General features: G+C 67.7%; 112 protein-coding genes and 1 tRNA gene (1 of these 113 running past the window's edge). 60 read left to right on the top strand and 53 right to left on the bottom strand.

Annotation, left to right across the window (positions count from 1 at the left end):
• Window positions 1-365 carry the 5' end (the start) of a hypothetical protein gene (locus N4R40_RS01535; protein WP_261605608.1) on the bottom strand. The gene continues 976 nt to the left of window position 1, outside the view, so the window shows 365 of its 1,341 coding nt (coding positions 1-365); it begins with the start codon at window positions 363-365; its stop codon lies off the left edge, out of view.
• A 160-nt stretch (window positions 366-525) separates the two neighbouring features.
• On the opposite strand from N4R40_RS01535, the gene N4R40_RS01530 reads away from it, so the two are divergent.
• The 6 genes from N4R40_RS01530 (at window position 526) to N4R40_RS01505 (ending at window position 7,339) form a co-directional block, all read left to right on the top strand.
• Window positions 526-1,497: an alcohol dehydrogenase catalytic domain-containing protein gene (locus N4R40_RS01530; protein ID WP_261605607.1), complete on the top strand. Its 972-nt coding sequence runs from the start codon at window positions 526-528 to the stop codon at window positions 1,495-1,497.
• Complete coding sequence (locus tag N4R40_RS01525) at window positions 1,494-2,216, top strand: SDR family NAD(P)-dependent oxidoreductase (protein WP_261605606.1); 723 nt, start codon at window positions 1,494-1,496, stop codon at window positions 2,214-2,216. Before N4R40_RS01530 ends, N4R40_RS01525 begins: the two co-directional genes overlap by 4 nt.
• A 21-nt stretch (window positions 2,217-2,237) precedes the next feature.
• Window positions 2,238-3,563, top strand: coding sequence for a histidinol dehydrogenase (hisD, locus tag N4R40_RS01520; protein WP_261605605.1), 1,326 nt, complete (start codon window positions 2,238-2,240; stop codon window positions 3,561-3,563).
• A gap of 4 nt (window positions 3,564-3,567) precedes the next feature.
• Complete coding sequence (locus N4R40_RS01515) at window positions 3,568-4,788, top strand: alpha-hydroxy acid oxidase (RefSeq protein ID WP_261605604.1); 1,221 nt, start codon at window positions 3,568-3,570, stop codon at window positions 4,786-4,788.
• Between the two features lie 62 nt (window positions 4,789-4,850).
• On the top strand, window positions 4,851-6,515 hold the full coding sequence (locus tag N4R40_RS01510) for a thiamine pyrophosphate-binding protein (protein WP_261605603.1): 1,665 nt from the start codon (window positions 4,851-4,853) through the stop codon (window positions 6,513-6,515).
• Between the two features lie 98 nt (window positions 6,516-6,613).
• Window positions 6,614-7,339 carry an NYN domain-containing protein gene (locus tag N4R40_RS01505; RefSeq protein WP_261605602.1) on the top strand — a complete coding sequence of 242 codons (726 nt, stop codon included), beginning with the start codon at window positions 6,614-6,616 and terminating at the stop codon, window positions 7,337-7,339.
• A 142-nt stretch (window positions 7,340-7,481) separates the two neighbouring features.
• Here N4R40_RS01505 and N4R40_RS01500 read toward each other — a convergent pair whose 3' ends face one another.
• Window positions 7,482-8,312, bottom strand: a complete 831-nt coding sequence (locus tag N4R40_RS01500; protein WP_261605601.1) for a nuclease-related domain-containing protein — start codon at window positions 8,310-8,312, stop codon at window positions 7,482-7,484.
• 369 nt (window positions 8,313-8,681) lie between these two features.
• Here N4R40_RS01500 and N4R40_RS01495 point away from each other — a divergent pair, with 369 nt between their 5' ends.
• From N4R40_RS01495 to N4R40_RS01480, 4 genes are all read left to right on the top strand, one after another.
• On the top strand, window positions 8,682-10,349 hold the full coding sequence (locus N4R40_RS01495; RefSeq protein ID WP_261605600.1) for an AIPR family protein: 1,668 nt from the start codon (window positions 8,682-8,684) through the stop codon (window positions 10,347-10,349).
• A 688-nt stretch (window positions 10,350-11,037) separates the two neighbouring features.
• Window positions 11,038-11,247, top strand: a complete 210-nt coding sequence (locus tag N4R40_RS01490) for a hypothetical protein (RefSeq protein WP_261605599.1) — start codon at window positions 11,038-11,040, stop codon at window positions 11,245-11,247.
• A gap of 131 nt (window positions 11,248-11,378) precedes the next feature.
• Window positions 11,379-11,651: a hypothetical protein gene (locus N4R40_RS01485; protein ID WP_261605598.1), complete on the top strand. Its 273-nt coding sequence runs from the start codon at window positions 11,379-11,381 to the stop codon at window positions 11,649-11,651.
• The gene (locus N4R40_RS01480; RefSeq protein ID WP_261605597.1) at window positions 11,651-12,277 is read left to right on the top strand and encodes a hypothetical protein; all 627 of its coding nucleotides are present in this window, start codon (window positions 11,651-11,653) and stop codon (window positions 12,275-12,277) included. The genes N4R40_RS01485 and N4R40_RS01480 overlap by 1 nt, the downstream gene beginning before the upstream one ends.
• Window positions 12,278-12,501: 224 nt before the next feature.
• On the opposite strand, the gene N4R40_RS01475 is transcribed toward N4R40_RS01480, so the two are convergent.
• The 4 genes from N4R40_RS01475 to N4R40_RS01460 form a co-directional block, all read right to left on the bottom strand.
• A complete protein-coding gene (locus N4R40_RS01475) occupies window positions 12,502-13,827 on the bottom strand; it encodes a GTP pyrophosphokinase (RefSeq protein WP_261605596.1) in 1,326 nt (441 codons plus the stop codon).
• A gap of 241 nt (window positions 13,828-14,068) precedes the next feature.
• The gene (locus N4R40_RS01470) at window positions 14,069-14,830 is read right to left on the bottom strand and encodes a DUF4839 domain-containing protein (RefSeq protein ID WP_261605595.1); all 762 of its coding nucleotides are present in this window, start codon (window positions 14,828-14,830) and stop codon (window positions 14,069-14,071) included.
• A 189-nt stretch (window positions 14,831-15,019) separates the two neighbouring features.
• Complete coding sequence (locus N4R40_RS01465) at window positions 15,020-15,706, bottom strand: potassium channel family protein (RefSeq protein WP_261605594.1); 687 nt, start codon at window positions 15,704-15,706, stop codon at window positions 15,020-15,022.
• 208 nt (window positions 15,707-15,914) lie between these two features.
• Window positions 15,915-16,094: a MerR family transcriptional regulator gene (locus tag N4R40_RS01460; protein ID WP_261605593.1), complete on the bottom strand. Its 180-nt coding sequence runs from the start codon at window positions 16,092-16,094 to the stop codon at window positions 15,915-15,917.
• Between the two features lie 120 nt (window positions 16,095-16,214).
• Between N4R40_RS01460 and N4R40_RS01455 the strand changes: the two genes are divergently transcribed.
• Window positions 16,215-16,835, top strand: a complete 621-nt coding sequence (locus N4R40_RS01455) for a hypothetical protein (protein WP_261605592.1) — start codon at window positions 16,215-16,217, stop codon at window positions 16,833-16,835.
• A 326-nt stretch (window positions 16,836-17,161) separates the two neighbouring features.
• Here N4R40_RS01455 and N4R40_RS01450 read toward each other — a convergent pair whose 3' ends face one another.
• Window positions 17,162-18,010, bottom strand: coding sequence for a Rossmann-fold NAD(P)-binding domain-containing protein (locus N4R40_RS01450; protein WP_261605591.1), 849 nt, complete (start codon window positions 18,008-18,010; stop codon window positions 17,162-17,164).
• A 69-nt stretch (window positions 18,011-18,079) separates the two neighbouring features.
• Window positions 18,080-18,910: a hypothetical protein gene (locus N4R40_RS01445; RefSeq protein ID WP_261605590.1), complete on the bottom strand. Its 831-nt coding sequence runs from the start codon at window positions 18,908-18,910 to the stop codon at window positions 18,080-18,082.
• A gap of 61 nt (window positions 18,911-18,971) precedes the next feature.
• Here N4R40_RS01445 and N4R40_RS01440 point away from each other — a divergent pair, with 61 nt between their 5' ends.
• Window positions 18,972-19,211 (top strand): hypothetical protein, encoded by a 240-nt coding sequence (locus N4R40_RS01440; protein WP_261605589.1) that lies wholly within the window; start codon window positions 18,972-18,974, stop codon window positions 19,209-19,211.
• Window positions 19,212-19,214: 3 nt separating this feature from the next.
• Here the strand turns inward: N4R40_RS01440 and N4R40_RS01435 are convergent, their stop codons facing one another.
• Window positions 19,215-19,637 (bottom strand): OsmC family protein, encoded by a 423-nt coding sequence (locus tag N4R40_RS01435; RefSeq protein WP_261605588.1) that lies wholly within the window; start codon window positions 19,635-19,637, stop codon window positions 19,215-19,217.
• A 73-nt stretch (window positions 19,638-19,710) separates the two neighbouring features.
• Here N4R40_RS01435 and N4R40_RS01430 point away from each other — a divergent pair, with 73 nt between their 5' ends.
• The 6 genes from N4R40_RS01430 to N4R40_RS01405 all read left to right on the top strand — a co-directional run bounded on the left by N4R40_RS01430 (window position 19,711) and on the right by N4R40_RS01405 (window position 24,057).
• Window positions 19,711-20,487, top strand: a complete 777-nt coding sequence (locus N4R40_RS01430) for a methionine ABC transporter ATP-binding protein (protein ID WP_261605587.1) — start codon at window positions 19,711-19,713, stop codon at window positions 20,485-20,487.
• Complete coding sequence (locus N4R40_RS01425) at window positions 20,484-21,155, top strand: methionine ABC transporter permease (RefSeq protein ID WP_261605586.1); 672 nt, start codon at window positions 20,484-20,486, stop codon at window positions 21,153-21,155. Before N4R40_RS01430 ends, N4R40_RS01425 begins: the two co-directional genes overlap by 4 nt.
• A gap of 17 nt (window positions 21,156-21,172) precedes the next feature.
• A complete protein-coding gene (locus N4R40_RS01420; RefSeq protein ID WP_261605585.1) occupies window positions 21,173-21,976 on the top strand; it encodes a MetQ/NlpA family ABC transporter substrate-binding protein in 804 nt (267 codons plus the stop codon).
• Between the two features lie 137 nt (window positions 21,977-22,113).
• Window positions 22,114-22,938 (top strand): alpha/beta fold hydrolase, encoded by an 825-nt coding sequence (locus N4R40_RS01415; protein WP_261605584.1) that lies wholly within the window; start codon window positions 22,114-22,116, stop codon window positions 22,936-22,938.
• A 44-nt stretch (window positions 22,939-22,982) separates the two neighbouring features.
• A complete protein-coding gene (locus tag N4R40_RS01410) occupies window positions 22,983-23,372 on the top strand; it encodes an MmcQ/YjbR family DNA-binding protein (RefSeq protein WP_261605583.1) in 390 nt (129 codons plus the stop codon).
• Between the two features lie 10 nt (window positions 23,373-23,382).
• Complete coding sequence (locus N4R40_RS01405; RefSeq protein ID WP_261605582.1) at window positions 23,383-24,057, top strand: thermonuclease family protein; 675 nt, start codon at window positions 23,383-23,385, stop codon at window positions 24,055-24,057.
• A gap of 3 nt (window positions 24,058-24,060) precedes the next feature.
• Here N4R40_RS01405 and N4R40_RS01400 read toward each other — a convergent pair whose 3' ends face one another.
• A complete protein-coding gene (locus N4R40_RS01400) occupies window positions 24,061-25,506 on the bottom strand; it encodes an MFS transporter (RefSeq protein WP_261605581.1) in 1,446 nt (481 codons plus the stop codon).
• A gap of 364 nt (window positions 25,507-25,870) precedes the next feature.
• Between N4R40_RS01400 and N4R40_RS01395 the strand changes: the two genes are divergently transcribed.
• Both N4R40_RS01395 and N4R40_RS01390 read left to right on the top strand, forming a co-directional pair.
• Complete coding sequence (locus N4R40_RS01395) at window positions 25,871-27,367, top strand: SulP family inorganic anion transporter (RefSeq protein WP_261605580.1); 1,497 nt, start codon at window positions 25,871-25,873, stop codon at window positions 27,365-27,367.
• 48 nt (window positions 27,368-27,415) lie between these two features.
• The gene (locus N4R40_RS01390) at window positions 27,416-27,910 is read left to right on the top strand and encodes a MarR family winged helix-turn-helix transcriptional regulator (RefSeq protein ID WP_261605579.1); all 495 of its coding nucleotides are present in this window, start codon (window positions 27,416-27,418) and stop codon (window positions 27,908-27,910) included.
• Window positions 27,911-27,916: 6 nt separating this feature from the next.
• On the opposite strand, the gene N4R40_RS01385 is transcribed toward N4R40_RS01390, so the two are convergent.
• On the bottom strand, window positions 27,917-28,393 hold the full coding sequence (locus N4R40_RS01385; RefSeq protein WP_261605578.1) for a MarR family transcriptional regulator: 477 nt from the start codon (window positions 28,391-28,393) through the stop codon (window positions 27,917-27,919).
• A 138-nt stretch (window positions 28,394-28,531) separates the two neighbouring features.
• Here N4R40_RS01385 and N4R40_RS01380 point away from each other — a divergent pair, with 138 nt between their 5' ends.
• Together N4R40_RS01380 and N4R40_RS01375 are read left to right on the top strand one after the other, a co-directional pair.
• Window positions 28,532-28,876 (top strand): DUF7882 family protein, encoded by a 345-nt coding sequence (locus tag N4R40_RS01380; RefSeq protein ID WP_261605577.1) that lies wholly within the window; start codon window positions 28,532-28,534, stop codon window positions 28,874-28,876.
• Window positions 28,873-29,199, top strand: coding sequence for a peptide ABC transporter permease (locus N4R40_RS01375; protein WP_261605576.1), 327 nt, complete (start codon window positions 28,873-28,875; stop codon window positions 29,197-29,199). Before N4R40_RS01380 ends, N4R40_RS01375 begins: the two co-directional genes overlap by 4 nt.
• A 16-nt stretch (window positions 29,200-29,215) precedes the next feature.
• Here the strand turns inward: N4R40_RS01375 and N4R40_RS01370 are convergent, their stop codons facing one another.
• Window positions 29,216-29,557, bottom strand: a complete 342-nt coding sequence (locus N4R40_RS01370; RefSeq protein WP_261605575.1) for a protein-L-isoaspartate carboxylmethyltransferase — start codon at window positions 29,555-29,557, stop codon at window positions 29,216-29,218.
• 124 nt (window positions 29,558-29,681) lie between these two features.
• On the opposite strand from N4R40_RS01370, the gene N4R40_RS01365 reads away from it, so the two are divergent.
• Both N4R40_RS01365 and N4R40_RS01360 read left to right on the top strand, forming a co-directional pair.
• Window positions 29,682-30,209, top strand: a complete 528-nt coding sequence (locus tag N4R40_RS01365) for a hypothetical protein (protein ID WP_261605574.1) — start codon at window positions 29,682-29,684, stop codon at window positions 30,207-30,209.
• A gap of 8 nt (window positions 30,210-30,217) precedes the next feature.
• Window positions 30,218-31,744: a polysaccharide deacetylase family protein gene (locus tag N4R40_RS01360; RefSeq protein WP_261605573.1), complete on the top strand. Its 1,527-nt coding sequence runs from the start codon at window positions 30,218-30,220 to the stop codon at window positions 31,742-31,744.
• Between the two features lie 7 nt (window positions 31,745-31,751).
• On the opposite strand, the gene N4R40_RS01355 is transcribed toward N4R40_RS01360, so the two are convergent.
• Together N4R40_RS01355 and N4R40_RS01350 are read right to left on the bottom strand one after the other, a co-directional pair.
• Complete coding sequence (locus N4R40_RS01355; protein ID WP_261605572.1) at window positions 31,752-32,111, bottom strand: histone-like nucleoid-structuring protein Lsr2; 360 nt, start codon at window positions 32,109-32,111, stop codon at window positions 31,752-31,754.
• Window positions 32,112-32,124: 13 nt separating this feature from the next.
• On the bottom strand, window positions 32,125-32,988 hold the full coding sequence (locus N4R40_RS01350; protein WP_261605571.1) for a LuxR C-terminal-related transcriptional regulator: 864 nt from the start codon (window positions 32,986-32,988) through the stop codon (window positions 32,125-32,127).
• Window positions 32,989-33,113: 125 nt separating this feature from the next.
• Here N4R40_RS01350 and N4R40_RS01345 point away from each other — a divergent pair, with 125 nt between their 5' ends.
• Window positions 33,114-33,464 (top strand): DUF485 domain-containing protein, encoded by a 351-nt coding sequence (locus N4R40_RS01345; protein WP_261605570.1) that lies wholly within the window; start codon window positions 33,114-33,116, stop codon window positions 33,462-33,464.
• A complete protein-coding gene (locus N4R40_RS01340) occupies window positions 33,461-35,068 on the top strand; it encodes a solute symporter family protein (protein WP_261605569.1) in 1,608 nt (535 codons plus the stop codon). Before N4R40_RS01345 ends, N4R40_RS01340 begins: the two co-directional genes overlap by 4 nt.
• Window positions 35,069-35,143: 75 nt before the next feature.
• Here the strand turns inward: N4R40_RS01340 and N4R40_RS01335 are convergent, their stop codons facing one another.
• A complete protein-coding gene (locus N4R40_RS01335; RefSeq protein ID WP_261605568.1) occupies window positions 35,144-35,671 on the bottom strand; it encodes a methylated-DNA--[protein]-cysteine S-methyltransferase in 528 nt (175 codons plus the stop codon).
• A gap of 154 nt (window positions 35,672-35,825) precedes the next feature.
• Between N4R40_RS01335 and N4R40_RS01330 the strand changes: the two genes are divergently transcribed.
• Together N4R40_RS01330 and N4R40_RS01325 are read left to right on the top strand one after the other, a co-directional pair.
• Window positions 35,826-39,554, top strand: a complete 3,729-nt coding sequence (locus tag N4R40_RS01330) for an AAA family ATPase (RefSeq protein ID WP_407665810.1) — start codon at window positions 35,826-35,828, stop codon at window positions 39,552-39,554.
• Entirely contained in the window at window positions 39,544-39,729 is a 186-nt protein-coding gene (locus N4R40_RS01325; RefSeq protein ID WP_261605566.1) for a hypothetical protein, read from the top strand. Before N4R40_RS01330 ends, N4R40_RS01325 begins: the two co-directional genes overlap by 11 nt.
• A 71-nt stretch (window positions 39,730-39,800) precedes the next feature.
• Here N4R40_RS01325 and mscL read toward each other — a convergent pair whose 3' ends face one another.
• From mscL to N4R40_RS01310, 3 genes are read right to left on the bottom strand one after another with little or no spacing between them, the layout of a single operon-like run.
• Window positions 39,801-40,208, bottom strand: a complete 408-nt coding sequence (mscL, locus tag N4R40_RS01320) for a large conductance mechanosensitive channel protein MscL (RefSeq protein ID WP_261605565.1) — start codon at window positions 40,206-40,208, stop codon at window positions 39,801-39,803.
• A 35-nt stretch (window positions 40,209-40,243) separates the two neighbouring features.
• Window positions 40,244-40,528 (bottom strand): FmdB family zinc ribbon protein, encoded by a 285-nt coding sequence (locus tag N4R40_RS01315; protein WP_261605564.1) that lies wholly within the window; start codon window positions 40,526-40,528, stop codon window positions 40,244-40,246.
• An 18-nt stretch (window positions 40,529-40,546) separates the two neighbouring features.
• Complete coding sequence (locus tag N4R40_RS01310) at window positions 40,547-41,143, bottom strand: 5-formyltetrahydrofolate cyclo-ligase (RefSeq protein ID WP_261605563.1); 597 nt, start codon at window positions 41,141-41,143, stop codon at window positions 40,547-40,549.
• 83 nt (window positions 41,144-41,226) lie between these two features.
• Here N4R40_RS01310 and galU point away from each other — a divergent pair, with 83 nt between their 5' ends.
• From galU to N4R40_RS01290, 4 genes are all read left to right on the top strand, one after another.
• Window positions 41,227-42,105 (top strand): UTP--glucose-1-phosphate uridylyltransferase GalU, encoded by an 879-nt coding sequence (galU, locus tag N4R40_RS01305; protein WP_261605562.1) that lies wholly within the window; start codon window positions 41,227-41,229, stop codon window positions 42,103-42,105.
• 25 nt (window positions 42,106-42,130) lie between these two features.
• Entirely contained in the window at window positions 42,131-42,760 is a 630-nt protein-coding gene (locus N4R40_RS01300) for a GNAT family N-acetyltransferase (protein WP_261605561.1), read from the top strand.
• 98 nt (window positions 42,761-42,858) lie between these two features.
• A complete protein-coding gene (locus tag N4R40_RS01295; protein WP_261605560.1) occupies window positions 42,859-43,779 on the top strand; it encodes a large exoprotein in 921 nt (306 codons plus the stop codon).
• Between the two features lie 49 nt (window positions 43,780-43,828).
• Window positions 43,829-43,904: transfer RNA gene (locus N4R40_RS01290), tRNA-Ala, on the top strand.
• 230 nt (window positions 43,905-44,134) lie between these two features.
• Here the strand turns inward: N4R40_RS01290 and N4R40_RS01285 are convergent.
• Window positions 44,135-45,208, bottom strand: a complete 1,074-nt coding sequence (locus tag N4R40_RS01285) for a Glu/Leu/Phe/Val dehydrogenase family protein (protein WP_261605559.1) — start codon at window positions 45,206-45,208, stop codon at window positions 44,135-44,137.
• Window positions 45,209-45,719: 511 nt separating this feature from the next.
• On the opposite strand from N4R40_RS01285, the gene N4R40_RS01280 reads away from it, so the two are divergent.
• Together N4R40_RS01280 and N4R40_RS01275 are read left to right on the top strand one after the other, a co-directional pair.
• The gene (locus N4R40_RS01280) at window positions 45,720-46,487 is read left to right on the top strand and encodes an endonuclease domain-containing protein (RefSeq protein ID WP_261605558.1); all 768 of its coding nucleotides are present in this window, start codon (window positions 45,720-45,722) and stop codon (window positions 46,485-46,487) included.
• A gap of 161 nt (window positions 46,488-46,648) precedes the next feature.
• Window positions 46,649-47,128: a YbaK/EbsC family protein gene (locus N4R40_RS01275; protein WP_261605557.1), complete on the top strand. Its 480-nt coding sequence runs from the start codon at window positions 46,649-46,651 to the stop codon at window positions 47,126-47,128.
• 13 nt (window positions 47,129-47,141) lie between these two features.
• Here the strand turns inward: N4R40_RS01275 and N4R40_RS01270 are convergent, their stop codons facing one another.
• Entirely contained in the window at window positions 47,142-47,945 is an 804-nt protein-coding gene (locus N4R40_RS01270) for an IclR family transcriptional regulator (protein WP_407665808.1), read from the bottom strand.
• Between the two features lie 22 nt (window positions 47,946-47,967).
• On the opposite strand from N4R40_RS01270, the gene hutH reads away from it, so the two are divergent.
• The 3 genes from hutH to hutI are packed head-to-tail and all read left to right on the top strand — an operon-like array spanning window position 47,968 to window position 52,342.
• On the top strand, window positions 47,968-49,524 hold the full coding sequence (hutH, locus tag N4R40_RS01265; RefSeq protein WP_261605555.1) for a histidine ammonia-lyase: 1,557 nt from the start codon (window positions 47,968-47,970) through the stop codon (window positions 49,522-49,524).
• Entirely contained in the window at window positions 49,521-51,173 is a 1,653-nt protein-coding gene (hutU, locus tag N4R40_RS01260; RefSeq protein WP_261605554.1) for a urocanate hydratase, read from the top strand. The genes hutH and hutU overlap by 4 nt, the downstream gene beginning before the upstream one ends.
• Window positions 51,170-52,342 (top strand): imidazolonepropionase, encoded by a 1,173-nt coding sequence (hutI, locus tag N4R40_RS01255; protein ID WP_261605553.1) that lies wholly within the window; start codon window positions 51,170-51,172, stop codon window positions 52,340-52,342. Before hutU ends, hutI begins: the two co-directional genes overlap by 4 nt.
• Before the next feature lie 6 nt (window positions 52,343-52,348).
• Here the strand turns inward: hutI and N4R40_RS01250 are convergent, their stop codons facing one another.
• The 4 genes from N4R40_RS01250 to N4R40_RS01235 all read right to left on the bottom strand — a co-directional run bounded on the left by N4R40_RS01250 (window position 52,349) and on the right by N4R40_RS01235 (window position 55,359).
• Entirely contained in the window at window positions 52,349-52,822 is a 474-nt protein-coding gene (locus tag N4R40_RS01250; RefSeq protein WP_261605552.1) for a SixA phosphatase family protein, read from the bottom strand.
• Window positions 52,819-53,646: an arginase family protein gene (locus tag N4R40_RS01245; RefSeq protein ID WP_315902481.1), complete on the bottom strand. Its 828-nt coding sequence runs from the start codon at window positions 53,644-53,646 to the stop codon at window positions 52,819-52,821. Before N4R40_RS01245 ends, N4R40_RS01250 begins: the two co-directional genes overlap by 4 nt.
• Window positions 53,647-53,711: 65 nt before the next feature.
• Window positions 53,712-54,059, bottom strand: coding sequence for a gamma-glutamylcyclotransferase family protein (locus N4R40_RS01240; protein WP_261605550.1), 348 nt, complete (start codon window positions 54,057-54,059; stop codon window positions 53,712-53,714).
• Window positions 54,060-54,087: 28 nt separating this feature from the next.
• Window positions 54,088-55,359 (bottom strand): DUF445 domain-containing protein, encoded by a 1,272-nt coding sequence (locus tag N4R40_RS01235; RefSeq protein WP_261605549.1) that lies wholly within the window; start codon window positions 55,357-55,359, stop codon window positions 54,088-54,090.
• 65 nt (window positions 55,360-55,424) lie between these two features.
• Here N4R40_RS01235 and N4R40_RS01230 point away from each other — a divergent pair, with 65 nt between their 5' ends.
• Window positions 55,425-55,697 (top strand): metal-sensitive transcriptional regulator, encoded by a 273-nt coding sequence (locus N4R40_RS01230; RefSeq protein ID WP_261605548.1) that lies wholly within the window; start codon window positions 55,425-55,427, stop codon window positions 55,695-55,697.
• Window positions 55,698-55,700: 3 nt separating this feature from the next.
• Here the strand turns inward: N4R40_RS01230 and N4R40_RS01225 are convergent, their stop codons facing one another.
• Window positions 55,701-56,861: an acyl-CoA dehydrogenase family protein gene (locus tag N4R40_RS01225; RefSeq protein WP_261605547.1), complete on the bottom strand. Its 1,161-nt coding sequence runs from the start codon at window positions 56,859-56,861 to the stop codon at window positions 55,701-55,703.
• Window positions 56,862-56,907: 46 nt separating this feature from the next.
• Here N4R40_RS01225 and N4R40_RS01220 point away from each other — a divergent pair, with 46 nt between their 5' ends.
• A complete protein-coding gene (locus tag N4R40_RS01220) occupies window positions 56,908-57,312 on the top strand; it encodes a pilus assembly protein CpaE (protein WP_261605546.1) in 405 nt (134 codons plus the stop codon).
• 6 nt (window positions 57,313-57,318) lie between these two features.
• On the opposite strand, the gene N4R40_RS01215 is transcribed toward N4R40_RS01220, so the two are convergent.
• Together N4R40_RS01215 and N4R40_RS01210 are read right to left on the bottom strand one after the other, a co-directional pair.
• The gene (locus tag N4R40_RS01215; protein ID WP_261605545.1) at window positions 57,319-58,074 is read right to left on the bottom strand and encodes an alpha/beta fold hydrolase; all 756 of its coding nucleotides are present in this window, start codon (window positions 58,072-58,074) and stop codon (window positions 57,319-57,321) included.
• Window positions 58,075-58,098: 24 nt separating this feature from the next.
• A complete protein-coding gene (locus N4R40_RS01210; RefSeq protein WP_261605544.1) occupies window positions 58,099-59,322 on the bottom strand; it encodes an MFS transporter in 1,224 nt (407 codons plus the stop codon).
• A 379-nt stretch (window positions 59,323-59,701) separates the two neighbouring features.
• Here N4R40_RS01210 and nrdH point away from each other — a divergent pair, with 379 nt between their 5' ends.
• The 4 genes from nrdH to nrdF are packed head-to-tail and all read left to right on the top strand — an operon-like array spanning window position 59,702 to window position 63,566.
• The gene (gene nrdH, locus N4R40_RS01205; protein ID WP_261605543.1) at window positions 59,702-59,935 is read left to right on the top strand and encodes a glutaredoxin-like protein NrdH; all 234 of its coding nucleotides are present in this window, start codon (window positions 59,702-59,704) and stop codon (window positions 59,933-59,935) included.
• Between the two features lie 46 nt (window positions 59,936-59,981).
• Window positions 59,982-60,413 (top strand): class Ib ribonucleoside-diphosphate reductase assembly flavoprotein NrdI, encoded by a 432-nt coding sequence (gene nrdI / locus N4R40_RS01200; RefSeq protein WP_261605542.1) that lies wholly within the window; start codon window positions 59,982-59,984, stop codon window positions 60,411-60,413.
• A complete protein-coding gene (nrdE, locus tag N4R40_RS01195) occupies window positions 60,395-62,551 on the top strand; it encodes a class 1b ribonucleoside-diphosphate reductase subunit alpha (protein ID WP_261605541.1) in 2,157 nt (718 codons plus the stop codon). Before nrdI ends, nrdE begins: the two co-directional genes overlap by 19 nt.
• Window positions 62,552-62,588: 37 nt before the next feature.
• Window positions 62,589-63,566: a class 1b ribonucleoside-diphosphate reductase subunit beta gene (gene nrdF / locus N4R40_RS01190; RefSeq protein WP_261605540.1), complete on the top strand. Its 978-nt coding sequence runs from the start codon at window positions 62,589-62,591 to the stop codon at window positions 63,564-63,566.
• A gap of 17 nt (window positions 63,567-63,583) precedes the next feature.
• On the opposite strand, the gene N4R40_RS01185 is transcribed toward nrdF, so the two are convergent.
• The 4 genes from N4R40_RS01185 to N4R40_RS01170 are packed head-to-tail and all read right to left on the bottom strand — an operon-like array spanning window position 63,584 to window position 67,297.
• Window positions 63,584-64,273, bottom strand: a complete 690-nt coding sequence (locus N4R40_RS01185; RefSeq protein WP_261605539.1) for a response regulator transcription factor — start codon at window positions 64,271-64,273, stop codon at window positions 63,584-63,586.
• The gene (locus N4R40_RS01180; protein ID WP_261605538.1) at window positions 64,273-65,529 is read right to left on the bottom strand and encodes a sensor histidine kinase; all 1,257 of its coding nucleotides are present in this window, start codon (window positions 65,527-65,529) and stop codon (window positions 64,273-64,275) included. The genes N4R40_RS01185 and N4R40_RS01180 overlap by 1 nt, the downstream gene beginning before the upstream one ends.
• Window positions 65,526-66,368, bottom strand: a complete 843-nt coding sequence (locus tag N4R40_RS01175) for a hypothetical protein (RefSeq protein ID WP_261605537.1) — start codon at window positions 66,366-66,368, stop codon at window positions 65,526-65,528. The genes N4R40_RS01180 and N4R40_RS01175 overlap by 4 nt, the downstream gene beginning before the upstream one ends.
• Complete coding sequence (locus N4R40_RS01170) at window positions 66,368-67,297, bottom strand: ABC transporter ATP-binding protein (protein WP_261605633.1); 930 nt, start codon at window positions 67,295-67,297, stop codon at window positions 66,368-66,370. The genes N4R40_RS01175 and N4R40_RS01170 overlap by 1 nt, the downstream gene beginning before the upstream one ends.
• 580 nt (window positions 67,298-67,877) lie before the next feature.
• Between N4R40_RS01170 and N4R40_RS01165 the strand changes: the two genes are divergently transcribed.
• Both N4R40_RS01165 and N4R40_RS01160 read left to right on the top strand, forming a co-directional pair.
• A complete protein-coding gene (locus tag N4R40_RS01165) occupies window positions 67,878-68,303 on the top strand; it encodes a MarR family winged helix-turn-helix transcriptional regulator (RefSeq protein ID WP_261605536.1) in 426 nt (141 codons plus the stop codon).
• A 20-nt stretch (window positions 68,304-68,323) separates the two neighbouring features.
• Window positions 68,324-68,779 (top strand): DUF3817 domain-containing protein, encoded by a 456-nt coding sequence (locus tag N4R40_RS01160; RefSeq protein ID WP_261605535.1) that lies wholly within the window; start codon window positions 68,324-68,326, stop codon window positions 68,777-68,779.
• Between the two features lie 439 nt (window positions 68,780-69,218).
• Here the strand turns inward: N4R40_RS01160 and N4R40_RS01155 are convergent, their stop codons facing one another.
• Together N4R40_RS01155 and N4R40_RS01150 are read right to left on the bottom strand one after the other, a co-directional pair.
• A complete protein-coding gene (locus N4R40_RS01155; RefSeq protein ID WP_261605534.1) occupies window positions 69,219-70,337 on the bottom strand; it encodes a class I SAM-dependent methyltransferase in 1,119 nt (372 codons plus the stop codon).
• On the bottom strand, window positions 70,334-71,644 hold the full coding sequence (locus N4R40_RS01150; protein WP_261605533.1) for a DUF4921 family protein: 1,311 nt from the start codon (window positions 71,642-71,644) through the stop codon (window positions 70,334-70,336). Before N4R40_RS01150 ends, N4R40_RS01155 begins: the two co-directional genes overlap by 4 nt.
• A gap of 35 nt (window positions 71,645-71,679) precedes the next feature.
• Here N4R40_RS01150 and N4R40_RS01145 point away from each other — a divergent pair, with 35 nt between their 5' ends.
• Window positions 71,680-72,060 carry a DoxX family protein gene (locus N4R40_RS01145; RefSeq protein WP_261605532.1) on the top strand — a complete coding sequence of 127 codons (381 nt, stop codon included), beginning with the start codon at window positions 71,680-71,682 and terminating at the stop codon, window positions 72,058-72,060.
• A gap of 8 nt (window positions 72,061-72,068) precedes the next feature.
• Here the strand turns inward: N4R40_RS01145 and N4R40_RS01140 are convergent, their stop codons facing one another.
• The 3 genes from N4R40_RS01140 to N4R40_RS01130 form a co-directional block, all read right to left on the bottom strand.
• Complete coding sequence (locus N4R40_RS01140; RefSeq protein WP_261605531.1) at window positions 72,069-73,445, bottom strand: MFS transporter; 1,377 nt, start codon at window positions 73,443-73,445, stop codon at window positions 72,069-72,071.
• Window positions 73,446-73,569: 124 nt separating this feature from the next.
• On the bottom strand, window positions 73,570-74,460 hold the full coding sequence (locus N4R40_RS01135; protein ID WP_261605530.1) for an NYN domain-containing protein: 891 nt from the start codon (window positions 74,458-74,460) through the stop codon (window positions 73,570-73,572).
• A gap of 1 nt (window position 74,461) precedes the next feature.
• Entirely contained in the window at window positions 74,462-75,445 is a 984-nt protein-coding gene (locus N4R40_RS01130; RefSeq protein WP_261605529.1) for a Gfo/Idh/MocA family protein, read from the bottom strand.
• Between the two features lie 159 nt (window positions 75,446-75,604).
• Here N4R40_RS01130 and N4R40_RS01125 point away from each other — a divergent pair, with 159 nt between their 5' ends.
• On the top strand, window positions 75,605-76,957 hold the full coding sequence (locus tag N4R40_RS01125) for a M20/M25/M40 family metallo-hydrolase (protein WP_261605528.1): 1,353 nt from the start codon (window positions 75,605-75,607) through the stop codon (window positions 76,955-76,957).
• Window positions 76,958-77,120: 163 nt separating this feature from the next.
• Here the strand turns inward: N4R40_RS01125 and N4R40_RS01120 are convergent, their stop codons facing one another.
• From N4R40_RS01120 to N4R40_RS01070, 11 genes are all read right to left on the bottom strand, one after another.
• On the bottom strand, window positions 77,121-77,885 hold the full coding sequence (locus N4R40_RS01120; RefSeq protein WP_261605527.1) for a siderophore-interacting protein: 765 nt from the start codon (window positions 77,883-77,885) through the stop codon (window positions 77,121-77,123).
• An 11-nt stretch (window positions 77,886-77,896) separates the two neighbouring features.
• On the bottom strand, window positions 77,897-78,649 hold the full coding sequence (locus N4R40_RS01115) for an iron ABC transporter ATP-binding protein (protein WP_261605526.1): 753 nt from the start codon (window positions 78,647-78,649) through the stop codon (window positions 77,897-77,899).
• A 1-nt stretch (window position 78,650) separates the two neighbouring features.
• Window positions 78,651-79,622: an iron chelate uptake ABC transporter family permease subunit gene (locus N4R40_RS01110; protein WP_261605525.1), complete on the bottom strand. Its 972-nt coding sequence runs from the start codon at window positions 79,620-79,622 to the stop codon at window positions 78,651-78,653.
• Window positions 79,619-80,569, bottom strand: coding sequence for an iron chelate uptake ABC transporter family permease subunit (locus N4R40_RS01105; RefSeq protein ID WP_261605524.1), 951 nt, complete (start codon window positions 80,567-80,569; stop codon window positions 79,619-79,621). The genes N4R40_RS01110 and N4R40_RS01105 overlap by 4 nt, the downstream gene beginning before the upstream one ends.
• Window positions 80,570-80,639: 70 nt before the next feature.
• Window positions 80,640-81,674 (bottom strand): siderophore ABC transporter substrate-binding protein, encoded by a 1,035-nt coding sequence (locus N4R40_RS01100; RefSeq protein ID WP_261605523.1) that lies wholly within the window; start codon window positions 81,672-81,674, stop codon window positions 80,640-80,642.
• Between the two features lie 44 nt (window positions 81,675-81,718).
• Entirely contained in the window at window positions 81,719-82,660 is a 942-nt protein-coding gene (locus N4R40_RS01095) for a quinone oxidoreductase family protein (RefSeq protein WP_261605522.1), read from the bottom strand.
• Between the two features lie 43 nt (window positions 82,661-82,703).
• Entirely contained in the window at window positions 82,704-86,639 is a 3,936-nt protein-coding gene (hrpA, locus tag N4R40_RS01090) for an ATP-dependent RNA helicase HrpA (protein WP_261605521.1), read from the bottom strand.
• Window positions 86,640-86,660: 21 nt separating this feature from the next.
• Window positions 86,661-87,299, bottom strand: coding sequence for a hypothetical protein (locus tag N4R40_RS01085; protein ID WP_261605520.1), 639 nt, complete (start codon window positions 87,297-87,299; stop codon window positions 86,661-86,663).
• Window positions 87,296-87,772, bottom strand: coding sequence for a hypothetical protein (locus N4R40_RS01080; protein WP_261605519.1), 477 nt, complete (start codon window positions 87,770-87,772; stop codon window positions 87,296-87,298). Before N4R40_RS01080 ends, N4R40_RS01085 begins: the two co-directional genes overlap by 4 nt.
• A complete protein-coding gene (locus N4R40_RS01075) occupies window positions 87,772-89,433 on the bottom strand; it encodes an EI24 domain-containing protein (RefSeq protein WP_261605518.1) in 1,662 nt (553 codons plus the stop codon). Before N4R40_RS01075 ends, N4R40_RS01080 begins: the two co-directional genes overlap by 1 nt.
• Complete coding sequence (locus N4R40_RS01070; protein WP_261605517.1) at window positions 89,433-89,858, bottom strand: hypothetical protein; 426 nt, start codon at window positions 89,856-89,858, stop codon at window positions 89,433-89,435. Before N4R40_RS01070 ends, N4R40_RS01075 begins: the two co-directional genes overlap by 1 nt.
• A 118-nt stretch (window positions 89,859-89,976) precedes the next feature.
• On the opposite strand from N4R40_RS01070, the gene N4R40_RS01065 reads away from it, so the two are divergent.
• Complete coding sequence (locus N4R40_RS01065) at window positions 89,977-90,807, top strand: aldo/keto reductase (protein WP_261605516.1); 831 nt, start codon at window positions 89,977-89,979, stop codon at window positions 90,805-90,807.
• 4 nt (window positions 90,808-90,811) lie between these two features.
• Here the strand turns inward: N4R40_RS01065 and N4R40_RS01060 are convergent, their stop codons facing one another.
• Entirely contained in the window at window positions 90,812-92,404 is a 1,593-nt protein-coding gene (locus N4R40_RS01060; protein ID WP_261605515.1) for a dolichyl-phosphate-mannose--protein mannosyltransferase, read from the bottom strand.
• A 23-nt stretch (window positions 92,405-92,427) separates the two neighbouring features.
• Between N4R40_RS01060 and rsmI the strand changes: the two genes are divergently transcribed.
• Window positions 92,428-93,243: a 16S rRNA (cytidine(1402)-2'-O)-methyltransferase gene (gene rsmI / locus N4R40_RS01055; protein WP_261605514.1), complete on the top strand. Its 816-nt coding sequence runs from the start codon at window positions 92,428-92,430 to the stop codon at window positions 93,241-93,243.
• Window positions 93,244-93,247: 4 nt separating this feature from the next.
• Here the strand turns inward: rsmI and N4R40_RS01050 are convergent, their stop codons facing one another.
• The 3 genes from N4R40_RS01050 to N4R40_RS01040 form a co-directional block, all read right to left on the bottom strand.
• Window positions 93,248-94,168 (bottom strand): sugar ABC transporter permease, encoded by a 921-nt coding sequence (locus N4R40_RS01050; RefSeq protein ID WP_261605513.1) that lies wholly within the window; start codon window positions 94,166-94,168, stop codon window positions 93,248-93,250.
• Window positions 94,168-95,751, bottom strand: coding sequence for an ABC transporter permease subunit (locus N4R40_RS01045; protein ID WP_261605512.1), 1,584 nt, complete (start codon window positions 95,749-95,751; stop codon window positions 94,168-94,170). Before N4R40_RS01045 ends, N4R40_RS01050 begins: the two co-directional genes overlap by 1 nt.
• Before the next feature lie 67 nt (window positions 95,752-95,818).
• Window positions 95,819-97,057: a sugar ABC transporter substrate-binding protein gene (locus N4R40_RS01040; protein WP_261605511.1), complete on the bottom strand. Its 1,239-nt coding sequence runs from the start codon at window positions 97,055-97,057 to the stop codon at window positions 95,819-95,821.
• Window positions 97,058-97,467: 410 nt separating this feature from the next.
• Between N4R40_RS01040 and N4R40_RS01035 the strand changes: the two genes are divergently transcribed.
• The 3 genes from N4R40_RS01035 (at window position 97,468) to N4R40_RS01025 (ending at window position 101,111) form a co-directional block, all read left to right on the top strand.
• Entirely contained in the window at window positions 97,468-98,481 is a 1,014-nt protein-coding gene (locus N4R40_RS01035) for a LacI family DNA-binding transcriptional regulator (protein ID WP_261605510.1), read from the top strand.
• Window positions 98,482-98,534: 53 nt separating this feature from the next.
• Window positions 98,535-100,100: a methionine--tRNA ligase gene (metG, locus tag N4R40_RS01030; protein WP_261605509.1), complete on the top strand. Its 1,566-nt coding sequence runs from the start codon at window positions 98,535-98,537 to the stop codon at window positions 100,098-100,100.
• A gap of 108 nt (window positions 100,101-100,208) precedes the next feature.
• Complete coding sequence (locus N4R40_RS01025; protein WP_261605508.1) at window positions 100,209-101,111, top strand: TatD family hydrolase; 903 nt, start codon at window positions 100,209-100,211, stop codon at window positions 101,109-101,111.
• A 250-nt stretch (window positions 101,112-101,361) separates the two neighbouring features.
• Here N4R40_RS01025 and N4R40_RS01020 read toward each other — a convergent pair whose 3' ends face one another.
• A complete protein-coding gene (locus tag N4R40_RS01020; RefSeq protein WP_261605507.1) occupies window positions 101,362-102,348 on the bottom strand; it encodes a LacI family DNA-binding transcriptional regulator in 987 nt (328 codons plus the stop codon).
• Window positions 102,345-103,646, bottom strand: coding sequence for a glutamyl-tRNA reductase (locus N4R40_RS01015; protein WP_261605506.1), 1,302 nt, complete (start codon window positions 103,644-103,646; stop codon window positions 102,345-102,347). The genes N4R40_RS01020 and N4R40_RS01015 overlap by 4 nt, the downstream gene beginning before the upstream one ends.
• Before the next feature lie 11 nt (window positions 103,647-103,657).
• On the opposite strand from N4R40_RS01015, the gene hemE reads away from it, so the two are divergent.
• From hemE to hemL, 8 genes are read left to right on the top strand one after another with little or no spacing between them, the layout of a single operon-like run.
• Window positions 103,658-104,758, top strand: a complete 1,101-nt coding sequence (gene hemE / locus N4R40_RS01010; RefSeq protein ID WP_261605632.1) for a uroporphyrinogen decarboxylase — start codon at window positions 103,658-103,660, stop codon at window positions 104,756-104,758.
• Window positions 104,755-106,116 (top strand): protoporphyrinogen/coproporphyrinogen oxidase, encoded by a 1,362-nt coding sequence (locus N4R40_RS01005; RefSeq protein ID WP_261605505.1) that lies wholly within the window; start codon window positions 104,755-104,757, stop codon window positions 106,114-106,116. Before hemE ends, N4R40_RS01005 begins: the two co-directional genes overlap by 4 nt.
• Entirely contained in the window at window positions 106,113-106,787 is a 675-nt protein-coding gene (hemQ, locus tag N4R40_RS01000) for a hydrogen peroxide-dependent heme synthase (RefSeq protein ID WP_261605504.1), read from the top strand. The genes N4R40_RS01005 and hemQ overlap by 4 nt, the downstream gene beginning before the upstream one ends.
• Complete coding sequence (locus N4R40_RS00995; protein ID WP_261605503.1) at window positions 106,787-108,010, top strand: ferrochelatase; 1,224 nt, start codon at window positions 106,787-106,789, stop codon at window positions 108,008-108,010. Before hemQ ends, N4R40_RS00995 begins: the two co-directional genes overlap by 1 nt.
• Window positions 107,953-108,948, top strand: coding sequence for a hydroxymethylbilane synthase (hemC, locus tag N4R40_RS00990; protein WP_407665806.1), 996 nt, complete (start codon window positions 107,953-107,955; stop codon window positions 108,946-108,948). Before N4R40_RS00995 ends, hemC begins: the two co-directional genes overlap by 58 nt.
• Window positions 108,945-109,733: a uroporphyrinogen-III synthase gene (locus tag N4R40_RS00985; protein WP_261605501.1), complete on the top strand. Its 789-nt coding sequence runs from the start codon at window positions 108,945-108,947 to the stop codon at window positions 109,731-109,733. The genes hemC and N4R40_RS00985 overlap by 4 nt, the downstream gene beginning before the upstream one ends.
• Window positions 109,730-110,725, top strand: coding sequence for a porphobilinogen synthase (gene hemB / locus N4R40_RS00980; protein WP_261605500.1), 996 nt, complete (start codon window positions 109,730-109,732; stop codon window positions 110,723-110,725). Before N4R40_RS00985 ends, hemB begins: the two co-directional genes overlap by 4 nt.
• Window positions 110,722-112,029, top strand: a complete 1,308-nt coding sequence (hemL, locus tag N4R40_RS00975) for a glutamate-1-semialdehyde 2,1-aminomutase (protein WP_261605499.1) — start codon at window positions 110,722-110,724, stop codon at window positions 112,027-112,029. Before hemB ends, hemL begins: the two co-directional genes overlap by 4 nt.
• Window positions 112,030-112,160: the final 131 nt, after the last annotated feature.

Below are 112,160 nucleotides of genomic sequence, written 5' to 3'. Positions count from 1 at the left end.
CTGAGGTGGTAGATCAGAATCTGCCTACCGGGCTCGCCGCACGCGAACACCGGGACGTCGACGGGGTAGCCTGCCTCGTCGAGGAGCTCGGCGTTGTAGTACTCCTGGATCGTCTCGTCCTCACCTTCTTCGGCGTGGAACTTGAAGAAGAATCGGCGGCCATCGTTGAGCTCCGTGGTCCCGTTGAGTGAATTCAGGCTGTACACGTCCCGATTGATCGTCACCCGCGACGCTCCGACACCCGTGACCTCGCCGATGAGGAGGACGAGCGCCGCCTGTGCTTGCGACTCGTGACCTGAGTGATAGAGATCGCGAGCCTCCCGCGCGAGCGGTCGCTGACTGGCGGTCGATGCTGTCTGATCCATGCGATTCACGCTAATGGCGCGGCTATCGGCACTCGAGGACGAGGCGCTTCCCTTCGTCTGATATTTCGGATTCCGCGCGCGAAGCCATCGTCTGAAATATCAGACGCGCGATCCCGACGACGGGCCAACGCAACAGACATGTGGTGCTTACATGGACGCCATGACACACACCGTCCGCGCTCTTCGCGTGCATCGAGACCTCATGACGGATGTCGGTGAGATCTCGGCACCCGACATCGGGGAGAACGAGGTGCGGGTGGGAGTCGCCGCGGCAGGTGTGTGCGGGTCCGACATTCACGCTGTGCAGACGGGCGCGTGGATCGAGTACTGGCCTGCCACGCTGGGCCATGAGGTGGTGGGAACGATCACCGAGAGCCGCAGTCCGGACCTCGCGGTGGGCACGGCTGTGGCCATCGACTCCCGCATACCCTGCCGCGCCTGCGCTGACTGTGCCGTCGCTCCACAGCTGTGTGCTCGATTGACGTGGCTCGGGGAGTCTCGACCGGGGGGCTTCGCCGAAGAGGTGGTTGTGCCAGCGGCCGGCGTCTATCCGTTCGATGCGGCCATCCTCCCGATGGAGGTCGCAGTCCTCGCCGAGCCGTTGGCGGTCGTCCTGAGTGCGCTCCTCCGGCTGCCTCGCGATGCCGCGCGGGTGTTGATCCTCGGGTACGGACCGATCGGAGCGCTCAGCCACCTCGTGCTCCGAAGCCGCGGCATCGACGTCATCGTCGCCGAATCCGACCCCGGCCGGCTGGCCGCCGCCGCGGCGCGCGGGGCGATCTCGGCTTCCACAGGCAGGGAACGCGTCGATGCAGTTATCGACGCGGCCGGATATCCGGGGTCGGTGGCCACCGCCTTCACCGCCGTCCGCCGAGGCGGAACGGTCGTCGTGGTGGCGCTGGGTGACCACGCGATCGATGTCTCCGCTCAGGAGCTCGTCGAGAAGTGCGTCACCATTGCGCCTTCCATCGGCTTCGACGATGACGGTATCCCGACTGCGCTCGCCGTCTTGGCAGCGTCGCCGTCCGCCTTCGCCGACGTCGTCAGTGACAGGATCGTCCTCGACGAGCTGGCGAAGCGCCTCGCTGAGCCCACTCCTACGCTCGGCAAGATCGTGGTGACCCTCGCATGACTCGGCGCTACCTCATCACCGGTGGTACGAGCGGCATCGGTCGGGCTGTTGCTGCGTACCTTTCGGAGCGTGGACACCGGGTACTCATCACCGGAACCAGCGCGGCGACCGTCGGCGACGCTCTTGAGGCGGGAGTTTCCGAGCTGGGCGCCGTCGCCGACGTCACGGACCCGAGGAGCGTAGCGACGGCTTTCGATACCGCTGCCGCCATCTTCGGTGGTCTCGACGGGGTGTTCGCCAACGCTGGCATCGACGGCGAAGGCAAAGCCGCTCAAGACCTTGACCCCGAGCGCTACCGACAGGTCATGGAAGTCAACGCGGTGGGTCCGCTCGTGGTGGCGCAGGCTGCTTACCGTCATCTCACCCGGCCCGGCACGCTGGTGATCAATGCGTCCGTGAATGCGATCCGCCCCGAGGCAGGATTCGCCGACTACAACGCCAGCAAGGCGGCGGCCCTCGCGCTGGCGAAGACACTTGCTCTCGAGTGGAGCGCCGACGGGATCTCGGTGACATCCGTCTGCCCCGGGTACTTCCCATCGAGGATGACGAGCGACTGGCTCAGCGATCCGATCACATCGAGAGTGCTACTGCAGCACATCCCCGCAGGACGCTTCGGGCAGCTCGATGAGATCGGAGCGCTCCTCGAGTTCCTCCTCGGACCGCAAGCCCCCTTCCTCACCGGCGCCGCGATAACAATCGACGGCGGACGCAACATCTGACACATGAGAGCGAGCACCATCATGACCTCACAATCCATTCGCGAACGCGGCCGTTGGGCAGACATGTCCGACGCTGAGCGCGACGATCTCACAACGCGGGGTATCGGTCGCGTTTTCGACCCCGAACTGAGGGAATCCGTCCTCGAGATCCTGGAGGACGTACGAGACAACGGGGACGACGCCCTCATCCGCGCCCTCGCCAAATTCGACAAAGTCGAAGTGGACCGCTCTGACATCCGCGTCTCCGACGAAGAGTTCGACGCCGCAGCGGACTCGATCAACCCGGAAATGCTGGCCGCGATCCGCGAATCCATCGCCTTCGTCCGTCGCTACAACGAGCAGCTCATCGCCGAGGACGCGGACTGGAGCTTTGAAACCGCGCCCGGAGTCATGGTCGGTGAGCGCACGAGCCCCATCGAGAGCGTCGGCCTGTTCGTACCCGCAGGCAAGGGCTCATTCCCGTCTGTGCTCGTCCAACTGGGAACGCCGGCCGTGGTCGCTGGTGTTCAGCGTATTGCCGTCGTTACCCCACCGGTCCCGGGAACAGGCGGCAAGGTCGACCCCGCGGTGCTCGTGGTCGCGCGCGAACTCGGGATCACCGACGTGTTCCGAGCCAACGGCCCGGCCGGAATCGGCGCGCTCGCCTTCGGCACCCAGAGTGTCCCCGCCGTGCGGAAGGTGGTCGGTCCGGGTAGTCCGCCCGTGGCCGTCGCCCAAATCGAGGTGCAGCGGTTCGGAGTGGTCAGCAACATGCTTCTCGGGCCCAGCGAGAGCCTGATCCTGGCGGACGATTCCGCTGACCCGCGGTTGCTCGCAGCGGACCTGCTCAACGAAGCGGAACACGGGCCGGACTCGTCGAGCGTCCTCGTCACGCCGTCCGAAGAACTGCTCGCAGCCGTGCAGATCGAGCTTGCTGTGCAGATTGCCGAGCTGCCGGCACCGCGAGACGAATACGCCCGGCTGGCGATGCGCAATGGCGGCGCGGTCCTCGTTGACTCCATCGAAGAAGGCGCAGAGGTCGCCAACGTCTACGCCCCCGAGCACATGCAGCTTGTCGTCCGGGACGAGGAGAGCACACTCGACCTCCTCACCGATGCCGCCGAGATCCTTGTCGGTCAATACACCACGGTTTCCATGGCGAACTTCGTCCTCGGATGTCCCGCGGCTCTGCCGACGAGTGGGTATGCGAAAGTGTCGAGCGGCATCACCGCACACACCTTCCGCAAGAAGCGCGCAGTCGCACGAGCCACGCCGGACGGACTGCGCGCCCTCGCGCCCACCGTCCTCGCCTTCGCTGAGCACGAGGGATTCCCCGCACACGGTGCCTCCGTCGCCATCCGGGTGTGAACCGATGAAGCTGAGTGAGGCATTCCAATTCATCGGACTGACGAGAGGACGGGCGACGGGGGCGTACTCACATCTCCACACGATCGGTGACGTCCATCGCGCGGCATTGCGAGCGCTGCCGCGCGGCATCTCCGACTATGTCGACGGAGGTGCCGACACCGAGACCACCCTGGAGGCGAATCGGGCGGCATTCAACCGGCTTCGCTGGCAGCCCGACTCGCTCGTCCCTGCTGACGTCGTCGACACGTCGAAGACGCTCGCGGGGGACAAGTGGGCGATGCCGATCGGACTGGCGCCCACCGGGTACACACGGATGATCCACCCCGCCGGAGAAATCGGGGTCGCGGAAGCTGCCGCCGCAGCCGGAGTTCCGTACGTGCTGTCGACGGTGGCGACCACAACGATCGAGGACGTGGCAGCCGCGAGCACGGCGCCCTGGTCACAGCTGTACACGATGCGCGACCGCGACGTCACGAACGACCTGATCCGTCGGGCGGACGCGGCCGGCTCACCGGTCCTCGAAGTCGCGGTCGACACGGCGGTCGCGGGTAATCGCGTACGGGATCGCCGCAACGGACTCATCATTCCGCCGCGAATGACGCTTGCCACCCTCGGAGGAATCGCCGTCAAGCCGCGCTACTGGTCGAGCATGCTGGCGAACGAGTCATTTGACTTCGTACAGGTGAAGAAGAGTGTCCGATCGGGAACTCTACCGGGCGGCTCGATCGCCGACATCACCGCCGGGTTCGACGCCGCACTCGACTGGGATGAGATCGCCCGGATCCGGAAACTCTGGCCGCGGACTTTGCTCTTGAAAGGACCAATCGGGCCCCACGACGCCGTGCGCGCACAGGAACTCGGTGTCGACGGCGTTCACCTCTCCAACCACGGCGGTCGCCAGCTCGATAGGGTGATCGCGCCTATCGAACTCACCGGACCCGTCCGCGCGGCACTGGGTCGAGATGCCCTTGTGGTCGTCGATTCCGGCGTTCGGAACGGCGGAGACGTCGCGTTCGCACTCGCGCTCGGCGCGGATGCCGCCTTCATCGGCCGTCCTTACATCTGGGGACTTGCTGCCGGGGGAGGTGACGGCGTCGCACGCGTGCTGGCGATCCTCCACGCCGAACTGGCTCGCACGATGGCGCTCGTGGGTGCACCGTCCATCGCCGCGCTCCGAGATCGCGGACCGCGCCTCATCGCCCAACGCGGGAGCGAGAACACATGACTTCCGGAACCACCCTCGCAGGGCAGCCACGATCCCTCGCTGCCAGCCCTAGGAGCACCTCGATGGAACGCCCCAAGACCGTCGCGGATGTCGTCGCTGACGTTGTCGCCCGCCACAGCCCGGTCGTCTTCAGCCTGATGGGCAACGGCAACGCGCACTTCGTCGCAAGCCTGACCTCTCGCGGGCATCGTGTGGTCGACGTCCGACACGAGACCGCGACCGTTGCTGCAGCGCATAGCTTTGCGCTCGCCGGCGGCGGTGTCGCGGCAGCCTCCGCCACGTACGGTGCAGGTTTCACCAACCTGCTGACCTCGCTGGCGGAAGCTCGGCTGACCCGCGTCCCGGCGGTGGTCATCGTGGGCACCGCGCCGACGAGCGGCCCTCGCGCGATTGACATCGACCAGCTCGCAGCTGCGGCCGCCGTGTACGTGCGGACGCTCGTCGTCGGCACCCACGACGCCGCCGCGCAGACTGAGCTCGCCTACGAGATCGCCCGACGCGACCGCGTTCCGGTCATCGTTGCGCTTCCGTACGACCTCGTTGACGCACCCGCAGCTCCGAACGGTTCAGTCCCCACTCTCTCTTCCGACGACGTGCTGCGCACCCATGAACTCGCGGTCGCTGAACCGGTGTCGCGCGAGGATGCCGCGGAGGTTGCGGGGATCTTGCTGAGAGCGCATCGGCCGCTGATCCTCGCGGGCCGCGGCGCCGTGATCGCTCAGGCAGGAGAAGCACTGCGAGAAATCGGCGACCGGGTAGGGGCACTGTCCGTCAGCTCGCTCATGGCACACGGGGTTGTCGACTCACCGTGGGATCTCGGGATCGCCGGTGGCTTCTCGACGCCGGAAGCCGCGGACCTGATCAAACAGGCAGACGTCGTCCTCGTCGTCGGCGCGAGCATGAATCTCTGGCAGATGCGCTACAACTCGCTGATCGACGATGGTGCACACGTCATTCAAGTCGACACCCTCTCCGGTGCGACGCACCCACGTGTCAACGCCTTTCATCGGGCGGATGCGCGAGCGTTCGCTGTCTCCGTGCTGAACAGTCTCGCCGCCGGGAACCAGGCTGGATGGAGAGCTGGCGCGATCCTGCCTCAACGGGATCCCGAGGCCTTCGAGGAACTCGCGCCCGACGGTCGACTTGACCCGCGCGCGGTGATGGAACAGCTCGAGGACATCCTCCCCGCGGAGCGGACAATCACCCAAGACAATGGACACTTCATGGGGTGGGCGCCTCGTCACCTGAGCGCTCCGGATCCAGAGGCCATGCTCCTTCCTGGCCTCGGGCTTCACTGCATCGGACTCGGGGCAGGTTCACTTATCGGCGTTGCGGCAGCGCGCACCGATCGACTGCCGGTGCTCGTAACTGGAGACGGTGGCTTCCTCATGGAGTTGAGTGAACTGGACACACTGGTCCGGGAGGTGCCCTCAGCGCTGGTGATCGTCATGAACGATGCTGCCTTCGGAATGGAAGTGCATCAGTACGGCGCCCGCGGACTCGACACGAGCTCGATGCGCTTCAGCGAAGTCGACTTCGCCGCAGTTGCGCGAGCCATGGGCGGATCCGGCGCGAAGATCCGCACGCTCGCACAACTAAACAGCATCGAAGAATGGCTCAGCGGTGGAGCGCAGGGCGTCTTCGTTGCCGACGTGGCGATCTCTCCAGAGGTGGTCGCAGACTGGCTGCTCCTCAGCAATCGGTACAACGGCGTCCCCTCGAGATGAAGGAACCGGGGGAGCCCGGAAGCCGCGGTGCATCCTTGAGATCGAGGCTCGGCGCTTCGAGCTCGAGGCTCGGGGCTTCGCCCTGCCATGCTTGAGCAATGGGACAATCCGCTGATCTCCTCGCGGTACTGATCGACGCCGACAACGTCTCGGCATCCAAGATTGGTGCAGTCCTCACGGAGGTTGCCCGATTCGGCACGGCGTCTGTCAAGCGCATATACGGAGATTGGACGAACACGCAGCTCAGCACATGGAAGCAGACGGCGAACGAGCACGTCATCCAACCAGTGCAGCAATTCGCGAACACCGTAGGCAAGAACGCGACCGACAGCGCTCTGATCATCGATGCGATGGATCTGCTGTATACGCGTCGCTTCAGCGGATTCTGCATCGTTTCGTCGGACAGCGACTTCACGCGCCTTGCGACGCGCATCCGTGAGGAGGGCGTCACTGTGCACGGGTTCGGTGAACGGAAGACTCCGGCGGCGTTTAGAAACGCGTGCGACACCTTCACTTATCTTGATGTGCTCGAGGTGCCCAAAGATGAGCCCGCCGCCGCGGCGCCCGCACGGAAGTCGGCGTCGGAGCTTCGGCAGGACACCAAGCTCGTGGCGGGTCTCCGTTCATGCATTACAACGGCGTCCGGCGAAGAGGGTTGGGCCAACCTCTCCAACGTCGGCTCGCTCATGCGCAAGCAGCAGCCCGACTTCGATTCGCGCAACTGGGGCTACGCCAAGCTCTCCGACCTTGTGAAAGTGATCGGATTGTTCGTGTTGGAACCACGACCCGCCGGTGGCCTACAGATTCGCAGCAAGTCCAAATAGGACGCGCGCGGCATTGGTGCGCCGACGGCTGTGCATCTGTCGACGCTCGTTTGCGAGCTTTCGCTCGGTGGTCGGTGACCAGTCGCGGGCTGTGCTGGCGTGCGCCTCCACCGCCACACAGCGAGACTCTCGAGTGCTGGGTCTAGCCACCGAGAAGGCGACCGTAGAAGCCGAGCGCCATTGGGACGGTGACACCCATGACCGCAACCAGCAGGCCAGCGCTCCAGATCATGCGAACGCGTTTCGCGCCGACGACCTCACGATGCAGCGCATCGAAGCCGGGTATGTCGGGCTCGTGCTGCGGCTCGGCGGTCCACGTCGTGGCATCGCGAACCAGCGCTGACAACTCAGCCGTCTGCGTCTGATCGAGCCGCGGCGGCTGTTTCTTCAGCCAACGGGTGAGTCTCGCGGCATCCACCACCGCGAAATCCGCAGGCTGTTCACGGATGGTGATCTGCTTGGCGCCGACGATGGCGATGACTCCGGCCGTGGGAACGTCGGTCCCCGCGGCCGCGGACAGGATTTTCTGAGTCCTCGCCGCCTCGAAGCGAGTGTTGCGCAGATGGTCCTTCGCCTGTCCGTTGACGAGCAGTCGGCGGCTGCCGACCCACACCCGCGCGTCCTCATGGAACTTGGTGTTGATCGTGAACACACCCGAGGCTCCGACGACGACGTGGTCGATATCGCTACCGCGCGTCCCGATCGGCACCGAGTGGAGGACGGTCCAACCTTCGCCGAGTGAGTCAAGACGGCGGGCGACGTCGATCTCACCGAGCGCGCCGACGTACCAGGGGCGAGACTCGTCCGACAACGGAGACCGCCCGAAGACCCGCGCGAGCGCGCCGCGAGGCGGGACGTCGGCGTGGACGCGCAAGCACTCGGCCATGACGGATGCCGCGGCGACAGTCCCGAACCTTGACGAGGCCGGCGCGGGAGAGTCGAGCGGCAGCTGAGGGGGGAGTTCAGATGTCATCGGGTTGAGTCTAGGGAGGTGGAGGCTGCCGGCGTGCGCAGGTCGACGAGCGAGCGCAGGTCGTCCCCGCACCGAGCATTGGAACGAACGGGTCTTACGTGCCGGTGCCGCCGTGCAACGGTCACGACGGGCGGGAGCTCCATCGGCAAACGCACACCGACCGACTTGCGTGCGCCTGCAACCGCAGTCGCTTGCCATCGTCACGGACACGAAAGGGTGTGCCACCTGGCGATAGCAGCAACCGGTCAGCGCGGCGTGGCTTGCCGACAATAGAATCCCATAGGAGCCAGTTCGCACCTGTACGCGCCTTGCAGGCGCAGCGTGTCGACCGTCGCCCGTTAATGGGCATGAGCTGAGGATCAGAAACAGTTGAGCAGATTCCACGTCAGCCAGATCGAGACCTACGTTCGTGATCTCTACGAGTCAGACCACTGGATCGACGGGCTAGATGACGTCAATAATCTTTCACGCTTGCTGGCTCTGTGGGCACTCGAACTAACTCTTGGCGACGCTGACGAGTCCTCTTCGACGGTCGAGGTGACCGACGGTGGCGAGGACCGAGGTATCGACGCTGTCGGGGTGAATACGACCATGAAGGAAGTCGTCTTCGTTCAGTCGAAGTGGCGGCAGGACGGCACGGGTTCCATGGCGCTCGGCGACGTGTTGAAGTTCCTTCAAGGTGTCCGCTCGCTTCTCGGAATGCGCGTGGAAGGCGAACCGGTGCACGCGACGGAGGAGATGCGGCAGGCCGTTCAGTCGCTGCTTAGGACACCGGGCGCTCGAATCCGACTCGTTACCGTCACTACGGCCTCGGAGCCGCTGAGTGCGGAGGTTTCTCAACCAATCGAGGAGCTCCTAGCATCGCTCAACGATCTGCCTGGGACCGAGCCGATGGCACTCCACCGACATTTGGGACAGTCAGCTCTTTTCAACGCCATCGCTGAACGCGATCGACCGTCGGTGGACATCGAACTTCAGATTCTTGACTGGGGCAAGTCGGCCGAGCCTCAGAAGATGTACTACGGAAGAGTGAGCGCTGCCCAGGTTGCAGAGTGGTTTAGCGACCACGGGGCCGACCTGTTCGCCGACAATATTCGGGTCGTGATTCCACGTTCTGACATCAACGATGGGATTCTGCAGACGATACAGAGCGAGCCAGAGAACTTCTCCTACTACAACAACGGAATCACGATCCTCGCGCGCTCGATCGAATTGGGACTGGGCGGCGCTCTCAGCCGTGACGTCGGGTACTTCAAACTGTCGGGCGCGAGCATTGTCAATGGGGCTCAGACGGTGTCGACGCTTGGTGCCGTCCGTGGTGGCGAATTCGAGGCGAATCTCGGAGGTGCGTACGTAATCGTTCGTTGCATCGAGGTGCCGGAAGGGGAAGAGGGCCTCGGGCAGAGCATCACGAGGTACGCGAACACGCAGAATGAGGTTTCAAGTCAGGACTTCGCTTTCCTGGACGAGCAACAGCATCGGTTGGCGAGGGAACTCCAAGTGTTGGGGTTCGAGTACATCGTTCGCTCCGCTGAGGTGCCGCGGTCGAGCGATCCAAACAAGGTGATTGAGATTCGTGACGCGGCAGTTGCGCTCGCGTGCTCACATCCGAAGCTCAACTACGCGATCATCGCCAAACGCGAAGTGTCGCGCCTCTTCTCTGAGGGCCCGGTCTACTCGGCACTATTCAACTCGGCGACTGACCCTCTGGCGTTGTCCCGGGCGGTGGCAGTTACGGCAGAGGTCGATCGCGTGCTCGATTCTCACGAGGTCGACACGGACGGCGTCGAGGCTGGGGTCGCGATCCACGCGCGACGAGTCATTGCGCACGTCATCATGCGAGAGATAGGGTCCAGCGTCCTCGCCAATCCGTCCGCTGAATTTAGTGCGGTGCTGGCTGGCGTCGAGGCCAAGGCGACGCTCCTGCTAAAGGCGCTGACCGCCGTCTTCCCAGACAATGCGTATCCGGGCAACGTGTTCAAGAACCAGGCGCGCGTTCAGCAGCTTCTCGACGACGCTGAAGCGATGGTGAAGTAGCTGCTTATGGCCTGCCGGCTGGCTGGACATAAGCTCGCGCTGACCCTCCCACCACGTCGATGCTCGATCGAGGTGCGCCTTCGTCAACTGTGCGTTCGAGGATCGCCCCTCCGAGCAAGCCTGGGCGCGTTGGCGGACTGACCAACCAGATCGATTGAGGGGCCCGCGTCGCGACCGAGGAGTACCTGCGCGAGGTGTTGGGGAAGGTCGACGCAGCGGATCCACTTCCCAGCTCCCACCAGGTTCTGCCCGACATCCCGACGCCAGCAAGGACGAGCTTCGGCCGTTTCTTTAGCCGAGTGTCACCATCCGACATGTCTTTAACGAGCCCGGCGACCACATTTGTTGTCAGCTTCTGCACGCAACCTCTGTGGAGAAGGAGTCGGGCGGTCATCTTCCGCGTGAATTCGCGGCTCGGGGACCGCTCGAATTACATGTATGTAGTTCGCGGGGATCGTTCTCTCCACAGAATCTGCTCTCTAAGCCCCCTGAAAGGCCATCTACGCGACGTTTCTCCACAAGTTGTCCACATACCTATCCATGCGTTCGTTAGGCCGTTGTCGGAGCGTGTGCTTAGAGTTGAAGGGCAAGCAAGAAGCCCCGATCGCTGAAACTCGAGCGGGGCTCGGAAGTTGCAGCAGATCGGGGCTGAGGTGTCTTGGTGGACTCCTCGACTCTAGAGGCCCAGATGGCCTCGACCAAACGCCGGGCGGCACGCCTGGCCGGCGGGGATCTGCTTCCCTCTCCGCAGGAAGGAAGCATCATGACGAAGGCATCGTCACGGTCGTCCGGGAAGCCCTCGAAGGCCTCGCTGAGCAAGGCGGGACGGACCCTCGCGTCCAACTCGTCGAGCAAGCCGGCCAAGTCGAAGGCCGGCTCGACGCTCGGCAAGGGCTAAGGCCCATGGGGCCAGCTGGACTTCGTTCCGGCTGGCCCTCCCTGCCTACGCTTCACGTGACGAGGCGCGTCGTGGTTCGCTTTCACTCTCGCGGCTTTCGCCCACCCGAGGGGCGAGAAAGCAGCACCATCATGAGTAGTTCCGCCTCCTTCAACGAAGATGCCTTTCGCAAGATCGCCGAGGATGCGGTCACCAATGTGGCCGCGGAGCAGACCCGCGACCTCGAGCGTCTCCGCGAGCAATACGCCGGTCGCCCGGTCGTAGAGATCAAGCCTGCGCTGCAGGCGCTGTTCGCCGGGTACGACGGCTCGATCACCGACCCGGAGTTGTCGGACTGGGCGCAACTGATCTCGGACAACACCCGGATCGCGATGGCTCCAGCGCCGATCGATTGGAGCCGTTGATGGGCGGCATCGATCCCGAGTACCTTAAGCACCCGTACCTCTACGTCCCGTGGGTCGGAGACGGCAGGCTAGACACGATCGAGGGCGGCAAAGCGATCGGGCTCTATGTCGCACAGCACTACAAGGTGCGCCCGACGATTCTCTGCCCGTTGAAGTCGAATGCGGCGTATCACGATGAGTTCAAGAAGCTGACAGTCGTCACCGAGCGCTCTGGTTTCGTCGGGGAGAACGGTGTCGTGATCGCCTGGTGCCCGACCCGCAAGGTCATGCAGAAGCTACACGGCCGCCAGAACATCGTCGTGCTTGTCGAGTGGCCCAGCGAGCGCTTCGACGCCTGGGCGAAGCTCGTGGGCGCTTACAACGTCGTCACCGGCGAGGTCATGAACGCGGACTTGTCTGAATCCGGGCTGAAGGCGCTGGAGGGCATCGTCTGGGAGGGGTACAACGGTTGGCACGACTCCATCGCCGAAACCCTGACCACTGCGCACCTCAAGGAGCTCGCGGCGCTCGGCGAGTACGACCGTGCCATCGTTCTCGAGTACGCCGCGCAGCACCGCGGGGAAACCAGCATTCAGCGACTCGGGAAGATCCTCGACCGTTACGAGCGGGGACTGGCGGCCGCGTAGGCCTTGAATACGTCAGAGAGCCCCGGAAGGTGAACTGCTCCGGGGCTTTCTGCTAAGTCGTTAGCGGATCGCGGTGTTGCGGGCGCGGTCACGCCCGCAACGTGCCTCTATCGCGCACTGCCCGCTTAGGGATCGTTTGGGACGTACTGGACCCTCGACCACGATTGAGAGCGCCCGGCCCCAGAGTTCAGCCCTTCACTACGCGACCCGGTGACGACGGAGCCCTACAGGTCGAGATCCAACGCGTGGACAGCGCTGATGTGTGTGCCAGCAGGATAGGCCTGCGCCCTGTATCTGTCGCGGATGCTGACCGCAGACTCGTTTGGATGCTCGAGAAGGTACTTACCGACGTCAATGTACTCCTGAAGACGCCCGTCGCTGAGCGAGTCAATCGGCCACACAGGATCCCGATACCTGTGCACGAGGGCAAGTGCGGTCCAGTAGAGGCCGATACCGGGGAATGCGGCAATGGGGATCTCGTGTCCGTGAACCGCGTCGGGCGACAGAAGTGGTCTCTCGACGCTGGCGCAGACGATCGCCATGCGAAGCCCGAGTGCGCCGTTCTGTTCTGCCAGCGCTGCGTTGATTTTCGACGTCGTTAGCAAGCCCGCTACTTTTAGTGCTCTAGTCACTTCTCTCCGGAAGTTGAGCGGCTTCTCCAGCGGCAGATCCAGCGCAGAGGCGATCTGCCGGTCGAGTGCGCGCGAGGCGCGGTCCGTCTCGATGATGCGCTGGAAGTCAAAGCCCGCGCCTGTGTCGTCGCGGGACCCTGTGGGGCGATCGAGCGTGACTTCATTACGGATCGAGATCAGCTGCTCATCGACGTTCTCCACCAGAGCCGCCGTCAGCGCGAAACGTCGACGAACCGACCGACTGACAGGACCGAGAGCTTGATAGGACAGGTCATGCTCGATCTCCGCCCACGCGTGTTCGACGACACTGCGGATCTGGATCTCGACCACCGCCGGCGACAACGGTGGCTGACGGACGCTGGCCCTGAGCAGTTCCGGGAGGTCTTCATTGCCCGAGGCCCACGGCATTGTCGCAACGAACTGGATCGACCGATACCCGAACTCGGTGTCGTCGAGGGTTTCGGCTTTATTTACGTAGGTGCCTTCGCGCACGTTCAGTTTGCTGCGCAAAGCTTGTTCTACCCACGGCGCGTCGTCGCGAAAGTACGTGATAATCCGCAACCCGATGACATCCTCGATGATCAGAGCAGGCTCAGTCCTGAGCTTCTTGCGGAGCTTCCGCTCGAAGGAATCGCGGTCCTTTACACGCCAGGTGATCGCGTGCACGCGTATGCGCGGGTCTTCGTTCAGCGCGTCAGTTATCCGCTGCTTGAGATCCTTGGCGTTGTTCTTGTAAGCATCACGATGGCCGTCATAGACGCTGAGCTCCCAGGCGATGCGGCCTTCCTGTTGCGGAGTCAGCGACATGATCGGCATCGTATCGGCCCGGGCGGGGTACTCGCGTCCGTCGCTACCGTGGATCGCCGCCCCGGAGCGATGCCGACGACCCCAACGCACGTTGACCGGCTCGGCGTGCATATCGAGAGTTCAGCGTGGGGAGCGCCTCGTCGGTGGTAGCGGGCAGCGTCAAGAGCGGCGCGACATCGGGCGCCGGTTCCGGCCGTTCGGTGGTCAGTCACGACCGATTGAGGCTACTGGCAGTGAGCTGCGCGGGTTTCATTGCCGTGGAAGTGGGCTTGGTGGTCGGCTCCACTGTGTGTCACGCGAGGAAACGTGTCTACCGCGAGTTTGCGCGTCCGCGATTACAGCTCGGCCTGCCTCAACGCCACGAAGTCTGGACGGGGTCCAGTAGGAACAGGCAACTGCTCTCCTCGTAGTGGTCAATCGTCGCTACGAAGTGCAAGTTGCTGCCCACGCCGACGCTGTCGGGTTGCGCACCCGTCCAGTGCAGGTCGGAGGTAGCGTTCACGTCTCGATACTGGAAGGAGGGACCCGGTGCGGAGATTTCGCTGAAGTCGCCGGCTCCGATCAGGAAGTCGTAGCGCGTGCTCGCCCCGTCGTGCGAGTTCATCGCGCCGATGTGGCCGTTGAACTCGACGGTCCCGCCTGCATGTGCTGATGCGAACGCGGCGATGTCAGGCGAGCAATAGTCAGTGAGGGCGAGCAGCGCCGCGAACTCCGGGTTGTTCTCCGAGGTGATAAACGCCGGAGCCGCGGAGTTCGTCGGTGTCGGCTCACTTGGAGGCGTCTCGCTGGGAGTAGCGTCGATGGTGGCCGTGGCCGTGGCAGTGGATGACGGAGTCTCAGCGGGCTCAGCAGTCGAGTCGTCGCCCCTCAGGGCGTTCATGATTATCAACACCGCGATCAACACGACGACGATGGCGACCAGCGCGCCGTAAAGGATCCACGGCGTCTTCGGTTTCGGCCGACGGATTGTGAGTTCGCTGCTGATCTTGCCCGTGTTAGTGGACACGAGCTCCCAGCCCTGCGCCCGCCACTTCGCGGCGGTGCGCGTTTCCATGCCGCGGACTGCCTTAACTGTCTGCGTCTGATACTTGACGTCGCCATCCTCGGCGCCCATGATGATCCCAGTTCTGCGGCGCCAAACCCAGTGCGCAGCTTTCAAAGGATACTGATTTTGAGAGCGTCCGCCGGCGTACGGTGCGGCTGTTCAGTGATCGCGATGGAACGCGTCGGTGGACGCGCACTGCGATCATCACCACATAGGAAAACAGGACCGCTTGATGAAGTCGTTGGTCAATCGCTCGGGTCAATGAGCCGAGTCGAGGGCGCGGATCATGTCCTTGAGCTCGGCGACTTCTGCGCGGAGCGATTCGACTTGGGATTCGGTCGCGATGGCTGTCCTCTCGGCCTCGAGTGACACGCGTTCGACGATCCACGATGCCAGCGTGGCGGTGACGACACCGATCAGGGCGATCCCGCCGATCATCAGGCCGACGGCCACGATTCTTCCCGTGACGGTCACGGGGTAGTAGTCGCCGTAACCCACGGTGGTGATGGTGACGAAGGCCCACCAGATCGCGTCGGCAAAGTTCTTGATCGATCCACCGCTGTTCTGCTCGGCGTCCAATACGGCAAGTCCCGCGAGGAAGACCGTGAGAACCGTGGCGCCGACGGTATAGATCGCGACCTTGCCGCGAAGCATCGAACCGGTCGTGCGCTGGATGAGGGCGAGGACCGTGAGGAATCGCATCAGACGGAGCGGACGAAGCATGGGCAGCGCGACGATCGCGAGGTCCAGCAGGTGACGATAGAACCATTGCCACCGACGGTCGGCGAGGGTCAGCCGCACGACGTAGTCAACGAGGAACACCGCCCACGTCAGCCACAGCACCACTTCGGCGACGGCCTCAAGCGCACCTTGAGGCTTGGCAAGAATCTGTGTGGCATAGGCCGCAAGGAACGCGCACGCCGCGATCGTTAGCGGCCATTCCACGGCGCGCTCCCAGCGCGCGAGTCGTTCCCCATACACACGCCGATTATCGTCCATGGGGAGCCGCGCCGTTGCCACGCGGTGGACCACTTCCATTGGCGCCAGAGGGATGCCAGCGTACGTAGACGTCCCGTTAGAGCGCAACGCCTGGATAAAGGATCCCGAGCGTGCGTGGCGCCCGCCATCGCTCGTCCCGCAAGTCGGCGACGGGTTAGACCTTGATCCCGAACGCGCGCAGCAGCGGGATGCGGGGGATCATCCGTCGTGGGCCGAGCTGGATCGTGGGGATCGTCCCACTCTCGATGCCGAGCTTGATCGTGCGGTAGTCGACGCCAACGAGCTTGGCGGCATCCTTCATGGTCAGCGCGAGGCAATCCTGTGATCGATTCATTGATCCATCCCTTTCGTGAGCCATCATTGACGGTCATCTTTCGTCGCAAGCTACCACAGTCGTGAGCCAAGATCGACACTCTTCTTCGCTAAACGTGTGAAGCCGTGGAATAGTGGCGTCATGGCACAGCTAGAGGCGTATGACATCAGCGACGATCGTGTGCAGCTCGGCAGTGGGGTGAGTGTGCCGCGTACGTGGCATGTGCGCGTCGTGGGGGAGCAGAACGTCGCCGGCGCGATCACTGCGCGGGTGGAGTGGGATGCGGCGCTCGGGCGGCCTGTTGTCGCGTTCGCTGCGGTCGAGCGCACGGAGGCTGGTGTCGACATCACGAGTCAGATGCTCCGTGAAGTGCGCACGCACTGGATCCTGGCGCGGTCCGCGCTCGACGTCGTCACGGTCGAGACCGAGGACGGGAAGGCCGTCGGAGCTCAGGAGTTCCTCGGGGAGCAACTCGAGCGCGACGACCGGACGACGGCCGACGCCGTCGACGATGCGGTCGCGGTCTATCGCGTCGGCACCGCGCTCAGCTTCCCGCCGCTCAAGCTCGTCGCCGACACCCTGAAGATCAGTCAGAGCACCGCCACGCGCCTCATGAGTCGGGCGCGCGAGCTCGGTATCGCGCCGGAGATCCGCCTGCAGGAGCCCCGGAGGGCACCAGCGATCGACCCGTTCTCCTCTGGTCCCACGACGCCGCAATGCGGCGGTCCTGGAGCCCTGGACCGGCCATCGCGCGGTCTGTGACAATGCTGAGCATATTGCTTCACGTGCACCTGCGGGACGCGGGTGAACGTATCAAAGTGCTCAAACTTGCGGCTTCCAAATTTGAGGGCAAATGTGACAGAATGAAGGGGCTTAGAACAGGCCCGGTCAGCGGTCATATTTTGCCCGTTTTTTGCCCGTACATCATTTCAAACCAGTTGTTTTCGGACGTAGGTTGATGTCGTCGAGGTTCTGAAAATCCGCGTAATTCCGCGGAAGTTGTGGCTATGAGTCGCTATGCAGAATGCTCAATCTCGTTTTCGAATCCCTCCAGGGGTATCTATGCGGTTCGACGCATACCGTCGCGCTCACGGATGCCGCCCGCCACCGCCCGCGAGCACCGCACGGTAGCCCTCGCGGAAGCTCGGATACCTGAACGAAAACCCTGTCGAGCGCAGGAGGGCGTTGGAGATCCGCTTGTCGCCGGCGGACTGCCGCCCGGTCGCCTCACCCTGAGCCGGCGGAGCAACGCCCATCTCCGCGGCGAGAAAGCGCAGCACCTCATCCAGCCGCGCCGGCTCGTCATCGCTACCCAGCACGAGCGGTGGGGGAGCGTCGAGACCGGCGAGGTGCACGAGAGCAGCAGCGGCATCATCACGATGGATGCGGTTCGTATGCGGCGACGCAGCGGGTGCCGCGAGGCGGGCGGTGCCTGAGCGCACCTGCTCGATGAGCCGCTCGCGCCCAGGACCATAAATGCCTGACAGTCTCACCAGCGTCGCGTTCGGAGCCCGTGAGTGCAGGAGCTCTTCGGCTTCGAGCAACACGTCGGCGGTGGCCGTGCCTCCCGTGGCGGGAGTGGACTCGGTCACCGTCGCGCCGCCGTCGACGTCGTAGGCCGCCGTCGACGAGACCACAAGCAGGCGAGGGTCTGCCTGCGACGCCTCGATGCCGTCGAGCACATGCCGGAGCCCGGTCACATACGTTTCGCGGTAGGCCTCAGCGGTGCGACTCCCGGCGGCAAACGCGACCACCACGACGGTGGTGTCGCCATCGATCGTGGGGACCTCGCGGCGCAGATCCACGGAGCGCCCCTCGATCGGTGCTCTCAGCAGTTCCGCTCTGCGGCGCATGCCGACCACGCGATGTCCCTGCGCCGCGAACCGCAGGCCGACTTCGGTGCCGAGGTCGCCGCATCCGGCAATGATCACTGTCATGTGATCAACCCTTTCACCGCGGCGGGATGCGCGCTGCTATCGCGGGGGGAAAGGCAGTCCGCATTCCGTTCAGCGTACGGCGATCTCCAGATGCCGCGGCTGCAAAGGGATGATGTCTCCGGGGTGGATCATCGGGTACTGACCGAACAGTCCGGTGAGAGACGACACGTAATAGGTGTCCATGCAGAAGCGGTCTTCGACTCCCCGCCAGGTGTCGCCCGACGCGACGGTGTAGTCGAGCAGGGTGCCGTCGGGCCCCGTGCGCACCTCGCCCTGGGCGGTGCCGGCGGCACCGGTGTCGATCGGGCGCCCGATGTCGGTCGCTTCCGCGTGGAAGTTCGGGAGGCTCGCCCAATTGATCGAGGCGAGCATAGGGTACCCCTGCTGCGTGCGCGGGCACGCCGCGAAATCGAGTCCTTCTGCCCGGCGCGCGTCGACGGCGGCTGCCTCGGTGAAGGCGTACACCTCGCCTTGCGTGATCTGCCCGATGTTCGTGATGAAGTTGATGGTCGCGAACGCGCGCGAGTCCAGGCAGAAGCGCTCGACGATGGCCTTGTACGAGTCACCGCCGGCGACGGTGTAGATCGTCGCCCGTCCGTCTGGATCGGATGCAGTGACCGTGCCGTTGGCGCCGTAGCGAGGGCCCATGTCGGTGCCGGCAGGGTTCGGGCCGCACGCCTCATCGACGACTGATTGATGGTCGCCGATCGGCCCGCTGAGAGGGTTCACGTTGTCGCCGGGCTTCGCCGAGGGGGTCTGGTCCTCGGTATCCTGGCGGGCTGCCGGCGTCTGCGCCTTGGGCGTCGGCTCCTGGCCAGAAGTCCCGAACGCACACCGTGTCAGTGTGAGAGCGACCAGCGCGGCAGTGAGTGTCAGAGTTCCGACCCGTAGAACAGTCATCGCAAGACAATCTATCGGCGCCCCGGTTGTGTCGCCTGGATCATCGTGCAACCGTGAAGTGATGGACGCATCCGAAGACCAGACTTCTGCGAACGTGGCTCAGGGTAAGCGGCCGTGGTGGCTCGCCACCACCTCGCCCACCGTCGCGGTGGTGTTGACGGTGATCTGGGCCGGCCTGTTCCTGTGGAGCGCGCTGGCTGGCGGAACGTGGGATGCCTTCCACATCGTTCGCGTCAGCGTCACCGCGCTCTTGACCACCGTCTACGCCATCACGGCCGGCTACCTCGCCCGACGCGGCTAAGTCTCAGCCCGCTACGGCCGCAAACGCCTCGGCGTGGGCCCTGACTGTTGTCGCCCCGCGCAACAGCTTCGACACCGGGCATCGCGCCTCCGCTGCCGCGAGAAGCGCTTCGGTTTCGGCCGTGCTCCCGCCCTCGAGCGAGAGGTACGCATCCACCTGGAACTCGAAGCCCGGACCGGGGTCAGCATCCACCAACGCGACCTCGACACGCACAGCCGTCCGTGCGGCCCCGCTCAAAAGAACCTGCGCGGTCGCATTGAGGCACGTCGCCCACGCGAGCGCCAGCAACTGCTCCGGGTTGGATGCCGCCGGATCGAGGTCGGTGCCCAACGGTGAGGACACCGGGACGTCCATGCCCCCGACGACCCGGCTCCAGCCGTCGGCGCCGTCGGTGTTGATGATCTCGGTCCGGTACCTCACGCTCATTCCTCGATTATAATTGGACGCGGTACAAGAACAGCGCTGCACTGGTCGCCGAGCAAGGGAAGCACGAAACGAGATGGCGACATCGGGCACTGCCGTTGTGGAATTCGCGGACGTCACGAAGACGTTCGGCGATCACGCGGACGAACCTCCCGCGCTCCACGACATCACCCTGACGATCGATCGCGGCGAGATCTTCGGCGTCATCGGCGAGAGCGGCGCCGGCAAATCGACGTTCCTGCGGATGATCAACGGACTCACGTCGCCGGACTCCGGCTCGCTGACGGTGCTCGGACAGCCCGTGGCAACCCTCGCGCGTGGGCCGCTGCGCGACCTGCGCCGCGACATCGGCGTGGTGTTCCAGAGCATCGACCTGCTCACCAGCCGCACGGTGCGGCGCAACGTCGCGCTTCCGCTCCGGCTACGGCGCGGAACCAGCGACGCGATGTCACGCGATGAAGAGCGAAAGGCCGTCGATGACATCCTCGCGTTCGTCGGACTCACGCACCGCGCCGATCACTACCCGGCGCAGCTGAGCGGGGGAGAGCAGCAGCGCGTCGGTCTTGCCCGCGCGCTCATCACGCGCCCGTCACTGCTGCTCTGCGACGAGCCGACCTCGTCGCTCGACACGTCGACCACGGCCGAGGTGCTGCGCGTGCTCGAAGGCGCCCGCGAGCGCTACGGCACGACGGTGATCGTGATCACCCACGATCTCGACGTCGTCAAAGCGATCTGCGATCGGGTGGCGCTCTTCGAGCGCGGCCGGCTCCGCGAGGAGTTCCGTATCGAGAAGACGGACTACCGGACGCTGCCGGACTACTACGAGCAGGTCAAACGGGAGCTCCTGCCGTGACCTGGCTCACCGACCTGCTCGCCGAGTACGGCGACGACATTCTCGAGGCGCTCGCCGAGACCGGCTACATGCTGGTCGTCTCGCTGGTGGCCGCGGTGGTCATCGGGCTGCCCCTCGGGGTGACCGTGTTCCTCACTCGCGCGGGCGGCTTCGCCGAGAACCGCGCGCTGTGGCGCGTTGCGAACCTCTACATCAACATCGTCCGCTCGTTCCCGTTCCTGCTTCTGGTTGTCTTCCTCATCCCGTTCACCCGTCTCGTGATGGGGACGACCTTCGGTACGCAGGCCGCGACCCTGCCGTTGTGCTTCGTCGCGGTCGCGATCTACGCGCGCCTGGTCGAACAGATCCTGCTCGAAGTGCCGCCCGGAATCTCCCGTGTTGCGACCGCGATGGGCGCCACGGTGCCGCAAGCGGTGGGCCAGTTCTTCCTCCCCGAGGCGCGCTCCGGTCTCGTCTACGCGCTCACGTCGGCCGCGATCAGCCTGCTGTCGTACTCGACCGTGCTCGGGGTCGTGGGTGGCGGGGGGATCGGTGACTTCGCCATGCGCTACGGCTACCAGGAGTACAACAACGCCCTGATGTACCTCACCATCGCGATCATCATCGTCTGCGTGCTGCTGATCCAACTGATCGGCCACCGCATTTCCGTCCGCCTCGACCACCGTTGATACCCACAAGGAACTCCATGCGCTCTTCGTCCCTGCCCGGCCTCGGCCTGCTGCTCGCCTCTGTCCTGCTCGTGTCGGGATGCGCGGCATCCACCACCAACCAGGCCGAGACCGTGACCCTCCAGGTCGCGGCCGTCACGTCACCGATGACGGATGTCGTCGAAGCCGCCGGCGAGGCGATCGAAGACGGCTACGAGATCGAGCTCGTCGAGGTCGCCGACTACGTCACCGCGAACACGATTCTGCAGGCCGGCGACGTCGACGCGAACTTCTCGCAGCACGTGCCCTACATGGAATCGTTCAATGCGGGCAACGACGGCACGCTCGTCGGCATCCAGCCCGTGTACGACTTCATCATCGCGTTCTACTCGAAGACCCTGACCGACATCGACGGCCTGCCGACGGGCGCCACCGTCGCGATACCGAACGATCCCTCCAACACCGGGCGGGCGCTGCGGCTGCTCGCGAACGAGGGCATCATCACCCTCGACCCGGCGATCGACCCGTACGCGGCGACCCCGGACGACATCACCGAGAACCCGAAAGAGCTCGAGTTTCTGCAGGTCGCGATCAGCGCGCTGAACACCGCGTACGACGAAGCCGACCTTGTCTTCCAGTGGCCGTCGCACATCTCGGCGCTCGGGCTGAACCCGCAGGACGATGGCCTGATCACCGAACTCGACGACACCTTCGCGCTGAATCTCGTGGTGCGGGGCGAGGATGCCGATTCGGCCGCGACGGCGGCGTTGCAGAAGGCGTTCACGAGTGACGAGGTGCGCGCGGTCATCGAAGCGAACGGGACGATCACCACCGCGTTCTGAGGGTTGACGATCGCGCATCGTCGGTCAGCGCGGGGTCGCGACGTTCGGCGCGAGGCGGTGGCGAGGGTTCGCTGAGGGATTTGGCGCGGAGAGCGTTTCGGATCGGATGCGCGCCGCTCTCCGGCTAGCCTCGGCCCATGAGCGTTGCCCTCGACGTCCCGCTTGCCGATGGAAGAGTGCTCCGTGCGTACGACTCGGGCGGAAGCGGCCCGGTCATCATGTGGTTCCACGGCTCTCCCCAGACCGGGCGCGTCCTGTCGCCGATTCTCGACGCGGCGGCGGCACGCGGCATCCGGATGCTGTCCTACGCACGCCCGTCCTATGGTGGGTCGACACCGAGGATCGGGCGCGATGTGGCGTCCGCCGCGGCGGACACGGCGGCGGTCGCGGATGCCGCCGGTGTCGAACGGTTCGCGACCCTGGGCGCCTCCGGGGGAGGACCGCACGCGCTCGCCGGAGCTGCGCTCCTTCCCGACCGTGTGACGGCGGCCGCGACCCTCGCCGGGATCGCGCCGTTCGAGGACGACCCGGGGTGGTGGGGCGGCATGGCGGCGCCCGGCGGTCTCCACGCGGCCCGCGACGGCCGCGATGCGCGGGCGTTGTTCGCCGAGACCGAGGTGTTCGAGCCGACCAGCTTCACCGACGCCGACTACGCCGCCCTTGACGGGCGGTGGGGGCCGCTCGGCGAGGATGTGGGCGCGTCCGGAGAGTGGGGCGATGACGGGCTCATCGACGACGATGTCGCCTTCACCCGGCCGTGGGGCGTCGACCTCGCCGACATTCGTGTGCCCGTGCTCCTGGTGCAGGGGAGTGATGATCGGGTGATTCCGCCCGAGCACGCGGAGCGGTTGCATCGCAGCATCCGCGCGTCGCAGCTGTGGCGCCGCGCGGGGGCAGGGCACATCTCGGTGCTCGATGCCGTGCCCGACGCGATGGACTGGCTCCTGGCGCAGGAGCGGTGACCGCACTGCGCTGACGTGTCGGAGGTCGGTCGTAGTCTGCCGGTGTGGCCACTCTCGACGATGTGCGCGCGATCGCCGCCGGCTTGCCGGGCAGTGAGGAGCGCGCGACGACCGGCGGCGCCGCGTGGTTCGTGCGCGGCAAGCTGTATGCGTGGGAATGCCACCCCTGGCCCAGCATCCCGGTCGATATGCGCGAGATCATCGCATCGGAGCTCGTCGTCGGGGTGAAGGTCGCCGACCGTATGGATGCCGTGGCCCTGCGCGAAATGGCCCCCGAGGTGTTTTTGCGCACGACGACGCGCTGGGGTGAGCCGAAGGTCGCGTTCCGCATGGCGGGTATCGAGGGAGATCATCTCGCGGAGCTGGTGACCGAGGCCTGGCGTGTGCAGGCGCCGAGGTATCTCCGTCGCGAGCACGGTGGCGTGGACATTTAGGCTCGTGATCGTGCGTGGAATCTGGGGTGTGGCCTTCGCTCTGTTCCTGGCCGTGTGTGTCGTGGGATGTGCTCCGGGTACCTCGTCGTCGGGCACTTCGACGGTGACCGTCGCGTCGGTCATCGACGGTGACACGATCGAGACGAGTGCCGGCACGGTGCGCATCATCGGCATCGATGCGCCGGAACGTGATGTCTGCGGCTATACGGAAGCCTCGGCACTCGTGTCGTCGCTCCTCGTGCCGGGCGCTGTGGTCGACCTCGAGTTGCCCGACGGGCAGAACGACGCCGACAGGCACGGCCGGATGCTGCGCTACGTCACCACGGACCAGGGGATCGACGTCGCGTCATCGTTGTTGGCCGCCGGTCTCGCCGTCGCCCGGTACGACTCGGCCGACGGCTACCCCGCGCATCCGCGCGAGGCTGACTACCGCGCCGCGCAGGTCGCGTCGATCGGCGGGGACGGGGCCGTGATCACGGTGGACTGCGCCGGCGCCGCCGTGGTGCCCCCGCCGTCAGGGGAGTGGTGGACGCAGTACACCTCGTGCACGAAGCTCAAGAGCAACGCCGCCGGGCATCCGATCGGACCGTACTCGCGTGACAACCATCCCGGCGCCTACGCATGGTTCGCCACCGGGACCGGCAACAACGGCGACGGCGATGGCGACGGATGGGCGTGCGAGTAGGGGCTAACCCACGTGCGCGGTCCGCACCTGCTCACCCTGCGGGAGGAGCTCGCTCTTCGTGCCTCGGATCATGCAGACGGCGATCAGTGAGGCGGCGACCATGGTGATGGCGGAGGCGAGAAACACCGCCGAGTAGCCATCCGTGAACGTGGCGAACGGGATGCTTCCCGATGCCGCGGAGTCTTCGGCCGCGCGCGCATAGATCGCGGTGAAGACCGACAGGCCGATGGAGCCACCGATCTGCGTCGCCGCGTTCACCGTTGCCGAGGCGGCGCCGGCGTCGTGCGCGGCGACTCCGGTGAGTGCGAGATTCTGCAGGGGAACGAAGATCGCCGCGAGCCCGGCGCCGAGCAGCACCAGAGCCGGGAGGACCTGGGTGACGTAGTCGCCATCCGGGGTGATGAAGCTGAGGACGAAGAGTCCGGCGGCAGCGAACAGCGGACCGACGATCATCAGGATGCGGGGGCCGATCGTCGGCAGCAGCTTCGTGAGAATCGGCACGACGATCAGGATCACGACGGTCATCGCGACGTTCGCCAGACCCGCGACGAGGGGCTCCATGCCCAGAACGATCTGGAAATGGAACGTCAGGTAGAGCGTCGCGCCGATCAGCACGCTGCCGACGATCGTCTGGATGAGGAAGGCCCCGCCGCGCACGCGGTTCAGGATGATGCGAAGAGGGAGGAGGGGCTGTGCCACCCGCGACTCGATCAGCACGAACACGGCGAGGAGCGCCACGCCGAGCGCAAGGAAGCCGATGGTGTCGAGGTTGCCCCAGCCTTGCTCGGCGAGGCTGAAGCCGTAGACGAGTGAACCGAGACCGAGGCCCACGGTGATGGCTCCCCACATGTCGTACGTGTTGTCGCCGTCGGCCTTGCTCTCGCGAAGGAAGAGCGCGCCGCCGATCATCCCGACGATGACGAAGACGACGTTCACCAGAAGGCACCACCGCCAGCTCGTGAACTCGGTGAGTGCGCCGCCGAGCAAGAGGCCGATCGCGGCTCCCGTTCCGCCGATGATCCCGAAGACGGCGAAAGCCGTGTTGCGGTCGCGGCCAGAGGCGAAGGTGACGGTCAGCAACGAGAGCGCAGCCGGCGCGAGCAGAGCCGCGAACAAACCCTGCAATCCGCGGGCGATGATCAGCTCCGTTCCGGTCTGGGCGAGGCCGCCGAACGCGGAAGCGGCGCCGAATCCGATCATTCCGACCATGAAGCTGCGCTTGCGTCCCCAATAGTCGGCGATGCGCCCGCCGAGCAGCAGCAGCGCGCCGAAGACGAGAACGTACGCCGTGATGACCCACTGGCGTTCCACATCGGAGAGCCCGAGCTCCTGCTGAGCCTGCGGCAGGGCGATGGTGACGATCGTGGCGTCGAGGACGACAACCAGCTGGGTGAGCGCCAGGACAGCTAGCGTCCACCAACGATGAATGGGGGGCAGGGAAAAAGACAAAGAAAAACCCTCCAGGCTTCTCAGAACGAAGTGCTGGAGGTTTCGAGCCTCGGACAAACAGTGCACGAGGTGCCTGCGCCTACCCCGACCGCCGTGGCCGAACAGGCTTCAATTCTACCGCATGGACATCGTGCGGGACGCGCGAGCGGCTCTCCCGCCTGCTCGCTCCACCAGCCCGTCCGCCCGCCAGCCCGCCCGCCTGCGGCGGTGGCGCGTGGCCGCCGGCGGGCCAGGAGCCGCGGTGTCCCGGGGCGGGTTTCGGTGATCGCTTAGAGTCGGATGCGGTGCGATTCCGCGCATCCACCCTCTCTCGCGTCGACACCTCTGACGTCGATGCGCGCGCATTCCCCTTCTCGGAGGCCCCATGTCGACCGCGACCGCATCGCGCTACCGCATCGAACCGACTGTTCTGCAGGCTCTTCGCAACCCACGCCTGCTGACCCGCGAGGTGCTCGCAGGGCTCGTCGTCGCACTGGCGCTGATTCCCGAAGCGATCGCGTTCTCGATCATCGCGGGTGTCGATCCGCGGCTCGGCCTCTTCTCGTCGTTCATCATGGCCGTCGCGATCTCGTTCCTCGGCGGCCGCCCGGCGATGATCACGGCGGCGACGGGTGCAGTCGCGCTCGTCATCGCGCCCGTCGCCCGTGAGTACGGCATGGACTACTTCATTGCGACCGTGATACTGGGCGGACTCATCCAGATCGTCCTCGCCGTGCTGGGTGTCGCGAAGCTCATGCGGTTCATCCCGCGGTCCGTGATGGTCGGCTTCGTCAACGCGCTGGCGATCCTCATCTTCACGGCGCAGTTCCCGCAGCTCGTCGACGTGCCGTGGCTCGTGTATCCGCTCGTCGCCGTGGGGCTCGCGATCATGTATCTCATGCCGCGGATCACGAGAGTGATCCCCGCGCCCCTCGTCGCGATCGTGCTGCTGACGGCCGCGGTCGTCGTGTTCGCGTGGAATGTGCCGAACGTCGGCGATCAGGGCGAGTTGCCGACCAGCCTGCCCGAGCTCTTCCTGCCGCAGGTGCCGCTGACGCTCGAGACTCTGCAGATCATCGCCCCGTTCGCGCTCGCGATGGCGGTGGTCGGCCTTCTTGAATCTCTCATGACCGCGAAGCTCGTCGACGACATCACCGACACCCACTCGCGCAAGACGCGCGAAGCGCTCGGTCAGGGCGCGGCGAACATCCTCTCCGGCGCGTTCGGCGGGATGGGCGGTTGCGCGATGATCGGCCAGACCATGATCAACGTCAAGGCCTCGGGCGCGCGCACGCGTATCTCGACCTTCCTCGCCGGTGTCTTTCTACTGGTGCTGATCCTCGCGCTCGGGGACGTTGTCGCCATCATCCCGATGGCCGCGCTCGTCGCCGTCATGGTCGTCGTATCGATAGCGACGTTCGATTGGCACAGCATCCGACCTGCGACGATCAAGCGGATGCCGAAGAGCGAGACCGCCGTCATGCTGATCACGGTCGTGGCGACCGTCTGGACGCACAACCTCGCGATCGGCGTCGTGCTCGGCGTGGTCGCCGCGATGGTGATGTTCGCGCGCCGCGTCGCCCACTTCGTCACGGTGACGCGCACAGCCTCCGAGGGGGTGGCGCACTACATCGTCGACGGCGAACTCTTCTTCGCGTCGAGCAACGACCTCACGACCCAGTTCGACTACTCAGGCGATCCCGAACGCGTCGTGATCGACATGACGCGCTCACACGTGTGGGATGCGTCGACGGTCGCGGCCCTCGATGCGATCGTCACGAAGTACGAACGGCTGGGCAAGAGCGTCACCATCGAGGGGCTCAACGACACCGCCGCGGCGCTCCACCGCCGACTGACGGGCAACCTCGGCGCCGAGCACTGACGCGGCGGACCGCCCGAAGTCCACGCGCATCCACCAGAATGGTTCTTCGTGACTGGGGAAACCGAAGAGGGCTCGGCGTATTGGTACGCCGACACGGATGAGGCGACCAATGCTGCCGTGCTGCAGGCGCTCCGCAGCTACCGTGCGGCCGAGATGGCGATGCGCCGGCGCACTCAGCAATCCATGGACATGGGCGAGAACGAACTGCTGGTCCTCCGCTACCTCGCACGCGCGAGCAAGCGCGATGAACCGGTCACCCCGGTCCACCTCGCCCGCTACCTCGGCATCACGTCCGCGTCGACGACGGCCCTGCTCGATCGCCTTTCGCGCAGCGGCCACGTCACGCGCATGGCGAACCCGGCCGACCGGCGTAGCATTCTGATCACGTCGAGCGCCAAGGCTGAGGAAGAAGTGCGTCACACGTTGTCGGCGATGCACGCGCGCATGATGGATGTCGTGCGGCCGATGACCGGCGCCGATCGGGCGAGTGTCATCGGCTTCTTGCAGGCGATGCGCGACGCCGTCGACGAGATCGACGCGTAGCGGGTTTCAGCGCGTCGGCGTGAGCTCTGCGGTGGCGTCTGCGGCGTCGGACAGAGAAGAGAAGAACGCGATCACGTCGCGGCGTTCCTCGGCGGACATGTCTGCCATCAGGTCCGCGAGGCGTCCTTCGAAGACCTCATAGGTCGACGCGATCGCCTGCTCCGCATCAGCGGTAGCCTCGATGAAGATGCTGCGCCGGTCGCCCGGATTGCTGGCCCGCACGACCATCCCCGCCTTCTCGAGACGGTCGAGGAGGGCAGTGGTGGATGCCGAGCTCACGCCCAAGTGGCGGGCGATCTCACTCGGCTTCACGTCGTGCTCGCTCGCGCGCTCGCTGAGAAGAAAACGAAGGATCGCCAACTCGTTCTCGCCGAGGCCGGTGTGCGTGCGCACGCGCACGAGCATGGCGGCATCCGCCGCGCGGAATCGTTCGTAGGCACGCAAGACCGCATCCACGGTCTGCACGTCGTCGAGATCGGTCACGTTCACCCCCATGCCGCTTCGGCACATTTCTAGCTACTCGATCGGTTTACTATACACCCGTCGACTATCTCGCTTGACTAACTACTTTTCTTATGAGTAACCTTTCGGAAGAGCAATACCGACCTTGAGGAGCGCAGCATGGGACGTCTCTACTACGGCAACACCACCGACGGGATCGAGATCCCCGACCGTGAGCTCGCACATCTTCGCGTCCTTGCGACGACGAAGTTGCGTCGCTCCGAAAGCTTCTCGGTGTCGTGGACGAGCCGGGACTGCCCCGAAGGACGCTCGACGATCTGGCTGCACTGCTCGATCCCGCTCCGCTTCGAGCTCGACAAGGCCGAAGAAGTCCTCGATCGCCGTTACCTCGAGGAGTTGGCCAACGCCGCCAACAGCTCGGGCGGCGTCACGCTCGACCTCACTGCTGCTGAACCCGTCGCGCGCCCCGTAGCCGTGACGTCCGACCTGCGGAGGGCCGCATGAGCCTCACGATTCCCGGAGTCGCCAGCCCGACCTGGGCGCGCGTCGACGCCGGCCTCTACGTCGTCTCGCGGGCGGGGGAGTACCTCGGCTCGGTCGACCGATCACACAACGGCGCGTACCTGGCCTTCGATGGACGGGCGACGCCGGTCGGTCGCTATGACACGCTGAGCGAAGCCAAGCGTGCGGTGCTGTCGGTGCCCGATCCCGAAGCGGCCCGGCGCGATCGTCAGGCGCAACGCGTGTATCAGCGGGTCGCGGCAGTGTCGGGCGTCGTCGCGGGCGGGCTTGCCTTGACGGCGGGAACGGTCGTTCCGTTCCTCTGAGTCCTGGCGGCGCCGGCTACGAGGAGGCGATCAGTGCTTCGTCGGTCTTCAGCTGCAAATAGGTGCACAGACTCGCCAAGGCCAACAGGTCCTGAGCGAGCTGGGAGACGGCGACGCTGTCGAGGTCGAAAGTTTCTGCACGCGGCTCGAAGGTGACGACCCACTTCGGGATGCCGTCCGAGATCACCGGCTGGATGTAGGTGACGGTCGACACAGTGCGAAGCGTCACGACGACGAGACCCGACTCGGGACCGGCGGTGAAGTCCTTCTCCAGAACGTCGACGGCAGTGTCGACGTGCTGCTCGGAGCGGAACTGCTCCACCCAGGACTGAACCCGGGCTTGATCGCGGTACGGCATAGAACCTCATCTTGACTTCAGTGCCGACAGTGGCACACGTCTATTATGCGTCAGCTGTGCTGTATCCACCGCCACCCGCGTGCCTCCCGGCGGTATCTCCGTGGCGCTGGCAGGATCTTCCGGTGTGGGGGCTTCTCGCGCGCGGGCGTCGGTCGTGGGTGCGACCGTCGCGGGTGCGTTTCTGGTTGCGGCCATCGGTGTGGCGACCGTCACCGTGGGGCCCACGATCTGGTCGGTGGCGACAGCGGAAGTATCGGGGGTCGACACCACCCTCACGCTCGACGCCGAAGGCGCGTCGGCCTCGGTGCCTCTCGACGCGGGGTGGTCGTTTTCTCGTGCATTGTTCGACGACACGCGGGCCACACTTCGCAGCCCCGATGGGGTCATGACGCTTCAGGTGCACCTCTTGGTCGAGGCCGACCCCGAAGCGGCGGCGGCAGCTCAGACGGTTCCGAACGTCGTCTTCGATTCCGAGCCGGTCGGCTCCGTCACCGTCCTCCACGCGCGTACCGATGCGCGATCGACCGTAGGTGCCGTTGTCGAGGAGGGTGCGGTGCTCGCTTTCACGAGCACCGCACCCGAGACGTACGACGCAGAGCTCGCCGCGTTCCTCTCCCGCGTGGAGTTCTCCCGAATTGCGGTGACGCCGTGAGACGGATCGTGACCATTGCCGTATGCGCGCTTGTCGTGGCGAGCCTGACTGCTTGTGCGCCCGAACTCCGGGCGTCGTGGACGCCGGCCGGGTGGGATGTGGACGGGCAGATTGTCGCTGCATCCGTTCCGGGAGGACCGGATGTCGGGGACCCGGCATCCGTCGACACGCTGGATATGAGGCTGCGCAACGACGACATCGGAATCGACGCGCGGTGGGCGGCACTCCCGGGAAACCCGGCGATCAACGCGGTCCTCGAAGGACTCGTGCGCACCGCCGTCTCCGACCGCGCCAGCGTCTCGGGGATGGGCTATCGACCCGAGGTGTTCGACGCCGGCGCAGGGCTCGGCGAGCGTGGGTGTGCGCCCGGCGCGACAACTACCCGGGCGACCGAGGTGCTCGGCGATCGGAGTGGTGTCGTCATCGTCTGCGAGATCGCCCTCGCGCGCGGATCGGTGTTCGCCGAGAGCATCCGCACCGTGACCGGCGTCGATGGCGTCGTTGCGAGCGACGAGACGACAACGATCTACACCGACCTGTCCACGGGCATGGTCGTGACCGGTGCCGACCTGTTCACCGACCCGGCCGCGCTGTGGACGATGACCGTCGACACCCTGCGCCGGACCTTCGGAAGCCTGAGCCTCGCGCCGGTCCGCGCACCCGACGCCGAACAACTCGCGCACTTCGCGGGTGTTCTCGAGCAGGCGAGCTTGCAGGACGGCAAGATCAGCATCCCCGTCCCGGATAGCCTGCACGCGCCCGAGCTCGACGGTCTCGTGCGTTGGCAGGGTCGCAGTCGTGACGAAAAGCGCGCCGTCGAGTTCACCACTGCGGTGGCATCCTCCGCGCTCACCCCGATGGGCCTGGCCGTCGGCGATGCCGTCGGTGCGTACGCAGGTCCGATGAGCGCGGGCTCCGGTTTCGAACGGATGCCCTGCGACCTCGTGCCGTGCATGGCGATGACCCTGGATGACGGCCCCTCGTCGCTCACCCCGGGATTCCTCGATGTGCTCGAGGCCGAACAGTCGGCCGCCACCTTCTTCATGCTCGGCAAGAACGCACAGCGTCACCCCGAGACCGTGGCGCGCGTCGCCGCCGACGGCCACCAGGTCGGCAACCACACGTGGGACCACCCGTATCTCACCGACCTGACCGATGAGCAGGTGCGGGCCCAACTCGGCGACACCCGCGCGCTGTTGCAGCAGTTATCGGGCCAGTCCGTCGGAACCTTCCGGCCACCCGGCGGTTTCATCGACGATCACGTCCTCGCTCTCGCCGCCCAGCCGGCGATCATGTGGAGCGTCGACACGCGGGACTGGGCCGGTCCGAGCGACGAGGAGCTCCTCACGTTCGCGATCGAGCGGCCCGAGCGGAGCACCATCATGCTCATGCACGACATTCAGAACGGCAGTGCGCGGGTCTTCGGTGATGTCGTCGCGGGGCTCCGCGATCGCGGACTCTCCCTCGTGACGATCGATCAGCTGTTCGGGGGAGCGGTCCCCGTCGGCATCGTGCGGCACGGGCCGCTGCTCTGATCGCGGATCAGTGCGCGGCGTCGTACGCGTCGAGAACGGATGCCGGCACGCGCCCACGCTCGGACACGGTGTAGCCGTTCTCGGCCGCCCACGCGCGGATCGGCGCGTAGTCGCGCTGACCGGCTCGCTTCTGCGCCGCCCCGCGCGCACCGCGGCCGCCCGGGGCGCCGCCGCTCCGCGCCGACACCGAGCGCGCGGCCGCGATGAACGGTGCGAACGCAGCACGCAGAGCATCGGCGTTGTCTTCGGTGAGATCGATCTCGTACGCGGTGCCGTCGAGCGAGAACAAGACGGTCTCGCCGGAACCGATCTCCAGAACCGATCCGTCTAGGTCGTCAACGAGCTGATGCACAATTCTGCGGGCCATGGGGGAAGTGTAGTCAGGGGAGGAGCCCGCCACGCCGCGCTCTGGCAACCGCGGCGTGGCGTGTCCCCGCGTCGAGCTTGGCCATCGCCGACTGCAGGTACGACTTGACGGTGCCTTCGCGCAGCGTCAACGTCGCGGCGATCTCTGCGTTGGTCTGACCGAGCGCGGCACAGGAGAGCACATCGAGTTCGCGCCGCGACAAGCGCACGTCGAGGACTTCGGCCGGCTCCGTGTCGTCGCGAGACATCTCCGACAGGCGCGCTTCGAGCACCGACAAGCGCCGCCGGATCGAGGCATCCGGCACATCGGCGGCGATGCCGCGCAGTTCGGCGTACGTCTCGCGGAGCTGTTCGCGCGTCGCCGCATCGACGCGCGGTACCGGAGCGGACGGTGTGGGCGCAGGCAAGAGCGCGAGGCGTTTGTGGACTTCATCCCGCACGCGCAGTTCGGTCGCGAGGTCTCCGGCGACCTGCAACGCTGTGCGCGCGGTGCCCTCACCGAAGGGTGCCGGCATCCATGATCCGCAATACAAGACGCCGCGGGCGCGACCGGCGAGGAGAATAGGCACCGCGAAGAGGGTCGAGATGCCCTCACCCAGCACGGCGCGGTCGTAGTCGTGCGTGATGTTGCGGGATGACCGGTAGTCGAGGGCGAGCCGCGGACGCTTCTCGACGAGAGCGCGTCCGCCGAGACCGCGTGACGCGTGGACGACGAGCCCCGACAGGTGTTGCGTGCGATTTCCGACGACGGACGTGACTTCGACCATGTTGGCGGTTTCGAACCCGCCGAAAGCAACGGGGAATCCGGTGCGCTGGGCGAGGTCGCCCACGGCCCGAGAGAGTAACTCGGTCTCGCTGGCGAGGGCGGGGAGTGCCATCGCTCTACCTACTTCCGGGGGTGACGGCCACGTCACCCGTTTCGTAGCGTCGAGGCTACCACGCGACCCGTCGAGGAAGACCGGCCGCACGAGCACACGCTCACCCCATGAGGCAAGGAGGCCACATGTCACCGTCCCCCACCGATGCCGCCCCACCGGGAGGCATCGACTACGTCGCGGTCGAAGGATCGCCGCGGTTCGTCGAACTCAAGAAGAAGCACCGCAGTTTCGTCTGGCCCCTCACGGTCGCCTTCATCGTCTGGTACTTCGTCTTCGTCCTGCTGTCGTCGTTTGCGACCGAGTTCATGTCGACCCGGGTCTGGGGTGACATCACCGTCGGGCTCCTGATGGGCCTCGGACAGTTCGTCACGACCTTCGCGATCACCATGTGGTACGTCTCGTACGCCAACCGCACGCTGGACCCCATCTCGTCGGAGATCCGCGGCGACCTCGAGCGACAGGAGGCGGGCCAATGACGCTCGCAGCCGCACCGACCAGCGGCGCGAACGACCCGGTACTCAACATCGCGATCTTCGGCGCCTTCGTGGCCGTGACGCTGTTCATCGTCATCCGCGCCAGTCGCAACAACAAAACGGCCGCGGACTACTACGCGGCCGGTCGCTCGTTCACCGGTCCGCAGAACGGGTTCGCGATCGCCGGGGACTACCTCTCGGCGGCATCGTTCCTCGGTATCGTCGGCGCGATCGCGATCAACGGATACGACGGTTTCCTGTACTCCATCGGGTTCCTGGTCGCGTGGCTCGTCGCTCTCCTTCTCGTCGCCGAGCTCATGCGCAACACCGGCAAATTCACGATGGCCGATGTGCTCTCATTCCGGCTCAAGCAGGGGCCGGTCCGGATGGCGGCGGCTCTGACGACCCTCGCGGTCTGCTTCTTCTATCTGCTCGCGCAGATGGCCGGTGCCGGGGGACTCGTCTCATTGCTGCTCGGGATCAACGACAAGATCGGACAGTCCGTCGTCGTCGCCGTCGTCGGTGTGCTGATGATCGTCTACGTCCTGATCGGTGGCATGAAGGGTACGACCTGGGTGCAGATCGTGAAGGCATTCCTTCTCATCGGCGGCGCGATCGTCATGACCATCTGGGTTCTGGCGATCAACGGGTTCAACCTCAACACGCTGCTCGAATCGGCCGTGGCTGCCTCGACCACCGACCCGAAGGACGCGATCCTCGGACCCGGGCTGCAGTACGGCCAGAACCCGTGGGACTTCATCTCGCTCGCCATCGCGCTCGTCCTCGGTACGGCGGGTCTGCCGCACGTGCTCATGCGCTTCTACACCGTGCCGACCGCGAAGGAAGCGCGTCGCTCTGTCGTCTGGGCGATCTGGCTGATCGGCCTGTTCTACCTGCTGACGCTCGTGCTCGGCTACGGCGCGGGCGCGCTCGTCGGACCGGACGTGATCAAAGCAGCGCCGGGTGGTGTGAATTCGGCCGCGCCACTGCTCGCGCAAGCGCTCGGCGGGCCGTTGCTGCTCGGCTTCATCTCGGCGGTCGCGTTCGCGACGATCCTCGCGGTCGTCGCCGGACTCACGATCACGGCGGCCGCCTCGTTCGCGCACGATATCTACGCGAACGTCGTCAAGAAGGGCAACGTCCCGCCGGACGGCGAAGTCAAGGTCGCCCGCCGCACCGTGATCGTCATCGGGATCCTCGCGGTCATCGGCGGCATCGGCGTGCAAGGGCAGAACGTGGCGTTCCTCGTGGCGCTGGCCTTCGCGGTGGCGGCCTCGGCCAACCTGCCGACGATCATCTATTCGCTCTTCTGGCGCAAGTTCACGACCCGCGGTGCGGTGTGGAGCATGTACGGAGGCCTTGCGGCAGCCGTCATCCTCATCGTGCTCTCGCCCGTGTTCTGGGGCACCGAGACGAGCGTGTTCAAGAACGTCGGCACGGCGATCTGGCCGCTCAACAACCCCGGGATCGTCTCGATCCCGCTCGGGTTCTTCCTCGGCTGGCTGGGGTCTGTGACTTCGACCCGCAAGGAAAGCCCGGAGAAGGCCGCGGAGATGGAGGTACGGTCGCTGACCGGTTACGGCGCGGAAAAGGCCGTGGATCACTGATCCGCTGACAACGATCGACACAGCGAGGCCGGGGTGATGTCGTCACCCCGGCCTCGCTCGGTGCCGTCCGGCGGCCTACACGCCGGACGGGTCGGCGGCGGCGACGCGCTCTTCGAGGTCGAGGAGATAGCGCTTCCGCTCGGGATGTCCGCCGTACTCGCCGATCGAGCCGTCGCTGCGGACGACGCGGTGGGCCGGGATCACGAGCGAGATCGGGGTGCGCGCACACGCCGAGCCCACCGCACGGTTCGCACCGGGTGAGCCCGCCTCGATGGCGATCTCGGCGTACGACGCCGTCTGCCCGAAGGGGATGCGGGTGACCGCCTCGAGCGCGGCACGCACGAACCCGGTGGTCACGCCGAGATCGAGCGGCAGATCGAAGCGCCGCCGCTCTCCCGCGAAGTACTCGTCGAGCTGCGTGCGCACGTCCGCGGTGGCCGCGGCATCCGCGACCGGCACGGCATGCCGCAGGAGGCCGATCCGTTGCACGGCGTCGCCGGCCGGGCCCTCGAGGAACTCCAGGTGGGCGAGGCCCTCATCGGTGACGACGATGAGGGCCTCGCCGATCGGTGTCGGGTGCACCGAAAACGCTGCGTGGGTCATGCCTCCATGATGACCGGATGCCCGCGCGTCACCTGTCGCTCCGCCTCGATCGGTGGACAGTCGGTCACAACACCCGGTTGGGGAGGAAGCTCTGCGGCCCAATTGCGGCGATATCGGCCGGTCTACCGCGATTCTTACCAGGGGGAAGCCTAAGGTGGCACGTGTGTGGCGAGCAGATGGCGGAGCTGTGCGAGGCGTGAACGAGGCCGAGCACGAGATTTCGGTGTCCCCAGGCGACCTCGATCTGTCCGAACCCGGGGTGACTGTGCAACATGTCGCGGCCTCCGAACGGGGGCGTATCAGGGAAGAGGCAGCGCAGCTGGGTGGCCTCTCGACGCTGCTGCACTACACCGACGTGGGCGACGCGGGCATCGACATCACGAAAGCGCACCCGGGCAGCTTGCCGCAGTTCATCACCGGGCGCTCGACGCTCCTCTCCAACCTCTTCCGCGATGAAGTGGCGTTGCGCACGGCCCGCATCGCTGCGGAGCGCATCGCTGCCAAAGACGTCGAACTCCGCACGACGCGGGGCCTGGACACCGTCAACCTCGCTGTCGGGGTGGCCGCGTGGCGGATCGGCGGCGTTCCGTACGCCGCACCGGTTCTGCTCCGACCGCTGGCGATCCGTCGTCATCACACCGACTTCGATCTGAAGCTGCACGGCGCCTTCACCATCAATCCCGAGCTTGTCGAAGCCGCCCGCACGCACTTCGGCATCGTGATCGACGGCCGCGCCCTCGCCGCGCTCGCTGACGAGGGCGGGCTGTTCAAGCCGCAACCCGTGATCGATCACCTCCGCGCCCTCACGGCTCACATCGACACCTTCACGGTGCAGCCGCGGCTCGTCGTGTCCACCTTCGCCGACGTCGCCGGTGCGATGGAGCGGGATGCCGCTGACCTCGACCATCCCTTCCTCAATGCGCTCGCCGGACACGTCTCCGACCGCGAGGCCGTCTCGCTCGTGCGCGGCCTGCCGAAGATCATCGGCGCGGATGACCGGCCTCCGGCGTCTGACCGCCTGCTCCTCGATGCCGATGCCGAGCAGGAAGCCGTCCTCGCTCGTATCGCGACGGGACAGTCCCTTGCCGTCCACACGTTGCCGGGTACCGGCGGCACGCAGACCGTCATCAACGCGGTCGGCGAACTCGTGCGCGCCGGCAAGCGGGTCCTCGTCGTCAGCGCTCGACGATCGACCCTCGAGGGCGTGCGTCACCGCCTCGCCGGCATCGGCCTGCCGGGTCTCGCCGTCTCGCCCGGTCAGCTGCGCCGCGACCTCATCCGCGCCATCGCGCGGAACGAAAAGGCCGTGCCTCCCAAGGTCGCCGATGTCGACGACGCCCTCGTGCGCCTGCGAACCGTGCTGCGCGATTATCGCGTTTCGCTGACGCACCGGCATCCGCAGATCGGCGTCTCACCCCTCGAGGCGCTCCGCACCCTCACGACGATCGCCGCCGGAGTCCCGCAGCCGAGCGCGCAGACGCGCTTCGACCTCGCCACCCTCCGCACGCTCAGCACACGCCGCGCCGAAGCTGCCACGACCCTGTCGACGGCAGCGCGGTTGGGCGAATTCCGCTTCGGTCCCGACGACTCACCGTGGTACGGCGTCGCGTTCGCGACTACGGAAGAGGCACGGTCGGCGCACGCGCTCGCCGGGCGTCTGCACCGAACCGACGTGCCCTCGATCCTCGAGCGTGGGTACGAGCTGATCGGTCAGACCCGGATGCGGCCGTTCGCGACCGTCAGCGAGCTCGGCGGCTACATCCAGCTCCTGCAGGGCATTCGCGCGTCGCTCGACCGCTTCAGCATGACCGTCTTCGAGCGTCCGCTGGACGAGCTCATCCAGGCGCACGGGCCGCGGCGCGATTCGTCCACGATGTCGGGTCCGCAGCGTCGTCGGCTCAAGCACCTGTCGAAGGAGTATGTCCGCCCGGGCATGCACATCACCGACATGCACGAAGCACTTCTGCGCGTGCAGCAGCAACGTGCCCAATGGGAGCGGCTGGTGGATGCCGGCGTCACCCCCGAGATCCCGCTCGGGCTCGACGACGTCGCCACCGCGTGGCAGCGAGTGAACGCCGATCTCGGTGAACTCGATGGCGCGCTCGGCCGCACCGATGCCCTTGCCGCGCTGCCGATCCCGCAGTTGCTCCGCACGATCGCCGGTCTGGCCGCCGAGTCGGACGTGTTCGACAACCTGGTGGAGCGGGCGACCCTCCGCGGAGAACTCGCGGCCATGGGTCTCGAGCCGTTGCTGACCGAACTGTCGATGCGCCACGTGCCGGAAGGCGATGTCGCCGCCGAATTCGAGTTCGCCTGGTGGCAGTCGGCTCTCGAAGCGATGCTGCGCTCGGATCGCGCTCTCCTCGGTGCCAACACGTCGGTCGTCGATCGCCTCGAGCGCGACTATCGGCTGGTCGACGAAGCGCACGCCGGCTCGGCCGGGCCCCTGCTTGCGGCCGAGCTCGCGACCCGCTGGAAGATCTCGATCGTCGATGAGGCGAATGAGACCTCGGCGCTGAAGCACGCGCTGCGCGGCAACTCGGCCACCACGGCCGAGATCGTGCGGGCCGCTCCGACGCTCCTTCGCACCCTCGCGCCCGTGTGGCTCGCCTCACCGTACGAAGTGCCGGCGATCCCGGATGCCGTCGTCTTCGACGTCGTCATCATCGCCGATGCGGCCGCACTGTGCCTGAGCGAAGCCGCACCGGCCCTCCGCCGTGGTCGCCAGGTCGTCGTCTTCGGTGACCCCGTCACGCAGAAGCCGACCCCGTTCCGGATTTCGGCCGGCATGCCCGCCGACGACGAAGACGAACCCGAGGTTCCGTTCGACGACGTGAGTGTGTTCGCGCGCCTCGCCGAGCTCATCCCGGTCGAGACGCTGACCCGCAGCTACCGCGCCGGGGGCGAAGACCTCGCCCAGCTTGTGAACGATGCGTTCTACGGCGGGGAGATCGTCTCGTTGCCGTGGGCCGGCTCGTACCTCGGGCGCGGCAGCCTGAGTGTCGACTACGTCGAAGGCGGCACAGGAACGCCCGATCCGATCACCGGCGCCGTCGAGAGCCCGGATGCCGAGCTCGCCCGCGTCGTCACGCTGGTCGTCGAGCACGCCGTCAATCGCCCCACGGAGTCCCTCATGGTGGTCACGGCATCCACCCGGCACGCCGAGCGTGTGCGCGCAGCGGTCGCCGCGGCCTTCGCCGGGCGCTCCGACGTCGCGGACTTCGTCGGCCGCGACACGGCCGAGCCGTTCGCGGTGCTCGGACTCGAGGAATCGGTCGCCGAGAGCCGCGATCGCGTGATCTTCTCGCTCGGATTCGGCTTGACCAAGCACGGCCGCGTTCTCAGCGACTTCGGTGACCTGTCGGGCCCCGACGGCGAGCGTCTGCTCACGGTCGGGATGACCCGCGCGCGTCGGTCGATGGTGATCGTCTCGTCGATCCGTCCGTCGGCCTTCGACGAAGGACGCCTGGAATCGGGCGCCGCGACCCTCATGACGATCCTCGGCGGGATCGCCGCCCGCGCCCGCGAATCGCGCCTGGAAGATCTCGCCGACCCGCTCACGCTCACGCTGGCGCAGCATCTGCGCAGCCTCGGGGTCTCGGTCGATGTGGATTATCACGGCCGCCTGCCGCTCGTCGCGCAGTACAAGGGCAAGGCCGTCGTCACCGAGAGTGATTCGGATGCGATCGGCGAGAGCCTGCGCGAGACCCTGCGTCTGCGCCCGCAGATCCTGCGGCGTCTGGGCTGGCACTACATCCGTGTGCACGCCTTCGACCTGTACAGCGACCCGGCCGGCGTGGCATCGCGCATCGCGGCGATCCTCGGCGTGCAACCCGAGACGCCCACCGCGCAGACCCCCACCCAGCCGATCGATGTCCCCTGACCGTCAGCGCATCGTCCGGGTGCAGGGCCGTCGGCGCGCACAGCTGACGCCCGCGCCCGGGACGATCCCCGAGCCGGTGAAGGCCGATGAGGCGGCCGCGCCGGTTGCGGAGAGGCCGTCGGAGTCCGGGCCCAACGACGAGCGCCTGCGGCTCGACGTCCCCCCGCACTATTGAGGCGGTTGCGTCTCCGGGGGGATCTCGCCGGCGCTGCGGGCCGGTGTATCGATCAGCGGGGGATTGGCCGCTCAGGCGCGCTCGCGCTCCAGCAGGTCGCGGATCTGGATGAGCAGCTCCTGCTCGGTGGGAAGCTTGGCCTCTTCCTCGACGACGCCCGCCTTCGCGGCCTGGCGTGCCTTGAAGTGGTTCATCGGCAGGACGAACACGAAGTAGACCACGAGCGCGACCGCGAGGAAGCTGATGACCGCGCTGACGAGGCCCCCGATCGGGAAGGTGACCGGTCCGTGGAGCCCCTGGATCGTGGGTCCGACCGCACCGGTCGCTTCGTCGGCCTTCCACACGAGCTCAATGAGCGGCGTGATGATCGCGGCAACGATCGCGTTGACGACGGCGGTGAAGGCCGCGCCGATGACGACAGCGACCGCGAGGTCGATGACATTGCCGCGCATGATGAATTCTTTGAAGCCCTGAATCATGTCAGCGACCTTTCTGGGTGGTGGCGGCTGCCGGCTTACGATCCCGACGACGCGGGCGAGGTTTTCGCCTCAGTTTTCGATGATGTCGAAGTTGTCGTCGACGCGCTACCCCCTCCGCCGCTGACACTGGCGCTGGGGGCCGCCGCACGCGAATCGGTGCGATAGAAGCCGCCCCCGTTGAAGGTGACCCCGATCGAGCCGTACTGCTTGCGCAGGGCGCCACCGCACTCGGGGCACTCGGTCAGTGTCGCGTCCGAGAACGACTGGACGGCGTCGAAACGGTGGCCGCAGTGCGTGCAGGCATAGGCGTAGGTGGGCATGGGTCCTCGGTGGGGGGTTCAGCGCCGGTGCGGCGCGAGGGTGACAGTACGAGTGGGGGTGACGACGCCCGTGACGGGCTGGTCGTGGAGGTCGCGGGGCACGTCATCGACCAGTTCGGAGTCGAAGATCACGGCGTAGACAGGCGGGCAGTGCTCCATCGACCCGAGCGTCTTGTCGAAGTATCCGCGCCCCCATCCCAAACGCATGCCGGTGCGATCGACGGCTGCGGCGGGGATCACGAGAAGGTCGACATCGTTGACCGCGAGCGGGCTCAGAACCTCACCGGTCGGCTCGGGCATGCCGAAGAGTCCGTCGGCGATCTCGCCGTCAGGATCGGCGACCGCCCAGTCGAGCAAACCGTCGACGCGGGTGATCGGTAGCAGTACGCGGATGCCGCGGGCCACCGCATCGCGGATGAACTCCTGGGTGCCGGGCTCGGTCGGAGACGAGAGGAAGCAGGACAGCGAGCGGGCACCGAGCTCATCGACGAGGGCGTCGAGCTGCTCTTTCACGCCGGCTGCGGCAGTCTCATGTGCCGCTTCGGAGCGCAGCTGTCGGCGTTCGCGTAGGTCGGCGCGGAGTGCGCGCTTCGCGTCGTCGATGCCGTCCGTCATGGTCCGATTGTAGGCGGCGAACGTGTGGTCGTCTGTTTCGCCCGCGATACGTCACCGTCACAGGTGCTGGGTAGGGTGGTCCCATGAGCCGCACTCCCATCAAGGCCGTCATCCCCGCCGCGGGACTGGGCACTCGCTTCCTTCCGGCAACCAAGGCGATGCCGAAGGAAATGCTTCCTGTCGTCGACAAGCCGGCGATCCAATACGTCGTCGAAGAGGCGGTCGCCGCCGGGATCGACGACGTCCTGATCATTCTCGGGCGCAACAAGAACAACATCTCCAATCACTTCGACTCGATGCCCGAGCTCGAATCCAATCTGCTCAAGAAGGGCGATCAGGAGAAGCTCGATCGCGTCTTGCACTCCAACGACCTCGCCGACATCCACTACGTGCGTCAGGGCGAGCCCAAGGGGCTCGGTCACGCCGTGCTCCGCGCGCGCAACCACGTCGGCGACTCCACGTTCGCCGTGCTGCTCGGCGACGACCTGATCGACGAGCGCGACCCGCTGTTGCCGAAGATGCTCGCCGAGAATGCGGCATCCGGACTCACCGTCGTCGCCCTCATGGAGGTCGACCCGGAGCACATCCACATGTACGGCGCGGCGGCCGTCGAGCCGACCGATGACCCCGACGTCGTGCGGGTGACGGGTCTCGTGGAGAAGCCCAACAAAGAAGACGCGCCGTCCAACTACGCCGTCATCGGGCGGTACGTGCTCACCCCGGGCGTGTTCGACATCCTCGAGCGCACCGAACCGGGCAAGGGCGGCGAGATCCAGCTGACCGACGCGCTGCAGGAGCTCGCCACGACCGACGGCGTGCTCGGCGTCGTGTTCCGCGGTCGCCGCTACGACACCGGCGATAGAGTGGACTACATCAAGGCCATCGTGCAGTTGGCTGCGGACCGTACGGACCTCGGACCCGACCTGCGCCCCTGGCTGAAGGACTTCGCGGCGCAGCTCTGACGTCGCCTCGCCGAGGGGGAAGACCGTGGACCTGACGGTACCTCGGCAGCACGGGCCGATCTCGATCCGACTGGTCAAGCAACGCGATGCGCGGGTCATCCAGAACGAGTTGCTCAGCAACCGCGGATGGTTGCGCCCGTGGGAGGCCACGAGCCCGGACGGGCCGGTCTCGTTCGACATGCGCTCCGGCATTCGCCGTCTGCTGCAGCAGTACCGCGACGGCGGGGGGATCCCGCTCGTCATGGAGTACAACGGTGACATCGCCGGCCAGCTGAACGTCTGGGGGATCGCGCGCGGCTCTTTGGCCTCGGCGACGATCGGCTACTGGGTGAGCGAGCGGTTCGCCGGACTGGACATCACGCCCACCAGTGTGGCGCTGGCCACCGACCTGTGCTTCCGCGAAATGCGGCTGCACCGGATGGAGATCTGCATCCGTCCCGAGAACGTCGCGAGCCTGCGTGTCGTCGAAAAGCTCGGCTTCCGCTACGAAGGTCTGCGGCGACGGTTCATCCACATCGCGGGGGACTGGCGCGACCACTATGTGTTCGCCCTCGTGCGGGAGGACGTCCCCGAGGGAGTGCTGGAGCGGTGGATCTCCGGGCGCGTTCCCGCGGATGCTGCCGCCATCCCGCCGGCGGATCGCCTGCCGATCTGACCTCACGCCGCTGTCCGCGACCTTCAACCTCGAGTCGAACTTCAGACACGCGGTCGGATGACCGGGTCTCGCGGGCGTCGGGACCTAGCGTGGTCCCCATGGGTGGGCAGGTTCTCGGAGGCGGCGTGGTCGTCCTCGTCGCGGTCGTGCTGTGGCTCGTCTATCTGCTGCCGTCGTGGCACGGCAGGCATCAGTACAACGCCGCCGAACGCAACGCCGTCCGCCTGAGCCAGGCGCTTCGCGTGCTCGCCGAAACGAGCGAAACGCCCCGTGAAGTGCAACTCGAACTCAACGCGCGCACGGCGCTGGCGCAACAGCGGCTCGCTCGCCGCGTGCAGTCCGAACGCGAGCACGCACAGCTCGAGAACGCGAAAGCGGAGCTGGCCGTCGAACGTGCCCAGGCACGGATGGATGCCGCCCTCGCCCGCGAGCGCGCTGCCGCCGAAGCCGCCGCTGCGTCAGCCGTTCCCGCTGTCCGTCGAGCTCGCGCGCGTCGCCGCGCGCGCCTCGGTGCCACCGCCGTCGGGCTGGTCGCCGTCGCACTGGCGGTCTGGGGCGCGATCGATCTGATCTTCACCGGGTCGCAGCTTCTGCTGTGGTCGGCCGTCGCTGTCGCCGGTGCATCCGTGCTCATGCTGCAGCGCATGGCGACCGTGCAGCGCCGCTCGGTGCAGCGCGAGACCGTCGCGATGGCGCCGCGACTCGCCGGCGATGTGCAAGACGTCTCGCTGTCGTCTGACCGCGTCGCATGGACACCTCGGGAGCTTCCGCGGCCGCTGACAGCGTCCGCTGGATCACGCGCCGCCGCTGTCCTCGACCAAGCAGAAGCGCGCGAGGCCCTCCGTCGCGCCGCGGTCGACGAAGCAATGCGTGCCCGCGCGGAACGCGCTCGCCCCACGTCTCTGGAAGCCGCGCGCGCGGCACGCATCGACGAGTTCGCCGGGGGCGCTGCCGCCGGAGACGACGCGATCGAAGCACACGTCCGGCAGCTCCTCGAGCGCCGCGCCTCCGGCCAGTGAGCCGAGTTCAGGTAGCCCGCGGCGGCGTGATAGCCTGACGGAGGTTCACGGGCCTATGGCGCAGTTGGTAGCGCGCCTCGTTCGCATCGAGGAGGTCAGGAGTTCGAATCTCCTTAGGTCCACCAACGCAGAAATGCCCCCGCTTGCGGGGGCGTTTCTGCGTTAACGGTGCCGTGATTCGAACTCGGCGGAGATCCGCGTCGCGTCGGCCGCATCGACGGTCTCACCGCGCGCGGAGCATCTCGCAGACGAGGGTGCGCGGCGCTGCCTGGTCCGCGACGACAAGGCCGCGCCCACTGTGTACCTACGGGTCCACGGTAACGCGCGCGGGCGGTCGGATCGTACGCTCAGACGGTCACGCCGGCACGGGTTGCCGTGTGGCCGCCTCCAGTCGCTCTGCGGCCAGTGCCTCCGCAGCCGCGAGCGGGGTGACCCCACGGGCATCCGCGTCCGCGAACACGCGGCGCACGGTGTCGCCGATCGCCGCGACCCGATCCATCGTTTCTGCCCGCGTGCGCTCGTGGCGGGCTTCGCCGTCGAGATAGACGACGCCGCCGGCGTTCACCACGAAGTCGGGTGCGTACACGATGCCGCGCGCGGCGAGCCGGTCGGCGCCGGATCGGTGGGCGAGCGGGTTGTTCGCCGGGCCGCACACGGCGCGTGCGCCGAGGCTGTCGATGACCTCGTCGGTGAGGATCCCGCCGATCCCGGCCGGCACGAAGACGTCGGCTGGGAGCAGGTGCTCGGCACCGGGTTCGGCCCATTCCGCGCCGAGATCAGCCGCGAGGGAGCGCGCGGCCGGATTGATGTCGGTGACCGTGAGTCGGGCGCCCTCGGCGCTCAGTCGCACGGCGAGGCGGCTGCCGACCTGACCGAGACCCGAGATCGTGAAGGACCTCCCGGCGACGTCTGGTGATCCGGTGAGGCGTTCGAGTGTCGCGCGGAGCGACTCGTAGACGCCGAGGCTCGTGGGCCCGGCCGGTTCTCCCGAACCGCCCACCGTATCGGGGAGTCCGACGACGTGATCGGTGCGTTCGCTGACGACCAGCATGTCCTGCGTCGTCGAGCCGACATCCTCCGCGGTACGGTACAGCCCGCCGAGCGACTCGACCGCGTCTCCCAGATCGAGGTAGGCCGCGCGCCGACGCTCGGGGTCGAGCGTCGTGCCGGGCGGCAGACAGATCACGGACTTGCCTCCGCCGGCATCCAGACCTGCCGCCGCATTTTTCAGCGTCATCGCGGCCGACAAACGCAGGGCATCGCCGAGGGCGTCGGTCCAGTGCGGATAGGTCCACAGGCGCGCCCCGCCGAGAGCGGGACCGAGGGCCGACGAGTGCACCGCGACGATGATCACCAGTCCGCTGCGGCGGCCCGTGATCACCTCCACGCGCTCGTGGGAGAAATCGGGCAGGGGCATGGTGTGCGTCATCGCATCCTCTTTCGGCTGGCCTTGTGGGCTGTGCTCTGTGGGCACCGCGGCGTTGCGGTACTCCCTTCCATTGTGCCTCGTCTCGGCCAGTGGGTGGGTCGGCGGGGTCGTTGCCGGCAGAAGCCGTGCGGGCCGGTTGCGGGCGTGCGGGCGTGTTGCGGGCGTGCGGGCAACAGGAGATTCTGTGCCGAGGGGGTCCTGGAACGCGGATTTCTCCGGGGGACCGACCAATTCTCCTGTGGACGTCACGCGGGCGGGTAGCGAGGGGAGGGGGCGAGCGCCCGGAGTCTCCTCCCCAGGTCCGTATTCGGCTCAACGATCCACAGATGGGGGCTTCCGGGGTCTTCGGGATGGTCCCGCGGGCGATCGTGGTCAGATGTCGCACCGTCTTCCGCTCTGTCGCGAGAGTCGCCCCATCGCGTCGGCGTACATCGCCCGGCGTCGGAGGCGGAGGGATTCCCTTCCCGGACAATGGCCGGTGGTGACGCGGGCCGAGCTCCGGGCGCAGGGGATGACATCTCGTGACATCGCGGACGCCGTGCAGGCGGGGCAACTCGTCCGTCCCTGGAAGAATGCCTACCTGCGTGCGGACGTCGACGAGTCCTGCCGCCGCGCGGTCGCCGCGGGTGGCCGGCTCGCGTGCGTATCGGAGCTCATCCGGTGGGGCGTGTTCGTGCTGGATCACTCCGCGCTGCACATCGCGGTGCCCAAGACCAGTTCGCGCCTTCCTGCTACTCATTCCGGTGTCCGTAGACACTGGACTCTGACGTCCGCGGACGGGTGGGCCAGCGTCGCAATCGTCGACGCGCTGGTGCAAGCCATGGTGTGCCAACCCGTGCGTGCCGCGATCGCGACGCTGGACTCCGCGCTGCACCTCGGGCTCATCGACGCAGATCAGCTCCACGTGGTGCTGGGGTCGCTTCCCCGTCGCCTGCGCATCGTGCGTCGGCTGTTCGACGCGCGTGCCGAGTCGGGAGCAGAGACCTTCATGCGGCTGATCCTGAGGACCCTCGGGTGCGCGTTCGCCCTGCAGGTGGTCATCGTCACCGTCGGAAGGGTCGACTTCGTCGTCGATGGCTGGCTGATCGTCGAATGCGACAGCAAGGCTCATCACGCGAGTTGGGAGCAGCAACGAGAGGACCGACGCCGCGACCAGGCGGCGGCGGCGCTCGGGTTCGCGACCTATCGGCCGATTGCCGAGGACATCTTCTGGCACGCGGAATCGGTCGTCGCGGCGTTGCGCGGTCTGCTCGCCCTGCGCTCCACGGTGCTGGCCTGACGGGTCCCGGCGCCGGCCGGCGCACGCCGCTGGCTGTTCCGCCTACAGGACTTTTCGCCCCAGATGCCGCCGCGACGGCTCCAGAGGCGGCTCGGGGACGAATTCTCCTGTCGGCGGAACGTGGACCGTGCCCGGTAGGAGGGCTGGATAGGCTCGACGCCATGAGTGCCGAGAACCTCCCCACCCGCAGTCGGCTGGTCCACGACGCGCTGCGCGCCGCGGGTATCGCCGGAGAGATCATCGTCCTTCCCGATGCCGCCGCCACCGCCGTGCTCGCGGCCGAAGCTCTCGGAGTGGAGGTCGGGGCAATCGCCAACAGCCTGGTGTTCTGGTCCGACGGCGAGGCGCTGCTCGTCATGACGAGCGGGGCGCACCGAGTCGACACCGCGGCGCTCGCGGCGAGACTCGGGCGCGGGAAGATCCAGCGGGCCACGGCCGAACAGGTGCGCGAAGCGACCGGACAGGCGATCGGTGGGGTCGCCCCCACCGGACACCCCGCGCGGCTTCCGACGATCGTCGACGAGGCGCTTGCCGAGTTCTCCGAGATCTGGGCGGCCGGCGGCACGCCCCACACGGTGTTCCCGCTCAGCTATGACGAACTGGTTCGGCTCACAGCGGGCACGGTTGCGAAGGTCGACTGAGGTCACCTCACGGTCACTGGGCGCCGTACAGGCGTCGCGTGAGGTCGGCCGCCGCGTCTCCCACGAGCAGCGCCACCTCGGCGCCGTCACGCCCGCTGTCCTCCGGCCACGTCACCGCGAGCGCCGCCGCCGGCCATCCGGTGTGGTCTCGGACCGCGACCGCGACCGAACGCAGCCCCAGCGTGACCTCGCCGTCCTCGGTGGCGAGCCCTTCCGCGCGCACGGCGCGGAGCACCTCGCGCAACTCGCCGGGGCGACGCGGCCCTCGGCCCGTGCGGTCGGCGAACGCGGCCGCGTCCGGGTAGAGCGCGCGTACTTGCTCCCGGGGGAGGAGAGCGAGCATGGCACGGCCGGTCGCGGTCAGATGCGCCGGAAGCCGGACTCCGACGTCGGTCACGAGCGCCGGCCGGCGGGGCGCCCTCTCCTCGACGATGTAGAGCACATCACGCCCGATCATCACGGCAAGATGGGCGTTCTCTCCAGCATGATCGGCGAGAGACGCGACAAGCGGACGGCCGAGCCGGGCGAGTGGTTGCTGGCGCGCATAACCGCCCGCGAGCTCGAAAGCGGCGGCGCCGAGTCCCCACCGACGCTCCGATTCCAGGTGCACGACGAACCCGTGCGCGGCCATCGCGGCCAGCAGGTGATACAGGCTCGATCGCGGGATCTCGAGCGAATCGGCTATCGTCCGTGCGGCAACCGGACCGCGTTGCCGCGCCAGGAACGAGAGCACGCGCAGGGTTTGGTCGGCGGCAGGCACTTGCGCGGTGTCTGGGATCACAGACACAGGATCGCACGAGCCGGTGGCATCCGGCATCCACTCGGAGTGGAATCAGACCATGCCCACCCCTGTCACCCTCGGCGCGCACCCGCTCACGATCGACGAGCTCGTCGCCGTCGCCCGCGAGGGAGCGCCGGTCGAGATCGATCCCGCCGCGATCGTGCGGGTCGCCGCGGCGCGTGCGCTCGTCGAGCAGCTGGCCGACGACCCCGATCCGCACTACGGAATCTCGACCGGATTCGGTGCGTTGGCGACGACGTTCATCGCCCCCGAACGCCGCCGCCAGCTGCAGGCGAGCCTCATCCGCTCGCACGCGGCGGGCACCGGCGCCGAGGTCGAGCGCGAAGTGATCCGCGCGCTCATGGCTCTGCGCCTGCAGACCCTGGCCTCGGGGCGCACCGGAGTCCGACCCGTCGTCGTGGAGACCTATGCCGCGATGCTCAACGCCGGGATCACCCCGATCGTGCGCGAATACGGATCGCTCGGATGCTCGGGCGATCTCGCGCCGCTCGCCCACGTCGCGCTCGCCGCGATGGGGGAGGGCACGGTGCGCGGCGAGGGTGAGGGCGATGACGAGATGGATGCCGCCGCCGCCCTCGCCGCGGCCGGCATCGCGCCGCTCGTGCTCGAGGAAAAGGAGGGACTCGCACTCATCAACGGCACCGACGGGATGCTGGGCATGCTCGCGCTGGCCCTCCACGATCTCGATACGCTCCTCACGACCGCCGACCTGACCGCCGCGATCTCGATCGAGAGTCAACTCGGCACCGACGCGGTGTTCGCCGACGATCTCATGGCGCTGCGACCTCAGGCGGGACAAGCCGCGTCAGCAGCGAACCTCCGGGCGTTCCTCGCCGGATCCCCGATCGTCGCGAGTCACCGCGACCCGGCCGTCTGCACCCGCGTGCAGGACGCCTACTCGCTGCGCTGCTCACCCCAGGTGCACGGGGCCGCGCGGGACACTGCCCAGCACGCCCGCATGATCGCGACGCGGGAGCTCGCGGCATCCGTCGACAACCCCGTGATCACGGCGGACGGCCGGGTGGAGTCCAACGGCAACTTCCACGGCGCACCGGTCGCGTACGTCCTCGACTTCCTCGCGATCGCCGTCGCCGATCTCGCCTCGATCGCCGAGCGCCGCACCGACCGCGCCCTCGATCCTGCGCGCAGCCACGGGCTCCCCCCGTTCCTCGCCGACGAAGTGGGCGTCGACTCGGGACTCATGATCGCCCAATATGCCGCGGCAGGCATCGTCTCGGAACTCAAGCGCCTGGCCGTGCCCGCATCGGTCGATTCGATCCCGTCTTCAGCGATGCAGGAAGACCACGTCTCGATGGGGTGGGCAGCCGCGCGCAAGCTCCGCCGCGGGATCGACGGACTCGCCCGTGTGCTGGCGATCGAACTCGTCACCGGATGCCGTGCCCTCGACCTTCGTGCCCCGCTGCAGCCCGGAGCCGCCACCGGTGCTACGCGGGATGTCCTGCGGGTCGTGGTCGCCGGGCCCGGTCCGGATCGTTTCGTCTCGCCCGACATCGAAGCGGCCACGGCGCTCGTCCTCTCGGGCGCCATCGCGGCAGCCGCCACCGCCCAGATCTCCTCGGAGGACCCGTCATGACCGCACCTCGACAGCCGATCCGGGCCCCGCGCGGACCCGAGCGCACCGCGAAGAGCTGGGGCGCCGAGGCCGCCAAACGCATGCTGATGAACAACCTCGACCCCGATGTCGCCGAGCATCCCGAAGACCTCGTCGTGTACGGCGGCACGGGGAAAGCTGCCCGCAACTGGGCGGCGTACGACGCGATCATCCGCACGCTCGACGAACTCGAGCCGGACGAGACCCTCCTCGTGCAATCCGGCAAGCCGGTCGGCGTCTTCCGCACGCACGAGTGGGCGCCGCGCGTGCTGATCGCGAACTCGAACCTCGTCGGGGATTGGGCGACGTGGCCCGAGTTCCGGCGACTCGAAGAGCTCGGCCTCACGATGTACGGGCAGATGACGGCCGGATCGTGGATCTACATCGGCACGCAGGGGATCCTCCAGGGCACGTACGAGACGTTTGCCGCGGTCGCGCGCTCGCTCGACCGCGAGGACCTTTCCGGCACGCTCACCCTCACGGCGGGCGCCGGGGGCATGGGCGGGGCGCAACCGCTCGCGGTCACGATGAACGGTGGCGCGGTGCTCATCGTCGATGTCGATGAGTCGCGGCTGCGGCGTCGCGTCGACCACGGATACCTCGACGAGTACACGACCGATCTCGACGCCGCCGCCGCGCGGGTCTCCGCCGCTCGGGATGCGGGTCGGGCGCTCAGCGTCGGCGTCGTCGGAAACGCCGCCGAGATCTTCCCCGAGCTGCTCCGCCGCGGAGTGCGCATCGACATCGTGACCGATCAGACGAGCGCGCACGACCCGCTCGCGTACCTTCCGATCGGGGTGTCGATGCGCGAGTGGAAGGAGATGGCGGCGTCGGACCCGGATGCCTTCACCGACCGCGCTCGAGCCTCGATGGCGGTGCATGTCGCGGCGATGGTCGGCTTTCTGGACGAGGGCGCCGCGGTCTTCGATTACGGCAACTCGCTCCGGCGCGAGGCCGAGCTCGGCGGGTGCGAGCGGGCGTTCGCGTTCCCCGGGTTCGTGCCCGCCTACATCCGCCCCTTGTTCGCGGAAGGACGCGGACCCTTCCGGTGGGTCGCGTTGTCCGGAGACCCGGACGACATCGCCAAGACCGATCGCGCCGTCGCCGCGCTCTTCCCCGAGGATGCGGCGCTGCACCGCTGGCTCGAGAAGGCCGGTTCGACGGTCCACTTCGAGGGGTTGCCGGCGCGGATCTGCTGGCTCGGCTACCAGGAGCGCCACCTCGCCGGCCTGAAGTTCAACGAGATGGTCGCGTCGGGGGAGCTCGCGGGGCCCATCGTCATCGGGCGTGATCATCTCGACGCGGGCTCGGTCGCCTCGCCGTACCGCGAGACCGAGGCGATGGCGGACGGTTCGGACGCGATCGCCGACTGGCCGTTGCTCAACGCGCTGCTGAACACAGCATCCGGGGCGTCGTGGGTCTCGATCCATCACGGCGGCGGCGTCGGTATCGGGCGATCGATCCATGCCGGTCAGGTGACTGTCGCCGATGGGACGCCGCTCGCCGCCGAGAAGCTCGCCCGCGTGCTCACGAATGACCCGGGAACGGGCGTCATGCGCCACGTGGATGCCGGCTACGACCGGGCACGCGAGGTCGCGCGCGAGCGCGGACTGAAAGTGCCGATGCTGTGACCACGACCCTGATCACCCACATCGGCGAGCTGACGACGAACGTCGCCACCCCCGCCGATCCCTGTGGCACGCGGCACGATGCCGCCGTGCTGATCGCCGACGGCCGCATCGCCTGGACCGGCCCCGCCGCCGACGCCCCCGGCGAAGAGGAGCGGCGGGTCGTAGATGCGCGCGGGCGCGCGGTGTTGCCGGGGTTCGTCGACAGCCACACACATGTCGTGTTCGGCGGGGATCGGGCTGATGAGTTCGAAGCGCGGATGGCGGGGCAGGCGTATGCCGCTGGCGGCATTCGCCGCACCGTCGCGGCGACCCGTGCGGCATCCGATGACGAACTGCGGGTCCGACTGGCCGGATTCGTCGCGGAGATGCAGGCGCAGGGCACGACGACCTTCGAGGTCAAGACTGGATACGACCTCACCATGTCCGGCGAGGAGCGGCTCGCGCGCCTCGCCGCCGAAGTGACCCCCGAGGTCACCTTCCTCGGGGCTCACGTCGTCCCCGCCGAGTACGTCGACGACCGCGCCGCCTACGTCGACCTCGTCTGCGGGGTGATGTTGGATGCCGTCCGACCGCACGCCCGGTGGATCGATGTGTTCTGCGAGACCGGAGCGTTCACGCCCGCCGAGACCGAGCGGATCCTGCGGGCCGGGATCGCCGCGGGGCTCCGGCCCCGCGTGCACGGCAACCAACTCGGCGCGGGCGACGGGGCCCGTCTTGCCGCCGCGCTCGGGGCGGCATCCGTCGATCACTGCACCTATTTGAGTGATGCCGACGTTGCCGCGCTCGCCGCGGGCGACACCGTCGCGACCCTTCTCCCGGGCGTCGAGTTCTCGACCCGGCATCCGTACCCGGACGCGCGACGGCTGCTCGACGCGGGAGTCACCGTGGCCCTCGCGAGCGACTGCAATCCGGGCACGAGCTTCACGACGTCGATTCCCCTCATGATCGCCCTCGCCGTCCGCGAGATGGGGATGACGGTCGCCGAGGCCGTCTGGGCCGCGACCGCCGGCGGCGCACGCGCCCTCGAACGCACGGATGTCGGGGCGCTCGCCGTCGGCATGCGCGCCGACCTCGTGATCCTCGACGCCCCGACCCGGACGCATCTCGCCTATCGGCCGGGCGTGCCGCTCGTTCACGCCGTCTACAAGGACGGGATCGCGCTGCGCTGAACGGGCTCAGCGTCCGGGGGCATCGAAAGACCAGGCATCCGGGTCGATCGCCGTCGCGACGTCCCACTCGGGCGTCTCCCACCGGAAGGTCGCGACCGCGCACGTCGGCATGTGGCCGATGTCGCCGTCCGAGAGCCCGGCAGCCAGCATCGTCATCCCCGGATCGTGCGCGACGATCATGACCGATTCGACCCCGCGCTCTGCGGCGGCGGCCAACAGCGTCTTCGGCGCCGAACCGTAGAGTTCGGACGACAGCTCAGGGTCGAGCTCGAACCGTGCGCCGAAGAAGCCGGCCGTCGTCCGTGCGCGGAGGGCAGTCGAGGCGAGGATCGCGTCGATCGTGATCCCGGTCGCCGCGAGCCGCTCTGCCATCGCGGGGGCATCGCGCAGACCGCGGGGATTCAGCGGGCGTTCGTGGTCGTCGAGCTCAGGGGTGCCCCAGTCGCTCTTCGCGTGCCGCACCAGGATGAGGGTCGTCATATCGTCGCCTTTCGCGTGTGGAGTCCCGCGAGCAGTTCCAGCACGCACAGCGCCGCGAGCCGCACCGTCCGACCGTCGGGAGCGTCGGCCGTCGCATCGACTTCGACGATGTCGGCAGTGCGCACGCGCGGATCGCCCGACACCGCGCGGACGAGAGCGCGGAGTTCCCACGCCTGCAGACCGCCGGGCACGGATGCCGGGCACCCCGGCGCGACGGCGCGATCGCAGACGTCCACGTCGATGTCGAGATGGATGCCACCCTCCCCGGCCCCGGCGACCGCGAGTGCCTCGGCAGCGACATCGGCGAGCCCGCGGCGGCGAACGTCGTCGACCGTGATGACCGTGATCCCGAGATCTGCGGCGCGCCGGGCGTACGCGGCGGAATTGGCGAAGTCTGCGATGCCGACCTGCACGATCCGCGCGGAGTCGAGCCCGTCGTCGACGAGCCGACGCACGGGCGAGCCGTTGGACACCCCGTCGCGCAGATCGAAGTGGGCGTCGAGCGTGATGAGTCCGCCGGCATCCGCTCCCTGCGTCACGGCGTAGGTGATCGAGTTGTCGCCGCCGAGCGCGATCACGAGCGCTGCCTGAGCGGCGAGCGTCCGCACGCGTTCCCGCAGCGCGGCCTCACCCGCAGGGCCGTCCGCGTCGACGTCGCCGACGTCCGCGATCCGCAGGAGTGCGCCGAGATCGACGGGCGGCGGGCCGATCAGGGTCGGACTGAAACGGCGCAGTGCCGCGCGCACGGCCGCCGGTGTCGCGTGCGCGCCGGTCGGCGACAGGGACGTGCGGAACGCGGGCGCGCCGAGCAGCACCGCATCCATCTCCTCGTCGGACGGAACGGGCCAGTCGCCGGCGCGCGGCCAGAGATCGTCGTGGGAGAACGCCATCAGCCGACGTAGACCCAGGCCGACCGGCCGCTGCCGAGCATCACGCGCTCGCGCCGGTACAGCTGCACTTCGTACTCGTCGGCGGCGTCGATCTCATCGAGTGTGACGTGCAGGACCTTGCCGACCACCTTGTCGAGGGGGTTGCCGGTGTGTCGGATGACGGGGTGGACCGAGAGCCCTGACACATCGACGACGCGTTGGTCGGTGATTTCGGTGTAGTCGATCGTGTAGCAGGGCAAGGTGTCGCCTTCGCCCGCCACGATGCGTCCGAACGTGTCGAGTTGCACCTCGGCGAATTGGAGCGTGCCGTAGGTGAACAACAGCTCGTCGTCCGGTCCCTCGCTCACGATCCTCAGGCTACTCGCGCCGAGCGCGTCAGCCCAGTAGTGCGTGGGAGATCGAGAAGATCGCGAGGCCGGCGAGAGCACCGACGATCGTGCCGTTCAAGCGGATGTACTGGAGGTCACGTCCGACCATCAGCTCGATCTTCTCGGTGGTCTCGGCGGGATCCCACTTCTCGACCGTGTCGGTGATGATCGACGCGATGTCGTGGCGGTAGCGGTCGACGAGGAAGACGGCGGCATCGGCGACACGGTCATCGACACGGCGCTGGAGGGCGGTGTCGGTCGACAGGCGCGAACCCACTTCGCCGAGTGCGGCGGTGACCCGGCGGCGCAGGGCGCTGTCCGGATCGTCGAGGGAGCGCAGGAGTCCCGCCTTCGCCGTGTTCCAGGCTTCGGCGGCGAGCGCCTGCACACGCGGGCTGTCGAACACGGCGATCTTCGCGTCTTCCAGGCGCGCGATCGTCGCCGGATCGTGCTGCAGGTTGCCGGCGAGACGGGTGAGATACGCGTCGATCGCGATCCGCGCGGGGTGGTGCGGGTCAGCCTGAACGGCGGCGGCGAACTTCACGGCTTCGTTGTACACCGTGTCATCGACGAGTCGCATCGCGACCGAGGGCACCCACGAGGGCAGGCGCCGCGAGACCAGGCCGCTGAACGAGTCGCGGTTGGCGGTCAGCCACGTCGAGATCGAGTCGATTCCGAGGTCGACGGCGCCGCGGTGGGCATCCGCGTCGACGACGCGCCCCAGCCATCCACCCAGCGCCTCGGCCCACGAGGGACTCAGCAGATGCTCGCGAGCGAGATCGGCGATGAGGTCCTGCACTTCGTCGTCGCTGAGAGCCGTGAGGACTCCCGAGGCCATTGCCGACGCCTCGCGTGCGACCGTTTCCGCGTGCGCGGGATCGCGCAGCCACTCGCCGGCCTTCGCCGCGATCCCGGTCGATTCGAGCTTCGCGCGGACGACCGATCCCTCGAGGAAGTTGGTCTCGACGAATTCACCCAGGCTCCGGCCGATCTCGTCCTTGCGCCGCGGGATGATCGCGGTGTGCGGGATCGGAATGCCGAGCGGATGCCGGAAGAGCGCCGTCACGGCGAACCAGTCCGCGAGTGCACCGACCATGCCGCCTTCCGCGGCAGCGCGGACATACGACATCCAGGGGTACTGCTCCTGCAGCACGAAGGCGATCACGAACACGACCGCCATGAGGATCAGCGCACCGAGCGCGACGCCCTTCATGACGCGGAGGGCTCGGCGACGCTCCTGATCGGCGGGGCTGAGGAGCTCAGTCGGGGTGCGGGCCATCAGGCTATGGTGTCACGCGCACCGCCGAGGAGCGCCAGGCGCTACCGGCGCGTATTCTGGCGGGCGTGATCGACGACATCAAGAAGCGCGCCCTGCACCGCACCAGCATCCTCGAGGGACAGGTGCGCGGACTTGCGAAGATGATCGAGAACGAGGATTACTGCATGGACATCATCGCCCAGTCTCGGGCGATCCAGAAAGCGCTCGCGTCGCTCGACAAGCTACTGATCGAGAATCACCTGCGCACGCACGTGGCGCACATGTTCGCCGAAGGCGGCGAGGACCGAGAGCGAGCGGTCGCGGAGCTGCTCAAGGCCTACGATCTCGAGACCCGCTGAGGGTCAGCTGCGGACGGGGCCGAGCCACGCCGAGGCGACCGTGGCGTGGGCCGACTCGGGGTCGGACGGGTGGAACATCCCGGCCAACACGTCGCGGTACAGGCGGCTGAGCTCGGAGCGGGTGAAATAAGACGATCCGCCGGCGACCAGCATCGCCTCGTCGACGATCTGCTTGGCCGCCACGACCGCGCGATGCTTGAGTCCGGAGAGTCTCGCGAACCAGAGGGCGCCGTGATCGGCCTGGTCGTCGATGTCGCGCGCGAGCGCGTCGATCTGGGGGAGGAGGCCGTCGTAGGCGAGGGCCATCTCGGCGATGCGCCAGCGGATGTCGGGGTCGTCGCTGTAGGGCTTGCCGGTCTTCTTCGAGGTGCGGTGCATCGCGGTCTCGACCGCGAGATCGAGCGCGCGGCGCGCGATACCGGTGTAGACCGACGCCAGCAGGACCTCGAAGACGCTGAAGATGCCGAAGACGATCGGATCGGGGTTCGGCCCCGGAGCGACCCGGCGGACGACCCGGTCCGCCGGGGCCACGGCCCCGCGCAGTTCGGTCGTGCGTGACTGGGTCCCCCGCATCCCGAGCGTGTCCCAGTCGTCGCGGGTGTGGACGGCATCCGTCCGCGGCACGAACGCGTAGATCAGCTGCGGCGCGTCGGGATCCGTGGTGTCCAGGCCGTGGAGCCCCAGCTGCGTCCAGACGGGACCGAGCGACGTGAAGATCTTCGTCCCTGTGAACGAGTAACCGCCGTCTTCGTGCGGCACGGCTGTCGTGTCGCTGCCGAAGAGCACCAGGTCGTTGCCGGCCTCGCTGATCCCGAACGCGAACACCTCACCGCCGACAGCACCCTCCTGCACGAACCGCAGATCGTCGATCCCGCGGTCGGCGAGAACCTGGGCGACACCCGTCCACACGAGGTGCATGTTGATCGCCAGAGCGGTGGCCGGGGCCGCGGATGCCAGGCGCTGCTGCAGGATGGCGGCCTCGGCGAGCCCCAGACCCGCGCCGCCGAACGCCGTGGGGACGAGGATCGCGAGATACCCGGCATCCCGGAGCTCGGCGAGGTCTTCCTCCGGGAACCGGTTCTCGGCGTCGACGGCCGCCGCGCGAGAACGGATGCGTTCGAGAAGGTCGTCGGGAAGCACGAGGGTCGGGTCGAATGAGCTCACGATCCCATCCTGCCCCTGTCGGGGCAGGACGGGGCAGGATGGAGGGATGATCTCCACCGACTTGGCCGTCGCCCTGCGCGACGCGGGTCTCGTGTGGCGGCCGACCTCCGGGGATCGGTTTCAGCTGGACGAGCCGGAGTTCGAGGCCGATGTCTTCACCGTGAGTGAGATGACGATCGAGCCGCGTCAGTACCCGACCGGCGCGATCCTCGCCTTCAACGGTACGACCGAGTGGGCGCTGGATTCCGTTGCGCAGGGAGATGCGCTCTGGTTGCCGCGCGAAGACCAACTGCGTGAGTTGCTGCGCGGCGCGTTCCGGCTGCTCGAGCGCACGGACGATTCGCACCGCGTCGAGATCGAGTTCGCGGGGGAGCGGTCGACGTTCGAGCATCCCCAACCGGAGGATGCGTATGCGCTCGCGCTGCTGCACGTGCTCCGTCGGATCGCCTGAGTCCCCTCAGCGCAGCGCCGCGTGCAGGTGCGCGAGAGTGTCCTCCGGCTTGTCGCGGTGCGGCGAATGCCCGGCGCCGGCGACGACCGACATCGTCACGACCGGGTTCTGTCGCACGTCGTCTGCCACCGCCCCGGTGAAGATCGAGTACACGGTCGGGTCGCTCGCGATGATGTGGGTGGGCACGGTGAGCCTCGCCGCCGCCGCCCGCACGTCCCACGGCGTGTTCTGGATGCTGGTCTGCTCGACGGCCCAGCGGCTCGCCTGCCGGGCGGACAGCGCCTTGAGCTCGATGTCGTGCGGGTGCCACTCGGGATGTTCCGCGCGCACGGCGTCTTCTGTCGGATCGGCGAAGGCGCGCGCCTGGCTTCGCCGTACGACCTGACGGTCGCGGTCGCTGAGATGGAGACCCGGGTCGATCAGGACGAGGCGGCGCGTCCACGCGGGCACGTCCGCGCTGGCGAGCGTCGCGGCGGCACCGCCCAGCGAGTGCCCGATGACGAGATCCCACGGTTCGCCGTCCGGCGCGCCGGTGTGGACGACATCGGCGGCGTACGCGGCGATCGAGTAGTCGAGCGCGCGCGGCGCGAGCCCGTGACCGCGGAGATCGACCGCCTGCGCCAGCCAGCCGGCATCCGCCAACGCGACGCCGTAGCGCCACATGAGCGCGCCATTCGAGCCGAGACCGTGGATCAGCAGTGCATGCCGCGTGGCGCGCGGAGATCCCCAGGAGAGCGTCGGGAGCATAACGGGTGCAGGCATGAATCCAGCGTACGAGCCGCGCGGTCAGGTTATGACGTCGACCGGGGCGGTGTCCGGGATCGGGCTCACATCGCGCCCGCGCAGATCGGGGAAGCCTCGGACGAACACGGCAGAGACGATCACACCGACGATCGCGAATGCGGCCGCCGCCCAGTACGCTCCGGCGGGACCGACGCCGTCGATCAAGAAGCCGGCGATCGCCGAGCCGAGTGCCGCACCGATGAGCTGCCCGGTGCCGATCCAGCCGTAGGCCTCGGCGGTGTCGCTGAATCTGACGCTGGCCGAGGTCATCGCGAACATCATCGCGAGTGCCGGTGCGATCCCGACTCCGGCCACCAGAAGCGATGCCGAGACCCACCACGCGGTCGTCGAGGTGATGTCGACGACGGCGAAGACGGTCAGCACCAGTCCGAGGGTGACCGCGCCGAATCGGCGGGCCATCGACCAGGGACTGATCGGAACGTGCCCGAACGCGAGGCCACCCGCGAGACTGCCGATCGCGAAGACCGCGAGGACGAGGCCCGCCTCCAACCCGCCGTGGCCGAACGTGGCCACGACGCCGGCCTCGACGGCAGCGCACGCGCCGATCAGGAGGAAGCCGGTGACGGTCGCCAGCAGCACGACAGGGCTGCGCAGGACCTTGCCGAATGCGCGGCGACTGCGCGGGATCCGCACGCGCCCGACCTCGGGGGAGAGGATGAACCACGCGCCGCCGCCGAGAAGGATCGCGACGATCAACAGCAGTCCCGGGACGGTGCCGACCTGCGTCGCGACGACCGTGATGACGACCGGCGCGAGGATCCAGATGATCTCCTGCAGACTCGCGTCGAGCGAGAAGAGCGGTGTCAACTGGCGGGAGTTCACAAGCTTCGGATAGATCGTGCGGACGGCCGATTGCACCGGCGGCGTCGACAGACCCGCCAGCAAGCCGAAGACCATGTATCCGGTGATCTCCATCGGCACGAGCGCGAGCACGAGAATCGCGGCTGCGCAGACGGCGGTCGTCAGGGTCAGCACGCGGCGGATTCCCCAGATGCCCATCCAGCGGCTCGTGACCGGACCGCTGGTCGCCTGTCCGATCGAGGCGGCCGCCAGGACGAGGCCGGCCGCGCCGTAGGAACCGGTCACCTGCTCGACGTGCAGCAGGATCGCCAAGCTCGTCATGCCGTTGGGAAACCGTGCCGTCAGCTGTGCCGCAATGATGCGCGCCACGCCCGGCGCGCGCAACAATTCCCGGTATCCCGCCACCCCTCCACGCTACCGCTCACGCGCCTGCGTCCGACACACCGACGACACGCCGAGACGAGTTTCCACAGGGGAAGTGATGTCGGTGGCCCGGCGTAGCGTCCGGTCTGTGGATGGATGCCGGGGCCGCGCGCGAAATGCGCGTGATTCAGGGTTTTTCCGACGCGACGAAAAGAGGCGTTCCTGTGGATGAAACGGTGGACAACATGTGTTGTACCTGTTGAGAGCGGTGCAAAACTACACGGATGTAACTACTAGCCCTTGTGGTGCTATCCAATGTCCGTACCCATATGTAGTATTGGAGTCCCGGTGGAGGTCTGCCGGACACCGGCACCTCACGGGCACCACCCACGGGACGATTTCAGGGGAGAAAACAGAGAACATGGCGATCACGGTTTACACGAAGCCTTCATGCGTGCAGTGCAATGCGACCTACCGCGCACTCGACTCGAAGGGCATCGAGTACGACATCCTCGACCTGTCGGAAGACCCGGCGGCGCTCGAGCACGTCAAGTCGCTCGGTTACCTGCAGGCTCCCGTGGTCGTCACCGACGAGGATCACTGGTCGGGCTTCCGTCCCGACAAGATCGACGAGCTCGCCAGCCGCCTCGCCTGACGTCCCGTCTGGCGACGCTCGATTCACCGAAGGCAGGAGTGCGGACATGCTGACAGCCACACGCGCTCCACTGCTCGTCTACTTTTCGAGTATCTCGGGCAACACGGCGCGCTTCGTCGAGAAGCTGGGGCTCCCCGCCGTCCGCATTCCGCTACTTCCGTCTGACCCTGCCGCCGTGGTCGATGAGCCCTACGTGCTCATCACTCCCACCTACGGCGGCGGACAGGGACGTGGCGAGGAGAAGGGCGCCGTTCCCAAGCAAGTCATCCGCTTCCTCAACGACGAGGGAAACCGGACGAACCTCCGCGGAGTGATCTCCGCGGGCAACACCAATTTCGGCGCGGCTTTCTGCCTCGCCGGCGACATCATCAGTCGCAAGTGCTCCGTGCCGCACTTGTATCGACTAGAACTTTTCGGCACGCCAGAGGACGTCACCCGCGTGGGTGACGGATTGGAACGATGGTGGAAGCTGCAGTGACCGAGACGATCTTCAAGAACGACGCGCGATTCGAGGGCCTCGACTACCACGCCCTCAACGCGATGCTGAATCTGTACGGCGAGGACGGGAAGATCCAGTTCGACGCCGACAAGCGCGCCGCGCGGGAGTACTTCCTCCAGCACGTCAACCAGAACACGGTGTTCTTCCACTCGCTCAAGGAGCGCCTGGACTACCTCGTGGAGAAGGAGTACTACGAGGGCGCCGTGCTCGAGAAGTACTCCCTCGACTTCATTCAGAAGCTCAACGACTTCGCCTACGGCAAGAAGTTCCGCTTCGAGACATTCCTCGGCGCGTTCAAGTACTACACGAGCTACACGCTGAAGACCTTCGACGGCAAGCGCTACCTCGAGCGCTTCGAAGACCGCGTCGTCATGACCGCTCTCGGCCTCGCAGACGGCGACGAAAAGCTCGCGCACGACCTCGTCGAGGAGATCCTGTCGGGCCGCTTCCAGCCCGCGACACCCACGTTCCTGAACTCCGGCAAGGCCCAGCGTGGCGAGCTCGTCTCGTGCTTCCTGCTGCGCATCGAAGACAACATGGAGTCGATCTCGCGCGGCATCAACTCGTCTCTGCAGCTGAGTAAGCGCGGCGGCGGCGTGGCGCTGCTGCTGTCGAACATCCGCGAAGCCGGCGCACCGATCAAGCAGATCGAGAACCAGTCCTCGGGCATCATCCCCGTCATGAAGCTGCTCGAAGACAGCTTCAGCTACGCCAACCAGCTGGGTGCGCGTCAGGGCGCCGGCGCGGTCTACCTGTCGGCTCACCACCCCGACATCATGAAGTTCCTCGACACGAAGCGTGAGAACGCCGACGAGAAGATCCGCATCAAGACGCTGTCACTCGGTGTCGTCGTCCCCGACATCACGTTCGAGCTCGCGAAGAACGGTGAGGACATGTACCTGTTCTCCCCGTACGACGTGGAGAAGGTCTACGGCGTGCCGTTCGGCGACATCTCGGTCACCGAGAAGTACCGCGAGATGGTCGATGACTCGCGCATCAAGAAGACCAAGATCAACGCGCGCGAGTTCTTCCAGACGATCGCCGAGATCCAGTTCGAGTCCGGCTATCCGTACATCCTGTTCGAAGACACGGTGAACAAGGCGAACCCGATCAAGGGCCGCATCAACATGTCGAACCTCTGCAGCGAGATCCTGCAGGTGAACACGCCGACGACCTACAACGAGGACCTCTCGTACAAGGAAATCGGCAAGGACATCTCGTGCAACCTCGGTTCGATGAACATCGCTCTGTCGATGGATGCCGATGACCTGGGTCAGACCGTCGAAACGGCGATTCGTGCGCTCAGCGCCGTCAGCGAGCAGAGCCACATCGCGTCGGTCCGATCGATCGAGGACGGCAACGACCGTTCGCACGCGATCGGTCTGGGGCAGATGAACCTGCACGGGTACCTTGCTCGCGAGCACGTCTACTACGGCTCCGAAGAGGGCATCGACTTCACGAACATCTACTTCTACACGGTGCTCTTCCACGCCCTGCGCGCGTCGAACAACCTCGCCATCGAGAAGGGTGAGGCCTTCGACGGGTTCGAAGACTCGACGTACGCGAGCGGTGCGTTCTTCGACAAGTACATCGACCGCGCGTGGGTTCCGGAGACCGAGAAGGTCAAAGAACTGTTCGCCGGAAAGCACATCCCGACGCAGGACGACTGGACGGCTCTGAAGGCATCCATCCAGCAGCACGGTATCTACAACCAGAACCTGCAGGCGGTACCGCCGACCGGGTCGATCTCGTACATCAACAACTCGACGAGCTCGATCCACCCGATCGCCTCGAAGATCGAGATCCGCAAGGAAGGCAAGCTCGGCCGCGTCTACTACCCGGCCGCGTTCATGACGAACGACAACCTGGACTACTACCAGGACGCGTATGAGATCGGCTACGAGAAGGTCATCGACACGTACGCCGCGGCGACGCAGCACGTCGACCAGGGCCTGTCGCTGACGCTGTTCTTCAAGGACACCGCCACGACGCGCGACATCAACAAGGCGCAGATCTACGCATGGCGCAAGGGCATCAAGACGATCTACTACATCCGTCTGCGGCAGATGGCGCTCGAGGGCACGGACATGTCCGAGTGCGTCTCGTGCATGCTGTGACCCGTCTCGAGATCAACGACCGGAATCTGGAACTGACATGACCCCCGAACCGCTCAAGCTGCTCAGCAGCGTGCAGGCCATCAACTGGAACCGCATCGAGGACGACAAGGACCTCGAGGTCTGGAACCGTCTGGTGAACAACTTCTGGCTGCCCGAGAAGGTGCCGCTCAGCAACGACATCCAGTCGTGGAACACCCTGACGCCCGACGAGCAGCTGCTCACGATGCGCGTGTTCACCGGGCTCACGCTCCTCGACACGATCCAGGGCACGGTGGGCGCCGTGTCGCTCATCCCGGACGCGATCACGCCGCACGAGGAGGCCGTCTACACGAACATCGCGTTCATGGAGTCGGTGCACGCCAAGAGCTACTCCTCGATCTTCTCGACCCTCGCGTCGACGAAGGAGATCGACGAAGCGTTCCGCTGGTCGGTGGAGAACCCGAACCTTCAGAAGAAGGCTCAGATCGTCATGGACTATTACCGCGGCGATGATCCGCTCAAGCGCAAGGTCGCCTCGACCCTGCTCGAGAGCTTCCTGTTCTACTCGGGTTTCTATCTGCCGATGCACTGGTCGTCGCGCGCGAAGCTGACGAACACGGCAGACCTGATCCGCCTCATCATTCGCGATGAGGCCGTGCACGGGTATTACATCGGGTACAAGTTCCAGAAGGGCCTCGAGAAGGTCACGCAGGCCGAGCGCGACGAGCTCAAGGACTACACGTTCTCGCTGCTGTACGAGCTCTACGACAACGAGGTGCAGTACACGCAAGACCTGTACGACGGGGTCGGTCTCACCGAGGACGTCAAGAAGTTCCTGCACTACAACGCGAACAAGGCGCTGATGAACCTCGGCTACGAGGCGATGTTCCCGGCGACGGTGACGAACGTGAACCCGGCGATTCTGTCGGCTCTCTCGCCCAACGCGGACGAGAACCACGACTTCTTCTCCGGCTCCGGCTCCAGCTATGTCATCGGCAAGGCCGAAGCCACCGAAGACGACGACTGGGACTTCTGAGAACCCCGGGAGCGCACCTAGCTGCCGGCGCTCACGATCCCGAGTTCGTATGCCAGGATCACCGCTTGGACACGATTGGGTAAGTGGAGTTTCACGAGGATGCGTCCGAAGTGGGCCTTGACAGTGGATTCGCTGAGATGGAGCGTCTCCGCGATCTCGGCGTTCGTCAGGCCTCGACCGACATGCAGGAAGACGTCTCGCTCACGGTCGGTCAGTTCTGAGAGCGCGTCCTGCTGAGCCCGCTGGTTGCCGGGGGTCAGCTGAGGGAGCGCGAGTTCGATGAGCTTGGACGTGAGGCGAGGAGAGATCACGGCGTCGCCGGTGGCGATGGTACGGATCGCCGCGACGAGTTCGGCCGGTCTCGTGTTCTTCAGGAGGAACCCGGCGGCTCCGGCCTGGAGCGCACCGAACGCGAACTCGTCGAGGTCGTACGTGGTCAGAACCAGCACCCGTGCGCGGGGGAGCCGGGTGCAGAGTTCCCGGGTCGCGTCGATACCATCCATGCGAGGCATCCGCACGTCCATGAGGATGACATCGGGAGAAAGAACCGTGGCAGCGTCGATAGCGGCCGCACCGTCGGATGCCTCGCCCACGACGTGGATGTCGCTCTCGGCTTCGAGCACGAGCCGCAGCCCGTAGCGGACGAGTTCTTGATCGTCGGCGATCAGCACGCGGATACGGGGCTGCGGTGTGTCGTCTGCGGTCATCAGGGCTCCATCTGAAGGTGCACGAAAAGCCGCCAGCCGCCGCCCGGCCGAGGACCCGCCTCCACGTGACCATCGTAGAACGCGGCTCGCTCCCGGATGCCGACGAGCCCTCTGCCGGGATCGGTGACGGGCGGCACGGGGTCGGATCGATCCTCCACCAGGATTGATATCTCCGTGTCGGTGAACGAGAGTGTCACGAGCACGTCGCGCACGTCGCGCGCGTGACGCAAGATGTTCGTCAGCGCCTCCTGCACGATGCGGTAGACGGTGAGGCCGACGACGGCGTCCGCGGCGAGTGTTCCGGTCTGCTGGAGACGAATCGGGAGCCCTGCCAGTCGCGACTCCTCGATCAATGCGGGTAGTCGCTCGATGCGGGGTTGTCCGGAGGGGTGGCGGAGTGCATGATCGTCGTTTCGCACCGCGTGGAGCAGACGCCGCATCTCGGTAAGCGTCTGCCGCCCGGTATCGGCGACTCGTCCGATCGCTCGCCGAGATTCCTCGGGACGGGACGCGGCGGACGCGTATGCCCCATCCGCGACGGCGATCATCACAGCGAGGCTGTGAGCGATCACATCGTGCATCTCCCGCGAGATTCTCTCTCGTTCCATCGACGCTGCGATATGCGCCTCCTGATCCCGCTCGCGACGCATCTGCTCCGCGCGTTCGATGAGCCCGCGCAGTTCGCTCCGTCGATGCCCGACATTGAGTCCCAGCAGCGTGCAGATCAGCGCGACAACGACCATGAACAGCGTGATGCTGAGCCAGTCCACCGGCCATGCTTCGCCATCCGCGCGAGACGCGAGACCCCAGAGCGGTGGGCCGATTCGAATGCGGAACGCCAGGATCAGTGCGGACACGACGCACGACACGAAGGCAAGAGCAAACGCGGCCCACGCGCGACGGGCCGGCGCGCGCACTCCGGTGCGGTACAGCGCGGCGCACAACACCACGGCTTCGGCGCCGGACCCACCGGCAAAGGATGCCGGCAAGAGAGCCAGCACGGCGATGAACGCCGCAACCGGATACCGTCGCGCCGACACGATGGCCGAGACTCCCGCAACGAACAACAGCAGCAGCGTCCAGACCGGTGTCGCCAGCGGCGACTCGAGGGAGAGATACCCGAGGACCAGCGAGACCGGCACATAGACGGCAAGAACACCGAGAGTCGAGCGCGGCAAACGTGATTCTCCCGCGGGGTCGCTGTCGGGCGCCGCCGTGGTGGCGACGCCCGACAGCGACAGTGGCTTCATCTTCATACGTCTCTCGTTCGTAGCGCGATCGCACCGGCGGTGAGTGCGGCCACTGCCCAGATGGAGGCGATCAACCAGCCCGCGCCGACGCTGATGTGGCCGCTCCAGAGGTCGAGGAACACAGAGCCATCCGCGCTTGCCCTGCTCATCGCATCGCCCGCGTTCCCCAACTGAACAATACGGAGAACTCGTGAGGTCAAGCCGAAAGGAAGCAGAGAAGCGGCAACGGGGAGCAGCAGTGTGGCCAGAAAAACGATGATGGATCCCGCCGTCGTCGATCGCACGAGTGCTCCCACCCCCACGCCGAACACCGCGCAGAGTCCGAGATACATCGAGGAGCTCACGAGCGCCAGGACGACCCCTGGTGCGGTCAGCGGCGCGGCGAGCCCGAACTGTGCATACATCGGGGTGGTGATCGCCCACGCACTGAACAGGGTGATGGCAGCAGCGGCCGTCGTTGCCGCGAAGGCGACGATTGCCTTCGCGCGGAGAACGCGCAACCGGTCGGGCACGGCGATGAAGGTCGGCTGGACGCCGCCCGACGAATACTCGGAGCCGATCACCGTCACTCCGATGACACCGGCGATGATCTGTCCGATGACGACTGTCGGAACCGTGACATCAGCCATCATGCGTTCGATCGAGAAGACCGACGGCGCCCCGGACGATTCCAGTGTCACGCCGAGGAACACGCTGCCACCTACCCCGATCAGGAAGATTCCGATCAGCGCCATGACGGGAGACGGCAAGCTGAAGAGCTTGATCCACTCGGAACGCAGGACGTAGCTGAACGGCGGGCGGCGCGTGCGGGCGTCCGCCCGCCCCCGGTGCCCAGTGAGGGCCATCACTTTCCTCCTCCGATCGATCCCCGCGCTGTCGCACGATATTCCGTATCCTCTGCCGTGAGCGCGAGATAGGCATCCTCGAGAGAGCCCTCGACGGTCGTGATCTCGTAGAGGACGATCCCGGCGGCGGCCGCGGCGCGCGCAACGCTCTCCGCGTCAAGGTTGGCGACCTCCAACGAGTTGTCCGCTCCCGTCGTCACCGTCACATCCGGTCCCGCGACGGCGTGCATCAGCCGTTCCACTTCTCGGGTGCGCACGCGCACCACCGAGCGGGTCGCGGACGTGATCACCTCGTGTAGGGGACCGTCTGCCAGAATCGCCCCCCTCCCGATGACAAGAAGATGATCAGCCGTCTGCGTCATCTCGCTCATCAGATGCGAGGACAGCAGCACGGTTCTGCCCTCCGCGGCGAGTTGGCGCAGGAAGCCGCGGATCCACAGGATCCCATCCGGGTCGAGTCCGTTGACCGGCTCGTCGAGGATGATCGTCTGCGGATCTCCCAGCAACGCCGCAGCGATGCCGAGCCGCTGGTTCATGCCGAGCGAGAAACCGCCCACCCGCTGATCGGCCACGGCATCCAGGCCCGCCAGGTCGATGACCTCGCGCACACGTGCGGCGCCGATTCCGTGGGTTGCCGCGATCGCCAGCAGATGCTTATAGGCCGTTCGGCGCTTGTGCGCTGAGCGGGCGTCGAGCAGAACGCCGACCTCGCGCAGAGGCGCCGGTAGATCCACATACGGACGACCATTGACCTCCGCCATACCCGCGGTCGGGCGGTCTAAGCCCACGATCATTCGCATCGTCGTCGACTTTCCCGCGCCATTCGGCCCCAGGAAGCCCGTCACTTTGCCGGGCTCGACGGTGAAGGAGATCCCGTCGACCGCAACTTTCGCGCCGTAGTGTTTCGTCAGAGAGTGAACTCGGATCATCACATGCCTTTCATTCACCGACAACGCTACGAACCACGACGCATCGGCACATCGGGCTGCAGTATCGAGAAAAGCGATGAGGCAGTACCAGGGTCCACACCCGCGTTGTCCGGATGTGCGAGAGTCGAGAGCCTTGCCCGCGGGACGTGCGCTCGCGCGATGCGCGTGCCGGCCGATTACCCGTGGGTCGGCGCAGGAGTCATCGCCGTCGACGCGGGGGGTCGTCGTCCCGAGCACACCGCACCCGGGCCAACGGACCTGTCGCCGGGCGACCCGCGGCAGCGTGGGCCTCGCCTGCCGGTCGCGATCGAGGACATCGACGGACCGGTCGCGAGGGTCGTCGGAGGCGTCAGAATTCCCCGACGCTACGGGGTGTCACGTCGTGCGACGCGGGTCAGTCGTACCCGAGGACTACGCAGACAGCGGTGTCGGTCGACGGTTCGAGCGTGCGCGGGGGTTGGTCTTCGTCCACGTTCCCACGCTAGGGCTGTTCATCTGCACGACGAGCCGCGGCTCGCCGTGACAATTCGCACGGCCGAGCCTGCGGCGCCGGGGCCGCTCTGCTTCTAGACTCTGTGACGTGGCAGAGAATCCCGCATCCGTCGATGCCCCCCGCTTCAGCCCGGTGATCGCGCTGCTCGCGGTGTCGGCGATGTGGGAGGGCCAGCTCTCCGTTGTGCTGAAAGACCTCGGTATCTCCACCCGCAAGTTCGCGCTCCTCGGGCACATCTACGCCGAACCGGGGATCTCCTTCTCGGAGCTCGCGCGCCGTTCGCACATCACGGTGCAGTCGGCGCACACCGCAGTACGCACGCTCGTGGACGACGGCCTGGTCGAGGATGCGACGTCCCACGCCGGCGCGGCGAGTGACCTGAATGTCACGCCTCGGGGGGTGCAGGTTCTGCGCACGGCCAAGGACCGCCTCGCGCAGCTCGACGGGGCACTGTCCGAGCGCTTGCCGAAAGTTGCGCAGTCGCTCGACGGCATCCGTGCAGGGATCGTCTGACCTTCACGTAGGCTGAAGGCATGATCCGCACTCCGCACGCTCTCTTCCGCGCGCTCGCGATCGCCGAAGCGGTGTCGTGGACACTGCTGATCACCGGGCTCATCCTGCGCGCGACGCTCGGGTGGAGCATCGCCGTGACGATCGGTGGCGGCATCCACGGGTTCGTCTTCCTGTCGTACGCGGCGACGGCGATCCTCGTCGCTCTCAACAATCGGCGGCGGTTGGCTCCGACGCTTCTCGCCCTCGTGGCCGCCATCGTCCCCTACGCCACGATCCCGGTGGAGCTGTGGTTGCAGCGTCGGGGGTTGCTCGCGGGGGAGTGGCTGACGGTCGTCGCGCCCGTCGACACCCGCTGGTACGACGGGGTGTTGGCGTGGTTCCTTCGCCGTCCGTGGGTGCTCGCGCTCCTGATCGCGGGGGCCGTGGCGGCGCTCTTCGTCATCCTGCTGCTGATCGGCCCTCCCGGCGGAAAGTAAGGCGTGATGACCGGCCCGGGACGACGATGCGGAACCCGCGACGCGTCGACCCCACGTGTGCCGCGCCGGCGACGAGGAGCTCGGCAGCCAGTGCGAGGCGCGCGACGAGGCCTCGACACCGATACGAAGCGGCTCGTGCGCCTGTTCCTGCAGCCCGCGCTCGTCGCCTGGGCGCTCTGGGCGACCGCGCGCGACTGACTGGTCGCCCCCGCCGCTCTGGCTCACGGGTCCTATCCGGCTTTCGCCGGCCCGCGATGGTCGTTCCTGGCATCCGCCCCGCCGCTTTTGCCCGTCTCACCGGTCCGTATTCAGTCTGCGCGGAATGGTGACGCCGGCGAATCCCCGCAATTCCGCGGCTGGCATCCGTGCCGGTGGCGCGCAGACTGAATACGGCACCGATCGGCGGCGACACGTGTGGGGACGGGAAGGGGTGGCGTGGTCAGCGCTTTGTCGACACCGTGACCGTGAACTTCGTGTCGCGTGCGACCTGACGGGTGGGTCCGACCAGACGCTCGAGTGCCGGGCGGAAGCCCAGTGGCGAGTTCCAGACGGCCCAGAGTTCGCCGCCGGGTCGCAGCACGCGCCCGGCGTCGGCGAACAGGCGCGGGGCCACCTGATCGGTGACCGCGCCGCCGGAGTGGAACGGCGGGTTCAGCGCGATGAAGGAGGCGCTTGCGCTGGCACGCTGTTGCAGGGCATCGTCCCGCACCACCTCGATGCGGTCCGCGACCCCGTTGGCCGCCGCGGTCGCGCGGGCCGAGGCGACGGCGATCGATGACTGGTCGGTCGCGTACACCGACGCATCCGGATGCTGCACCGCGAGCCGCGCCGCGACGATGCCCGTGCCGCAGGCCAGGTCGATCCACGGGTCATCCACCGTGCCCCCGGCGGGACGATCCGGCAAGTGCGTCAGCAGCATCCGCGTGCCGATGTCCAGGCGCGTGCCCGCGAAAGCGCCGCCGAACGCCCGCACGGCGAGGCCGTCGACCTCGCCTGCCGCGGGTTCGGGAGCGGGGCCTCGGCGCGGACCCTGCGCGATGAGGACACGCGACTTCTGGCGTGCATGCGTGACATCGAGCGTGTCGAAGAACGACCGCAAGACATCGTTCATCGTGAGGGACATGTGCTTGAGGCGGCCACCCGCGAAGACGACGACGTTGTCCGGGGCGTAAGCGGCGAGGACGGCGGCGATGTCGCGGAGTTCATCGAGCGAGCGGGGGAGTCGCAGTAACACCACACGAGCGCCCTGCACGAGCTCCGCGCCGAGGGGCATCGACTGCACGCGGTCCGCGAGCTGCAGCTCTTCGGCATTCGCGGCCAGCGCCCGTTCGCCGGTGAGCGAATCCTGGTGCACCCGGATGCCCGTTGCTCCGTCGAACGCGGCGGCGAGGCCGAGAGCGCCGTAGCTGTCGCCGATCACGACGAGTTCGCCGGGCCCGAGCTCCGCGCGCAGCATCGCCGATTCGTCGAGCAAGAGTCGATCGGCCGCATCGAAGGCGACGAGCCCGGGCGCTTCGACATCGGGGCGTCGGCGGAGCGCATCAAAGGGGAAAGTCATGAGGGGTCTCCGGCATCGGTATCGGCATAGTGCAGGCGCGCGTCAGCGGGGGTGCATTCGTCGCCGATGCGGATGCCGGGGGCGATCGCGCCGGCCGCTCGCAGCTCGAACAACGCGTCCACCGTGCGGCGACGCAGCTCCCACGGATCGATCGTGTTGACGTAGATCTTCGTGCCGCCCTCGAAGCCGGCAGGCGTGGAAATCCGCCATTTCAGGACGACGCGCCACGGCATGGGCCACGGCGCGCCGGGGGGACGGTAATGCCACTCTTCGTTCGTGGGCACGTGCACGCCGGTCGCGGCGTGGAGGGCGTGTACGAGGTCGGAGACGGCACGGATGCCGGCATCCGAGTGGTCTTGCGGCAGGTTCGCCGTCGACGTCGAGAACACCTCGAGGGCCGGATAGCGGTGACCGACGCCGGCGAAGGCGACCGCGCCGTCGGTCGACGCCACGACGAGGCTTTCGGCGACCGCGAGATCGGCGATCTCGTGTTGGTAGAGCTGGCGATCGGCCGACAGCAGCCGGAGCTCGTGATCGACCTGAGGTCCGTGGTCGTCGATCGCGACGAGCTGCTTGTGCAGGTGCTCGAACGAGGCGCCCGCGGGGCGGAGCCAGTTCTGGAAGACGGTGACATAGGCCGCGTTGGGCTGGGCCGCCTGGATTTCGGCGAGCGAGCGCACGGTGAACTCGATGTAGGCCGCGTGTTCGTCCGGTGTGAGCGTGCCGGCCGACGCGAGCTGATCGTCGGTGCTCGCGCCGTCGACGACGTGGCGTCGCGCGACGATGACATCGTGCGACCCACCGAGGAGATCGAGCGCGGCTTCCTCGAGCGACGCCTGCGGAAGGCCGCTCGAGTCCGCCCGGATCGCCGCGAGCGTCTCGATGTGCGCGCGGCCCTCGGGGGTCGAAAGGTACTCCTGCGCCCATTCGAAGAGCGCCGCGGGCTGACGGAATCCGTGGTTCTCGCGCCAGTACTCGGCTGAGACGATCTCGAACAGGTTGCCGAAGCGGCGGAACTCCGCGACCGTGTCGTGCAGGTTCGCGGCGGGCACGTGTCGGTGCAGGACGAAGTCACTCCCGACGAGCCGCGCTTTTTCCGGTGTCGTCTCGAGCGCACGGTCTTCGCAGAACGCGCAGAGGCGACCGTGGTCGCCGGGTTCGAGCGCACGGACCTCGTCGCGTGGAGGGGCGATCGGCCGATGCGCGCGGCCGGGGACCGTCCAGACACGGGTGCCGGTCAGCGGTCCGATCTGCTTGACCGTTCCGTCCGGAAGCCGTCGGATCGCCGGTCGTGCCCCATCGCTCACCCCCTCAGCCTACCCAGTGCGGGCATACTGGCCATATGCGGACTCTGGCGCGATGGATGTTGGCGGGGGGCATGGTCTTCGCGGGCCTGTCCCATCTGTTCTGGGCGCGGAAGGAATTCCAGGCACAGGTGCCGGATCTCATCACCGAAGTCCTGCCGATCGACAAGGACGGGGTCGTGGTGGCTTCGGGTGCCGTGGAGATGATGTTGGGCGCCGCCCTCGTCGTGCTCCCGAAGGAGCGTCGGCGGGTCGGGCTGATCCTTGCGGGCTTCTTCCTCGCGATCTTCCCGGGAAACATCGCCCAGGCGATGGACAAGCGCCCCGCGTTCGGTCTCGACAACGACACGGCGAGGTGGGCGCGACTGGCCTTCCAGCCACTGCTCGTGGCCTGGGCGCTCTGGTCCACACGCGACTGATCGTGCGCTCAGCGCCCCACAGGAACCTTCACCGTGCCGGTCTCGGCGGCGAGGCGCTCGCGGTCGACCCGGTCGATGTCGTGCAACGAGATCCCCTTGGTCTCGCGGAGTGAGATCACAGCGACCAACGTGATGGCGGCGGCGGCGGCGAGATAGAACGCGATGCCGACCCAGGAGCCTGTCGCCGACAGGATCGCGGTCGCGATGATCGGCGCGAGTGAGCCCGCGAAGATCGAGGTGACCTGGTAGCCGAGCGAGACACCCGAGTAGCGCATGCGTGTCGGGAACATCTCCGACATGATCGCCGGCTGCGGCGCGTACATGAAGGAGTGGATCACGAGGCCCAGGCAGATTGCCAGGATGATCGTCACCGGATCTTTCGTGTCGAACATCGGGAAGGCCACGAATCCCCAGCCGGCGGCAGCGACGGCGCCGATCGCGTAGACCGGCTTGCGGCCGATGCGGTCGGCGAGGCCACCGACGAGCGGGATCACGATCATGTGCACGACGTGTGCGATCGCGATCATGCCGAGGATCGCCGAGGTGTCCATCTCGAGCGCGAGCTTGAGGTAGGTGATCGAGAAGGTCACCACGAGGTAGTACATGATGTTTTCCGCGAACCGGAGACCCATCGCGGTGATGACGCCGCGCGGGTAGCGCCGGAGGACCTCGAAGACGCCGTAGCGGACGTGTTCTTCCTGGGCGACTTCCTTCTGCGACTCGAGGAAGATCGGGGCATCGGTGATCTTCGTGCGGATGTAGTAGCCGACCGCGACGATCACGACGGAGAGCCAGAAGGCGATGCGCCAGCCCCAGCTGAGGAAGTCATCCTGAGACAGTGCCCGACTGAGGATCAGGAGGACAACCGTGGCGATCAGGTTTCCGATCGGCACGGCGGCCTGAGGGAACGACGACCAGAAGCCGCGGCTCTTGTTAGGCGAGTGCTCGGCGACGAGCAGCACGCCACCGCCCCATTCGCCGCCGACGGCGAAGCCCTGCGCGAAGCGGAGCAGCACGAGGAGGATCGGCGCGAGGTAGCCGACCTGCTGGAACGTGGGCAGGCATCCCATCAGGAACGTCGCGACGCCGACCAGGACGATCGCGACCTGCAGGAGCTTCTTGCGCCCGTACTTGTCGCCGAAGTGACCGAAGACGATGCCACCGAGGGGGCGTGCGACGAAGCCGACGGCATAGGTCACGAACGCGGCGATGATGCCGGCGTAGGGGTCATCGGATGGGGGGAACATGATCGGGCCGAAGACGAGCGTCGCGGCCGTGGCATAGAGGAAGAACTCATACCATTCGACGACGGTGCCGGCCATGGATGCGGTGACGACGCGACGAAGGCTGGAGACCTTCTCGTCGGATGCGGGCGCTGTTGCCATGCGCTGATACCTCCTTGTAGAGCGCGGGACGGCACCGGGGAGTGCCGATCAGCGACGCTACCTGAAATGTGATTCAGGTACAAGGTTCAGATGCGCACACTGCGTGTGCGCGGGCGCTCAGGGATCAGGCGACAGGCGTTTCCGTGGGATGCAGGCGGACGCGGACGATGTTCGTCGTCTCGTCCATGTCGGCGACCGTGGGATAGGCCTTCACGAAGTCGGAGAACGAGCGGTGCCCGAGCGCCTTCTCGCTGAAGGACGGATCCATCCGCTTGAGCAGGTTCTTCACCGCGGACAGGTGCAGCCACTCGTCGTCGGTGCGCACCTGCTCGAGCTTGAGCGCCCGGCTCAGCAGCTCGGATGCGGGGTCTTCCGCGGGCTTGCGTCGGCGTGACGAGGAGGAGGCCCCGGCATCCGCCTTCTTCTGCGCAGCCTGCGTCGCGGGAGGTGGCACGACGCCGGGAAGGGAGTCGTAGGCGTCGAACTGATCACACGCCGCGGCGAGCGACTTCGCGGTGGACCCGGCCACGCCGACACCGACGACGATCCGACCGAGCCGCTTGCAGCGCTGCGCGAGCGGGACGTAGTCGCTGTCACCGGCGACGATCACGACGTGCGTGAGGTCCGGGAGGCGGAACATGTCCTCGACCGTGTCGACGGCGAGGCGGATGTCGGCGCCGTTCTTCGCGTACGCGGCGGCGGGGAAGAGCTGGACCAGATCGACGGCGCGCGCGACGAGCTGCGACCGGTAGAACGCGTTGACCGGCGACGACCAGTCGGCATAGGCGCGGGTCAGCACAAGAGTGCCGAACGATGCCGCGTAATCGATGATCGCGCCGACGTCGATCGTCGCGTCCTTGAGTCGCTGGGCGATCGTGGGCTCATCGGGGTCGGCGATGATCTTCTGCCGGTCGCCGGCGTAGGCGTTGCGCCCATGCACCCGGTCGTACCAGCTCATGACGATGTTGTCGAAGTCGAGATACACCGCGACACGGGGATTCTGCGGATCGGGCATGTCATCGCTCCTGGGGGTAGGCCACGCCCAGCTGGGCGCGGATCGAGTCGAGCGCGTGCATGATCGCGACGGATTCGCCGAACGCCAGCAGGTCGCTGTCGGTGCGGCCCGCGGCGATGATCTCCTCGGCGGCGAGGGCTTGGAACTGCATGCCACGACCGGGAACGTCGGAGACGTACTCCTCGAGGAGCGTGCCATCGGTCGCGGTCACACGGAAGGACGTCGGTGTGTACCAGACCGCGTCGATGTCGATGCGCGCGCGGGTTCCCACGATGTGGGCGATATTGGGGCCCGCGGCGCGGGACGATGTGATGAGCGATGACACCCCGCCGGCCGTGTGGGTGCTGGAGATGACGGCCTCGGTGTCAGCGCCGGTCTCGGCGAGACGTCCGACCGCGCGGATCTCCTCCATCGGGCCGAGGATGTCCCAGGCGAACGACACGGGATAGATGCCGAGATCGAGCAGCGCGCCGCCGCCGAGCTCCAGAGCGTTGAGTCGGTGCGCCGGGTCGGTCGGCAGGCTCTGGGTGTGATCGGCGATCACGGCGCGCACGTCTCCCAGGGCGCCGTCGGCGACGAGCTCACGGATGCGGATCATGTGCGGCAGGTACCGCGTCCACATCGCTTCCATCGCCAGCAGGCCCTTCGAGCGCGCGAGATCCTGGATTTCGGCGGCTTCACCGGCATCCAACGTCACGGGCTTCTCGATCAGGACGTGCTTGCCCGCCTCGAGGGCGAGGAGCGCGTGGTCCCGATGGTGGCTGTGCGGCGAGGCGACATAGACGATGTCGACCTCGGGATCGGCGACCAGGTCCTCGTAGGAGCCGTGAGCGCGCGGGATCTGGAACTCGGCCGCGAAGGCTTCGGCGGCATCAGGGCGGCGGGAGCCGACGGCAACCAGGTCAAGGTCTGCCGTGCGCAGATCCTTCGCGAAAGCGTGGGCGATGCCGCCCGGAGCGAGGATTCCCCAGCGCAGTCCAGTCATGCCTCGAGCCTATCGGCGTGCGGCTCGCCGACGGTGCGTACCGAATACAGGATTCTTCCGCCCGAGACCGGCAGAGTCGGGCGAAATCAGGGCTTTCGGGGCGAGCGATCCTGCATACGGTACGCGGCCGGAAGAGCGCGGGGTGCGTAGGCTCGGACGGTGACCGAACACAGTGATCTCCCCGCCGACGTCGCGCTGGAGCGCTTCCGCGAGCTGCTGCGCATCCCGACCGTGTCGCATGCCGATCAAGCCGACATCGACTGGGCGCCGTTCGATGAGTTCCTTGCCGCGCTCGTGCGGCTGTATCCGCGCACCCACGCGGTACTGGGTCGCGAGGTCATCGCCGGGCACTCCCTGCTCTACCACTGGAGCGGGGCGACCTCAGCCGACCCGCTCGTGCTGATGGCGCATCTGGATGTCGTTCCGGTCGCCCCGGAGGAGTGGACGCATCCACCGTTCGCCGCCGAGATCATTGGGACGGGGGAGGATGCCGAGATCCGCGCGCGCGGCGCGATCGATGACAAAGGGTCACTCGTCGCGATCCTGGAAGCCGTCGAACACCTCGTCGAGAGTGGCCATGCGCCCGCCCGGGACGTCTATCTCTCGTTCGGGCACAACGAGGAGACGGCCGGTGATGGCGCGCAAGAGATCGTCCGCGTGTTGCAGTCCCGAGGTGTCCGGCCCGGGCTCGTTCTCGACGAAGGCGGCGCGGTCGTCGACGGCGTGGTACCCGGCGTCACGGTTCCCACCGCGATGGTCGGCGTGGCCGAGCGCGGCGTCATGACGGTGCACCTCACGGCGCGGGAAGCGGGCGGCCACGCGTCGACGCCGCCGGTGATGCCGGCGACCGTCCGCCTCGCGCGGGCGATCGACCGGGTGCACCGGCGGCCGTTCCCCACCCGAATCGCGCCGCCCGTGCGGGCCCTCTTCGCGACGCTTGCGCCCCATACCCACGGGCCGCTGCGCTGGGTGTTCGCTCACCTGGCTGTGACCGGGCCTCTGTTGGCAGCCGTCTTCCCGCGGCTCGGCCCCGAGATGAACGCACTCGTGCGCACCACCGCTGTCGCGACCGAGCTCTCCGGTGCGCCGGCGGAGAACGTCTTGGCGACGACCGCACGGGCCTCGATCAACATCCGCCTGCTCACCGGGGACACTGTCGCGTCGGCGGAGCGGCATGTGCGTCGCGCCGTCGCTGACCCGAGCATCGAGGTCGATGTGCGGCACGGCTCGGATCCGTCGCCGGTCTCGCCGTGGCAGGGTGAACCCTGGCGCCGCATCGCGACCGCGGTCGCTTCCGCGCTGGGTGAGGACATCGTCACGACGCCGTACATTCAGCTCGGCGCGAGTGACAGTCGCTGGTTCACCTCCCTCAGCGCTCACGTCTACCGGTTCACCCCGTTCCATCTCACGCGCGCGGAACGCGACGCGCTCCACTCGCACAACGAGCGCATCCGCGTCGACGTGTGGCTGCGCGGAATCGGGTTCTACCGCGACCTCATCCGCGCGAGTTGACCGCGAGCGCAAGGATCGCCGCCTGAGCGGGGCCATCGGGCCGACTCGGCATGCCGATCTCCGCAGAATGTTGCGATCTCCGCAGCCGGAAGCGCGTGCGCGTGCGGAGAAGGCGACATTCTGCGGAGTTCGTTCGGGTGGATGCGGGAGACAGGGGGGCGGGTCAGTGCGGGGCGTGGTATTCGGTGTCGCCGCGCTTCCAGTAGCCCTTCACGATCACCTGGTCCGGCGCCAACGCCCATCGACCCAGGAGCAGTGCGCGGCCGGGCTTCACGATGGCCTGCTCGGCGGCGATGAAACCCAGCACCGCGCCGTCCGGCCGGTCGACGGCCGTCAGCGCATCCAGGTGCGCGGCGAGCGCCGAACCCGGCGCGGCGGAACCGCGCTGGACGAAGGAGACGTCGATGCCCGCGGGCGTCTCGAGCGGCACCGGGTGCACGCCCTCGAGGATCACCCGACCGGATGCCGCGGCATCCATCTGCGCGACGAACCTGCGGATCGCCGGGATCGCCGTCTCGTCTCCCGCGAGCAGCCAGGCGTCGGGGCGACCGACGAGGACCTTCGAACCGCGCGGTCCGCCGATCGCCGCCGTCGATCCGATCGGGGCGCTCGCCGCCCACGGGGCCGCGATGCCGTCGTCGCCGTGGATCGCGAACTCGAGGTCGAGCCACCCCGCGTCCGCATCCCACGCGAGCGGCGTGTACTCGCGGCTCGGCGCAGCGCGCAGGTCGTCGATCGAGGCGTCGGCGGCTCCCGCGAAGAAGACCCGGATGTGATCATCGGCGCCGAGCGAGGTGAAGCCGATGAGCTCATCGCCCTCGACGCGCACCCGCACATAGGTGGGCGTGATCCAGGTGCGTGCCGCGGTGCGCACGCGACGGAAGCGGAGATCGAGTCCGCGCGGCTCAAGCCTGAAGGTGGTGGTCATGTCACTCCGATTCATTCCCACAGCACGACGAGGCGCTCGCCGAGCTTCTCGACGCGTGCCGGGGTGTCGTAGAGGGCGCTCAGGTGCGGCGCGGTGATGACCTCGTCGACCGGGCCGTGGTGCACGACGCGGCCGCTGCGCATCGCGATGATGTCGTCGGCGAACTGTGCGGCGACGTTGATGTCGTGGAGCACGACGACGATCGTCATGTCGCGCTCGGCGCACTCGCGCCGCAGCAGCCTCATGAGACTCACGGCGTGCCGCGGATCGAGGTTGTTGAGCGGCTCGTCGAGCAGCAGGTGATCGGTGTCCTGAGCGATCGCCATCGCCACGAACGCACGCTGGCGCTGCCCGCCGGAGAGCTCGTCGAGGAAGCGGCGGCGCACGGCGCCCAGGTCGAGCAGCGCGATCGCCCGCTCGATGCGGGAGCGGTCTTGCGGCGTGCGCCCCGACCCGCCGTGCGGGAAGCGCCCGTACGCGACGAGGTCTTCGACGCTGAGCCGGATCGCCAGGTGGTTGTCCTGGCGGAGGATCGCCAGGCGGCGCGCGACCTCGCGCGATCCGGCGGTGTGCACATCCACACCGTCGACCGTGATCGTGCCCTCGGTCGTCTGGATGAGCCGTCCGATCGCTGAGAGCAGCGTCGATTTGCCGGCGCCGTTCGGGCCGATGATCGCCGTGAGGCCACGCCCGATCTCGACCGTGACGTCGTCGACAGCGACGAGCCCGCCGTGTCTTTTTGAGACCGCATCGGTACGGATCATGTCAGCGGGCCTTTCCGGTGAGGACGAGGATGATGAAGAACAGCCCGCCGGCGAACTCGATCACGACGGGCAACTCGGTCGAGAAGCCCAGCACGCGGTCGAGGATCAGCTGACCGCCCACGAGCGCGACGGCGCCGATGGCGATCGCGGCGGGGATGCTCCGCAGGTGGCGGTGCCCGACGGCGCCGTACGCGAGGTTCGCGACGATGAGCCCGAAGAACGTGACCGGCCCGACGAGAGCCGTGGATGCCGCCACCAGCGCCGCGACCACGACCACGACGTGCATGACGGTGCGCCGATGCTCCACGCCGAGTGAGATCGCCGTCGTCTCCCCGAGCGACAAGACGTCCAGTGCGCGCCGGAGCGGCCAGAGCGAGGCGATCGCAAGAGCCACCAGCAGTCCGGTGGGAAGGAGGAGCTCCCGGTCGATCGAGGTGAAGCTCGCGAACGCCAGGTTCTGCACGATCGCGAAAGTGTCGGGGTCGAGCAGGCGCTGGAGGAACGAGGTGACGGAGCGGAAGAGGACTCCCAGCACGAGACCGGCCAGGACGATGACGTGCAGGTCGAGTCGGCGTCGGAGGAACAGCCACCAGTACAGCAACACGATCGACCCCGCCATCAGGACGAGTTCGACCGTCCACGACGCGAGCGGCGGGGCGGAGACCAAGAGCGCGGGACCGATCGCGAACGCGACGACCACCTGGATGGCGAGGAAGACGGCGTCGAAGCCCATGATCCCGGGCGTGAGGATGCGGTTGGCCGTGATCGTCTGGAACAGCACGGTCGACACTCCGACGGCTGCGGCCGCGATCACCATGCCCGCGATCGTGCGGGTGCGGATGTCGAGCGCGTACTCCCAGCGGGTCGGCAGATCGGTGAACAGATACAGCACGATCGCCAGGACCGCCAGCGCGGTCAGCGCGGCCAGCCTCAGGGCGGGGGAGCGGAGAGCTGCTCGCGTCGTGGCGGTCATCGGACGCTCCCCGCCACGGGACGGCGCCCGCGTGCCGGCCGCGCCGCATCCGACGGCTGCGCGGTGCCGAGGAGCATCCAGAGGAAGACGATGCCCCCGAGAACGCCCATGACGATCGAGATCGGCAACTCGAACGGAAAGCGCACGAGACGCCCGACGATGTCGCAGAGGAGTACCAGTGACGCGCCGAGCAGCGCGACGATCGGCACGGATCGCCGCATGTTGTCGCCCACCCAGCGGCTGACGATGTTCGGCGCGATGAGCCCGAGAAAGGGGATCGCGCCGGTGACGACGACCATGACGCCGGTGACGATCCCGATGATGCCGACGCCGAGCGCCATGACGCCGCGCGTGTTGAGGCCGAGTCCGCGTGCGGTGTCCTCGCCCAAACCCGCGACGGTGAACCGGTCGGCGGCGATCCAGGCGATGAGGGCGGCTGCGGCGGCAACCCACAGCATTTCGTACCGGCCGCGGATGATCCCCGAGAAGTCGCCGATGCCCCAGCTGAGAAGCTCCTGCAGCATGTCGGCGCGATACGCGATGAACGTCGTGACGGCACCGATGACGCCGGCATAGAGGATGCCGACGATCGGCACGAGGACACTCGAGCGTGACGGGATGCGGCGGACGAGGGCGAGGAACCCGATGACGCCGAGGAGCGCTCCGACCGATGCGATCACCGCCGTGAGCCCCAACGGCAGGCCGGGGGAGAGGAGAAGAAGCAGCAGGAGGGCGAAGCTGGCGGCATCCGTCGCTCCGGTCGTGCTGGGTTCGACGAAGCGGTTGCGGGTGAGCAGCTGCATGATCAGCCCGGTCACGGCGAAGGCGATCCCGGCGAGGATGAGCGCGACGGTGCGCGGAACACGGCTGGCGAAGAGGATGAAGCCGTCGAGATCGGCGACGCCGATGAACAGCGAAACCGTCGCGAGGGCGGCCGTGGAGACCACCCCCGCGACGATCAGCGTCGTGGGGGACAGGCGTTTCAGAAGTCCGCTCCCCGCGTGTGGGGGAACAAGGTCAGCTCGCGACCGCGTCGTGGACCGACTCGAGGACGGTCTGGATCGCGGTGAGCCCATTGATCACGATGTAGAGCTCGCTCGCCGGCAGGTAGACGATCTGCCCCTCCTGCGACGCGGTCGTGCGCTCGACGATCTCGTTCGAGAGCGCCTCTTCGGCGGTGCTGCCTTCACCTGTCGCCGCGCCACGGTCGAACGCGATGATCCAGTCCGGGTTCGCCGTCAGGATGAACTCGTTCGTGACGGTGTCTCCGTGGGGCGAGCCTTCCGCGCCGGGGAGTTCGGCCGCCGCAACCGCGGGGGTGAAACCGAGCTCATCGAAGAAGTATCCGAAGCGCGAGCCCTCGCCGAACGCACCGTACTCGCCGCCGGAGATCGACAGGACGAGCGCCGTACCCGAGGCCTCGGACTGGATCGTGGCGGTGAGCTCCTCGATGCCCGCCGTCAGCTCGGCGACCTTCTCCTCTTCGCCGAAGACCTCGCCGAGCTGAGCGGCCCGCACGAGACCTGCAGCGGGGTCGAACGTGCCGCCGTACGTGCCGGTGAGGTCGATCGTGGTGGCGATCTTCGCGAGTTCGTCGTATTGCCCCGTGCTCCGCGCCGCCGTGACGATGAGGTCGGGTTCGAGCTCGTTGACGGCCTCGAAGTCGGGCTCGAACAGCGTGCCCACCTTCGGGAGATCCGCGTACTCGGAGAGGTAATCCGGAAGGGCGATCTCCGGGATGCCGATGACCGAGTCGCCGGCGCCGATCGCGTGCAGCGTATCGAGGGTCGCGATGTCGAAGGTCACGACGGCCTGCGGCTGGAACGGCACCTCGACCGACCCGCGCGTCGCGTCGGTGTCTTCCTGCCAGGACGTCTCGCCTTCGTTCTCCACCTGGATGAGGGCGGGGTGGGCGTTTGCGACGGTGACTGTCGCCACGGCGGTGGGGTTCGCTTCGTCTGCCGTTGCGGCCGGCGAGGAGCATGCGGTCACAGTCAGGGCGACGGCCGCAAGGCCGACGAGCGGCCCGAGCGTGCGGGATGAGGTGATCATGGAGGTAAGCCTACCCTTACTTCGCACCTCGCCAAAAGCCGGGATCAGGGGATGAGCACGACCTTGCCGTCGACGCCAGCCGCCACGAGCTGGTGCGCCGCAGCCGCATCGGCCAAGGGCACCTGCGCGCCGACTTCCACCGTGAACCGTCCGGTTGCCAGCAGCGCGAGCGTCACCGGGATCGCTTCTGCCCGCCACGCCTTCTCCCCAGCGCTCAGCGGCACGGGGCTTCCCCCCATGAAGGCGCGGATGCCGAGGTCAGCGGCATCCTTCCCCCGCACGAGCGTCGCGATCCGGTGTCGATCGGCGACGAGAGCGAGCGAGCTCTGCAGAGCCTCGTCGGTGCCGGCGATGTCGATTGCGGCGGTGACGCCCTGCGGTGCGGCGGCACGAACGCGATCTTCGAGTCCCGGCGCGTAGGAGATCGGCGTCGCCCCGAGAGCGCGCACCCGATCGGCGCGGCGATCGCTCGTCGTCGCGAGGACCGTGGCGCCCCAGAGGACCGCGAACTGGATGGCGGCCTGTCCGACGGCGCCCGAGCCGCCGTGGACGAGCACCGTGTCGCCGGGGCCGACGGCGAGCGAGCGGAGGGTCTGGTACGCGGTGCCGGCGGGGATGCCGAGCGCGGCGCCCTCGGCGGCCGTGACCTGCGGCGGACGGATGGCGGCCTGTGCGGGAGTGACGACGACGTCGGTCGCATAGAGCCCGGCGGCGCCGAACAGGACCACGGCGTCGCCGACGCGGAATCCCTCGACGCCGTCTCCGACAGCGGACACGACTCCGGCGCCGTCGCCGCCCACGCGGCGAGGCTCGACGATGTCTCCCGATGCCCGGGCACCGGAGCGCAGTTTCAGATCGAGCGGATTGACCCCGGCTGCCTCGATGCGCACGCCCAGCTCGCCCGGGCCGGGAGAGGGCGTCGGGACGTGGGTGACGGTGAGGACCTCGGGCCCTCCGAACGCGGTGTACGTGATCGCGGTGCTCATATGCGTGCCAACTTCCTCGTTGTCGCGGCTATTCCGCCGCGTGTCATCCTCCGGCGAGGGCCTTCGTCACGCGTTGCAACGAGACCGCCTCGGCGGTGCCCAGCTGCTGAGCGAAAACACTCACCCGCAACTCTTCCAGTAACCAGCGGCTTCGGGTCAGTGTCGCCGATGCATTGGACGGGAGCGGCACGGTGCCACCGGCATCCGTATAGGCCGTCACCGCCCGCTCGAATTCGGTCATCCGCTGCCGGTCTCGGCCCGGGTTGTCTCCGAGCGCCTGCACGCGCAGCAGCGCGCCCTGAAGATAGCGGGGGAGATGGGCCAGCCGAACCAGGCCCGTGTGCGCGAGGAATCCGGGGAAGATGAGGCCCGCGACCTGCGTTTTCACATCCCCCAACGGGGTGAGGAGTGTCATCGAGTTCTGTGCGCGGACCGCCCGATCGACGTCCCGTTGCAGTGTGAGGATGCGCGCCGTGAGCGACACGGCCTGGAAGAGTTCGTCGACGACGGCGGCGGAGAACGCATCCCGTACCGCCTCGAACTGTTCGGGAGTGCGCGGATTCGGCACCGTCCGGTCGAGCACGGCGTCCGCGACGGCGACGCGAGCGTCTTCGATGAGGGCTTTCGCCGACGGATAGGGCGAGGTCGCGAGCACGAGCTTCTCGGCGGCCGTGAGGTGCTCGAGGACGTACGCGCTCGGTGATGGCACGGCCAGGAGAAGGAGCCGTCGGACACCGGCCCGGGTGAGGCGCGCGGCACGTTCGGGAGTGGCCTCGATGCGGAGGGCGACGCTCGTCTTCTCATCGATGAGAGCGGGGTACCCGCGCACGACGCCGCCCGCTACCCGCGAGTCGACGACATCGGGCAAGGTGCCCACGTCCCACGTCGTGATCCCGGTGCGCTCGGTCACACTCGTACCGGCCGCCGTCGTCCCACTTTCGGCAGGGGATGTCCCACTTTCGGTCGATTCCGGTGCTCCAGACCAGCCTTTTGTGGGACGAGGTCCGCGGGATGAGTCTGAGGGATGCGCGAGCGAGCGTGCGACCTGCTCGCGTGCGCGGCCCGCAAGCTGCGCCTGCAGCTCTGCGAGGTTGTGCGCACTGCCGACGGTCCGGCCGCGCGGATCGACCGCGCGGAAACCCATCGTGAGATGGGCGGGCACGCGCGAGAGATCGAAGTCGGCCGGGGTGACGGGTTGATTCGCGACGCGTTGGATGCGGGAGGCCAACGCCGCCCGCAAGGACAGCGGCGGCAGGCCCGCGTGCGACTCGGGACCCGAGCCGATGAGTTCGTCGCCGAGGGTGGCCGCCCAATCGGCGGCGGGCACGACGTGACGCCGGATCGCTTTCGGCAGAGCGCGCAGCAGTGCGGTGATGAGTTCGCCCCGCAGCCCCGGCACCTGCCAGTCGAAGCCGTCCTCGCGGAGTTGGGCGAGGAGGGCGAGCGGGACGACGACGCTCACACCATCATCCGGGGCACCCGGCTCGAAGCGATACGCGAGGGAGAGCGTCTGATCCCCCTGAATCCACCGCGTCGGGAAATCGCGCTCGTCGGCGCGGGATGCGTCGCCCTGCAGGTCGGCCTCGGTCATCTCGAGAAGGCGCGGAGTCTGTGCCGATGTCTCGCGCCACCACGTCTCGAAGGACCGGACGTCGAAGACATCGCGGGGGATCCGGGTGTCGTAGAACGCGAAGACCGCTTCGTCGCCGACGAGGATGTCCCGCCGTCGCTCGCGCTCCTCGACCTTCTCCAATCGTCGCCGCAGTTCGTGGTTGCGCCGCTCGAACGCCGTCAGACGCTTGTCGAGGTAGTGCGTGTTCCACTCGCCCTCGACGAGCGCATCGCGCACGAACAGTTCGCGGGCGAGTTCTCGGTCGATCCGAGCCAACTGCACGCGCCGTCGCGGGATGATCTCGATCCCGAAGAGCGTGACTTTCTCGGCGGCGACGGCGGCGCCGGCATCCTTCGACCAGTGCGGGTCGGTGATCGTGCGGTGCGCGAGATCGCCCGCCAGCTCTTCGGCCCAGGCCGGGTCGATCGCGGCGACGGTGCGGGCGTAGAGCCGCGAGGTCTCGACCAGTTCGGCCGCCATCACCGCATCGGGAGACGCCTTGCGCAATCCCGATCCGGGGAAGATCGAGAACTTCGCACCGCGCGCGCCGCGATACTCCGCGAGCGGACGCCGCTTGGGGTCCGTGCGCTGCGTGGAGCGCGTGTCGAGGATGCCGATGTGCGACAGCAGGCCGGACAGGATCGCCCGGTGGATGAGCGCGGGGTCCGCCGCCGAACCGGTCGCCGAGTCGGCGTCGGTGCGCGAACGTCCATCGGCATCGCGGGTGAGCTGCCGCAACTGCCGGTGCACGTCGAACCATTCCCGCACCCGCACGTAGTTGAGGAACTCGCTGCGGCAGAGTCGACGGAAGGCGCTCGACCCGAGTTCGCGCTGCTGTTCCTGGAGGTGGTTCCACAGGTTCAGCAGCGTGAGGAAGTCGCTCGTCGGGTCGATGAACCGTGCATGCATGCGGTCGGCCTGCTCGCGTTGTGCGCCGTCCTCGGCGGAGGGGCGCTCGCGCACGTCCTGGATCGAGAGCCCGGCGACGATCGCGAGGACGTCGTGGGTCACGCCGAGCCGGCGGGCTTCTTGCAGCATCCGGGCGAAGCGCGGGTCGATCGGCAGGCGAGCGATCTCGCGCCCCCACCGCGTGAGCTTCGGCGTGCTCCGGCCGATCTCGATCGCGCGCAACTCGGTGAGCAGGTCGAGTGCCGCCTTCACTCCGCGGGAGTCCGGGGGAGTGAGGAAGGGGAACTCCGAGATATCACCGAAGCCGAGCGCGAGCATCTGCAGGATCACCGACGCGAGCGAGGTGCGCAGGATCTCCGGCTCGGTGAACTCCGGACGGGCGTCGAAGTCGTCTTCGGCGTACAGGCGGATCGCGATGCCGTCGGACGTGCGCCCCGCGCGGCCGGAGCGCTGCTGGGCCGACGCCTGCGAGATCGCTTCGATCGGGAGACGCTGCACTTTCGAGCGTGCGCTGTAGCGCGAAATGCGGGCGGTGCCCGCGTCGACGACGTACCGGATGCCGGGGACCGTCAGACTCGTCTCGGCGACGTTGGTCGCGAGGATCACACGCCGGCGCACGCCGGCGATCGATGACGCTTCGAACACGCGATGCTGGTCGGCGGACGACAGTCGGCCGTAGAGCGGGAGCACCTCGGTCGGCCGGGCATCCTGCGCGTACATGCCGCGAACGGCATCCATCGCGTCGCGGATCTCGGCCTCCCCAGGGAGGAAGACCAGCACGTCGCCGCTGGATTCGCGGTCGAGCTCGCGCAGCGCCGCCGCGAGGGCGTCGACGTCGTCCTCGGTCTCCGTCGCCGGACGATAGCGGATCTCGACCGGATAGGTCCGCCCCGATACCTCGATGATCGGCACCACACGAGTGCCGCCCGCCGAGAAATGCCGCGCGAAGCTTTCCGGGTCGATCGTGGCCGAGGTCACGATGACTTTCAGGTCCGGCCGTTCCGGAAGGATGCGGGTCAGGTAGCCGAGGAGGAAGTCGATGTTGAGGGACCGCTCGTGCGCCTCATCGATGATGATCGTGTCGTAGCGCCGCAGCAGTCGGTCGCGGTGGATTTCGTTGAGCAGGATGCCGTCGGTGACCAGCGCGACCTTCGTGTCGGCGGACACCTGGTCGGTGAAGCGCACTTTGTAGCCGACCGCACCGCCGAGGGGGACCTGCATCTCGTGCGCGATGCGCTCGGCGATCGTGCGTGCCGCGATGCGCCGTGGCTGCGTGTGCGCGATTTTCTCGCGACCGAGCTCGAGACAGATCTTCGGCAGCTGCGTGGTCTTGCCCGACCCCGTCGCGCCGGCGACGATCACGACCTGATGGTCCTTGATCGCGCGCGCGATCTCGTCGCGCGCGGCGCTGACGGGCAGCTCCGGCGGATACGAGATGACGGGTTCGGCAGAAGGCATAGCCCTCCATCGTATGCGGCCTCAGGAGGCGGTGGGCACCGGAGTCACGAAGCGCGATACCTCCACGATCGCATCGAAGTACGACAGCACCGTGTGGGGGATATCGCCGAGGGGCGTCGAGAACACTGCGAGGAGCAGGCGCTTGGAATCCGGTTGCGGGTACCAGTACTGCGCGACGAGGCGGCGCTGAGTGAACTCCTGGCCATCCTCGACCCCGATCGTCTCGTCGATGCGGTGCACCCGCACGGTCTCGCCGCCCTGGAACGGCCGGCGCACGGCGGTCGGTGCGAGCTCAGGCGCGATCGTCGGCAGACTCTCCTCGAGGACACGGAGGACTCGGTCGGGCGAGGTGCCGATCGCGGGGCTCATCCGCATCCGGTCGTCGTCGTACAGCGTAAGGGTGGCCGACATCGGATCACCGGGAGAGAGCTCGGTCTGCAGGAGCAGCAGGCGCGCCTGCGCCTCGCGCGCCGCCGCGGCGGCCGAGACGAGGTCGTCGCGCATCCGCCGTCGGGCGGTCGCGTGCTGATCTGCGGTGCCGAGCGTTCCGCGCGCGATGTCCGTCGCCGACGTCCGCGCTGCCTCATCGGAGGCGAGGTCGACCCGCCACCACGTGCCGATCAGGCGGAAGGACAGCTCCGGCGAAGGGTCCCCGCTCACAGCTTGTCGAGATCGCCGCGCATGAGCGTCAACGTGCCGTCCCAGAGCGGCGTGAGCTCTGCCGGCAGCCCGTCGATCGCGGGCCCGATATCGAGGCGACGACTGGCTTCGGTGTCGTCCCGCGCGATGAAGTCGAGTTGGTCGGCACCGTCGGGCATCGTGTCGCGCACCGCGACGAGCATGGCCGTGAGCGACTCGGTCGAGAGGGGCTCTGCACCGCTCACGAAGACGGCGACGCTCAGCACGGTCGATGCGCCGGACTGGCTCTCCAGGATGCCGGTATCGACGACGCGTGGCTCAGCGGCCAGGACGGCGGCGTGGATCTCGGGATACAGCAATTCGCTCTCGCTTTCGGTGGAGGTCGTCACGGGCGCAGGCGATGCCGCAGGGTTGCAGGCGGTGACGGCAGACAGGGCGAGCGCGGCTCCGACGGCCACCGCGATGAGGCGTGAGGGTGAAGGGAGGTGCGCCATCAGTCTTCCGTCCACGAGTAGTAGGTGCTGTCATAACCGTAGGTGTTCTCATCGCCGATGAAGTACGCATCGAGGTCGTCCTGCGTGGACGCGGGGACGCTGTCGATCTGGCTCTGCAGCGTCGCGTTGTACGCGGCACCGTTGTGGATGCCGGCCACGCCGTCGGACGCCAGCGGCGACGGTGTCGTGATCGTGGTCCAGTTCGGCTGCTGCTGCGCGTAGCCGCCTGTGCCCAGGGAGATGATCGAGTCCAGGCGCGGCACCGGGTCGCCGTCGTGCTGGACCGACACGACCGTCGTCGTCGAGGGGATCGGCATGCTGTCGATCGGCGAGCCGGCGACGACCACGGCATCCCAGTTGTAGTCGGAGTTGTAGGCGGCCAGGTGTCCCGCCATGATTCCGCCCTGACTGAACCCCACGAGCATGACCGGATCGTTGGGGCTGACGCCAGCCTCCTGCATCGCGGCGAGCACCGCACGCTCGTACTGCGACCGCAAAGACGGGGTCAGCATGAGGGCGAGGTTGCTGTCGAGGTCGTTGACGGCGCCTTGGTCGCCGTTGAGACGCGAAAGCCACTCCTGTGTACTCGGCAGGGCGACGCGCCAGCGCACGACGCCGTCGGCATCGACGACCTGTGTGACCTTGATGACGGTGTTCTCGGCGGAGGTCATGACGTTGCCGTCCTCATCGCGCATGAGGGAACCGTCGGGATTGCGGAGGGGCTCATGCCCCAGCTTGTCGACGTAGGCCGCGTCCTTCAGCGCGCTGGACAGGTCGGTCGGCTCACCGGGATCGCTGCCCTTCTCACTCTTGGTGCGGTCGTAGGCGTGGGGTTTCGGCGTCGGCTTCGTGACATCCGACAGGATGCTGGCGAGGAGGAAGCCGGCGAGGATCCCGACGACGAGAGCGGCGATCATGGGCCCGATCACCGGGATCATCGACAGGAGTGCGTAGACGAGGACCAGGATCAGGATCGTGCCGAGCACGGCGAGGACCGTCGCCACGAGGCGTTGCAGTTCGTCCCAGAGGTCCTGGAGGAAGTCGCCCACCCATCGGCCGAGATCGGCGAGGAACGATCCGATGTCCTCGAAGAAATTGCCGACCTTGTCGAGCCAGCTTTCGTTCGTGGCATCGATCGCGGTGTCGATGAGCGACATCGCGCGCTGCGCGGCGGCTTCCATGTCGCGGCGCGCGGCCTCGTGCTGGTCGCGTGCCGCGGTGGCCGAACCGTCATGGCGCCGCGCGGTGCCCTGTGCATCGGCCAGGCGGCGCTCGGCGGCCTCGATCGTTCCCGCCGGAGCGGCGGCATCCTCGAGATTGCGGAGGTGGCGAGTCAGCGCCGCGACCTGGGAGTCGGCCTGATCGCCGTAGTTCTGCGCCGTGGCTTCGCTTGCATCGGCGTCGTTCGCATTCTTGTGTGCCGTCCGCAGAGCGGCGGCGTACTCGGTCAGCGCGGTCGCCGTGCCGTAATAGCGCCCGTACGCATCGTCGAGGTCGCCGGCGACCTGGTTGCTCTTGTCGCGAAGCGCATCGAGCGACTTCGCTTCGCTGGCGTACGCGAGTGAACGCAGATCGTCGGCGGCACGCTGGATGCGGCTTGCGGACGACGCATAGGTCGACGCGCGCTCGGCGAGGGCGTCCGGGTTTCCGGGAAGTGCCATCAGCGGCCGTCTCCGCTCGGCGGTGTGGGGGCGGGTCCGGGAGTGGGCGACGGGGTGGGGCTCGGGGTGGGTGCAGGTGCCGGCTCTTGAGCGTCGGCGATGGCCTTGTTGAGCTCGTCGACTGCTTTGCCGTCACCCAACGCGGAATCCGCGAGCGCCGCGGCCAGGTCGGTGTCGAGATCGTCGAAGGTGTCGACGACGGCCCGCAGGTACTCGGCGATGAAGGTGAGGTTCTCTTCGAGCTTGCCGCGCGCGACGTCCCACTTACCGCCGAAGTCGCGCACCTTCCCCGCGAGACCATCGTGCCCGGTGTAGTCGGCGGTCTCGTCGGCGATGCGCTCGGCGCCGCCGAAATCGCCCGCGATCCGGTCAGCGCTGCTCGCGCTGGCGAGCACCTCGCTGACATCGATCTTCAGATCTGCCACGACCGCCCCTTCCGTCGGGTCCAACCTAAGCGAGATCCCACGGCCGGGCGATGGGCACAACAACCCATGCCCCGCTCGTTCCTCGCAAGAGGGCGGTGCGGGTGCCTACGCTGGAGGCATGACGACGATCCCCACCCTCACGCTCAACGACGGCCACACGATTCCGCAGCTAGGCTTCGGGGTGTTCAAGGTCGACCCCGCCGAGACCGAACGCATCGTCTCGGACGCGCTCGAAGCGGGTTACCGACACATCGACACGGCCGCGCTCTACGGCAACGAAGAGGGCGTCGGCCGCGCGCTCGCCGCGAGCGGCATCCCGCGTGACGAACTCTTCATCACGACCAAGCTGTGGAACGACCGGCAGGCAGGCGAGGCACCGCTCGCTGCGATCGATGAAAGCCTCGGCAAGCTCGGACTCGATCACGTCGATCTCTACCTCGTGCACTGGCCGGCGCCCGCAAACGGCAACTACGTCAACGCGTGGGAGAAGATGGTCCAGATCCGGGATGCCGGCAAGGCCACGAGCATCGGCGTCTCGAACCACCTTCCCGCACACCTGGAAGAGATCATCACCGCGACCGGGGTCACCCCGGCGGTCGATCAGATCGAACTGCACCCGGCATACCAGCAGCGTGACGTGACCGGATTCGCGGCAGAGCACGGCATCCTCATCGAGGCATGGGGTCCGCTCGGTCAGGGTAAGTACCCGCTGTTCGACGAGCAGCCGGTCGCGTCCGCCGCGGCCGCGCACGGCAAGACCCCGGCACAGGTCGTCCTCCGCTGGCACCTGCAGCAGGGATTCATCGTGTTCCCCAAGTCGACGAGTGCCGCCCGCATCCGCGAGAACCTCGACGTGTTCGATTTCGAACTCACCGCCGACGAGCAGGCCGCGATCACCGCGCTCGAGCGCGGCGGCCGGGTATCGGTCCACCCCGATGAGGTGAACTGACGGGTCAGATCCAGCCCGGCATCCAGTTGTGCAGGCGGTAGAAGTCGTACGGCACCTGCGTGGCCGACCACAGCGGGTACCAGAAGATCGACAGCGCGATCACGACGCCGAGGAACACCAGCACGACCCGCTGACCGGCCAGGCGCCGGTCAGCGGGGGCGTGCGCGGTACCCGTGATGTCACGCAAGGCGAACGTCAAGGCCAGCAGAAGGAACGGCCACATGACGATCGTGTAGAACTGGAAGATCGTGCGCTCCGGGTACATCACCCAGGGCAACCAGGTGGCCGCGATCGCGACCAGCACGACGGCGTGGCGCCAATCGCGCGCCACGACGAAGCGGAAGACGAGATAGATCATCGCGGCCATGCTCGCGTACCACAGCAGCGGGTTCGGCATGCTGTAGAGGATCTCGAGGCATCCGCTGGATCCGCCGGTACACCCGTTCTCGCCGTCCGCGGTGCTCCCGGCATACATCGACGTCGGACGCCACAGCAACGGCCACACCCACGCCGGGCTCATATAGCTGTGCGGTGAGCTCATGCCGGTCATCGAGGTGTAGATCGTCTCGTGATAGCGCCACAGGCTTTGCAGCGAGAGAGGCACCCAGCTGAAGAATCCGGTCGCCGGGGAGCCGTCGGCGGCATGGCGGTCGTAGCCGCCGTCGCTCGTGAGCCAGCCGGTCCATGACGCGAGATAGACCACGAAGGCGACCGGCACGAGCAGAAGGAAGGATGCCGCGCCCTGGCGGACAGCATCCATCGGCCAGAATGTGACACCCAGACGGCGGCGCTCCAGCGCATCGGTCACAACGAGGTAGAGCCCGATCGCGGCCAGCACCCAGACGCCCGACCACTTGACCGCCGTGGCGGCGCCCGCAGCGGCACCGGCGGCGATGACCCAGGGACGGTTCCACAGGATCACGCCCCACGCGGGAGGTTCGTCATCGCGCATACGCCTGGCGACGGCGGCCGCGAGGCGATCGAGATGCCGTCGTCGATCGAGCACCGTGAACCAGAAGGCGAGAAGGACGAAGAACGTGAGGAAGATGTCGAGCAGCGCGACCCGACTCATGACGATCCCGAGTCCGTCGATCGCCAAGAGGAACGACGCGACGCTCGCGAAGACGGTGGAGCCGGTCAGGGCCTTCGCGAGGAAGAAGAGGACGAGGACGCAGGCTGTGCCGAACAGGGCTGTCGCGACGCGCCAGCCGACCGACGATTCGGGCCCGAAGAGGGCCATGCCGGCGCCGATGAGGAACTTTCCGAGCGGCGGGTGGACGACGAAGCTCGCGGCGGTCGTGAAGATGTCGGTCTCGCCGGCGGCGAAACGTGCGTCCGCACCCTCGGGCCACGTCGCGGCGTAGCCGAGATTCCACTGGCTCCACGCATCCTTGACGTAGTAGGTCTCGTCGAAGACGAGCGAGTGCGGATTGCCGAGGTTCCAGAATCGCAGGATCGCGGCCAGAAGCGTGATGAGGACCGGCGCGAGCCATCCGTACAGCCGCTGCAGGCGCGGCTCCGCGGCCAGGCGCGTGCGCCAGTCGTCGTAGAAGGAAGGCCGCTCGGCAGGCGGCAGCGGCGGGGCGGTGCTCGTCACGACGACCAGCCTATGCTGGGGCGGTGATCATCCTCGCGGCGACCCCCATCGGCAACCTCGCGGATGCCTCCGGACGCCTGCGCACCGCGCTCGAGACGGCAACCGTCGTCGCGGCGGAGGACACGCGGACGACCCAGCGGCTGCTGCAGGGGCTGGGGATCGAGAACCGCCCCCGGCTGATCGCTCTCCACGACCACAACGAGAAGCAGCGCGCGGCCGAGCTCGTCGCGCGCGCACGGGATGAAGACCTGCTCGTCTTGAGCGACGCCGGCATGCCGACCGTGAGCGACCCCGGCTTCGCCCTGGTCGCCGAAGCCGTCGCGCAGGGCGTGACGGTCACGGCCCTTCCCGGTCCGAGCGCCGTCATCACGGCCCTCGCCGTTGCGGGCCTTCCCACCGATCGGTTCACGTTCGAAGGATTCCCTCCGCGGAAGACGGGGGAGCAGCGTCGGACGTTCGGTGCGCTTTCGGCCGAGCCGCGCACGATGGTGTTCTTCGAAGCGCCGTCACGGCTCGCGTCGACGCTCGAGACCATGGCGGGCGCGTTCGGCGCCGATCGGCCTGCCGCTGTCTGCCGGGAACTCACCAAGATGTTCGAGGAAGTCGTGCGGGGGCCGCTGGGCGAGCTGGCCACGTGGGCGGCGGACGGCGTGCGCGGCGAGATCGTCGTCGTCGTCGGGGGCGCGCCGGTGCGCGACGTGTCCGCCGCGGATGCCGTCGCCCAGGTGCAGACGCTCGTCAGCGGCGGCATCCGTTTGAAGGACGCCGCCGCTGAGGTGGCTGCACTGACCGGATTGAGTTCCCGCGATCTCTATCAAGCGGTGTTGGCCGCGCGCTGAAGGGTCAGCCCTTGACCGATCCGGCGGTCAGGCCCCCGACGATGTAGCGCTGCAGCGTGAGGAACAGCACCAGCACCGGGATCGAGGCGAGGATCGCTCCGGCCGCGAACAGTCCCCAGTTGCTGGACAACTGGTTCGAGACCCACTGGAACATCCCGACCGCGAGAGTCCAGTTGTCCTCCGAGACGAGCACGATCTTGCTGATGATGTAGTCGCCGAAGGAAGCGATGAACGCGAGCAGACCCACCACCGCCAGGATCGGGGTGACCAGCGGCATGATGATGCGCCAGAAGATCTGCGCGTGCGTCGCGCCGTCGATCTTGGCCGACTCGTCGAGCTCCTGCGGGATCGTGTTGAAGTAGCCGTACATCAGGAAGGTGTTCACGCCGAGTGCGCCGCCGAGGTAGATGCAGATCAGCGAGATCTTCGAGTTAAGGCCGAGGACCGGGAACACTTCGCCGATCGAGAGGAGCATGAGGAAGATCGCAACGAACGCGAGCGCCTGCGGGAACATCTGGATGATGAGCAGCGCGGTCAGGCCCACGCGCCGACCGCTGAAGCGGAAGCGCGAGAAGGCATAGGCTGCGGCTGCCCCCATGATCACCGCGCCGAGGGCAGCGGAGACACCGACGATGAGGGTGTTGCCGTACCAGGTCCAATACCGCGTGTCCGAGAGGGCTTGGTAGTTGCCGAGATCGAACGCGCGGAAGAGGCTGTTGCTGCCCGACAGGCTTCCGCCCGGGTTGAACGACGCCGACAAGATGTATACCAGCGGGAAGACCGCATAGAAGATGACGACGATGGCCAGCAGATACTTCCAGCCGACATTCAGTGCCCACCTCTTGCGGACTGCGTTTCGCCTGCTCGCGTCGAGCTGGACGGATGCCTTCGCCTCGCGGGCGGTGGTTTCGGTGGGAGCGGACATCACGAGTACTCCTCGAGCTTCTTGGTCTGACGGAAGGCGATGGCCGAGATGATGGCGACGACGAAGAACACGAGGATCGACAGGGCGCTCGCCAGGCCGTAGTCGGCCTTACCGCCGGAGACGCCGGAGATGTCCCAGATCGCGGAGATCAGAATGTCGGTGTACCCCAGCGTGTAGGGAGCCCCGGGGATGACCGGTCCACCGCTGTTGAACATGTAGATGATCGTGAAGTTGTTGAAACTGAACGCGAACGACGAGATCAGCAGCGGCGCGGTGGCCACAAGCACGAGCGGCAGGATGATCGAGCGGAGCTTGCGGAACGAGCCCGCGCCGTCGATCTCGGCGGCCTCGAGCGCATCCGCTGGCAACGCTTGAATCGCTCCCGTGCAGACCAGGAAGAAATACGGGAAGGTCAGCCACACGTTGACGAAGAGCACGGCGAATCTGGCCAGCCACGGGTCGCCGAGCCAATCGATCGACGCGCCGCCGAAGAAGAACTCGTTGATGACACCGAACTCGCTGTTGAACATGCCTCGCCAGAGCAACGCCGACATGAAGGCGGGGAATGCGTACGGGAGGATGAACAGCGTCCGGAGGATCTTGCGCCCCTTGAGGCGCTCGTCGTTGTAGATGATGGCAAGCACGAGCCCCATCGCGAACGGAACCGCGACCGAGAGGAAGGCCCACGCGAACGTCCACGCGGTCACGAGCGCGAGCGGCTGGATCATCGAGGAATCGGTGAAGAGGCGGAGGAAGTTGTCGAGCCCGACCGTCACGACCCAGCCGGTCGGGAGGCTCTGGCCGTCATCGGAGGTGAAGAGACCGGCATCCGTCGCGCGGTACACCGTGTCGGTGGACGTGTCGGTGATGGTCTGGGCGCTTTCGTCCCAGACGAGGTTCGAGATGTAGACCGCGCCCGACGAGCCGTCGCGGGTGCGGATCGAGCCGTCGTTCGGGTCGTCGGAGACGGGGACCCGAAGAGCAGTGATCTCGTCCTGCATGCTGAGGATCTGGTTGATCGACAGGACGTTCCAGCCGGGCACCTCTTTCGGGGCGCTCGTCGACGTCGTCTCGCCGATGACCTCGAGCGGCTGATCGGGGGAGCCGGCCTTGATCTCGCCGTCATCGACGATCGCGAAACCGTACGTGCCGCCCTGCTCGATGATCGACAGCGGGTAGGTGGGGGAATCGTCCACGCGACGTTCGCCCTGGATGAGGGCGGCCTGGACCGCTTGCTCCTGCGATCCGACGTGCCCGGCGCCGTAATTCGTGAAGGCGATGTAGGCCGTGTACGCGAAGATGAAGACCTGGAAGATCAGGAGGAACGCGAGTCCCGGCAACAGGTACTTCAGGGGCAGTGCGCGCTTGGTGAAATAGACGATGTCGGCGGCGAGCAGCAGCAGGACGGCGACGGCGAGAATCCTCCACGACTCCGCCTGGAATGCGGCGATGATGCCCAGCAGACCGAACGCGTTGATCACGGCCATGATGCCGAGCTTCACGAGGAAGCCCCATCCGATGCCGTTCCAGCGTCGCGCGTGGGGTTCCGGTGTGCTCTTGCGGTCAACCTGTGGGACCGACATATGCGTCTCCTTCTCGAGGGAGGGGTGTTCCGGGCGTGGGGAGGACCCCACGCCCGGAACAGGGATGTCAGCCGATGGCCGCTTCGACGTCGGCGACCATGGTGGTCCACGTCGATGCCGGGTCGGCGCCCTTGATGATCTGTACCTGAGCAGTGTTCCACAGCTCCCAGACCGCACCCATCTGGGGGATCGAGGGCTGCGGTACGCCGTTCGCGGCGGACGCGAGGAAGCCGGCGACCACGGGGTCGGAGGCGACCTTCTCTGCGACGGACTTCCACGCGGGGAGGCGCGGGTCGGCGTCGTACAGGGCCTGCTGTGCCTCGTCGGTGGCGAGGTACGTCGTCAGGAACTGCTGGGCGACCAGCGCGTTCTCGCTCTGCGAGCTCACGTAGAAGCCCTGCACGCCCACGAACGGAGCAGCCGTCTCGCCGCCCGCGGACGGGATCGGGTTGACCGTGATGTTCACGCCTTGCGCGGTCAGCGCCTCGATGGCCCAGGGTCCCTGGATCGTGTACGCGGCCTTGCCGGTGGCGAACAGCTCGTTGTTGATGTCGTAGTCGATCGTCGTCGAGACGTACCCGGTGCCGGTTTCGCCGTTGGCGCCGAGCCACGTCGCGAACGCGGTGCCCGCGTCGCCGCCCATGCCGACCTCGGCCGTGTACGAACCCGACGCATCCTGCACGAAGACCGGAGCGCCGAAGGACGTCTGGAAGCCGTACATCGTGTACGCGTCACCGGTCTGACCGGCCGTGTTGATCACGAACGGGCGCTCAGCGCCGGCAGCCTGGGCCGCGGCGACCATGTCGTCGAAGGTGGCCGGAGCGTCTTCGCCGACGAGGTCGGTGTTCTGGACCAGCGCGATGCTTTCGAGCGCGTACGGGAAGCCGTAGACCTGTCCGTCGTAGGTGAACGCGTCGATCGCGACCTGCTCGAGCTGCTCGGCAGAGGCGCCGAGGTCGACGGTGTCGATCACACCGGCTTCGACGAACGCGCCGAGGAAGTCGTGGGCACCGATCGTGATGTCCGGGCCGTTGCCGGTCGGGACCTGGTTGATGAAGTCGGTGCGGATGTCCTCGAAGTTCTTCTGGACGAGCTCGATCTTGCCGCCCGTCTCTTCTTCGAACGCCTTCGCGGCCGCTTCGATCGCGGGCTTCCGGTTCTCGTCCGTCCAGATCGTGAGGGTCACGCCGCTCGCGTCGATCGCCTCTTCGGTCTCGCTTGCTGCGGGGGTCGTGCTGCCCGAGCAGCCGGCCAGCAACAGGGTGGACGCCGCAAGGGCTGCGACGCCGATGCTCATCTTTCGCATGGATCTTCCTTCCGTGGTGGGTGTATCTCTAGGTGCGGTGCCTCGGAGGCGTACCCCGTCGGCGGGTGGGGATGCCGTCACGGATCATCACCCGGTGAGCCTTATGCGGCGCGGGGGCGACATCGCCTCGCGCTGCTCTCAGCGTGCCGGGGAAAGCGGCCGTTGTCAGCAGGGGTTCGTGCATATTCGGCAACGAAAGGGTCACGGTCGGCTGTAGCGACACGGTGTGACGTTCATCGGTTCGGTTCCTCGTTGTCCGCAACTCAGGGCTGTGACCGGTCACAGCTTCCGCGATCAGCCTACGTCGCCGTTGCGCGCGGGACGACCTTTCGTTATCGAACTGTGACCGGTCACAGAAGGTTTGGTATGACCACACTCGGACACGGGGAAGGAGCGATAGAGTCACCGTCGTGGGATCGCCAGACACTTCGCGCAAACCGACGATCCGCGACGTCGCGGCCGTTGCGGGTGTCTCGTACGGCACGGTCTCGCGTGTCATCAACGGCGGGCACTGGGTATCGCCGGATGCCCGCGCCGCCGTCGAGGACGCGATCCGCGCGACGGGGTACACCGCCAACCATGCGGCCCGCGCCCTCGCGACCGGCCGGGCGAACTCGTTGGCATTTTTGCTGACCGAGCCGCAGAATCTGCTCTTCTCCGACCCGACCTTCGCGCTGCTCCTGCGCGGAGCGACCGAAGCGCTCACGAAGAGGTCGATGACGCTCGTCCTCCTGATCGCCGACACGGTCGACGAACAGGCCAACGTCGAGCGCTACGTGCGCGCCGGCCACGTCGATGGCGTCCTCCTGGTCTCGTCCCACGAGTCCGATCGGTTGCTGGCATCCCTCGTCGCCGCGGGTATCCCGACCGTGTGCACCGGCATCCCGCTCGGCGAAACCGCCGGAATCCCCACCGTGTCGGTCGACGAGGTCGCGTCCGCCCGCATGATGACGCGGTATCTGATCGATGAGGGACATCGCCGCATCGCCCTCATCACCGGCCCCAACGACACGCCGGGTGGGCGGTTCCGCCTGGTGGGATTTCGCGAGGAAATGGGCGACGCGTTCGATCCCGACCTCGTCGAGCAGGGGAGCTACGAACAGGCCACCGGCGACGCCGCCATGACGGCGCTCCTCCAACGCGCGCCCGACATCGATGCCGTCTTCGCGGCCAGTGATGTCATGGCGGTGGGCGCGATCGCGGCCCTCCGCCGTGCCGGCAAGCGGGTCCCCGAGGATGTCGCCGTGGCGGGATTCGACGATTCCGGCCTCGCGGCCACCCACGCGCCGCCGCTGACGACGGTCCGCCAGCCGTGGGCGCAGATCAGCGCGACGATGGTCGACATGCTCCTCGAGGTCATCGCGGGCACCGCCGTGCCCTCGGTTGTCCTGCCGACGACGCTCGTTGTGCGCGAGACCGCCTGAGCGAGCGCGTCACACGAGCCAGAGGGTCGCGCGGCGCCGCCTAGAATCGACGGGTGAGCACCGGCCGATCCTTCTACATCACGACGCCCATCTACTACCCGTCCGACCTGCCCCACATCGGGCACGGGTACACGACGGTCGCCGTCGACGCACTCGCGCGCTGGCACCGCCAGGCGGGCGATGACACGTGGATGCTCACCGGCACCGACGAGCACGGGCAGAAGATGCTGCGGGCCGCGTCCGCCAACGGTGTGACGCCGCAGGAGTGGGTCGACAAGCTGGTCGAGGGCTCCTGGTTCCCGCTGCTGGACACCCTCGAAGTGGCCAACGACGACTTCATCCGCACGACTCAGCCGCGGCACGAAGAACGCGTGCAGCAGTTCGTCCAGACGCTGTACGACCGTGGGTACATCTATGCCGGCGAGTACGAAGCGCTGTACTGCGTCGGGTGCGAAGAGTTCAAGCCCGAATCCGAGATCGTCGACGGGACCGGCGCGTTCGAGGGCCTGAAGGTCTGCGCCATCCACTCGAAGCCGCTCGAGCTGCTCCAGGAGAAGAACTACTTCTTCAAACTCAGCGAGTTCGCCGAGCCCCTTCTGGAGCTGTACAAGAACGAACCCGATTTCGTCCGCCCCGAGTCGGCGCGCAACGAAGTCGTGTCGTTCGTCAAGAGCGGCCTGAAGGATCTGTCGATCTCGCGCTCGGCGTTCGACTGGGGTATCCGCGTGCCGTGGGACGACAGTCACGTCATCTACGTGTGGGTCGACGCCCTGTTGAACTACGCGACCGCCGTCGGCTACGGCACGGATCCCGCCGAGTTCGAACGCCGCTGGCCGGCGTTCCACATCGTCGGCAAGGACATCCTGCGCTTCCACGCTGTCATCTGGCCCGCCATGCTGATGGCCGCCGGACTCGACGTGCCGCGCGGGGTCTTCGCTCACGGATGGTTGCTCGTCGGGGGCGAGAAGATGTCGAAGTCGAAGCTCACCGGCATCGTACCCACCGAGATCACGGATGTCTTCGGTGCCGATGCGTATCGGTTCTACTTCCTCTCGGCGATCGCTTTCGGCCAGGACGGTTCGTTCTCGTGGGAAGACCTCTCGGCGCGGTACCAAGCCGAGCTCGCCAACGGCTTCGGGAACCTCGCATCGCGGACGACCGCGATGATCGAGAAATACTTCCAGGGTTCCGTTCCGCCACCTGCCGCATACTCCGAGGGTGACCTGCGGATCCAGCAGATCGTGGCGCACGCCGCGACGGCCGCGGACGCCGCGATCGATCGCTTCCGGCCGGACGAGGCGATCTCCGCGATCTGGACGATCGTCGACGCGCTGAACGGATACATCACGGAGAACGAGCCGTGGGCACTCGCGAAGGACGATGCATCGCGCCCGCGGCTCGGCACGGTGCTGTACACGGCGGCCGAGGGTCTGCGTGCACTCACGGTGCTGCTGAGCCCGGTCATGCCCGAGTCCACCGGCAAGCTCTGGGAGGCGCTCGGGATTCCGGGTCGCCTGGTCGATGAGCCGATCCGCGCTGCCGGCACCTGGGGGCGACTTGCGCCGGGCACAGCGGTGAACGCCCTCTCCCCGCTGTTCCCGCGTATCGAGCAATCCTGACCTGTCGCCCCGTGTCCCACTCTGTGCGGGCCTTGTCCCACTTTGTGCGGACCTTGTCCCGCATAAGGCTGGTTCGGCAGCGTCAGAACGACCGAAAGTGGGACAAGCATGAGTGAGAGTGCAGCATCGGGGCTGGTCCCCGCGGATCCCTCGCAGTACGTTCGCGTCCGCGAGAAGGGCGCGCGCGACGTGTCGTATCCCGCGGCACCCGACCCGCTGCCCGTGCCGGTGTACGACAATCACGCCCACCTCGAGATCGAGGACGGCGAAGGACTCGACCTGGACGACCACCTCGCACGTGCACGCGCGGTCGGCGTCGCCGGTGTCGTGCAGGCCAGCGGTGACGTCGACTCCAGCCGGTGGTCCGCGTGGGCCGCGGCATCCCACGCCGGTGTTCTCTCGGCCGTCGCGATCCATCCGAACGAGGCGCCCGCGTATGTCGAGCGCGGCATACTCGCCGACGCGATCGCCGTGATCGATGAGCTCGCCGCGCAGCCGCGGGTGCGGGCGATCGGAGAAACCGGGCTGGACTTCTTCCGCACGGGGGAGGAAGGACACGCCGCGCAGTTCGAGAGCTTCGAAGCGCACATCGCGCTCGCGAAGAAGCACGACATCGCGATGCAGATCCACGACCGCGAGGCGCATGACGCAGTGCTGGAAACCCTCGCCCGTGTCGGCGCTCCGGACAAGACTGTGTTCCACTGCTTCTCCGGAGACGCGGCGATGGCGCGGATCGCCGCCGACCACGGCTACTGGCTGAGTTTTGCCGGGAATGTCACTTTCAAGAACGCGCAGAATCTGCGCGACGCCCTGGCGCTCACCCCGCGGCAGCGGATTCTCGTCGAGACCGATGCGCCCTTCCTCACCCCGACGCCGCTTCGTGGACGCCCGAACGCGCCCTACCTGATCCCGGTCACCGTTCGGTTCATGGCCGCTGAGCTGGGCGTGGACCTCGCCGAGTTCTGCACGCAGCTGGCCGCCAACACCGTCGAGGTCTACGGCGAGTTCTAGCCGCTCGCGCGGAGCGCCAACGGGCCCAATCGTATGGGCTGTGGGGCGGATGCGGGCGTGTGGTGCTGGTGGGGCGCGCTGGAGCGCTCGTGCCATACGACTCGATGCGTCGGACGGAGTCACGACGGCCGGAGGCGCCGGCGGGCGCGAGTGCCAACCGGCCCAGTCGTATGGGCTGTGGTGCGGATGTGGGCGCGTGGGGCTGGTGTGGCGCGCGGGAGCGCCCGTGCCATACGACTCGACGCGAGCGCTAGCGGGTCGTCGAGCCCCGGACGATCTCCCACGGCAGATCGATGACCCGCGGCTCCGACCCGGACACCTCGCCGAGGCGCGCGAACATCGTCTCGGCAGCCAGCTCCGGATGCACGCACACGTGCGTGATCCCGAGGCGGTCGTTCAGCGCGCAGTCGGTCGTGCATAGCGCCACGAGCTGCAGATCGCGCGGGATCACCCGTCCGGTCGCCTCGAGTTGGAGATAGATCTCGGGGCCTTCCTCGCAGAACGAGAAGATCGCGTCGGCGCCGGCATCCAGCAGCGTCCGCACTTCGCGGGCGAGCCGACGGCGGCCCGGATCCACGCGCGCCACGATCGGGGTCCGGCTGCGCACCGCGGTCCATGCGAGGTAGGCGCTCTCACCGATCTGATCGCGCGGCACTTCGCTTTCGTCCACCAGCAGTCCGATGCGCTCCGCGCCGGCATCGGCCAAGAGCGCCAACGCGGCGCGCACGGCCGAGTCGTACCCGGTGCGGATGCTGAGGCCCGCCGCTCCGGCGATGTACAGATCGTTCGCGACAACGGGGACGCCGCGGGTCACCGCTTCGCGGAGGACAGCGCGGTCGTCGGCCGGATCGGGAAAGTAGAGCACATCGATCTGCGCGCGCTGGACCAGGTCGGGTCGGGAATCGGGGAGGACGGTGACGGCGAAGCCGTGCGCGGCGGAGGCGCGCACGAGCGCGTTGAGCTGGCGCGTACGCCGCAACGCTCGGCGCTCGGCGGCGTCGTCCTCGGGGGTGTCCGACATGACGAAGCCGACCGACATCGTGCGTCCTCCGCGGAGGGCTGCCGCGGAGCGGTTCGGCGAGTATCCGAGCTCAGCGGCGACGGCTTTGATGCGGGCGCGGGTCTCCGGGCGCAGGTTCCCGCGGTCGTTGAGGGCCTGGCTCGTCGCGGCGGTCGATACACCCGCGCGCTCGGCGACATCGCGGAGCGTGACCGCACGCGTCGCCGCGGGGGTCATGACAGATCCCGGTCGTCGGCGTCGAACACGGTGGCGATCGCGTCGGTCCAGGCCGTTCCCGATCCGGATGCGGCATGCGTGTGCCCGCGTGCGATCAGCGAGTGCAGCAGCGCTCCGGAGAAGTGACGGAGCGCCGCTTCGGTTTCCGGGCCCGCCCCGCGGGCCCGCGCGCGTTCGATCTCGGCATCCAGAACGCCGTGCACGTGCGCGCGCAGGGCGACGACGGCGGGGGCGACCTCGTGCACGCGCCGCGCGGCGGCGTGCCGTTGCGCGGCGGTCGCGACGATCAGCTGGGCTTCGCCGAGCGTCGCGAACTCGTCGATGGGGGCGTGGATGCGGATCGTGTCGAGGTCGAGGAGGTCGATCCCGGGGAGTGCGCGCACGCCCGGATCGACGTTGCGCGGCATGCCGAGGTCGATCACGAGCTGATCGTGGGAATGGCCGGCGCGTGCGGCGCCGTGTTCCTCCGCGGTGAGGGCGTAGGTGTCCGTGACCGTCGTGCAGGTCACCACGACGTCGGCGGTCGCCGCCTCGGCCGCATAGTCGTCGGCGCTGACCGCGCGCAGGTGCTCGCGCTGCGCGAAGCGACTGTGGCCCGACCGGGAATGCACCCGGATGTCCGTCGCCCCGACGTCACGGAGCGCGGCGAGAGAAGCGGCGGCATAGCGCCCGGAGCCGACGAGCAGCACCCGGGCGTCTTCCCACGAGGAGATGCGGGAGCCGGCCAGCTCGACGGCCAGGCGCACGAGCGAGCGACCGGACTCGCCGAGCCGCGTGGAGTTCTTCACGGCACGCGACGTCTCGGTCGCACGCTGGAAGAGGTGTTCCAGGGCGGACGTGGTCAGGCCGTCACGGCGTGCGGCATCGAGCGCGCGGCGGACCTGCCCGGCGATCTCGTCCTCGCCGACGGCGACGGAGTCGAGCCCGGAGGCCACGGCGAACAGGTGGTGGGCGACCCGGTTGCCGTGTGCGAAATCGACCGTCTCGCGAACCGCGCGGAACGGCAGGTCGGTGAGGTCGGCCAGTTGCTCCATCGCGGCATCCATCGCGGGGACGGGGGATCCGTCGGCGAGATCGAAGTACGCCTCGAACCGATTGCACGTCGACAGGACGACCGCACCCCGGATCGATTCGTGCGCCTCGCGCAGACGCGGAGCGACGTCGTCACCGATCACCGACAGGCGTTCGAGCGAGGCCAGCGGAGTGGTGCGCTGATGAGCGGACAGACAGACGAGCACGCGCAGAACACCTCCGAGGATCCCGGCTAGTATAACGATTAACTGATCACGCAGCGTCACCCGAGGAGTTCATCATTCCGGCTTTGCATCATCCCTTCCACGCGCACGATACGCGGAACTCCCGCCTCGTGAAGGCGCTTCGCGGTGAGCGACCCGCGAAGACTCCCGTGTGGTTCATGCGTCAAGCCGGACGATCGCTGCCGGAGTATCGGGCTCTGCGCAATCAGGGAACCATGCTGGAGGCGTGCCTCGACCCGGCGCTCGCGAGCGAGATCACGATGCAGCCGGTACGACGACACAAGGTGGATGCCGCCGTCTTCTTCAGCGACATCATCGTGCCGCTGGCACTTCTCGGGCTCGACGTGCAGATCGCACCGGGGCGCGGTCCCGTCTTCAGCGAGCCGGTGCGCACGGCGGCCCAGATCGCCGAGGTCATCCGGATCGATCCCGCCCTCGTCCGCGAGCGTGGCGACGCGGTCGCGGATGCCGTCACGCGCACGACCGCGATGCTGGCGGAGGAGTCCGAGGTGCGCGGCGAGCCTCTGCCGCTCATCGGGTTCGCGGGGGCGCCGTTCACGCTCGCGGCCTATCTCGTGGAGGGGGGGCCGTCGAAAGACCACATGGCGGCCCGGAGCCTCATCCATGCCGAACCGACCGCGTGGGAAGACCTCACGATGTGGCTCGCCGACGTGACCGGACAGTTCCTCGCGCTGCAGGTCGAGGCGGGCGCGAGCGTCGCGCAACTCTTCGATTCCTGGGCAGGCGCGCTCGCTCCCGACGACTACCGCCGCGCTGTGCTTCCCGCCTCGGTCCGGGCGCTCGAGCCGGTGCGGGCATTCGACGTGCCGATCATCCACTTCGGTGTCGGCACGGGCGAGATCCTCACCGATATGGCCTCGATCGGCGTCGACGGCCTGGGCGTCGACTACCGCGTCCCGCTCGACGACGCGGTCCGTCGCGTCGGGCGCGACGTGACACTGCAGGGCAACTTCGACCCCGCACTGCTGTTCGCGCCGGACGAGGTCCGCGTCGCTGCCGCCCATCGCATCCTCGCCGAGGGGCTCGCCGCCCGCGCGCACGTGTTCAACCTCGGTCACGGTGTGCCGATGGATGCCGATCCTGCCGTGCTCACCGCCCTCGTCGAGACGGTGCACGCCTGGCGGGCCCCGTGAGCGTCGCCGACCTCCTCGTCATCGGAGGCGGCATCGCGGGCCTCGCGATCGCGCACGATGCTGCGAAGGCGGGCCTGCAGGTCACGGTCCTCGAGGCTGCAGATCGCGTCGGGGGGCTTCTGCAGCGCGCGGAACTCGACGGTGTCGCCTTCGACATCGGCGCCGAATCGTTCGCGACCCGCACCTCCGGTGTCGCTGGCCTGATCGCGGATGCCGGTCTTCCCCTCGCCGTCGTCACCCCAGCGCCGGGCGGCGCCCACCTCCTCACGACAGGCCCAGGCGGCCTCCTTCGTGCGGCGCTCCCGCGGCGGACGGTGCTCGGGATCCCCGCCGATCCGTTCGCGGCGGACGTCGTGCGGATCCTCGGAGCCGACGGTTCCGCGCGCCTCGCCGCGGAGCGTGACCTTCCGCCGCTGAGCGGTGCCGACGAGCCGTCGCTGGCCGAGCTCGTCACGGAGCGCTGCGGCCCGTTGGTGCTCGAACGCCTCGTCGAGCCGCTGTGTCGCAGCGTCTACTCGCAGCCGGCACAGGCCGTTCGTCTTTCGCGGTTGCACCCGGCTCTGTGGCGCGCGGCGGTCTCCTATGGCTCGCTCCTCGCCGGCGCGGACGCCTGCGCGACCGATGACCGTGCCGGTGCCGCAGTCGGCGGGATCAACGGGGGCATGTGGCGTCTGGCCGCCGAGCTCGACCGCGCCGCACAGGACCAGGGCGCTCGCATCCGCACGGGCGTGAGCGTCCTCGCTGTCGCGGCAGACGACGGCCATGTCGCCGTCACGACAGCCGGAGCTGTCGTCCGCGCGCGCCATGTGGTCATCGCGACGGGCGCCGCCGCGGCGCGCGCGCTCCTCGATCCGGCGGGCGCGCAGACCGCGGACACGACGCCCCGTGTGCGCGTCGTGGCCGCTCTCGTCGACAACCCCGCGTTCGATCCCCGTCCCGTCGGCTCCGGCGTGATCGTCGCCCCCGGGGTGCCCTCGGCGGCGAAAGCGCTCACCCACGCGAATGCGAAGTGGCCGTGGTTGGCCGAGACGCTGCCGGTGGGTCGCCACCTCTTCCGCCTGTCGGCACGCGATGCCGATGCCCCCGGGCTCGAGACGCCCGCCGACGTCGCGCGGGAGATCGCGTTGCTGACCGGGACACCCGTGGATGCGGCGGACGTCATCGCGCTGACCTCTGCCGAGTACGCGGATGCCGTCTCCCGCGCGCCCGTCGATGAGCGCCGCCTGACGGAGCTCAGTGACGCCGGCATCCACCTCGCCGGTGCCGCCGTGGCCGGCACGGGGCTCGCGTCCGTTCTTCCGCACGCCCGCGATCTCGCGGCATCCTTTTCATCCACGTCCTCAAGGAGCACCGCATGAGCGACCAGAATCCCTTCGGCTACACCCTCTTCGCGATCCTCGCCGGGCCTCGCCCCCGCACCGCAGCGCCGTCCGGTGCCGCCCTCGATGAGCTGTCGACGGTCATCGACGGTCTTCCCGCGGGCGGCGTGACCGTGCGCGGCCTGTACGACGTGACCGGCATGCGGGCCGACGCCGACCTCATGGTCTGGCTGCACGGCGAAGACCCCGCGGCGCTGCAGGCGGCACTCCGAGCGATCCGGCGCACCGCGCTCCTCGGCGGGTACGCCAACATCTGGAGCGCGATGGGCGTGCACCGTGAGGCGGAGTTCAACAAGCGGCACGTGCCGGGGTACCTCCGGGGCGAGCACGCGCGGCAGTGGCTGTGCCTGTACCCGTTCGTACGCAGCTACGAGTGGTACCTGCTCCCCGATGCCGAGCGCTCCGCGATGCTGATGGAGCACGGGCGCAAGGGGGCCGCCTTCACCGACGTCGTGGCGAACACCGTGTCGACATTCGGCCTGAGCGACTATGAGTGGCTTCTGCCGCTCGAAAGCGACGAGCTCACGAGCCTCGTCGACATGATGCGCGAGCTCCGCGCCACCGAGGCTCGGCGCCACGTGCGGGAAGAAGTTCCGTTCTACACCGGACGGCGGGTCGAGGTTTCCGAGCTCGCGGAGGTGCTGAGCTGATGGCCGAGAACATCGGTGCAGGCTTCCGCCCGAAGCCGCCACGCGCCACGCGTGCCGAGGTCGCCGAGGAGTGCGCGGTCGCCGGCGCGACGGACGCGAACTGCGCTGGCGAGCCCCACGCGACGACGCCGCAGACCTACGACGCGCTGTTGCTGCTCGGCTTCGGCGGGCCGGAGGGGCAGGACGACGTCATCCCCTTCCTGCGCAATGTGACGGCCGGCCGGGGCATCCCCGACGAGCGCTTGGAAGAAGTCGCGCACCACTATCGCCATTTCGGCGGCGTCTCGCCGATCAACCAGCACAACCGCGAACTGAAGGCGGCGCTGGAAGCGGAGATCGCGGCGCGTGATCTCGGGCTTCCGGTGTACTGGGGCAACCGCAACTGGATGCCGTACGTCACCGATGCCGTGCAGCAGGCGCACGACGACGGGCACCGGCGCTTCCTTGCGATCGCGACGAGCGCCTACTCGTCGTATTCGTCGTGCCGTCAGTATCGCGAAGACCTTGCGGATGCCGTCGAGGCCACGGCACTGTCGCTGCAGGTGCAGATCGACAAAGTGCGGCCCTTCTTCGATCACCCAGGCTTCGTCGAGCCCTTCACCGAGGGCGTGCGTGCGGCGCTCGAAGACCTCCGCGGGCGGGGACTCGACCTCGACACCGAGGTCGAGGTGCTCTTCTCGACGCATTCGATCCCGAACGCCGACGCTGACCGGTCCGGTCCGCCCGAGCTCGCTCTCGGCGCGGGCGGGGCCTACGTCGCCCAGCACACGGCGGTTGCGCAGCGCGTCATGGCCGATCTCGGCGTGGGAACGACCTGGCAGCTCGTCTTCCAGAGCCGGTCCGGCCCACCGCAGGTGCCGTGGCTCGAGCCCGACATCAACGACGCGATGGAGGAGCTGCCCGCGCGGGGACGGAAGGCCGTCGTGATCGTGCCGCTCGGGTTCGTGAGCGACCACATGGAGGTCCTCTGGGACCTCGACACCGAAGCGATGGAAACCGCCGAGCGACTGGGTCTTCAGGCGCTGCGCACACCGACCCCGGGCACGCACCCCGAGTACGTCCGCGGCCTCATCGACCTCGTCCAGGAGCGCGTCGCGGGCACGCCGCCGGCGGATCGCCCGCACCGGACCGACCTCGGCCCCTGGTACGACGTCTGCCGGACGGGATGCTGCGAGAACACACGCCTCGGCTTCCAGCCGGCGCTGGCGGGACTCGCGCCGTGAGCGCACTGCGCCTCGGTACCCGGGCGAGTCTGCTCGCGACCACGCAGTCGGGCCACGTCGCCGATGCCCTCCGCGCCGCCACCGGGCGCGATGTGGAGCTCGTCCCGATCACGACGGCCGGGGACGTGTTGACCGGGCCGCTCGCTCAGCTCGGCGGCACCGGCGTGTTCGTCGCGGCGCTCCGCGATGCCCTGTTGCGCGGTGATTGCGACCTCGTCGTGCACTCGATGAAGGACCTCCCGACGGGCGATGTACCCGGTTTGCAGATCGCCGCGGTTCCGGCGCGGGCATCGGCACGGGATGCGCTGTGCGCGCGCGACGGACTGAGCCTTGACGAGTTGCCGCAGGGCGCCCGCGTCGGCAGCGGTTCGCCGCGTCGGGTCGCGCAGCTTCTGCGCCGCCGCCCCGATCTCGACGTCGCCGGCATCCGCGGCAACGTCGACACCCGGCTGCGCAAAGTGGATGAGGGTGAATTCGACGCGATCGTCCTCGCCGAAGCCGGACTCACGCGCATCGCCCGCACCGCACGCATCACCGAGCTGTTCGCGGATGGCGCCTGGCCGACGTCCGCCGGGCAAGGCGCACTCGCCGTGGAGGTGCGTTCGGGGGACGCGATCGGCGCGGATGTCGCGCTGATCTCCGAGACCGCCTCAGCCGAGGTCGCTCTGCTGGAGCGTGCCGTGCTCCGCCGTCTCGAGGCGGGGTGTGCCGCTCCCGTGGGTATCGGTGCGAGCCACGTGCCGGGAGATGACCGAGTGGCGCTCGTCGCCGAGGTCTATGCGCTGGACGGTGCCCGCGCGGTCCGCGTCGAGCGGACCTTCGCCCGCACCGCGGTCGCCGACGAGGCCGGACGCGCGCATGCTGCGGACGTCGTCGTCACGGAACTGCTGGATGCCGGAGCGGGCGACCTGGCCGACCTCGCCGGGAGCTCCCGGTGACGGACGGAACGCTCCGCCCCGGAGCCCTCGCCGGAGCGCGCGTGTTCGTGCCGCGCGGAGGTGCGTGGGGCGAGCGGGTGAGTCGCGAGATCGAACGTCGCGGCGCGCACGCCGTCGTCGCACCGGTGATCGGGTCCGCACCGCCGCGGGACATCGTCGCGCGCGATCGCACCTTCGCGGCGCTCGCCGCGGGGGAGTACGAGTGGCTGTTCGTCACGAGTGCGGCCGGCGTCGAACAGCTCGTCGCGCACGGCATCACCCTCCCCCCGGCGACACAGGTCGCGACGGTCGGGCCAGCCACCGCTCGCGCGCTGACCGAGATGGGCGCGACCGTCGCGTTCGTGCCGACCGGGCGATCGTCGGCCGCAACGATGATCGCGCAGTGGGGCGTGGGCCGTGCCGCCGCGACGACCGGACGGTGTCTCGTGTTGCGCTCCGACCTTGCCGCCGCGGTCGTCAGCGACGAGCTGGAGGTGCAGGGCCACGCCGTCGACGTGTGCATCGGCTACCGCACGGTCGGCATCGACCTTCCCCCGGAGACCGTGGAAGCGCTGCGCACCGGTTCGTTCGACGTCGTGCTGCTGACATCGCTGAGCGTGGCGCGAGAACTGCGTCGCCAGGTCGGCGTGCTCGATGCGCGTACTCTGTTCGCGTCGATCGGTCCCGGCACGACGAAGGATGCCCGCCATCTCGGGTTCGACGTCGGCCACACCGCGCACACGCAGACTGTCGACGCTCTCCTGGCCGAACTCGATGCACGTTCCGGATCGGAGGATCCCCGATGACCGACTTCCCCACCCGCCGCTTGCGGCGTCTGCGCGGCACCCCGGCGCTGCGTCGTCTCGTCGCCGAGCACGACCTGACTCCGCGCCGGCTCGTGCTCCCCGTGTTCGTGAAAGAAGGGATCGCCACCGCGCAGCCGATCGCGACGATGCCGGGCGTGAGTCAGCATCCGCTCGACGGGCTCGCTGCCCTCGTCGACGAGGCGGTCGCCGCCGGTATCGGCGGGATCATGCTGTTCGGTGTTCCCGAGCACCGTGATGCGGTGGGCTCCGGCGCGACCGACCCCGCCGGCATCCTGAACCGTGCCATCACGGTGGCCGCCGCGGCCGCCCGGGGCCGGATCACCGTCCAGGCTGATCTGTGTCTGGACGAGTTCACCGACCACGGCCACTGCGGTGTGCTCGCGGATGACGGCAGCATCGACAACGACGCGACGCTCGAGGTCTATGCGCGGATGGCGGTGGCGCAGGCGCGCGCGGGCGCCGACATCCTGGGGCTCTCGGGGATGATGGACGGGCAGATCGCGGCCTGCCGAGCCGCGCTCGATGCCGACGGCCGCACCGACATCGTGCTCCTGGCGTATTCGGCGAAGTATGCCTCGGCGTTCTACGGACCGTTCCGCGACGCTGTCGAATCGACGCTCACCGGCGACCGCCGGACGTACCAGCTCGACGCCGCGAACGGCCGCGAAGGAGTGCAGGAAGCTCTCGCCGACATCGATGAGGGCGCGGACATCGTGATGGTCAAGCCCGCGGGGACGTCGCTCGACGTGCTCGCACGGGTCAGTGACCTGTCCGCTGTCCCGGTCTGGGCCTATCAGGTGTCGGGGGAGTACGCCCTGATCGAGCATGCCGCGGCATCCGGTCTGATCGACCGTGACCGCGCGATCGGCGAGAGCCTGATCGCGATCCGACGCGCCGGCGCCGAGGCGATTCTGACCTATTGGGCGATCGAGGTCGCCGGGTGGCTGCGCGCCGGAAGGGACCTGACATGACCGCCACGAATGACGAGCTCTTCGCCCGCGCCCGCGCCGTGATTCCGGGGGGCGTCGATTCGCCCGTGCGCGCGTACGGGTCGGTCGGCGGGACGCCGCGGTTCATCGTCGACGCGTCCGGTCCGTATGTCACGGATGCCGAGGGCCGTCGCTACGTCGATCTCGTCGCGTCCTGGGGTCCGGCCTTGCTCGGTCATGCGCATCCCGAGGTCGTCGCCGCGGTGCAGGCCGCCGCGGCGCGCGGTCTGTCGTTCGGCGCGCCGACGCCGGCCGAAGCGGAACTCGTCGAGGAGATCATCACGCGCGTGCCGTTCGTGGAGCGCGCGCGGCTGGTGTCGACCGGAACGGAAGCGACCATGACGGCGATCCGTCTCGCACGCGGTGCGACCGGTCGCGACCTGCTGATCAAATTCGCGGGCCACTATCACGGACACTCCGACGGGCTCCTCGCCGCCGCCGGGTCCGGCCTCGCGACGTACGCGCTGCCCGGGTCGGCGGGGGTTCCCGAGGCCGTCGCCGCGCAGACGCTCGTCGTGCCCTACAACGACCGCGCCGCACTCGAGGCGGCGTTCGCCGCTCATCCCGGGCGGATCGCCGCGGTCATCACCGAGGCCGCTGCCGCCAACATGGGGGTCGTCGCCCCGGCATCCGGGTTCACCACATTCCTCGCCGAGCTCTGCCGCCGCGAGGGGGCGCTGCTCATCAGCGATGAGGTGCTCACGGGGTTCCGTGCCGCGCGCGGGGGCTATGCGCAGGTGCTCCGAGAGGCGGGGGAGACCCTCGCGCCGGACCTCGTGACGTTCGGCAAGGTCATCGGCGGCGGGCTTCCGGTGGCGGCAGTCGGTGGTCGAGCCGACGTCATGGAGATGCTCGCGCCGATGGGTCCCGTCTACCAAGCCGGGACGCTCAGCGGGAACCCGGTGGCGGTCGCGGCGGGCCTGGCGACGCTGCGGCTCGCCGACGACGACGTGTATGCGCGGGTCGCTGCGGCATCCGAGATCGTGTCGGGCGCCGTATCTGCGGCGCTGTGGACCGCGGGCGTTCCGCACGTCGTGCAGCGCGCCGGGACACTGTTCAGTGTGTTCTTCGGCGCGGAGGTCGCGGACGGAGTTCCCGACTACGCGACGGCGCAGCGGCAGGACTCGGCCGCGTACGGACGGTTCTTCCACGCGATGTTGGATGCCGGTGTCTCGCTGCCGCCGTCGGCGTACGAGGCCTGGTTCCTGACGGCTGCGCACGACGACGAGGCCCTCGGGCAGGTCCTCGCGGCCCTTCCCGCCGCCGCTGCCGCGGCGGGCCGCTGACAGCGGAGCGCCGCCTGATCTCGCGCGCCGACGTTTCGATGGCGCACTTTGTGCCTTCCTCCCGCTGACAGGGCAGAATGAGCCCACTTTTTTCCCGATGATGATGGTGGGGGTGTGATGTCTCAGGACTT

The organism is Microbacterium memoriense (assembly GCF_025398275.1).
Taxonomy (GTDB): Bacteria; Actinomycetota; Actinomycetes; order Actinomycetales; family Microbacteriaceae; genus Microbacterium; species Microbacterium memoriense.
The sequence above is the reverse complement of the archived record's forward strand: the minus strand, read 5'-3'. Positions and strand labels throughout refer to the sequence as shown.

Excerpts from the sequence above, each read along its gene's own strand:
- N4R40_RS01135 (WP_261605530.1), bottom strand. The coding sequence starts at position 74,460 with ATGCCCGATCCGCAGAATCCCCGTGTCGCGGTGTATCTCGACTTCGAC.
- N4R40_RS01315 (WP_261605564.1), bottom strand. The coding sequence starts at position 40,528 with ATGCCCACCTACGCCTATGCCTGCACGCACTGCGGCCACCGTTTCGAC.
- N4R40_RS01350 (WP_261605571.1), bottom strand. The coding sequence starts at position 32,988 with ATGGCACTCCCCGCCCTCGCCAGCGAGACCGAGTTACTCTCTCGGGCC.
- nrdI (WP_261605542.1), top strand. The coding sequence starts at position 59,982 with ATGCTGACAGCCACACGCGCTCCACTGCTCGTCTACTTTTCGAGTATC.
- N4R40_RS01095 (WP_261605522.1), bottom strand. The coding sequence starts at position 82,660 with ATGAGCACCGCGATCACGTACACCGCGTTCGGAGGGCCCGAGGTCCTC.
- N4R40_RS01175 (WP_261605537.1), bottom strand. The coding sequence starts at position 66,368 with ATGGCCCTCACTGGGCACCGGGGGCGGGCGGACGCCCGCACGCGCCGC.
- nrdF (WP_261605540.1), top strand. The coding sequence starts at position 62,589 with ATGACCCCCGAACCGCTCAAGCTGCTCAGCAGCGTGCAGGCCATCAAC.
- N4R40_RS01505 (WP_261605602.1), top strand. The coding sequence starts at position 6,614 with ATGGGACAATCCGCTGATCTCCTCGCGGTACTGATCGACGCCGACAAC.
- N4R40_RS01250 (WP_261605552.1), bottom strand. The coding sequence starts at position 52,822 with ATGACGACCCTCATCCTGGTGCGGCACGCGAAGAGCGACTGGGGCACC.
- hemL (WP_261605499.1), top strand. The coding sequence starts at position 110,722 with ATGACCGCCACGAATGACGAGCTCTTCGCCCGCGCCCGCGCCGTGATT.
- N4R40_RS01440 (WP_261605589.1), top strand. The coding sequence starts at position 18,972 with ATGGACGCATCCGAAGACCAGACTTCTGCGAACGTGGCTCAGGGTAAG.
- N4R40_RS01530 (WP_261605607.1), top strand. The coding sequence starts at position 526 with ATGACACACACCGTCCGCGCTCTTCGCGTGCATCGAGACCTCATGACG.
- nrdE (WP_261605541.1), top strand. The coding sequence starts at position 60,395 with ATGGTGGAAGCTGCAGTGACCGAGACGATCTTCAAGAACGACGCGCGA.
- N4R40_RS01470 (WP_261605595.1), bottom strand. The coding sequence starts at position 14,830 with ATGGGCGCCGAGGATGGCGACGTCAAGTATCAGACGCAGACAGTTAAG.
- N4R40_RS01050 (WP_261605513.1), bottom strand. The coding sequence starts at position 94,168 with ATGTCCGCTCCCACCGAAACCACCGCCCGCGAGGCGAAGGCATCCGTC.
- N4R40_RS01185 (WP_261605539.1), bottom strand. The coding sequence starts at position 64,273 with ATGACCGCAGACGACACACCGCAGCCCCGTATCCGCGTGCTGATCGCC.
- N4R40_RS01415 (WP_261605584.1), top strand. The coding sequence starts at position 22,114 with ATGAGCGTTGCCCTCGACGTCCCGCTTGCCGATGGAAGAGTGCTCCGT.
- N4R40_RS01420 (WP_261605585.1), top strand. The coding sequence starts at position 21,173 with ATGCGCTCTTCGTCCCTGCCCGGCCTCGGCCTGCTGCTCGCCTCTGTC.
- N4R40_RS01455 (WP_261605592.1), top strand. The coding sequence starts at position 16,215 with ATGGCACAGCTAGAGGCGTATGACATCAGCGACGATCGTGTGCAGCTC.
- N4R40_RS01155 (WP_261605534.1), bottom strand. The coding sequence starts at position 70,337 with ATGACTTTCCCCTTTGATGCGCTCCGCCGACGCCCCGATGTCGAAGCG.
- N4R40_RS01045 (WP_261605512.1), bottom strand. The coding sequence starts at position 95,751 with ATGTCGGTCCCACAGGTTGACCGCAAGAGCACACCGGAACCCCACGCG.
- N4R40_RS01235 (WP_261605549.1), bottom strand. The coding sequence starts at position 55,359 with ATGGCCCGCACCCCGACTGAGCTCCTCAGCCCCGCCGATCAGGAGCGT.
- N4R40_RS01275 (WP_261605557.1), top strand. The coding sequence starts at position 46,649 with ATGAGTGCCGAGAACCTCCCCACCCGCAGTCGGCTGGTCCACGACGCG.
- N4R40_RS01220 (WP_261605546.1), top strand. The coding sequence starts at position 56,908 with ATGATCTCCACCGACTTGGCCGTCGCCCTGCGCGACGCGGGTCTCGTG.
- N4R40_RS01515 (WP_261605604.1), top strand. The coding sequence starts at position 3,568 with ATGAAGCTGAGTGAGGCATTCCAATTCATCGGACTGACGAGAGGACGG.
- N4R40_RS01335 (WP_261605568.1), bottom strand. The coding sequence starts at position 35,671 with ATGACCCACGCAGCGTTTTCGGTGCACCCGACACCGATCGGCGAGGCC.
- N4R40_RS01310 (WP_261605563.1), bottom strand. The coding sequence starts at position 41,143 with ATGACGGACGGCATCGACGACGCGAAGCGCGCACTCCGCGCCGACCTA.
- N4R40_RS01435 (WP_261605588.1), bottom strand. The coding sequence starts at position 19,637 with ATGAGCGTGAGGTACCGGACCGAGATCATCAACACCGACGGCGCCGAC.
- N4R40_RS01100 (WP_261605523.1), bottom strand. The coding sequence starts at position 81,674 with ATGATCACCTCATCCCGCACGCTCGGGCCGCTCGTCGGCCTTGCGGCC.
- hemC (WP_407665806.1), top strand. The coding sequence starts at position 107,953 with ATGCTGCGAGAACACACGCCTCGGCTTCCAGCCGGCGCTGGCGGGACT.
- N4R40_RS01075 (WP_261605518.1), bottom strand. The coding sequence starts at position 89,433 with ATGGCACTTCCCGGAAACCCGGACGCCCTCGCCGAGCGCGCGTCGACC.
- N4R40_RS01510 (WP_261605603.1), top strand. The coding sequence starts at position 4,851 with ATGGAACGCCCCAAGACCGTCGCGGATGTCGTCGCTGACGTTGTCGCC.
- N4R40_RS01065 (WP_261605516.1), top strand. The coding sequence starts at position 89,977 with ATGACGACGATCCCCACCCTCACGCTCAACGACGGCCACACGATTCCG.
- hemQ (WP_261605504.1), top strand. The coding sequence starts at position 106,113 with ATGAGCGACCAGAATCCCTTCGGCTACACCCTCTTCGCGATCCTCGCC.
- N4R40_RS01170 (WP_261605633.1), bottom strand. The coding sequence starts at position 67,297 with ATGATCCGAGTTCACTCTCTGACGAAACACTACGGCGCGAAAGTTGCG.
- N4R40_RS01340 (WP_261605569.1), top strand. The coding sequence starts at position 33,461 with ATGACGCTCGCAGCCGCACCGACCAGCGGCGCGAACGACCCGGTACTC.
- hemB (WP_261605500.1), top strand. The coding sequence starts at position 109,730 with ATGACCGACTTCCCCACCCGCCGCTTGCGGCGTCTGCGCGGCACCCCG.
- N4R40_RS01280 (WP_261605558.1), top strand. The coding sequence starts at position 45,720 with ATGACATCTCGTGACATCGCGGACGCCGTGCAGGCGGGGCAACTCGTC.
- N4R40_RS01130 (WP_261605529.1), bottom strand. The coding sequence starts at position 75,445 with ATGACTGGACTGCGCTGGGGAATCCTCGCTCCGGGCGGCATCGCCCAC.
- N4R40_RS00995 (WP_261605503.1), top strand. The coding sequence starts at position 106,787 with ATGGCCGAGAACATCGGTGCAGGCTTCCGCCCGAAGCCGCCACGCGCC.
- N4R40_RS01160 (WP_261605535.1), top strand. The coding sequence starts at position 68,324 with ATGATCCGCACTCCGCACGCTCTCTTCCGCGCGCTCGCGATCGCCGAA.
- N4R40_RS01285 (WP_261605559.1), bottom strand. The coding sequence starts at position 45,208 with ATGACGCACACCATGCCCCTGCCCGATTTCTCCCACGAGCGCGTGGAG.
- N4R40_RS01295 (WP_261605560.1), top strand. The coding sequence starts at position 42,859 with ATGGGTGGGCAGGTTCTCGGAGGCGGCGTGGTCGTCCTCGTCGCGGTC.
- hisD (WP_261605605.1), top strand. The coding sequence starts at position 2,238 with ATGACCTCACAATCCATTCGCGAACGCGGCCGTTGGGCAGACATGTCC.
- nrdH (WP_261605543.1), top strand. The coding sequence starts at position 59,702 with ATGGCGATCACGGTTTACACGAAGCCTTCATGCGTGCAGTGCAATGCG.
- N4R40_RS01525 (WP_261605606.1), top strand. The coding sequence starts at position 1,494 with ATGACTCGGCGCTACCTCATCACCGGTGGTACGAGCGGCATCGGTCGG.
- N4R40_RS01270 (WP_407665808.1), bottom strand. The coding sequence starts at position 47,945 with ATGCCGGATGCCACCGGCTCGTGCGATCCTGTGTCTGTGATCCCAGAC.
- N4R40_RS01375 (WP_261605576.1), top strand. The coding sequence starts at position 28,873 with ATGAGCCTCACGATTCCCGGAGTCGCCAGCCCGACCTGGGCGCGCGTC.
- N4R40_RS01480 (WP_261605597.1), top strand. The coding sequence starts at position 11,651 with ATGGGCGGCATCGATCCCGAGTACCTTAAGCACCCGTACCTCTACGTC.
- N4R40_RS01475 (WP_261605596.1), bottom strand. The coding sequence starts at position 13,827 with ATGCACGCCGAGCCGGTCAACGTGCGTTGGGGTCGTCGGCATCGCTCC.
- N4R40_RS01450 (WP_261605591.1), bottom strand. The coding sequence starts at position 18,010 with ATGACAGTGATCATTGCCGGATGCGGCGACCTCGGCACCGAAGTCGGC.
- N4R40_RS01120 (WP_261605527.1), bottom strand. The coding sequence starts at position 77,885 with ATGACCACCACCTTCAGGCTTGAGCCGCGCGGACTCGATCTCCGCTTC.
- N4R40_RS01355 (WP_261605572.1), bottom strand. The coding sequence starts at position 32,111 with ATGGCCCGCAGAATTGTGCATCAGCTCGTTGACGACCTAGACGGATCG.
- N4R40_RS01490 (WP_261605599.1), top strand. The coding sequence starts at position 11,038 with ATGGCCTCGACCAAACGCCGGGCGGCACGCCTGGCCGGCGGGGATCTG.
- N4R40_RS01325 (WP_261605566.1), top strand. The coding sequence starts at position 39,544 with ATGTCCCCTGACCGTCAGCGCATCGTCCGGGTGCAGGGCCGTCGGCGC.
- N4R40_RS01445 (WP_261605590.1), bottom strand. The coding sequence starts at position 18,910 with ATGACTGTTCTACGGGTCGGAACTCTGACACTCACTGCCGCGCTGGTC.
- N4R40_RS01140 (WP_261605531.1), bottom strand. The coding sequence starts at position 73,445 with ATGGCAACAGCGCCCGCATCCGACGAGAAGGTCTCCAGCCTTCGTCGC.
- N4R40_RS01115 (WP_261605526.1), bottom strand. The coding sequence starts at position 78,649 with ATGATCCGTACCGATGCGGTCTCAAAAAGACACGGCGGGCTCGTCGCT.
- hutU (WP_261605554.1), top strand. The coding sequence starts at position 49,521 with ATGACCGCACCTCGACAGCCGATCCGGGCCCCGCGCGGACCCGAGCGC.
- N4R40_RS01380 (WP_261605577.1), top strand. The coding sequence starts at position 28,532 with ATGGGACGTCTCTACTACGGCAACACCACCGACGGGATCGAGATCCCC.
- N4R40_RS01020 (WP_261605507.1), bottom strand. The coding sequence starts at position 102,348 with ATGACCCCCGCGGCGACGCGTGCGGTCACGCTCCGCGATGTCGCCGAG.
- hutH (WP_261605555.1), top strand. The coding sequence starts at position 47,968 with ATGCCCACCCCTGTCACCCTCGGCGCGCACCCGCTCACGATCGACGAG.
- mscL (WP_261605565.1), bottom strand. The coding sequence starts at position 40,208 with ATGATTCAGGGCTTCAAAGAATTCATCATGCGCGGCAATGTCATCGAC.
- N4R40_RS01430 (WP_261605587.1), top strand. The coding sequence starts at position 19,711 with ATGGCGACATCGGGCACTGCCGTTGTGGAATTCGCGGACGTCACGAAG.
- N4R40_RS01025 (WP_261605508.1), top strand. The coding sequence starts at position 100,209 with ATGAGTGAGAGTGCAGCATCGGGGCTGGTCCCCGCGGATCCCTCGCAG.
- N4R40_RS01080 (WP_261605519.1), bottom strand. The coding sequence starts at position 87,772 with ATGGCGCACCTCCCTTCACCCTCACGCCTCATCGCGGTGGCCGTCGGA.
- galU (WP_261605562.1), top strand. The coding sequence starts at position 41,227 with ATGAGCCGCACTCCCATCAAGGCCGTCATCCCCGCCGCGGGACTGGGC.
- N4R40_RS01485 (WP_261605598.1), top strand. The coding sequence starts at position 11,379 with ATGAGTAGTTCCGCCTCCTTCAACGAAGATGCCTTTCGCAAGATCGCC.
- N4R40_RS01245 (WP_315902481.1), bottom strand. The coding sequence starts at position 53,646 with ATGGATGCGGTGCTGCTCGGCGCGCCCGCGTTCCGCACGTCCCTGTCG.
- N4R40_RS01145 (WP_261605532.1), top strand. The coding sequence starts at position 71,680 with ATGCGGACTCTGGCGCGATGGATGTTGGCGGGGGGCATGGTCTTCGCG.
- N4R40_RS01500 (WP_261605601.1), bottom strand. The coding sequence starts at position 8,312 with ATGACATCTGAACTCCCCCCTCAGCTGCCGCTCGACTCTCCCGCGCCG.
- N4R40_RS01370 (WP_261605575.1), bottom strand. The coding sequence starts at position 29,557 with ATGCCGTACCGCGATCAAGCCCGGGTTCAGTCCTGGGTGGAGCAGTTC.
- N4R40_RS01110 (WP_261605525.1), bottom strand. The coding sequence starts at position 79,622 with ATGACCGCCACGACGCGAGCAGCTCTCCGCTCCCCCGCCCTGAGGCTG.
- N4R40_RS01180 (WP_261605538.1), bottom strand. The coding sequence starts at position 65,529 with ATGAAGATGAAGCCACTGTCGCTGTCGGGCGTCGCCACCACGGCGGCG.
- N4R40_RS01395 (WP_261605580.1), top strand. The coding sequence starts at position 25,871 with ATGTCGACCGCGACCGCATCGCGCTACCGCATCGAACCGACTGTTCTG.
- hrpA (WP_261605521.1), bottom strand. The coding sequence starts at position 86,639 with ATGCCTTCTGCCGAACCCGTCATCTCGTATCCGCCGGAGCTGCCCGTC.
- N4R40_RS01345 (WP_261605570.1), top strand. The coding sequence starts at position 33,114 with ATGTCACCGTCCCCCACCGATGCCGCCCCACCGGGAGGCATCGACTAC.
- N4R40_RS01215 (WP_261605545.1), bottom strand. The coding sequence starts at position 58,074 with ATGCCTGCACCCGTTATGCTCCCGACGCTCTCCTGGGGATCTCCGCGC.
- N4R40_RS01040 (WP_261605511.1), bottom strand. The coding sequence starts at position 97,057 with ATGCGAAAGATGAGCATCGGCGTCGCAGCCCTTGCGGCGTCCACCCTG.
- N4R40_RS01460 (WP_261605593.1), bottom strand. The coding sequence starts at position 16,094 with ATGAATCGATCACAGGATTGCCTCGCGCTGACCATGAAGGATGCCGCC.